The 115,343-nt window shown below is 38.0% G+C and carries 101 protein-coding genes and 2 other annotated features (2 of these 103 only partly in view); of the genes, 79 read left to right on the top strand and 22 right to left on the bottom strand.

Annotated features, from left to right (window positions below; genetic code table 11):
- From IGJ50_RS15485 to IGJ50_RS15465, 5 genes are all read left to right on the top strand, one after another.
- Positions 1–1,753 carry the 3' portion of an ATP-binding cassette domain-containing protein gene (locus IGJ50_RS15485; RefSeq protein WP_429951283.1) on the top strand. It extends 152 nt beyond the left edge of the window, so only the last 1,753 of its 1,905 coding nucleotides appear in the window; its start codon lies off the left edge, out of view; its stop codon occupies positions 1,751–1,753.
- A 20-nt stretch (positions 1,754–1,773) separates the two neighbouring features.
- Positions 1,774–2,103 carry a LytTR family DNA-binding domain-containing protein gene (locus tag IGJ50_RS15480; protein ID WP_069639122.1) on the top strand — a complete coding sequence of 110 codons (330 nt, stop codon included), beginning with the start codon at positions 1,774–1,776 and terminating at the stop codon, positions 2,101–2,103.
- 230 nt (positions 2,104–2,333) lie between these two features.
- The gene (locus IGJ50_RS15475) at positions 2,334–2,924 is read left to right on the top strand and encodes an accessory gene regulator AgrB (RefSeq protein WP_429951281.1); all 591 of its coding nucleotides are present in this window, start codon (positions 2,334–2,336) and stop codon (positions 2,922–2,924) included.
- Between the two features lie 117 nt (positions 2,925–3,041).
- A complete protein-coding gene (locus IGJ50_RS15470; protein WP_429951279.1) occupies positions 3,042–4,343 on the top strand; it encodes a sensor histidine kinase in 1,302 nt (433 codons plus the stop codon).
- Complete coding sequence (locus IGJ50_RS15465; protein WP_207121699.1) at positions 4,340–5,089, top strand: LytR/AlgR family response regulator transcription factor; 750 nt, start codon at positions 4,340–4,342, stop codon at positions 5,087–5,089. Before IGJ50_RS15470 ends, IGJ50_RS15465 begins: the two co-directional genes overlap by 4 nt.
- Positions 5,090–6,915: 1,826 nt before the next feature.
- On the opposite strand, the gene IGJ50_RS15460 is transcribed toward IGJ50_RS15465, so the two are convergent.
- A complete protein-coding gene (locus tag IGJ50_RS15460; RefSeq protein WP_429951277.1) occupies positions 6,916–7,563 on the bottom strand; it encodes a FusB/FusC family EF-G-binding protein in 648 nt (215 codons plus the stop codon).
- A gap of 311 nt (positions 7,564–7,874) precedes the next feature.
- Between IGJ50_RS15460 and glmU the strand changes: the two genes are divergently transcribed.
- Positions 7,875–9,257: a bifunctional UDP-N-acetylglucosamine diphosphorylase/glucosamine-1-phosphate N-acetyltransferase GlmU gene (gene glmU / locus IGJ50_RS15455; protein WP_429951275.1), complete on the top strand. Its 1,383-nt coding sequence runs from the start codon at positions 7,875–7,877 to the stop codon at positions 9,255–9,257.
- Positions 9,258–9,298: 41 nt separating this feature from the next.
- Here the strand turns inward: glmU and IGJ50_RS15450 are convergent, their stop codons facing one another.
- Positions 9,299–13,084, bottom strand: a complete 3,786-nt coding sequence (locus tag IGJ50_RS15450) for a 5'-nucleotidase C-terminal domain-containing protein (protein WP_429951273.1) — start codon at positions 13,082–13,084, stop codon at positions 9,299–9,301.
- A gap of 371 nt (positions 13,085–13,455) precedes the next feature.
- On the opposite strand from IGJ50_RS15450, the gene IGJ50_RS15445 reads away from it, so the two are divergent.
- Positions 13,456–14,427, top strand: a complete 972-nt coding sequence (locus IGJ50_RS15445) for a ribose-phosphate diphosphokinase (RefSeq protein ID WP_069639130.1) — start codon at positions 13,456–13,458, stop codon at positions 14,425–14,427.
- Positions 14,428–14,504: 77 nt separating this feature from the next.
- On the opposite strand, the gene celB is transcribed toward IGJ50_RS15445, so the two are convergent.
- The 5 genes from celB to IGJ50_RS15420 form a co-directional block, all read right to left on the bottom strand.
- Positions 14,505–15,851: a PTS cellobiose transporter subunit IIC gene (celB, locus tag IGJ50_RS15440; RefSeq protein WP_429951271.1), complete on the bottom strand. Its 1,347-nt coding sequence runs from the start codon at positions 15,849–15,851 to the stop codon at positions 14,505–14,507.
- A 15-nt stretch (positions 15,852–15,866) separates the two neighbouring features.
- Positions 15,867–17,258: a glycoside hydrolase family 1 protein gene (locus tag IGJ50_RS15435; RefSeq protein ID WP_429951269.1), complete on the bottom strand. Its 1,392-nt coding sequence runs from the start codon at positions 17,256–17,258 to the stop codon at positions 15,867–15,869.
- A 475-nt stretch (positions 17,259–17,733) separates the two neighbouring features.
- Positions 17,734–18,195: a DeoR family transcriptional regulator gene (locus IGJ50_RS15430; protein ID WP_429951267.1), complete on the bottom strand. Its 462-nt coding sequence runs from the start codon at positions 18,193–18,195 to the stop codon at positions 17,734–17,736.
- Positions 18,196–18,430: 235 nt separating this feature from the next.
- On the bottom strand, positions 18,431–19,081 hold the full coding sequence (pgmB, locus tag IGJ50_RS15425) for a beta-phosphoglucomutase (protein ID WP_429951265.1): 651 nt from the start codon (positions 19,079–19,081) through the stop codon (positions 18,431–18,433).
- A 21-nt stretch (positions 19,082–19,102) separates the two neighbouring features.
- Complete coding sequence (locus IGJ50_RS15420; RefSeq protein WP_429951263.1) at positions 19,103–21,811, bottom strand: glycoside hydrolase family 65 protein; 2,709 nt, start codon at positions 21,809–21,811, stop codon at positions 19,103–19,105.
- Between the two features lie 208 nt (positions 21,812–22,019).
- On the opposite strand from IGJ50_RS15420, the gene treR reads away from it, so the two are divergent.
- The 5 genes from treR to IGJ50_RS15395 all read left to right on the top strand — a co-directional run bounded on the left by treR (position 22,020) and on the right by IGJ50_RS15395 (position 25,112).
- A complete protein-coding gene (treR, locus tag IGJ50_RS15415; protein WP_069639137.1) occupies positions 22,020–22,733 on the top strand; it encodes a trehalose operon repressor in 714 nt (237 codons plus the stop codon).
- A gap of 33 nt (positions 22,734–22,766) precedes the next feature.
- Entirely contained in the window at positions 22,767–23,552 is a 786-nt protein-coding gene (locus IGJ50_RS15410; RefSeq protein WP_069639138.1) for a sulfite exporter TauE/SafE family protein, read from the top strand.
- A gap of 95 nt (positions 23,553–23,647) precedes the next feature.
- Entirely contained in the window at positions 23,648–24,079 is a 432-nt protein-coding gene (locus IGJ50_RS15405) for a hypothetical protein (RefSeq protein ID WP_429951261.1), read from the top strand.
- Positions 24,080–24,124: 45 nt separating this feature from the next.
- Positions 24,125–24,556, top strand: coding sequence for a GNAT family N-acetyltransferase (locus IGJ50_RS15400; protein WP_429951259.1), 432 nt, complete (start codon positions 24,125–24,127; stop codon positions 24,554–24,556).
- A gap of 262 nt (positions 24,557–24,818) precedes the next feature.
- On the top strand, positions 24,819–25,112 hold the full coding sequence (locus IGJ50_RS15395; protein ID WP_429951257.1) for a hypothetical protein: 294 nt from the start codon (positions 24,819–24,821) through the stop codon (positions 25,110–25,112).
- Between the two features lie 53 nt (positions 25,113–25,165).
- Here IGJ50_RS15395 and IGJ50_RS15390 read toward each other — a convergent pair whose 3' ends face one another.
- The gene (locus tag IGJ50_RS15390) at positions 25,166–25,411 is read right to left on the bottom strand and encodes a hypothetical protein (RefSeq protein WP_429951255.1); all 246 of its coding nucleotides are present in this window, start codon (positions 25,409–25,411) and stop codon (positions 25,166–25,168) included.
- Positions 25,412–25,575: 164 nt separating this feature from the next.
- Positions 25,576–26,025, bottom strand: coding sequence for a large conductance mechanosensitive channel protein MscL (mscL, locus tag IGJ50_RS15385; RefSeq protein WP_069639143.1), 450 nt, complete (start codon positions 26,023–26,025; stop codon positions 25,576–25,578).
- A gap of 204 nt (positions 26,026–26,229) precedes the next feature.
- On the opposite strand from mscL, the gene yfmF reads away from it, so the two are divergent.
- The 5 genes from yfmF to IGJ50_RS15360 all read left to right on the top strand — a co-directional run bounded on the left by yfmF (position 26,230) and on the right by IGJ50_RS15360 (position 31,799).
- On the top strand, positions 26,230–27,498 hold the full coding sequence (gene yfmF / locus IGJ50_RS15380; protein WP_069639226.1) for an EF-P 5-aminopentanol modification-associated protein YfmF: 1,269 nt from the start codon (positions 26,230–26,232) through the stop codon (positions 27,496–27,498).
- The gene (yfmH, locus tag IGJ50_RS15375; protein WP_429951252.1) at positions 27,491–28,783 is read left to right on the top strand and encodes an EF-P 5-aminopentanol modification-associated protein YfmH; all 1,293 of its coding nucleotides are present in this window, start codon (positions 27,491–27,493) and stop codon (positions 28,781–28,783) included. Before yfmF ends, yfmH begins: the two co-directional genes overlap by 8 nt.
- 377 nt (positions 28,784–29,160) lie before the next feature.
- On the top strand, positions 29,161–30,102 hold the full coding sequence (locus IGJ50_RS15370) for a helix-turn-helix domain-containing protein (RefSeq protein WP_429951250.1): 942 nt from the start codon (positions 29,161–29,163) through the stop codon (positions 30,100–30,102).
- 175 nt (positions 30,103–30,277) lie between these two features.
- Entirely contained in the window at positions 30,278–30,856 is a 579-nt protein-coding gene (pgsA, locus tag IGJ50_RS15365) for a CDP-diacylglycerol--glycerol-3-phosphate 3-phosphatidyltransferase (protein WP_069639146.1), read from the top strand.
- Between the two features lie 277 nt (positions 30,857–31,133).
- Positions 31,134–31,799: a hypothetical protein gene (locus tag IGJ50_RS15360; protein ID WP_069639147.1), complete on the top strand. Its 666-nt coding sequence runs from the start codon at positions 31,134–31,136 to the stop codon at positions 31,797–31,799.
- A 169-nt stretch (positions 31,800–31,968) separates the two neighbouring features.
- On the opposite strand, the gene IGJ50_RS15355 is transcribed toward IGJ50_RS15360, so the two are convergent.
- The 3 genes from IGJ50_RS15355 to IGJ50_RS15345 all read right to left on the bottom strand — a co-directional run bounded on the left by IGJ50_RS15355 (position 31,969) and on the right by IGJ50_RS15345 (position 35,519).
- On the bottom strand, positions 31,969–33,402 hold the full coding sequence (locus tag IGJ50_RS15355) for a DUF1958 domain-containing protein (RefSeq protein ID WP_429951247.1): 1,434 nt from the start codon (positions 33,400–33,402) through the stop codon (positions 31,969–31,971).
- A gap of 17 nt (positions 33,403–33,419) precedes the next feature.
- Positions 33,420–33,620: a hypothetical protein gene (locus IGJ50_RS15350; RefSeq protein ID WP_069639148.1), complete on the bottom strand. Its 201-nt coding sequence runs from the start codon at positions 33,618–33,620 to the stop codon at positions 33,420–33,422.
- Between the two features lie 210 nt (positions 33,621–33,830).
- Positions 33,831–35,519 (bottom strand): Hsp70 family protein, encoded by a 1,689-nt coding sequence (locus IGJ50_RS15345; protein ID WP_429951245.1) that lies wholly within the window; start codon positions 35,517–35,519, stop codon positions 33,831–33,833.
- A gap of 160 nt (positions 35,520–35,679) precedes the next feature.
- Between IGJ50_RS15345 and IGJ50_RS15340 the strand changes: the two genes are divergently transcribed.
- The 4 genes from IGJ50_RS15340 (at position 35,680) to IGJ50_RS15325 (ending at position 38,851) form a co-directional block, all read left to right on the top strand.
- Entirely contained in the window at positions 35,680–37,377 is a 1,698-nt protein-coding gene (locus IGJ50_RS15340) for a patatin-like phospholipase family protein (protein WP_429951243.1), read from the top strand.
- Positions 37,374–37,592, top strand: a complete 219-nt coding sequence (locus tag IGJ50_RS15335) for a YdbC family protein (protein WP_207121708.1) — start codon at positions 37,374–37,376, stop codon at positions 37,590–37,592. Before IGJ50_RS15340 ends, IGJ50_RS15335 begins: the two co-directional genes overlap by 4 nt.
- A 16-nt stretch (positions 37,593–37,608) precedes the next feature.
- Complete coding sequence (locus IGJ50_RS15330; RefSeq protein WP_429951241.1) at positions 37,609–38,493, top strand: YicC/YloC family endoribonuclease; 885 nt, start codon at positions 37,609–37,611, stop codon at positions 38,491–38,493.
- 70 nt (positions 38,494–38,563) lie between these two features.
- Positions 38,564–38,851, top strand: a complete 288-nt coding sequence (locus IGJ50_RS15325; protein WP_069639153.1) for a hypothetical protein — start codon at positions 38,564–38,566, stop codon at positions 38,849–38,851.
- A 63-nt stretch (positions 38,852–38,914) separates the two neighbouring features.
- Here the strand turns inward: IGJ50_RS15325 and IGJ50_RS15320 are convergent, their stop codons facing one another.
- Positions 38,915–40,354, bottom strand: a complete 1,440-nt coding sequence (locus IGJ50_RS15320; protein ID WP_429951239.1) for a DUF1958 domain-containing protein — start codon at positions 40,352–40,354, stop codon at positions 38,915–38,917.
- 515 nt (positions 40,355–40,869) lie between these two features.
- Here IGJ50_RS15320 and gmk point away from each other — a divergent pair.
- The 11 genes from gmk to IGJ50_RS15265 all read left to right on the top strand — a co-directional run bounded on the left by gmk (position 40,870) and on the right by IGJ50_RS15265 (position 52,573).
- Positions 40,870–41,484, top strand: a complete 615-nt coding sequence (gene gmk, locus IGJ50_RS15315) for a guanylate kinase (protein WP_069639155.1) — start codon at positions 40,870–40,872, stop codon at positions 41,482–41,484.
- A gap of 4 nt (positions 41,485–41,488) precedes the next feature.
- A complete protein-coding gene (gene rpoZ / locus IGJ50_RS15310; RefSeq protein ID WP_069639156.1) occupies positions 41,489–41,794 on the top strand; it encodes a DNA-directed RNA polymerase subunit omega in 306 nt (101 codons plus the stop codon).
- 207 nt (positions 41,795–42,001) lie between these two features.
- Entirely contained in the window at positions 42,002–44,434 is a 2,433-nt protein-coding gene (priA, locus tag IGJ50_RS15305) for a primosomal protein N' (protein WP_429951236.1), read from the top strand.
- Positions 44,435–44,504: 70 nt separating this feature from the next.
- Complete coding sequence (gene def / locus IGJ50_RS15300) at positions 44,505–44,999, top strand: peptide deformylase (protein WP_429951553.1); 495 nt, start codon at positions 44,505–44,507, stop codon at positions 44,997–44,999.
- Positions 44,992–45,933 carry a methionyl-tRNA formyltransferase gene (gene fmt / locus IGJ50_RS15295; RefSeq protein ID WP_429951234.1) on the top strand — a complete coding sequence of 314 codons (942 nt, stop codon included), beginning with the start codon at positions 44,992–44,994 and terminating at the stop codon, positions 45,931–45,933. Before def (IGJ50_RS15300) ends, fmt begins: the two co-directional genes overlap by 8 nt.
- 5 nt (positions 45,934–45,938) lie before the next feature.
- A complete protein-coding gene (gene rsmB / locus IGJ50_RS15290; protein ID WP_429951232.1) occupies positions 45,939–47,303 on the top strand; it encodes a 16S rRNA (cytosine(967)-C(5))-methyltransferase RsmB in 1,365 nt (454 codons plus the stop codon).
- Positions 47,304–47,318: 15 nt separating this feature from the next.
- Entirely contained in the window at positions 47,319–48,068 is a 750-nt protein-coding gene (locus IGJ50_RS15285) for a Stp1/IreP family PP2C-type Ser/Thr phosphatase (RefSeq protein ID WP_429951230.1), read from the top strand.
- Complete coding sequence (gene pknB / locus IGJ50_RS15280) at positions 48,065–50,239, top strand: Stk1 family PASTA domain-containing Ser/Thr kinase (protein ID WP_429951228.1); 2,175 nt, start codon at positions 48,065–48,067, stop codon at positions 50,237–50,239. The genes IGJ50_RS15285 and pknB overlap by 4 nt, the downstream gene beginning before the upstream one ends.
- Positions 50,240–50,368: 129 nt before the next feature.
- Complete coding sequence (gene rsgA / locus IGJ50_RS15275) at positions 50,369–51,268, top strand: ribosome small subunit-dependent GTPase A (RefSeq protein WP_069639162.1); 900 nt, start codon at positions 50,369–50,371, stop codon at positions 51,266–51,268.
- Between the two features lie 13 nt (positions 51,269–51,281).
- The gene (rpe, locus tag IGJ50_RS15270) at positions 51,282–51,932 is read left to right on the top strand and encodes a ribulose-phosphate 3-epimerase (protein WP_069639163.1); all 651 of its coding nucleotides are present in this window, start codon (positions 51,282–51,284) and stop codon (positions 51,930–51,932) included.
- Positions 51,932–52,573, top strand: a complete 642-nt coding sequence (locus IGJ50_RS15265) for a thiamine diphosphokinase (RefSeq protein ID WP_207121714.1) — start codon at positions 51,932–51,934, stop codon at positions 52,571–52,573. The genes rpe and IGJ50_RS15265 overlap by 1 nt, the downstream gene beginning before the upstream one ends.
- Positions 52,574–52,624: 51 nt before the next feature.
- Here the strand turns inward: IGJ50_RS15265 and rpmB are convergent, their stop codons facing one another.
- On the bottom strand, positions 52,625–52,813 hold the full coding sequence (rpmB, locus tag IGJ50_RS15260) for a 50S ribosomal protein L28 (protein ID WP_069639165.1): 189 nt from the start codon (positions 52,811–52,813) through the stop codon (positions 52,625–52,627).
- A 266-nt stretch (positions 52,814–53,079) separates the two neighbouring features.
- Here rpmB and IGJ50_RS15255 point away from each other — a divergent pair, with 266 nt between their 5' ends.
- From IGJ50_RS15255 to ftsY, 15 genes are all read left to right on the top strand, one after another.
- A complete protein-coding gene (locus tag IGJ50_RS15255) occupies positions 53,080–53,442 on the top strand; it encodes an Asp23/Gls24 family envelope stress response protein (RefSeq protein ID WP_010761897.1) in 363 nt (120 codons plus the stop codon).
- Between the two features lie 65 nt (positions 53,443–53,507).
- Entirely contained in the window at positions 53,508–55,181 is a 1,674-nt protein-coding gene (locus tag IGJ50_RS15250; RefSeq protein WP_069639166.1) for a DAK2 domain-containing protein, read from the top strand.
- 392 nt (positions 55,182–55,573) lie between these two features.
- Positions 55,574–57,628, top strand: a complete 2,055-nt coding sequence (recG, locus tag IGJ50_RS15245) for an ATP-dependent DNA helicase RecG (protein ID WP_429951551.1) — start codon at positions 55,574–55,576, stop codon at positions 57,626–57,628.
- Positions 57,629–57,852: 224 nt separating this feature from the next.
- Positions 57,853–58,851, top strand: coding sequence for a phosphate acyltransferase PlsX (plsX, locus tag IGJ50_RS15240; protein ID WP_429951224.1), 999 nt, complete (start codon positions 57,853–57,855; stop codon positions 58,849–58,851).
- Between the two features lie 143 nt (positions 58,852–58,994).
- Positions 58,995–59,234, top strand: a complete 240-nt coding sequence (gene acpP, locus IGJ50_RS15235; protein WP_069639168.1) for an acyl carrier protein — start codon at positions 58,995–58,997, stop codon at positions 59,232–59,234.
- Positions 59,235–59,680: 446 nt separating this feature from the next.
- On the top strand, positions 59,681–60,688 hold the full coding sequence (locus tag IGJ50_RS15230) for an ABC transporter ATP-binding protein (RefSeq protein ID WP_429951222.1): 1,008 nt from the start codon (positions 59,681–59,683) through the stop codon (positions 60,686–60,688).
- A complete protein-coding gene (locus tag IGJ50_RS15225) occupies positions 60,688–61,665 on the top strand; it encodes an ABC transporter ATP-binding protein (protein ID WP_069639170.1) in 978 nt (325 codons plus the stop codon). Before IGJ50_RS15230 ends, IGJ50_RS15225 begins: the two co-directional genes overlap by 1 nt.
- On the top strand, positions 61,632–62,594 hold the full coding sequence (opp4B, locus tag IGJ50_RS15220; RefSeq protein WP_069639171.1) for an oligopeptide ABC transporter permease: 963 nt from the start codon (positions 61,632–61,634) through the stop codon (positions 62,592–62,594). Before IGJ50_RS15225 ends, opp4B begins: the two co-directional genes overlap by 34 nt.
- Before the next feature lie 37 nt (positions 62,595–62,631).
- Positions 62,632–63,534 carry an ABC transporter permease gene (locus tag IGJ50_RS15215; RefSeq protein ID WP_069639230.1) on the top strand — a complete coding sequence of 301 codons (903 nt, stop codon included), beginning with the start codon at positions 62,632–62,634 and terminating at the stop codon, positions 63,532–63,534.
- Positions 63,535–63,558: 24 nt separating this feature from the next.
- Positions 63,559–65,325, top strand: a complete 1,767-nt coding sequence (locus tag IGJ50_RS15210; RefSeq protein WP_069639172.1) for an oligopeptide ABC transporter substrate-binding protein — start codon at positions 63,559–63,561, stop codon at positions 65,323–65,325.
- Positions 65,326–65,522: 197 nt separating this feature from the next.
- Complete coding sequence (ndk, locus tag IGJ50_RS15205; RefSeq protein WP_069639173.1) at positions 65,523–65,930, top strand: nucleoside-diphosphate kinase; 408 nt, start codon at positions 65,523–65,525, stop codon at positions 65,928–65,930.
- A gap of 245 nt (positions 65,931–66,175) precedes the next feature.
- Positions 66,176–66,868, top strand: coding sequence for a ribonuclease III (rnc, locus tag IGJ50_RS15200; protein ID WP_069639174.1), 693 nt, complete (start codon positions 66,176–66,178; stop codon positions 66,866–66,868).
- Positions 66,869–66,891: 23 nt separating this feature from the next.
- Positions 66,892–70,470, top strand: coding sequence for a chromosome segregation protein SMC (gene smc, locus IGJ50_RS15195; protein WP_429951218.1), 3,579 nt, complete (start codon positions 66,892–66,894; stop codon positions 70,468–70,470).
- Between the two features lie 27 nt (positions 70,471–70,497).
- The gene (locus IGJ50_RS15190; protein ID WP_429951216.1) at positions 70,498–71,325 is read left to right on the top strand and encodes a Cof-type HAD-IIB family hydrolase; all 828 of its coding nucleotides are present in this window, start codon (positions 70,498–70,500) and stop codon (positions 71,323–71,325) included.
- Positions 71,326–72,561, top strand: a complete 1,236-nt coding sequence (ftsY, locus tag IGJ50_RS15185; RefSeq protein ID WP_429951214.1) for a signal recognition particle-docking protein FtsY — start codon at positions 71,326–71,328, stop codon at positions 72,559–72,561. It abuts the gene before it with no gap.
- An 805-nt stretch (positions 72,562–73,366) separates the two neighbouring features.
- On the opposite strand, the gene IGJ50_RS15180 is transcribed toward ftsY, so the two are convergent.
- The gene (locus IGJ50_RS15180; protein WP_069639178.1) at positions 73,367–74,245 is read right to left on the bottom strand and encodes a YitT family protein; all 879 of its coding nucleotides are present in this window, start codon (positions 74,243–74,245) and stop codon (positions 73,367–73,369) included.
- 198 nt (positions 74,246–74,443) lie between these two features.
- Complete coding sequence (locus IGJ50_RS15175; protein ID WP_207120202.1) at positions 74,444–74,938, bottom strand: cysteine hydrolase family protein; 495 nt, start codon at positions 74,936–74,938, stop codon at positions 74,444–74,446.
- A 226-nt stretch (positions 74,939–75,164) separates the two neighbouring features.
- Between IGJ50_RS15175 and gshAB the strand changes: the two genes are divergently transcribed.
- On the top strand, positions 75,165–77,432 hold the full coding sequence (gshAB, locus tag IGJ50_RS15170) for a bifunctional glutamate--cysteine ligase/glutathione synthetase (protein ID WP_429951211.1): 2,268 nt from the start codon (positions 75,165–75,167) through the stop codon (positions 77,430–77,432).
- 93 nt (positions 77,433–77,525) lie between these two features.
- On the opposite strand, the gene IGJ50_RS15165 is transcribed toward gshAB, so the two are convergent.
- Positions 77,526–77,975 carry a YueI family protein gene (locus IGJ50_RS15165; protein ID WP_429951209.1) on the bottom strand — a complete coding sequence of 150 codons (450 nt, stop codon included), beginning with the start codon at positions 77,973–77,975 and terminating at the stop codon, positions 77,526–77,528.
- A 262-nt stretch (positions 77,976–78,237) separates the two neighbouring features.
- Between IGJ50_RS15165 and IGJ50_RS15160 the strand changes: the two genes are divergently transcribed.
- The 15 genes from IGJ50_RS15160 (at position 78,238) to IGJ50_RS15090 (ending at position 94,551) form a co-directional block, all read left to right on the top strand.
- Positions 78,238–79,185, top strand: a complete 948-nt coding sequence (locus IGJ50_RS15160) for an ABC transporter permease (RefSeq protein ID WP_207120196.1) — start codon at positions 78,238–78,240, stop codon at positions 79,183–79,185.
- Entirely contained in the window at positions 79,182–80,150 is a 969-nt protein-coding gene (locus tag IGJ50_RS15155) for an iron chelate uptake ABC transporter family permease subunit (RefSeq protein ID WP_207120195.1), read from the top strand. The genes IGJ50_RS15160 and IGJ50_RS15155 overlap by 4 nt, the downstream gene beginning before the upstream one ends.
- Positions 80,147–80,905, top strand: coding sequence for an ABC transporter ATP-binding protein (locus IGJ50_RS15150; RefSeq protein ID WP_069639184.1), 759 nt, complete (start codon positions 80,147–80,149; stop codon positions 80,903–80,905). Before IGJ50_RS15155 ends, IGJ50_RS15150 begins: the two co-directional genes overlap by 4 nt.
- 56 nt (positions 80,906–80,961) lie before the next feature.
- Positions 80,962–81,921: a siderophore ABC transporter substrate-binding protein gene (locus IGJ50_RS15145; RefSeq protein WP_069639185.1), complete on the top strand. Its 960-nt coding sequence runs from the start codon at positions 80,962–80,964 to the stop codon at positions 81,919–81,921.
- Between the two features lie 155 nt (positions 81,922–82,076).
- Positions 82,077–82,311 (top strand) — a binding site (T-box leader).
- 306 nt (positions 82,312–82,617) lie between these two features.
- Entirely contained in the window at positions 82,618–84,264 is a 1,647-nt protein-coding gene (locus tag IGJ50_RS15140) for a peptide ABC transporter substrate-binding protein (RefSeq protein ID WP_069639231.1), read from the top strand.
- Between the two features lie 4 nt (positions 84,265–84,268).
- Positions 84,269–85,504 carry a peptidase T gene (pepT, locus tag IGJ50_RS15135; protein ID WP_429951205.1) on the top strand — a complete coding sequence of 412 codons (1,236 nt, stop codon included), beginning with the start codon at positions 84,269–84,271 and terminating at the stop codon, positions 85,502–85,504.
- Between the two features lie 70 nt (positions 85,505–85,574).
- Positions 85,575–85,802: a binding site (T-box leader), on the top strand.
- Between the two features lie 944 nt (positions 85,803–86,746).
- On the top strand, positions 86,747–88,111 hold the full coding sequence (gene trpE, locus IGJ50_RS15130) for an anthranilate synthase component I (RefSeq protein ID WP_429951203.1): 1,365 nt from the start codon (positions 86,747–86,749) through the stop codon (positions 88,109–88,111).
- Positions 88,108–88,683 (top strand): anthranilate synthase component II, encoded by a 576-nt coding sequence (locus IGJ50_RS15125; protein WP_429951201.1) that lies wholly within the window; start codon positions 88,108–88,110, stop codon positions 88,681–88,683. Before trpE ends, IGJ50_RS15125 begins: the two co-directional genes overlap by 4 nt.
- Position 88,684: 1 nt before the next feature.
- A complete protein-coding gene (gene trpD / locus IGJ50_RS15120) occupies positions 88,685–89,698 on the top strand; it encodes an anthranilate phosphoribosyltransferase (RefSeq protein WP_069639189.1) in 1,014 nt (337 codons plus the stop codon).
- Position 89,699: 1 nt separating this feature from the next.
- Positions 89,700–90,458, top strand: a complete 759-nt coding sequence (trpC, locus tag IGJ50_RS15115; protein ID WP_429951198.1) for an indole-3-glycerol phosphate synthase TrpC — start codon at positions 89,700–89,702, stop codon at positions 90,456–90,458.
- Positions 90,455–91,045 (top strand): phosphoribosylanthranilate isomerase, encoded by a 591-nt coding sequence (locus IGJ50_RS15110; RefSeq protein ID WP_429951196.1) that lies wholly within the window; start codon positions 90,455–90,457, stop codon positions 91,043–91,045. The genes trpC and IGJ50_RS15110 overlap by 4 nt, the downstream gene beginning before the upstream one ends.
- Positions 91,046–91,292: 247 nt before the next feature.
- Complete coding sequence (gene trpB, locus IGJ50_RS15105; protein ID WP_242550951.1) at positions 91,293–92,486, top strand: tryptophan synthase subunit beta; 1,194 nt, start codon at positions 91,293–91,295, stop codon at positions 92,484–92,486.
- On the top strand, positions 92,483–93,256 hold the full coding sequence (gene trpA, locus IGJ50_RS15100) for a tryptophan synthase subunit alpha (protein WP_207120187.1): 774 nt from the start codon (positions 92,483–92,485) through the stop codon (positions 93,254–93,256). The genes trpB and trpA overlap by 4 nt, the downstream gene beginning before the upstream one ends.
- Before the next feature lie 69 nt (positions 93,257–93,325).
- Positions 93,326–93,895, top strand: coding sequence for a GNAT family N-acetyltransferase (locus tag IGJ50_RS15095; protein WP_429951193.1), 570 nt, complete (start codon positions 93,326–93,328; stop codon positions 93,893–93,895).
- Positions 93,896–93,927: 32 nt separating this feature from the next.
- A complete protein-coding gene (locus IGJ50_RS15090; RefSeq protein WP_429951191.1) occupies positions 93,928–94,551 on the top strand; it encodes a DUF1054 domain-containing protein in 624 nt (207 codons plus the stop codon).
- 174 nt (positions 94,552–94,725) lie between these two features.
- Here IGJ50_RS15090 and lepB read toward each other — a convergent pair whose 3' ends face one another.
- The gene (gene lepB / locus IGJ50_RS15085; RefSeq protein ID WP_069639195.1) at positions 94,726–95,271 is read right to left on the bottom strand and encodes a signal peptidase I; all 546 of its coding nucleotides are present in this window, start codon (positions 95,269–95,271) and stop codon (positions 94,726–94,728) included.
- Between the two features lie 182 nt (positions 95,272–95,453).
- Between lepB and IGJ50_RS15080 the strand changes: the two genes are divergently transcribed.
- The gene (locus IGJ50_RS15080) at positions 95,454–96,539 is read left to right on the top strand and encodes an ABC transporter permease (RefSeq protein ID WP_069639196.1); all 1,086 of its coding nucleotides are present in this window, start codon (positions 95,454–95,456) and stop codon (positions 96,537–96,539) included.
- A gap of 16 nt (positions 96,540–96,555) precedes the next feature.
- Positions 96,556–97,227 (top strand): ABC transporter ATP-binding protein, encoded by a 672-nt coding sequence (locus IGJ50_RS15075; RefSeq protein WP_429951188.1) that lies wholly within the window; start codon positions 96,556–96,558, stop codon positions 97,225–97,227.
- 112 nt (positions 97,228–97,339) lie between these two features.
- On the opposite strand, the gene rpsD is transcribed toward IGJ50_RS15075, so the two are convergent.
- Entirely contained in the window at positions 97,340–97,951 is a 612-nt protein-coding gene (gene rpsD / locus IGJ50_RS15070) for a 30S ribosomal protein S4 (RefSeq protein WP_010761823.1), read from the bottom strand.
- 622 nt (positions 97,952–98,573) lie between these two features.
- On the opposite strand from rpsD, the gene IGJ50_RS15065 reads away from it, so the two are divergent.
- From IGJ50_RS15065 to IGJ50_RS15055, 3 genes are all read left to right on the top strand, one after another.
- A complete protein-coding gene (locus IGJ50_RS15065; RefSeq protein WP_429951186.1) occupies positions 98,574–99,371 on the top strand; it encodes a formate/nitrite transporter family protein in 798 nt (265 codons plus the stop codon).
- 100 nt (positions 99,372–99,471) lie between these two features.
- Entirely contained in the window at positions 99,472–100,119 is a 648-nt protein-coding gene (locus tag IGJ50_RS15060; RefSeq protein ID WP_429951184.1) for a DNA alkylation repair protein, read from the top strand.
- 22 nt (positions 100,120–100,141) lie between these two features.
- Entirely contained in the window at positions 100,142–100,918 is a 777-nt protein-coding gene (locus tag IGJ50_RS15055; protein ID WP_429951182.1) for an HAD family hydrolase, read from the top strand.
- A gap of 53 nt (positions 100,919–100,971) precedes the next feature.
- Here IGJ50_RS15055 and def (IGJ50_RS15050) read toward each other — a convergent pair whose 3' ends face one another.
- Positions 100,972–101,535: a peptide deformylase gene (gene def, locus IGJ50_RS15050; RefSeq protein ID WP_429951180.1), complete on the bottom strand. Its 564-nt coding sequence runs from the start codon at positions 101,533–101,535 to the stop codon at positions 100,972–100,974.
- A 271-nt stretch (positions 101,536–101,806) separates the two neighbouring features.
- Here def (IGJ50_RS15050) and rpsO point away from each other — a divergent pair, with 271 nt between their 5' ends.
- The 6 genes from rpsO to IGJ50_RS15020 all read left to right on the top strand — a co-directional run bounded on the left by rpsO (position 101,807) and on the right by IGJ50_RS15020 (position 109,142).
- Positions 101,807–102,076 carry a 30S ribosomal protein S15 gene (gene rpsO / locus IGJ50_RS15045; RefSeq protein WP_010761818.1) on the top strand — a complete coding sequence of 90 codons (270 nt, stop codon included), beginning with the start codon at positions 101,807–101,809 and terminating at the stop codon, positions 102,074–102,076.
- A gap of 212 nt (positions 102,077–102,288) precedes the next feature.
- Positions 102,289–104,403, top strand: coding sequence for a polyribonucleotide nucleotidyltransferase (gene pnp, locus IGJ50_RS15040; RefSeq protein WP_069639202.1), 2,115 nt, complete (start codon positions 102,289–102,291; stop codon positions 104,401–104,403).
- 186 nt (positions 104,404–104,589) lie between these two features.
- Positions 104,590–105,450, top strand: coding sequence for a rod shape-determining protein MreC (gene mreC, locus IGJ50_RS15035; RefSeq protein WP_069639203.1), 861 nt, complete (start codon positions 104,590–104,592; stop codon positions 105,448–105,450).
- Positions 105,451–105,457: 7 nt separating this feature from the next.
- Positions 105,458–105,967 carry a rod shape-determining protein MreD gene (mreD, locus tag IGJ50_RS15030; protein WP_207120184.1) on the top strand — a complete coding sequence of 170 codons (510 nt, stop codon included), beginning with the start codon at positions 105,458–105,460 and terminating at the stop codon, positions 105,965–105,967.
- A gap of 241 nt (positions 105,968–106,208) precedes the next feature.
- Positions 106,209–107,537, top strand: a complete 1,329-nt coding sequence (locus IGJ50_RS15025) for a PcsB-like coiled-coil domain-containing protein (RefSeq protein ID WP_207120183.1) — start codon at positions 106,209–106,211, stop codon at positions 107,535–107,537.
- Between the two features lie 300 nt (positions 107,538–107,837).
- Positions 107,838–109,142, top strand: a complete 1,305-nt coding sequence (locus IGJ50_RS15020; protein WP_207120182.1) for a PcsB-like coiled-coil domain-containing protein — start codon at positions 107,838–107,840, stop codon at positions 109,140–109,142.
- 136 nt (positions 109,143–109,278) lie between these two features.
- Here the strand turns inward: IGJ50_RS15020 and IGJ50_RS15015 are convergent, their stop codons facing one another.
- Positions 109,279–110,556 (bottom strand): ISL3 family transposase, encoded by a 1,278-nt coding sequence (locus IGJ50_RS15015; protein WP_429951176.1) that lies wholly within the window; start codon positions 110,554–110,556, stop codon positions 109,279–109,281.
- 204 nt (positions 110,557–110,760) lie between these two features.
- Complete coding sequence (locus IGJ50_RS15010) at positions 110,761–112,566, bottom strand: M3 family oligoendopeptidase (protein ID WP_429951174.1); 1,806 nt, start codon at positions 112,564–112,566, stop codon at positions 110,761–110,763.
- Between the two features lie 154 nt (positions 112,567–112,720).
- Between IGJ50_RS15010 and IGJ50_RS15005 the strand changes: the two genes are divergently transcribed.
- The 5 genes from IGJ50_RS15005 to IGJ50_RS14985 form a co-directional block, all read left to right on the top strand.
- Entirely contained in the window at positions 112,721–113,185 is a 465-nt protein-coding gene (locus IGJ50_RS15005; RefSeq protein ID WP_069639233.1) for a VanZ family protein, read from the top strand.
- A gap of 191 nt (positions 113,186–113,376) precedes the next feature.
- Positions 113,377–113,769 carry a YxeA family protein gene (locus tag IGJ50_RS15000; RefSeq protein WP_429951172.1) on the top strand — a complete coding sequence of 131 codons (393 nt, stop codon included), beginning with the start codon at positions 113,377–113,379 and terminating at the stop codon, positions 113,767–113,769.
- 79 nt (positions 113,770–113,848) lie between these two features.
- Positions 113,849–114,058, top strand: a complete 210-nt coding sequence (locus IGJ50_RS14995; protein ID WP_069639209.1) for a hypothetical protein — start codon at positions 113,849–113,851, stop codon at positions 114,056–114,058.
- 205 nt (positions 114,059–114,263) lie between these two features.
- Entirely contained in the window at positions 114,264–115,001 is a 738-nt protein-coding gene (locus IGJ50_RS14990; RefSeq protein WP_069639210.1) for a YebC/PmpR family DNA-binding transcriptional regulator, read from the top strand.
- Positions 115,002–115,184: 183 nt separating this feature from the next.
- A protein-coding gene (locus tag IGJ50_RS14985) for a GyrI-like domain-containing protein (RefSeq protein WP_429951170.1) crosses the window boundary here: on the top strand, positions 115,185–115,343 show its 5' end (the start). The gene runs 264 nt beyond the window's last position; 159 of the gene's 423 nt are visible here — the first part of the coding sequence; it begins with the start codon at positions 115,185–115,187; its stop codon lies off the right edge, out of view.

The following is a 115,343-nucleotide window of genomic DNA, read 5'->3' as shown; positions in this document are numbered from 1 at the left end:
TGGGATCGATCAGGCAAGTAGCGGTCAAATTTACTATGATGATCTAGAAGTCACTGATTATTCAGAAAAGGAATGGGCTGAGTTTAGGAAAAAAAATGTTGGGTTTATTTTTCAATCCTTCAATCTTTTAGACCATTTGACTGCTCTGGAAAATGTAGAAATCAGCTTAATGCTTGCAGGTGTAGAGAAGAAAAAAAGGCGGGCAAAAGCGCAAACTCTTTTAGAAAAAGTTCATATGACAGAGTATAGCCGACACCGACCAGGCGAATTAAGTGGCGGGCAAAAGCAACGGATTGCTATTGCCCGAGCTTTAGCCAATGATCCAAACGTCATTCTTGCAGATGAACCAACAGGGGCTTTAGATAGTAAAAATTCAGATGAAGTAATGGCTGTTTTAAAAGAAATTAGTGAAGAGGCTGGCAAAACAGTGGTCGTCATCACGCATTCAAAAAAATATACCTCACTTGCAGATCAAATCATCTATTTGAAAGACGGCAAAATTGAAGAAATCCAACAGCAAACAACGATAGTTGCTCATTCAAAAGCAGTGGTGAACGCTGTTCGTAATTTTTCGTTGTTATCGACCCTTAAATTGGCATTTAGCAATATGAAAAAAAGGAAAGCAAGAACATTTATTACAGCTTTAGGCGCTTCTGTAGGAATCTTTGGTATTTTGATGATCACGTTTTTAGTAGCAGGTTTAACAAAGCAAATGAATACGATTGCCTCAGACCGAGTGAGTGAAAATACACTTGTTGTTTCCAAAGAAGATAAGCAACTATCGCCTGTTTCAGATAAAAAGAAGTTAGCGACAGTGGATGATGTGGCTCTTGTTTATGAAACGAACCGTTTCCGTACACAATTAGAGTATGGAGAAAAGCAGCTACAGGCTGAAGCAATCAATATTGCACCAAAAAAATCAACTATTTCTGAGAATTATATTGATTTGGGGGAAGTTCCTTTAAATCCAGGTGAAATCGCTTTGTCAGAAGAGATAGCGAAGCAATTATTCACACAGTCAACAGAAGCTTTAAATAAAAAAGTGACAGTAAAAACGCAGTTGATTACAGCGGATACAACAGCCGTCTATCCTGTAGTAAGTAGTGAATTTACGATCATAGGTATTTTCAAAGATGAAGAACAGCATCAAGCAAGAGTTGAGCTATCCTATAAAAGTGCACAGCAACTGATGCAAAAGGACGAATCCACCAAAAATCTGACGAATTACTTTACCATCGTTCCAAAAAATTTAAACAGTATCGATGGACTAATGAAACAACTAACGAAAATGAACTATTCTTCTGAAGATAATACATTAACATCAATGAAGAATTACTTGAATATTGCCAGAAGTATTTTGGTCGTCCTATCGTCGATTTCATTAGTTGTCTCTACGTTATTGATTTGTGTTGTATTGTATATCAGTGTGACGGAACGAACTAAAGAAATCGGTATTATGAAAGCTTTAGGTGCGACACCTACGAACATTCAGCGTTTATTTCTTGTTGAAGGTGGATTGATTGGATTGGCAGGTGGTGTCTTGGGCTTAGTTTCTGCACTAGGAATTTCTTATGCTTTAAATGCAGTGATCGAACACGCTGTTAAGTCGATCAAGTTTCAGTTCTTTACGTTTGATGTAGCAATTATCGTCATGTTATTGGCTTTTAGTGTTTTGATTGGTGTATTGGCAGCCTATTTTCCAGCTAGGTCAGCTAGTAAGAAAGTCCCTTTGGAAGCATTGCGTTTTGAATAACACAGAAAGGAGCAGCTTCAATGGTTCAAGGTGTATTAATTGATAATCAGAAAGAAACGATTTTGGTTCCATTCAGTGAACTTCTCTATATTCAGACGACAGAAAATTCGCATAAATTGAAAATCGTTACCTTAAAAAATAGTCACTATATCTATAGCTCATTAGATAAACTAGAAGTAGAATATCCTGCGCTCATTCGTTGTCATCGAACGACCTTAGTCAATCCTAAAGCAATCAAAGGAATCGATAAAAAGAAACGAGCAATCATCTTCTTTGAAAGCCCTCAGGAAACATGTAATATTTCAAGACGTGTCTACCAGAATTTGCGTCTATCTTGGTTAGAATATTAGGAGACTAAATTGCAACAGACGAAGGAACAACAAATAATGACTGTTCCTTCGTCTATTTGGCGTAAATTATTGACCATCTTCAAGCTAAAACAATAAGTGAGAAGCTAATTTTTCATTATTTTCTACAAGGCGAAAACATTTTGAGGTGGAAAACGAACGGTTTGGGGTGTATAATGACTAAAACATTTCCTTTCTTTTGTATAATTAAATTGTCATAAGGAGGGAAAAGTATGTATCATTCGATTTCATTATTTATTCTTAGAAAGAAACTCAATTGTGATCATTTTTTATCAACAGAGGAATTTGCCTATGCAGTATATAATCTAGAAATGTTACTGATTAATCTAGAGAAAGTCATCATTATTTATCTTTTTTCTTATATTTTTCTGACTATTCAAACAACATTGATTGTTCACTTGTCTTATTTTTTGATTCGACTGTTTGCAGGAGGATGGCACGCCCAGTCTTCAAAAGGGTGTACTCTTAGTTCGATTTTTATCTTTATATTGCTTCCTAATCTTGTACAGTCATTGCAGGTTACGGTGAACACATCGTTGTTTATCATTCTTGCGATGGGGATATGTGCGACTATTTGGACCTATGCGCCTGCTGGGACAGAGAAGCGAACGATAACGGATGCTGTATTACGCAGAAAATTAAAGCAAAAAGCATTATTCGTCACATGCCTCCTACTAGTATTTGCTTATGTAACACCCGTAGCCGATTTACGCACGTTAATGCTCTTAGGCATAGGTGTTGAAACAATGACGATCCATCCCTGTTTCTATCAATTAATGAAAAGAGGAAATAAAAATGATTAAAAATGTGAAAATCCAAAAATTAATTCGAAAATATTTGCTCAATACTTCATACGTTTGTCCTTATTTTTTCTATGAACCAACACATCCAAAGCTGAACAAGTCTAAAGAGACGTCGAAATGATTCCGAGTATTACGCTTCTAGTATTACTTTTGATTCAACTTGTAGCACTTATGCTGATTTATCAGCAAATCAGTAAATCAACACTATTCTGGAAGGAAATTGTAGGACTCTTTTTAGTGGCCTTTCTTACGTTGTCCTTTATGAATTATTTTTTCTATTTAATTATTATCCTATACTTCTACGTGATAGGAATACGGCATCATTTAAAGAATAAAAAGCATCTAGCTGCCTTTTACGCCATTTACAGCGTGACAATTTTATCCGTGATTGGAAATATCGTGCAGTTGCTGATCGACAAGTTTTTTTTGACGAATATTCCGATCACGCTATTGTTACAATTGGCACCATTCTTTATGAATACCTTGATGCTTCATCTGTTCAAAACCAATTTTGATTTTCTAGTAGAAAATTATGAACAGATCAATAAAAAAATTCTGGTCAATATTAATGCCTTGCTGTTCCTTTTATGCACCATTCAGTTTATTGGTTATTTTTTCGAACTAAGAAGCCAGAATATAGACCGATTGAATGTGATGAAAACCTTTGCTTTTTTTGTGATTATTCTTATTTTGTTGTTTTATTTGAATATGAAAACGCAACTACTCCAAAAAGAACAGCTGGAGAAACTAAAGGAAATGCAACTGAACGATCTAACGGAATATACCGCCCAAATTGAAGCTTTATATGGAGAAATCCGTAGTATTCGCCACGATTATGTGAACATTATTGCTAGCTTGAAAACTGGGATCGAAGAAAATGATATGGCACAGGTGAAAGAAATTTACACGGATGTTTTAAGTGAAGTGAAACAATCATTACAAAATCAAAAATATGATCTGATACAGCTTAGGAAAATCAAAATCCCAGCTGTAAAGGGAATCCTTTCGGCAAAACTGTTGGCAGCCCTTCAAAAAGAGATTGTTGTAAATATAGAAATTTTGAATGAGGTAGAAGAATCCTACTTTAATACATTAGATTTTATTCGGATTCTTTCAATCTTTTTAGATAATGCGATTGAAGCAGCTAGTATTTCAGATCAAAAACAAGTGACGATTTGCTTGATTCAAGAAACAAATAAGCAAGTTATTATTATTAACAATTCCACACGAGACACCGTGATCGACAAGCGAAAGATGTTTACTAAAGGCTATTCCACCAAAGGAGAGCAACGTGGTTTAGGCTTAGCGATCGTAAAAGATATTTTAGGCAATTATCCTAATGCGTCGTTAGAGACAGAGTTTCAAGCAAATCATCTTACGCACACAGTAGTGATTCAGAAGAAAGGAGCAACAGGATGAATGTTTTTATACTAGAGGATGATTTGTTTCAGCAGCAGTACTTAAAACGAATGATCGAGCGAATCGTAAAGCAAAACCTTTGGATGTGTACCAAGCTTATTGCGACATCGAAACCCAAAGAATTACTGGCTGAAATTGCGAATAGTCAAAACGGTGCGAATATTTATTTTTTAGATATTGAAATCAAACGAGAGCAACAGGCAGGACTGGAGCTAGCCAAAGAAATCAGACTGCTGGACCCTTTTGGACAATTGATTTTTGTTTCTACTCATTCTGAATTTCTACCCATTACCTTCAAATATAAATTGACTGCTTTGGATTTTATTGACAAGGGGTTTGATGAAACTGAATTTTCTAAACGTGTCGAAGAATGTCTGGAGATTGCATTTACCAATAAAAAAGAGTTGGTTGCTTCTGATGCATTTGTGTTTAAAAATCAACATTCCGATTTTCAAGTTCCTTTTGCGGATATTTTATTTTTTGAGACAACGGAAATCACCCACAAGATCCGCTTGATCACAAAAAATCGATACACGGAATTTTATGCTAAGCTTCAAGAAATCGAAGCGATGGATTCTCGTTTTTATCGTTGTCATCGCTCGTATGTTCTCAATGTTGGCAATATTCAGTCTGTGGACAGAGTGAATAAGCTCGCCTTTTTTGATGGAGAGGAACAGTGTATGATTGCGAGAAATAAAGTGAAAGAATTAATCCATAAATTAGAAGAGGTTCGGTTGATTCGGTGAAAATAGACAAATGGATAAAAACAAGCTGCTGCTTACCATGTGATAGCAAAAAAATGGTTGGTTGTGATAATACGATAAGCAGCAGCTTGAAATCCGCAAGTTCTGGTCGTTTGCGCATTTTTTACTCAATACTTGATTTTCCGCTAAATCAAGTATTAAGGGTACGGCTATCTTAAGAGTAGAACGGGACATTTTATCCTTCAATCGGGTTGAAAATTATTTACTGGTTCTGTGTTCTGTCCTATTTTGTACGCATTGACTCAGCTGCCTTTTTTGATTGAATGAAAAATGCCTGGTAGCGATCACTCAGAAGATACCCGATCGTAAGCACCAGTTGGTAGAATGCAAATACGAAAGGAGTCGTATTTGAAAGGAGAGAAAGGTGCTTACGATGTATAAAAAGAGCGAAAAAAGACGGCATTAGCTACCAACTAATACCGTACAAAAGTGCAACAAATACCCACCAACTGCTTCAATCTAAACAAGAATTGTAAAAAACACTAGTATTTCTTACAAAAATTGAGTAAAATGAAAGAGTCGATATGAAAATATTGACTTCGGCAACTTATATTATTAGTTTGTGCTGATAATATGAGGCTCTGTATTTGGGTTACCGCCCTTGTACAGAGTGCCTTTTTATTTTGTTTTTCGCTCTAATTACCTGATGTTAAACACAAAAAAATGATATTAGTCAGCTACTAATACCATGAAGCGTTCGTTAAATAACCATTCACTACCAGGATCGAGTACGTAAAAAAGAATGGCAATCCGTTCTTACTTTTAGTACAATAAGGGTAGTCAATAAGAAATTATTGGCGAGGCAACTTGTATTATTAGTTTGTGCTGATAATACAGGGCCCTGTTTTGAAGATTACCGTCTTCTGACAGGGCGCCTTTTTTTATTTTATGTTGTAAATTTATTCTAACTTAAAGGGGTTGGGATAGTCAATAGAATACTTGTGAAAGAATTTGAATTATCAAAAGAGTCCAAAAAAATGGACAAATATGATAAAAGTATGGGATTTTTTAAGATTTATTTGCGTTGTTTGACGTTCGTTCATGGACGAATGCTTACGTGGCTAAAAATAACTGTCTAAGCTTTTTTTTATACGCTAAACTGAAACAAAAGTAGTTGAGATGAAGAAAAACATGTGGTAAGATTGATTTGTAGATATTATGAAACAAAAAAAGCCTGATTGGCGTCAGACTTCTTTTGCTACTAATTTTGATACGTAACCTAAATAATTAGGCTTGCAAAAACAAGTTGGCATTCCTGATTTAGTATCAAAAAAAGTATTGCATTACATACTTATTTCTTTAACTGACCACAAGATGCCTTCGAAAACTTCTTGTTGGTCTTTTTTTTGCTTTTACATCTGATTTTAGTTCTTTTAGTTTTATGATGTTCTCTGATAATTAATGCAGGAATATCCATAAATAATACCAAAACAAATAAAATCACAGAAATCCATGCTGGAAATCCGCTGATATAGTTAAGCAAAAAAGTACATATAAGTGTACTTTGTTTCATTCTGACCCTCACGTAATTTATTTACCAAAACCAAAGTGAGTTTACAATTATTTTTCATGTATCACACTCCATTTGATAGTATTAGGAGTGCTACTTGTTTTCTAATTATTCAGTTACCTATAACTATATCAAATTTACATAGATATTCGCAATAGATATAGTAATATTTATTGATCTTTGTGTTTTTTTATTCATACTGTTAGCGAGTGAGACAAGATAGATAAAAAGGGTCTTTGCCAACGTTCGTTGATAAAGACTCTTTTTAAGAAGAACAATGATTCAGCTTGTTTATGAACTATTTCATAAACTTCACATTCTGAACGAACGCTTCCAACTCTTCTCTACGCTCGATATTATGGTTACATTTCTCACTATCGTAGCAAATATAATTCCCACGCTTCGTATACATCCCATCACCAGATTCTTTCACCTTAGACAAAAACATCGAAACTTCTGACGTTTCATGACAAATCGGGCATATGCCTTTTTGCGTCGTAGGAGAAATTGTTCCAGAAACACCGACTAGCTGTCCATAGATGGAAGCGATAATGAATTTTTGCTGTTTCCCACTATCATTCCAGTTATAAAAGGTATAATCACGCAAGTCCATTGTTTCCCACTCTGGGATTTTCAATTTCTTCGTCTTTTTAAAGAGCTTTGTCAGTTGTTGTTTTGAAGGCGGAGCAAACGGAATGACTGCTTCTTTTAACCCTTCCAAATAATGTTCCAGTCTAGGTTTAGAAGTCGCAGCTTCTAAAAATCCTTCTAGCAATGGCTGTAACTGATTTTTATCCGCACCAAACTGTTCATTGATGTTCTCAAGAACGATCGCTTGTAGTGTTTTGATTGTATTTTTATCATTTACAGATAAATGGGCTTGCAGTAAAATATTGGCTTGTTTGCGAATAAAATTAAATTGATAGGGTTGTATTTGTTTCATCATAATGGATTTCCTCTCTATCATTCAAGTGATAAAGTACTTTGCGTAAAGGCAATCCTTCAACAACCAAAGTACTTTATTATGTCAAACTTGAATGGGCTTTTGATTGAGATACGTGTGTTTGTTTAAGTATCATATTATCACCCCCTAATTTTCTTTCATTATAACGCAAAGGTCTGAAATTATAAATTGGTATAGCAAAAAAGCAATTGGTTCAGTTGAAAAACCATAAAGAGTAGGCTAAACTAAAACATGGCGCTATTTTAAATTAAACTAAACGATTAAAAATAAAACAAATCTTAGGAGTGAAGCAATTGGAAAACAGATATGTCATCATCCTGGCTGCTGGTAAAGGAACACGCATGAAGTCAAAACTATATAAAGTGCTGCATCCTGTCGCTGGAAAACCAATGGTGGAACACATCATGGATCAAGTAGAAAAGACGAATCCAAGTGAAGTTGTGACGATCGTCGGTCATGGTGCCGAGGCAATCAAAAGCCATTTAGGTGAACGTAGCCAATATGCTTTACAGGCTGAACAATTAGGAACAGGGCATGCGGTGTTGCAAGCAGAAGCACATTTAGCAGGAAAACAAGGCACTACTCTTGTGATTACAGGAGATACACCATTACTAACTGCTGAAACTTTATCGAATCTTTTTAACTATCATCAAGGAAAAAATGCCAGTGCGACGATTTTGACCGCTCATGCAGACGATCCAACTGGATATGGTCGTATCATTCGTGATCATGTAGGGATTGTTGAAAAAATCGTGGAGCAAAAAGATGCTTCTGAGCAAGAGGCGCGTGTGCAAGAAATCAATACTGGAACATTTTGTTTTGATAATGAAGCACTATTCAATGCCTTATCTAAAATTAATACCAACAATGCACAAGGGGAATATTATCTAACGGATATTATTGAGATCCTTAAAAAAGAAGGCAAGACAGTTGCCGCATATCAAATGGCTGACTTTGAAGAAGCGATGGGAATCAATGATCGTGTGGCTTTGGCTGAGGCTAATAAAATTATGCATCGTCGTTTAAACACGATGCATATGAGAAATGGTGTATCATTTGTTGATTCTGATTCAACCTATATTGATGAAGGCGTTGTGATTGGTTCAGATACCGTGATTGAAGCTGGTGTTCATTTAAAAGGGAAGACAGTGATTGGTGAAGATTGTATGATCGGCGCACATTCAGAAATCGTTGATAGTGTCATCGAAGATAATGTAAAAATCACACAATCAGTCGTTGAAGAAAGTATTATTCGCAAAGATGCGGATGTTGGACCCTTTGCTCATATCCGCCCACACGCTGAGATCGGCGAACGTGTTCATGTGGGGAACTTTGTGGAGATCAAAAATGCGACAGTGGCAGAAGATACGAAAGTCGGTCATTTGACTTATGTTGGTGATGCAGACTTGGGTAAAGATATCAATGTTGGCTGTGGTGTGGTTTTCGTTAATTATGATGGGAAAGACAAGCACCGGACAACTATTGGCGATCATGCATTTATTGGTTCAGCAACAAACCTGATTGCTCCTGTGAACGTTGCGGCGAATTCAGTTATTGCAGCAGGATCAACGATTACCGATGATGTAGCAGAATTTGACTTAGCGATTGCTCGTGCTAGGCAAGTGAATAAAGAAGGTTATGGGAAAAACATGCCTTATATGAATAACGAGAAATAAAGAAAAGATGACTGCATTTTTGTTCAGCAGTCATCTTTTTTTTATCCTATTTTCCGTTTCCGGTTATATTCATAGAAACTGTAACTAGAAAGACCAATAATTAGTAACCCTAAACTACCATATGCGACAATCGTTTCACCCATTTTTGGATAATTTGCTGTTTTTCCAACAGGTTTGGCTACTTTTATCTCATCAGGTTTCGTTGGGTCTTTTGGATCTGGATTTGGTACAGGTTCGGGTTTGTTTTGTTTATTGAACTCGGCTTCTGAAATGGAAATGATCCGTTCGCCGGGAAAGGCTTCTTTATATTGTGCAAGATCAATAGTTGTTGCCGCATCATAAAGGCGCAGGGTGGTTCCTTGTTTTAGATGATCGATTAAGACGGTATCTAAAGAAGGGCCTTCTTCTCGTTCGCCGCCTAACATATCGTAGCCATCGCCGCCAGCTGCTAAGAAATCATTCGTTGCCATATGATAGGTTGCCTTTTCATCGATCAGGGCAAATTTTCCAGTTGTGCGGTCCTGCACTTCTATTTGCAGAACTCGTTCGCCGACGAGGGTTTTATCTGTTCCGTTTCCTTCGTCTGCTGGCAGTAAAGAGCCCTTTTTCGTTGAATCGTAGTGTACACGAATTGTACTTGAAACATGGAGGAAACCACCATTTGCACCAAGTTTTGGCTGGTTGGAATCATCTAAAAGGATTGTGCCATTTTCGTCTTTTTGAGCCATTGAGCGAAGAGAAAGTTCAAACATTTCCTTGACTTCAGCACCAGTAACATTGATTTGGGAGATACTATTGCCAAATGGCATAACGGCAATGACATCACCCAAGGTCACTTTACCTGGTTCGATATTTGCTCGAATACCGCCGCCATTTGTGACCGCGAAATCGGTTTGATTATTGAAGCCGTGTTGGCCATATGCGAACATTGCATCGCCAATCAAATTTCCTAGATTGGTTTCTCTCGTGCGTACATTATCGCGTTCGCCATTGAATTGGTAAGGGTTATTTTCAATCACAACTTCTGAGCCCCAGGCTTCAAAATTCGCTCTAGCTTGATCGACTAACGCTTTAACAGCAGGATTTTCTTCTAAATCTGCTAATGATTGTGCGGGAGTTAATGAAGCGGTTTTTTTAGTAAAATCTGCCAAATCAACGGCAACTAAACCGACGTTGTTTAGATAATTTCCGGTTTGAGTGTATATGACATTGCCAAATTTCTTCCCGCCATCAACGGCTGTATGCGAATGACCATCCAAAACTGTAATATTCAAATCGGGAAATTCTTTGCTCAATGCCTCAGCTAAAGTATCACCACGCCATTCATGCGGGGTGGTTTCATCGATGCCTAAATGACTTGTTACGACATAGGCAGTCATTACTTCTCCTGAATTGTTGATTTCATTGATTGCTTTTTTTGTTTCAGTGATTGGATCGGAAAAAGTCACACCTTGTACATTATTTGGATGGGTTTTAGTCGCTGTTTCTGGTGTTGTTACGCCGATGATCGCATATTTTTCGCCACTTTTTTCAACGACTGTAGAGGGTTCAAAAACGAGCTCTCCATCTTTAAATGTATTGTTGGAAAGGATTGGGAAGTTTAATTCATCTTTATAGTCCAATGCAGTTTCCAAGCTAAAATCAAATTCATGATTCCCAACGGCCATTGCATCGTAACCAACTTCATTCATCACTTTGACCATATCTTTACCTTTAGAGAAATTAGAAATCGGCAGTCCTTGAAAGGCATCCCCCGCATCGATCAAGAGGTCTGGGTTCATCCTATTTTTATAGGTTTTCAAACGTGCCATCCCTAAGACATCTTTGCCATTTCCTTCCAAACGTCCATGTATATCATTAGTATGCATGATTGTGAAGGTTTCTGATTCGGGTTGATATCCTGCATTTTTCACGTCTTCTTTTGTGATAGGCTTAACGTTAGGCGTCCGACCATCGGCAGCAGGTTCTGTCTGTAATATACCGTCGTTGACTAATTTTACCGCTAAATCTCGCCAGTTTTTGTTAAAATGATAGCCGATTACTTCCCAGTTATTTTCGATTTCAACTGTGGGGTCAAGGGTTTGCTTTTCACGAATATAATCAGCAATCAAGCCACGTAATGTTTCAGGATCAGTAGATTTGATTGGTTCCCCTGTGACAATACCTTGTGCTAATAACCCTTCGTAGCGATAATTGTTCATAGCTATCGTATAGTTTGCCGTAAGATCAACTGGTTTCCCGTCGATCGTTGGATTGATTATGCGTTGTCCATGTGGTTTAGAAATATCAATCTTATAAGAAATTCCTGAAAAAATATCATAATTGTATACACGAATTTTTTCGTTAAAGCTGATTGTTAGGTCATCAGATCCGGGTGTATTGTAGTAATCCGCCTGGTTTTCCATGTATGTCAGTAGGTTTTCGCCAGTAATAGCGACACTGACAAGTGTATTAGGATATTTGTAAATATCAAAAATATTGGAATAAGAAATATCGCCAGCATTTAATTTACTATCTGCTTTAAAGAGGGCAGAAGCGGCTAGTTGAGCGCCTGTTGCTTGTCGTTGCACATTATTGATCAAAGAGATCATCGCAGTGGGACGTAGTTGTGCTTCTGGGATTCCTTTTACTTCTTCAGCTGGTAAAAAATGGCCAGTGGCTGTTCCGATTTTTTCTGAAATGAATTCTCTTGTTTTGTCATGGTATTCTTTCGTTTCAGCTTTTAATGCTTCATCTGCTGGGACCGTTTTGGTGCTTACAATAGCAGCATCACTGTTTTTAACTTGCCACTGGTCCCCATTTTTTTCAATATCAAGATCGATTTTGATCATTTCTGTTCCGGTATCTTTAGGTCCAGCTACTGGAACGAGCCCATTAGGACCTTGGATTTTTTCTGCAAAAGAGCGGTGATCGTGACCTAAAATATACGCATCAATGCCTGGAACGTTACTGATGACTTGATCGGCACTCGCAGCAGGATCAGCGTTTTGACGGCCAGCATGGATCGACGCTACAATGATATCTGTCTCATCTTTTAATTCAGCAACGGCTTTGGCTGCTTCTTCTTGCAAAGGATTAAAATAAAGGCTGTCTACTTTGGCGCCATCCCATAATGGAATTTGCGGTGTTGTGAGACCGATGATGCCGACAGTCAAATCGGTTTGTCCGTCTCCATTTAGGTCAATATTTTTTTTCATTGTACCACCAACAAAGCGATTGTTTGACTCTTTTACATAAGTGTTTGCTGATAAGATCGGGAATTTTGCTTCATTCTCAAGCTTTTTGATTAGATCTAAGCCAAAATTGAATTCATGGTTCCCTAAAACCATTGCATCATAGTTCATATAGTTCATGGCTTTGATCATGGGGTTTGGCTGAGCAATCAAAGGTGCTTTATTGTATAGATCATCTGTCAGAATCGTTCCTTGATTCATATCCCCATTATCGATCAAGATGGTTCCATTTGGATTTTCTGAGCGAACGCTATTTACAATAGAACTGACTTGAGAAAGACCGACTGGTGTTTGTTTGTCATCTTCGTAAGACCAGTTCCATAGCTGACCGTGAACATCAGAGGTTCCTAAAATCGTCAATTTTTGTGGTAGATCGTCCGTTTCATCTAAAGGTTTTTGAACGACATCTTGTTCATTTTTTACTGTACTTGAAGCAGTGGAACTTTCGGAAGTACGTGTTGAAGTTTCTTGTGTGTCACTACTCAGAGTGTTTTCAATCGCTAAAGCGGTGGTAGTACTAGTACCTACAAGTAATGTTGAAACCATCAATATCTGTAAACCCAGTTGTACTTTTTTCAAAACTGACTTTTTCACAAAATTCCCCCTCAAAATAATTAATGCTCAACAGGATGAAAGTAAGCGTAGTGCTAGTCTGCGAAGCTAGAAAGTTTTAGTCCAATGACGTAACTAGCTGTAACGAAAGTAATACGCTTTCATTTTTTCTGCCATCTAAATAGTAATATATATATTGTCTATTGTCATTATAAAATATGCTGATTTTCAAAAAAAAGAACAAACGACACCTCTTTCAACTGTTTTTGTTTTTTTACAACGAACAGTCACCGACTTTTATTAGAAAATCGTATTAATTTAGAGGAATCCCCCAAAATGACTTGATTTATTTTGAAAAAGTGACTACTATTTATAAGGAAACTATTGTTCAGCAAAAGAAAGTGGAGGTCCTCATGTCAAAACATTATTTTGATCCTAGATTGAAAATCTTTTCTCTTAACTCAAACCGTCCTTTAGCGGAAAAAATCGCTGCAGCTGTCGGTGTAGAATTAGGAAAATCTTCTGTCACGCAATTCAGTGATGGTGAAATTCAAGTAAATATTGAAGAAAGTATTCGTGGCTCTCACGTTTATATCATCCAATCAACAAGCAGTCCAGTCAATGATAATTTGATGGAATTGTTGATCATGATCGATGCGTTAAAACGTGCTAGTGCAAAAACAATCAATGTTGTGATGCCTTATTATGGGTATGCACGCCAAGATCGTAAAGCGCGTGCTCGTGAACCGATCACAGCGAAACTTGTAGCAAATATGCTTGAAAAAGCAGGAGCAACTAGAATGTTGACATTGGATTTACATGCGGTTCAAATTCAAGGATTCTTCGATATTCCAGTGGATCATTTAATGGGTGCGCCATTGATTGCAGATTACTTTATGGAACATGGGATTCAAGGGGATGATGTTGTCGTTGTGTCTCCTGACCATGGTGGTGTGACACGTGCACGTAAACTTGCGGAATACTTGAAAGCACCAATCGCAATTATCGACAAACGCCGTCCGAAAGCAAACGTTGCTGAAGTGATGAATATTATTGGCCACGTAGAAGGTAAAATATGTGTGCTGATCGATGACATGATCGATACAGCTGGAACGATCTCACTTGCAGCTAACGCTCTACAAGAAGCAGGAGCCAAAGAAGTCTATGCTTCATGTACACATCCAGTTTTATCAGGACCAGCTTTACAACGTATTCAAGACTCTGCAATCAAACGTTTAGTTGTGACAGATTCCATCTATCTTTCTGATGATCGTAAAACGGATAAAATCGATGAAATCAGTGTAGGTGAACTAATTGGAGATGCGATTAAACGTATCCATGAAAATAAACCAGTTAGCCCTTTGTTTGAAACAAAACGCCGTTAAAAATAAGTGATAAAAGTTGCCAGACCTTGCTGTGTTTTCACATACAGCATGGTCTGGCAACTTTTTTATAAAAAGGATTAATCTTGTTTCACAGCGGCCATCTGTTCACTATACAATTTTCCATCATACATCTTGAAAAATGGATAATAACAAACGATCGAAACCGCTAAATTAATCAACGCAATCAACACCGCGCGGAAATCACCGCCCGTTCCCAGAAATGCTCCGATTCCTACTGGAGATATCCAAGGAATCCCAGTAATTACTTTATTCACCAATCCAAGAGAAGAAGCAAAATAAGCAATCGTGACATTGATCAAAGGTGTCACAATAAACGGAATGATCAAATAAGGATTATACACGATTGGCGCTCCGAAAATCACTGGTTCATTGATATTAAACAAACCAGGGAGTACAGCGGCTTTACCAAGCACCTTCAATTGATCAGATTTTGCCACAAAAATCATCAATAAAACTAAGCCAAGCGTACTTCCAGCACCGCCGATAAAGATATACATATTGACAAAATCACCAGCAAAAATATTTGATCCCCCGTCAATATTTTCTGTTAATGCTACTAATAAAATTGGATTGATAAAACTATTCTTGATCACTGCAGTCCCATGAACCCCAACAGCCCAAAGCAGGTGGATCAACAGCATGATTACGATGATTCCCAACCAAGAACCGGTCAGATCCTTTACAAATTCAAACGGTTTTGACAGTAATCCATGTAAATCAGTATGGAACACTGCTAAAATCGTATTGATAAATAGCATGACAAAAGCAATAAAAATAGCAGGAATCAACGAAGCAAATGCTTTACTTACACCATCAGGAACTCCTTCTGGCATGCGAATCGTAATATTTTTTTTCACGCATAAACGATAAATCTGTGTAGCAATCACTGCTGTGATGATGCCAATAAAAATACCTACCCCACTAAAGCGAGTGACCCAACCACCTAATGCAACGCCATTATAAACAATGGCTGTTTCACTTTCAGATTGGATCAACTGCGCACCACCATCAACGATATCCGTTTGGATAATGGTCATCAAAAAGGCAAACAAACCTAAAACAGCACCCACGAAGCTGCTAAGCCCTTCACTTTCTTCTTTTCGATAAATATCGGTCAAATAGTAGGCTGTTGCCAAACAGTAAAAGATCGCGATCGAACCAATCGACATAGTCGTTGCTACACTGTAGATCGGTGCAAATTTCAAAATCGTATGTTCAAAAAAAGGCGCAAGTGGGGGAATGATTTGCGGTAGATTATTGATGATCAGAAAAATCGATCCCACAATCGTAAACGGCACCGTAATAATCCCTGCTTGCATGATTGCCCGAATAAAGCGCAAGTTTGCTACTTTATTCAAAGGCGGCATCAATTTTGTTTCTAAGAATGTAAATACTTTATTCATTTTCTTCTCCTTTCTTTAAGAGGGCAGCTGATTTGTTTTAATCAGCTCTTGATACCAATAAAAACTGTCTTTTCGATATCTAGCAAGATCTTTTTCATCCTGTTCTGTGCGGTCTACGTAAATAAAACCATAACGCTTGCTGATCCCTTCATGGACACTGACTAAATCGATTGCTGACCATGGGCTGTAGCCAATCAAATCAACACCGGCTTCAATTGCCTGTAAGCATTGGTCGATGTGCTGTTTTAAATAGTTGATGCGGTATGTGTCGTGGATTTTGCCATCAGCTGTAAGCTCATCTTTTGCGCCTAAACCATTTTCGGTAATAATGATCGGTAAATGATAACGATCATACAGTGTTTGCAACGTTGTTTTTAAACCATCGGGATCGATCGTCCAGTTGAATTCATTTTTCTTCAAATAAGGATTGGTGAAGCCTTTGTAAAAACCCCATTCCATGATATCTTCACTTTGTTGATCGCTGATTCCGTTTGCCATACCGTCTTTTTTAGTTGGTTTTTCTACAGTGACCGTTGTGTAAAAGTTCATCGCAACAAAATCAGGGAAATGATTTTCCATCAGTTCTTTGTCTTCGGGGGCAATTGTGATTGTCACATTATTGCGGTTCAAATAATCTTTAAAGACAGTATTATAACGGCCAAAACAAGAGAAATCTAGATAAGCCCAGTTGCGGATACTATTAAAATAAAGCGCTGCTTGATTATCTAATGGTTTACTAGTTGCAGGATAAACAAGTGAAATGTTGGGAACAGGTCCGATTTTTCCGCCTTCGATCAGTTCGTGGCAGCGTTTAAACGCATATTTCTCGGCAATCATCAAATGATGGAACTGTTGGTACTTTTCTTGCAGTGGAATCTCCTTACCAAGAATTTTTTTATCTACTAGAAGCATGATGTTCGGTTCGTTGATGGTCAGCCAATGTTTGGCTCGGTCCCCGTAGGCTTCAAAAACAGTTTCTGCATAATGCTTGAAGGCCTCTACAGTGGTGCGAGCACTCCAGCCGCCTTCGTCTTCTAAAGCTTGTGGTAGGTCAAAATGATTCAAGGTGATGTAAGGCTGAATCCCATATTTTAATAACTCATCAATTACATCGTTATAGTGTTGTAGCCCCTTTTGATTGATTTCACCTCGTCCATTTGGAAAAATTCTGGTCCAAGCGATCGAAAATCGGAAGACTTTGATCCCCATTTCAGCGAGTAAACGAATATCTTCTTTGTAGTGGTGATAGTGATCCACTGCTACCGTGAAGTCCGTAATGTCATGATTATCTCTTTGGCGTGTGTCTTGAACACTTAAGCCTTTGCCGTCGCTTTGATAAGCGCCTTCAGTTTGATGGGCGGAAATGGATGCGCCCCATAGGAAATGTTTTGGAAATGTATTCGTCATATGATTCTCCAATCTGTTTTTTTATAAAGCGTTTTCTTGGTCTTAGAATAAGCGATTGTTTCGGCCAATTCAATGCAATTTAAAGAACTGTTCATGAAAGTATTTTTATGAACAGTTCTGGATAGGCAATTGCGAAAAAGCCAACACTTTTCAGTATACCTTTTTTATTCAGTTAAGACTTCTGTGGGGATCGACTGATGTTGATAGTGTGCCAAAATTGAAGTAGAAATAGCAGAATCGGTATATAATGTATCAAATAAAAAGGTTCGATCGATCATAAAAGAGCTCACCGATTCTAAATGAGTCGAGGAGGCATAAACGAGTTTAGCTCCTTTTGTATGCTGGATCATGGTTCGATAAACAAAGGATTCACTCAAGGTTTTAGTTGTTACTTCATGGGTATTAAAACCAGCAGCTTCAATGATACAAAGGTCAGCGACGACTTTATTAAAAGAATGGATAGCAAAATCCCCAACTAAAGCCTGTGTGTTTTTTCCAGTTCCCCGCCACTGATCGAAATCAAGGCTTTTTTCTTAGGATGGTCGATCGAAATCGCAGCAGCATCATTCGTCAAAATCATGAGCTTAAAAAAAGACAGAGCATAAATCAATTCTGTCGAGAAGCGACCTGCTCCGACAAAAAGTTGCCGATCCTCTACTAGCAAAGGGGTGATTTGCTTAATGAAGGTCTCTACTGGAAAGGCTCGTTCTTCTTTCTCTGTGACTGATTGCAAGGGATGGCTGGGAAGTAATCGAACGCCGCCGTAAAGCCGCTCGATCATCTTTTTCTTTTCTAAAAACAATAAATCGCGTCTGATTGTGACTGTAGAAACGTTAAAAAAATCTGCCAACTCGTTAATGGTTAAGTACTCTGCTTCTTTTAACTGTTCGAGCAAATTTTCTCTTCTTCTAAACACATCGCCCTGACTTGTTTTCATAATTAGCCTCCCAATTTAAAAGGTTTTATCTTTGAAATTACTCATAGTATAGACAATGTGGCGGTAAAAGTACAACCTGGTTCAAGTAAGAGTTAGCGTTCCATTCTCTTGAAAACTATTGCTTAAAAAGGGGCCCGCATTAATGCAATAGCCCAGTCACCAATTTCTATACAAAAAGATATAAATGAAAAGAAGAAAAACGGTCATGCTCCCTTCCGTCCTTCTTCCTTTTTTATTATTGATTGATCAATTGTTCTATCCTTAACTCAGTCATCGATGCAACGTGTAAGTCAGCATCGTTTAAGGTTTCGGTTGTGGAAATTCCTACAGCATACATTCCAGCTGCTTTGATTCCGTCAATTCCTGCTTGAGCATCTTCAAAACCAATTGCATCCTGTGGTTCAACATGGATACTTTCTGCTGCTTTTACGAAAATTTCAGGATCAGGTTTTCCTTTTTTTAGCGTTTCTGGATCAACGATATGTCCGAAGAAATCGAGTACGCCTAATTTTTCTAGAATCATTGGAGCGTTTTTAGAAGCAGAAGCAATTGCACAAGGAATTGCTTCTGCTTTCGCTTGGACGAGAAAATCATGAACGCCAGGTAATAAGTCTTTTTCTGAAAGATCTGCTAAAAGCTGAACATATGCGTCATTTTTCTTTTGAGCTAGAACTTCTTTTTCTTCTATGCTGAACTCATCGTCCCGCTGTCCGTAAGCTAAAATTTTATCCAACGAATCCATACGGCTAATGCCTTTTAACGTTTCGTTGAATGTTTCATCAATTGTAATACCTAAATCCATTGCTAAGTCTTTCCAAGCAATATAATGAAATTTTGCCGTATCTGTAATGACGCCGTCTAAGTCAAAAATAAACCCTTTTTTCATGGGAATTCTCCTATCTTGTGATTAGTAAGGGATCGTTGTTTTTGTGTCTGCTTGAATATGGTAAGGCTGGTTTTTGATAATGATCATTGTATCTTGTGATGCATAAATTTGAACAGAATGGTTTGAAATAGTCAGTTGATAATGGATACCCTTGTGCTCCACAGTAAAGGTCATATCCGTCCAGTTTTTTGGTAAATTGGGCTGAATCATTAGGTTTTTCTTCTTGATATCGATCCCAGCATACGTGGTCAGTGTGACATAAATCGTCGCAGCCATTACGCCGGTGTGAATACCTTCAGCAGTTGTTCCGCCCTGGATGTCACGATAGTCAGAGTAAAGTGCTTCTTGGTATAGCTCCCAAGACAAGTCATGAAAAGCAACTTCTTCAGCAAGTTGGGCATGGACGATTCTTGAAAGGGTAGAACCATGAGAGGTTCTATTTAAGTAATATAAAAGATTTTTTTCAAGATAATCTGTAGGTAGCGTATAGCCGAGTTCTTCGAAAATTTCATCGATCTTTTCTTTATTTAAATTATAAAAGAGCATCAACGTATCAGCTTGCTTAGACACTTTGTACTCATCAGGTGAGCGGCCTTCCGCTTTTAAGATACGGTCCATTCGATAAATGTTTCCGTATTTGGCTTTTGCTTGCGCCCAATCAATTTCTTTTAAGTTAAAATACCCTTCATATTGAGCAATGATTCCATCTTCGTTGATTTCGATCGACAGGCGCTTACGCATATCGTTCATTTGCTCAAGATTTTCTTTCGTGATTCCTGTTTTATTAAATAATATATCTCGTTCTTGCGTATTTAAAAGTGAGAGGATATTTTCTAGTTCTTCAAATAGCCAAACGACCATTAGATTGGTGTAAGCATTATTTTTCAAACCACTCTCTGAACAGTTAGGATAGCCTTCATGGAATTCATCTGGCCCCATGACTTTATCTATAGAATAGCGATTGCTAATTGGATCAAAGGTTGCTGCACTGCGCCAAAAATTGGCGATTTCTAAAAGCATTTCAGCACCATATTCTTTGATAAATTGGTCATCGTTAGAGTTATTCCAGTACATCCAGATATTATATGCAATCGCTAATGAAACATGCCGTTGCAAAATACTGTGATCTTCTCCCCATTCCCCATTTAAGGGATTTAAGTGAAGCTTTTGTGTATCTTCGCTGCCGTCTAAGCCAGATTGCCAAGGATACATTGCACCTTCGTAGTGATTTTCTTTCGCATTTTCTTTTGCTTTACCCAAACGATTATAACGATACATCAATAGCTGTTTGGCTGTTTCAGGAAAATGAATAATATAAAACGGTAAGATGAAAATTTCATCCCAGAAAATATGACCGCGATAAGCTTCACCATGTAAGCCACGAGCTGTGACTGAAACATCTAATTCATTGTTATTAAAAGGTGAAGCAGAGACAAACAAATGATAGGTATGGATTCTTAGTAATTTTTGTGACATTAAATCACCTGTCACTTGAATATCCGCTTTTTTCCAAAGGGCAGCCCAAGCTTTTTTACTTTCAGAAAATTCTGTTTCAAAGGAAATCGCTGGAACAGATGGACTTGCCCAATTTTTTTCGGCAATAGAGGTTTTGACTTGAACCTGTTTTTCCATAGTATAGGTGTTATTTTGTTTAGCATTAAACGTTATTTTTTGTTCAATAAGTTCTTCACTAATCGAATTTTTGACAACATTTGCTTCAAAAAAATCACCTGTAATCGTCGTGTTTTGTTGAATAGTGATGTTTGATTGGTTGGTTTGGACTTCAATCATTGTTTTATTTTTATCTGCAATCAGCTGAGTTACGTGGAAATGCTTAGCGGTTAAATTGCGATAACGTTCCACGTTAAAGTTGTAAACGGAGCCGTCTGTTGCTGTTTTTACGGTTATTGATTTAGAAAAGTTCAAGGGTGTGATCGAATACTTAATGCAGTAATTATTCATTTGCGCCATGTTGACTATTTTTTGCGCTGTTATTTTTATTTGGTGCTGCTTGCTGTCTTCAATAATCACATGAGAAGTAAATAGCCCTGACTTTAAGTCGAGATTTCTGTGCAAGTAATGCAAAGTGGACTGTTCAAGCGATAGCCACTTATCTGTTCCTGCTACTTGGATGTTGATATATTGGTTGTTTGGTGTGTTAACGAAATCTTCATTTTCCACAATTTGGTCTGCGACTTCTGATTGCTCTTCATTGTAGAGTCCAGCAATGTAAGTAGCTGGGTAATGGTCTTTTGTCAGTGTCATTTCAGGTATCGTACCACGTAAGCCCATAAAGCCATTTCCAATTGTTAACAAGGATTCAGTGGAATACTCTTCCTTACCTGGAGTGTAGCCAAAATAGTCTAGATTCCAGGTTAAATATTCAGCTTTTTTCTTAAAAGCTGCTATTAAATCAGAGGTTGCGTTTGCTTCAAACGAGGTTAGAATCGGTAAGTTTAGAATTTCTGAAAACTGCTTAATTAGATTTTCTACATTGACGTTCAAAGGTGTTACTTTGGTGTTTTCAGTGTAAAAATCAGTAGGAATATCGTTAAAAATAGCACCGTTAGCAGCAGAGAATTGCTCTTTTATTTGGTTGGCTAAAGCGTCAACGGTTTTCGGAAACTCAAAGTCTGAGAAGGTGAATGTCTGCTCTGCGATTAGGTTTTGTTGCTCTTTTTCTTGGATATGTAGGGTATTTTTAGTAATGGTGAGAGATAGGAATTTCATGATAACGGCTCCTGACTAATAGTTATTTTGAAACTTGTATAGACATGTTGTGTTTTCGGTTTCATTATAGTATGGATTGCTTGTAAATACAAGTGTAATCACTGAAAAGAATTCTTTTGGGTTATGGTTTTACTTATTGAGAATGCTATTTTTTTAGGGGAGAATGTGCTATCATTTTCTTTGAGTATCCTAAGGTGGAGGGATGGACATGAATAAATTTCATGATATATTTTTGGAACTTGAAAAAGGTATTTTAGAAGGGGATTATCAACCAGGAACACTGTTGCCAAGTGAAAACCAATTGGTTGAGCAATATTCAGTATCAAGAGAAACGATACGTAAAGCACTGAATTTATTGATCAATGCTGGATACATCCAGAAGAAACAAGGTAAAGGATCAATTGTTCTGAATGTTAGAAAATTTGATTTACCAATTTCTGGTGTCATCAGCTATAAAGAACTGCAAAGCGCCCAACAAATACATAGTATAACGAGAGTTGTGGAGCTTGAAGAAGAACGTGTCAGTGAATCCTTGGCACGATTGACTGGCTGGAAAAAAGATGCAGCAGTTTGGCGCTTAGTTCGCCAAAGAGAAATCGATGGAGAGGTAGTTATTATCGATATCGACTATTTGTTAAAAGAAATCATTCATGAATTGCCAAAAGAACGAGCAGCCGACTCTATTTACGATTATTTTGAAAACGATTTAGGTCTGGCGATTAGCTATGCTCAAAAAGAGATCACCGTTGAGGCGGTAACAGATGCGGACCAGAAATTGATGACTATTCAGGATGATACACATGTAGTAGTGGTCCGTAGTGTGGTAAGTTTGGAAGATACGCGTTGTTTTGAATACACAGAGTCCAGACATAGATTAGATAAATTCAAGTTTGTCGATTTTGCCAGAAGAAGAAAAGTATAGAGCAAAAGCGGTTATTTTGAGGAGATGAAAACTGTGTATATAGGAATCATTTATTTTATTGTGATTATTTTAGCAAATACAGTTGGTGCAATTTCAGGAATGGGCGGCGGAGTGATCATTAAACCGGTACTGGATACACTACATTTTCATCCATTAGCGGCGATCTCATTTTATTCTAGTGTGGCTGTGTTTACCATGTCGATCGTTTCAACGTTGAGGCAGATGAGGAATGGGTTAAAATTACGAGTACCGATCGCAGTCTTTGTGTCTTTAGGTTCGGTGATCGGTGGAGTTTTAGGGAATACTGTATTTGAATTATTATTAAGACTATTTTCAGATGAAAAATATGTACAGTTGCTTCAGATTGTATTAACGATTGTCACATTATTATTTGCGTATTTTTATACAAAAGTTGGGAATGAACGCTCCATTGATTTATCTCATCCTGTTTGGTATGTGGTGGTTGGACTATTTTTGGGCTTCATTTCCACATTGTTGGGAATTGGTGGTGGACCAATCAACGTGGCCTTATTGATGCTGTGTTTTGGGATTCCGATCAAAGAGGCAACAGTTTACTCGATCATTACGATTTTCTTTTCACAAGCAGCAAAATTAGTGACGATTGCACAAACTACTGGCTTTGGGCGTTTTGATCTGTCTATTTTGGTGTATGTGATTCCAGCCGCTATTGTTGGTGGCTTTGTAGGAGCTTTAATCAGCGGGAAAATTTCTTCTGAACGAGTAACTCAGGTATATCAAGTAGTCATTCTTTTAGTCTTGCTACTGAATCTTTGGAATGGTGTCCAATTATTTATTTGATCTGTATAAACTGCTAAGACGTGGCAAAATTGTAGGAGTAGATGCTTTCATTTGTGCTATAATAAAAGCTTTAAATGGAGAAAAAGGAGAATAAAATGAAAAAAATAGTGTCAGTTGGGTTATTGGTTATATTCAGTGTATTGCTTGTCAGTTGTGCGTCTAGTACAGCTGCAGAAATTGAAATCAATGAGGATAAGGTTCCGTCGATTTATTCCGTCATTGGCGAGAAAAAAATTGTTGGTACGAGTAGTGAAATAAAAAATAAAGTTCGATCAACAACCTTGACGTATAAAGCTGGTAGCATCAGTGAAAAAGATATACATAAATATATTGACTACTTACAAGAAGAAGAGTTTATTCATACTCTTGATTCCAAACAAACATCAGACGGAACGCTAGTTCAATTAGGGAAAGACTCTGTGACAACAGGTGATATCGTGCTGGTCGATTTGATCTATCCGACAATGGATAGTGAAAGTGTGAAAATCATGTATCGTTCTGGTCCTGGCACGCTGAAAATGAAGTAAGCGAAAATTTTTATTCGCATTTGTTTTATTGAGGAGGGCGATAAAATGGACTATCATATTAAAAAATTGACAGAGCTGACGACGAAAGAGTTTCTTGAAATCGTAAAACTGCGAATTGCTGTATTCGTAGTGGAACAGAATTGTCCTTATCAAGAAGTCGATGATGCAGATGAAGTTGCTTGGCATACTTGGCTGCAGGAGGGAACAGATATTGTTGGCTATACTCGAATCATCGATCAAGGCGATACGGTAACGTTTGGTAGAGTGTTGATCAATCCTAAGTACCGTAACCAAAAATTAGGGAATAAGCTTTTAAAAGAGACATTAAAAGTAGTCGAGGAGAACTATCCAAATCGCCCAATCGTGATTGGTGCTCAAGCACATCTTACTAAATTTTATGGTGCTTTTGGATTCGAAGCTGTTTCAGAAGTTTATTTAGAAGATGATATTCCTCATGTTCAGATGAGAAGAAACTAAATGGAAAGTTGGTAGGCATTTTGGTGTTTACCAACTTTTTAGGAGTAGAACTGAGCATCAAGAATGATTAAACTAGAAAGCTTAAGGATTCAGAAAATCAAAAGTTAGAGTTAGTTATTCTCACTGTTCGATTCTTCGATTTCTGAAGAAGATGTGAAGGATACCATTGAAATTTCAGCAACTAATGATCAACGATTAGTAAAAGAACGAAAGCTGTGATACTATTTTACTATAGAAATTTTGATAGAATAGAGGTGGTCTGATGGATGAAAAAGAACAGCAAAAAGAACAAATACGTAAGCTAGGACAGGAAGCTGTTGCACACAGTAAACAAAAGCAACTAGAAGTAGAAGAAAAAGTCAGCCAAAGGTTAGCAAATATTCAAGAAATAATGCTAGAAACACAAAAACTAGTAGAACAATGGACAAAAAAAATGCCCGCTGAGCCACCAGTAAAAGAGAATCATTTAAAGCTAGTTCCTCCAATCAAAAAAAGAGAAGAAGAGGAAACTACATCAAAGAGTTCACTTGATAAACCAGACGAGATTAGAGAATAAACATATTCAGCAATGAGTGTGCTGTCTAATCTCGTCTGGTTTTGTTATGAAAATCAAAATTGAGGATTGTTAAACCCGGTTACATAATATAAAAATAAGTATAAAAACCAAAGCACACCTAATGCAAAAATAATTCGAGCGATCCAACTTTGCTTTATTTTAAGTTGCCAACCACCAACGATAAGCGCAAGCCCCAAAGCACAATTGAAAACAAGCGTTCCTAGGCGAGGATCGATTATCCCGGCAAGAAACCCAAAAATTAATATGTAAGCACTAGCTACAGTCCATTTTCTTCTCATCCTATTTCCTCCCTGATATGGTACAGACTGTCTTTAGTATAGCGCAATCACTGGTAAAATGTTGTTTTTTTAAGAATTGTTCATCAATCAAAAAAACTTTTCCAACAAATGGAGAGCCATTTGTTGGAAAAGTTTTCAGGTGACTAAATAGTTATTATTGCTAATTATTCTTTATGATTCTCAGCATGATCTTTCGTAGCATTCAGTGTTGTCGCAGTATTTTGTGCTGCTAACAAATCACGGATTTGTTCTAATAAATCATCTGTTGTAGGACCCGCAACTTCTTCTTCCTCAGGTTGTGGTTTCTTTTTCATCTTATTGACAGCTTTTACGATTAGGAATAAAACAAAGGCTGTAATTAAAAAGGTAATAAGAGCACTGATCACATCCCCAATGTTGAATGCCACGCCTTTAATGTTAAAAACAAGTGCGCCTAACGCGTCATCTGCACTTTTTTCTCCAGTGGTCAGCACGAAAACTAAGCTAACGAGCGGCGTAATCAATCCATTGACGATTTGTGTCACAATCGCAGTAAAAGCAGAACCAATAACAACCCCAACAGCTAAATCAAGGACATTGCCACGCATAATAAATTCTTTAAATTCTTTGATCATAAGTTTAACCTCCCTTTCTCAAATTTAGTATACAGAAAAAATGAAAAAAATTGAAATGAAAGACTCTTCCAGCAAGGAAAGACTGATGAGCTGTGCTATAATTAAATGGATGTAGAAAATCTTAAAAAAACATTTAAAAACGTCCAGATGATTGTATTTCAGACTGGGCTTTATTATGATGAAAAGCAAAGAGGAGCTGACAAGATGCCGATCACATTAGCACAAGGGGTCAATTTACATGTTGTACCAACAGAAAAATATAAAACGGTGCGTATTTTAGTTCGTTTTAATACGCGTTTGAATAAAGAAACAATAACGAAGCGGACGCTGCTATCTAGCTTACTTGAAACAAATAGTTTAAATTACCCAGATCAAGTGAAACTAAGTGAGAAATTAGCAGAATTATATGGTGCTAGCTTTGGCATCAATGTTAACAAAAAAGGCAATTTGCATTGGTTGAATCTCTCAATCAATTTGGTCAATGATAAGTACTTGGAGCATAGTCATGTTTTGGCGGATGCAGTTGATTTTGTCAAAGAAATCTTATTTTATCCCAATATCATTGATGGGAAATTTGAGGAAGAAACATTCCAGCGTGAAAAAGAAAATTTAAAAGCCTACTATGAAAGCATTTCTGAAGATAAGCAAGTCTATTCTTCTTTGGCATTACAAAACCTATATTTTAGTCAGTCAGAAGATCAAAAAATCCCAAGTTTCGGCAATAGTACCGATTTGGAAAAGGAAACGTCAACTAGTATTGCTGCATATCATCAACAAATGTTACGTGAAGACCAAGTGGATATTTTTGTCCTTGGAGATGTCGAAGCAGCAGCAGTTACTGCGCTATTCAGTAAATTGCCCTTTGAAGACCGCGCATCAGGAATCGCTGATATTTTTTATGCACAACCCTCAAGAAATGTCATTGAAGAACGTTCTGAACAAGAGCCATTGGCGCAATCTAAGTTGAATTTAGGCTATCATACTGATGTTTATTATGGTGATGAGAATTATTTTGCCTTGCAAATATTTAATGGAGTTTTCGGTGGATTTCCGCATTCTAAATTATTTATGAACGTCCGGGAGAAAGAAAATCTAGCGTATTATGCGTCTAGTAGTATTGATACATTCCGCGGTTTCCTAAGTGTTCAGACAGGAATTGACGGAAGTAATCGTAATCAAGTGCTGCATTTGATTGCAACGGAATTAGAAAATATCCGTCAAGGAAAAGTCACAGATTTAGAAATCAAACAAACCAAAGCAATGTTAAAAAATCAATATTTACTTTCTTTAGATAATGCGGGAGCAGTTTTAGAAAATGAATACTTGAATGATTTGATTCCCCACCTACGTTTAAAAGATGATGAGTGGCTTCGTCGGATGGAGGCTGTCACAGTGGCAGATGTTCAACGAGTAGCTAAATTGGTCCAATTACAAGCCATTTTCTTTTTGGAAGGAGAAAAAATCGATGAATAAAAAAGAATATCCACAAATCAACGAAGTTCTCTATACAGAAGTCCTAGAAAATGGATTGACTGTTTATTTATTGCCGAAAGAAGACTATAACAAGACCTATGGCTTGTTCACTACAAACTACGGTTCGATCGATAATGAATTTGTACCAATCGGTGAAAAAGATTTTGTTAAGGTGCCTGATGGAATCGCTCATTTCCTAGAACATAAAATGTTTGAAAAAGAAGACGGCGATGTTTTTCAACAATTCGGACGTCAAGGTGCTTCTGCTAATGCATTTACAAGTTTTACAAAAACAAGCTATCTTTTTTCAACAACAGATCAAGTGGAACAAAATTTAGAAACCTTATTAGATTTTGTTCAAGATCCGTATTTTACAAAAGAAACAGTTGAGAAAGAAAAAGGAATCATTGGACAAGAGATTCAAATGTATTTGGATGATTCAAACTGGCGCTTATTTTTTGGCACGTTGGGCAACCTTTATCCAAAGCATCCGCTACACATTGATATTGCTGGGACAGTTGAAAGTATTGGGGAAATTACCGCAGAAGATCTGTATACCTGCTACAACACATTTTATCATCCGAGCAATATGACATTATTTGTTGTTGGAAAAATGAAACCAGAAGAAATGATGACGTTTATCCGAAATAATCAATCGGCCAAAACATTTGCGAAAGCAATGCCAATCAAACGCCATTTTCCAAAAGAAACAGCAGCAGATATCATTAAAGAAAGTTCAATCGAGATGCCAATCAGCCGTTCTAAAGTGATCGTGGGCTTGAAGGGTCTGGATGAAGTGCCAACAGATGGGAAAGAATTACTTAAATATAAAACGACTGCCAATCTTTTATTGCAATTATTATTCGGTAACACCTCTCAAAATTATTTGAATTTGTATAATGAAGGGTTATTGGATGATAGTTTTGGTTATGAATTTAATTTAGATCGCAGTTTCCATTTTGCAGATTTTGGCGGTGACAGTGATCAGCCGGAACTATTGGCACAACGGATTGAAGAAATTCTTCTAACGGTAGATGGAAACCCTGAATTGACAGAAGCCAACTTATCTTTATTGAAGAAAAAAATGATTGGCAAATACTTCCAATCTTTAAATTCACTAGAATATATCGCCAATCAATTTTCACAATCACTTTTTGGGGAAACAACGTTGTTTGATACACCAGAAGTAATCGAGAGTGTTCAATTAGCGGACGTGAAAAACGTAGCAAAAGTATTCATCAATCAAGAAGGATTGAGTCGCTTTTATATGTATCCTAAAAAATAAGGATCGAACTAGTGAGAGAGCAAGCCTTTGAAGTATGTTGTATGTGATGTAGCCAAGATGATAAGGCTTGCTTGAACTCTGAATAGCAGAAACAAAAAAAGTCCGAAATTTAGTTGAAAACTTTCAAAAATGTTACCCTCATCAGTAATTTTTTATGGTATGCTTAGATAAGTAGAGTAAAGTAAATCTATCAGCTCTTTGAATAGCTTAATCTAAGGATTTACCCAAAGATTTTACAGAGCACTGTGAGATAGGAATCGATACAAAGATAGACTATCTAACTCTTACAGAGACAGATGCGAGAACGGATTACTGAATGAAAGCCTGCTTTAAATAGGCAAAATTGATAAATTAGAGAGACTGGAGAAGATGGACGAGTGGCCAGCGTAAATATAGGAAAAAAATTAAGAGATGCACGACTGCAGCAAAACATGTCATTAGACGAATTGCAGCAAATTACTAAGACACAAAAGCGTTATTTGATCGCTATCGAAGAGAATGACTTTGATTCTATGCCGGGAACTTTTTATGTGCGTGCGTTTATTCGTCAATACGCAAGTGCAGTAGGACTAGATGGCAATGAATTAGTGGAAATTTATGATGGGATCGAGGAACCAGAAGATATAGAAACAGCGATCCAATACCAAACATTAGATGAATCACGAACGCAAATGTATGATGAAAACAGTCAGGGCAAACGTTTCATGCAAAGTTTACCTGCGGTTATTTTTTCTTTGATTGGATTAGCCATTGCAATTGTTGTTTTTTATATTACATGGCAAGATCGTCAAGCAAATCCAATCATTCAAACGCCAGCCTCTGAGATAATCAGAGAATCAGATTCGACGCCTAGTTCTGAATCAAGTCAATCGTTGGCTTCAAGTACAAGCACGACAGAATCGTCAACATCAAGTTCTTCATCAGAGCCTAAAGCACCAACTGAAGTGAATTTTGTTAGTGAATCAGGTGTGACAGTGAATATGAATGCAATCAATGTTTCAGAGCCTGCTAAGCTTGAATTTAGTGCTGTAACTGGGCCTTGTTGGGTTGGTGTTTATATTGCGACAGCTGCTAATAATGATAATGGCTATTTTTATCAAGAGACGATTCAGCCAGGGCAACCTAAATCTGTTGAAATTCCAGCAGGTACAACGCAGATTGTTGTTAGTCTAGGTGCATCTGAGTACATGGAATTTAAATTAGATGGTCAAAAAGCGGAATTCAATCCGAATGGTACAGGAATTGGACCGAGAAATATCAATATGTCATTAGCTTATGCACAAACACAACAATCTGAGCACTCACAACCAGCACAATAAAGATCCGCAATTAAGGACACAAGAAATAAGCGAAGGACAACGAAACACTGTTCATCGCTTATTTTTTGAGAACTTACGTGAGTATTCCATTTTTGAATAAAAAAAATATCATTTTTCGTGACACCTTCTATAAGATAACGTAAAATAGGTAAATAGAAGAGAGGGGCAACAGGCATTGAACTTACCAAATAAATTAACAGTTATTAGAATATTCATGATTCCAATTTTTATCGCTGTCGTTAGCATACCGATGGATTGGGGTACACTTACCATAGCGGGTACATCTCTAGCAGTTACGCAATTAGTTGGAGCGATCATTTTTGCAGTAGCAAGTATTACCGACTGGTTGGACGGAAAAATTGCTCGTGCACGTGGTTTAGTAACAAATTTCGGTAAATTCGCTGATCCATTGGCAGATAAAATGTTGGTGATGACTGCTTTTATCGTTTTAGTAGGACAACAAAAAGCACCAACTTGGGTCGTTGCGATTATTGTATGTAGAGAATTAGCTGTAACTGGATTACGCTTGTTATTAGTTGAAGGCGGCGAAGTAATGGCTGCTGCTTGGCCAGGAAAAGTAAAAACGGCAACGCAGATGGTGGCAATCATCTTATTGTTTATCAATAATATTCCGTTTACAGCAATTGGTTTTCCTGTTGATCAAATCATGTTGTATATTTGTCTGCTGTTTACGATCTATTCAGGAGTCGATTATTTTGTGAAAAATGCAGATGTATTTAAAGGCTCAATGTAACGATTATTTCCTCTAATGATGAATAAAAAATATCCTTTTTACTTGATCTCATGTAAAAAGGGTATTTTTTTAACCTTTTTTATTTAAAAAAAAAGAGCATAAATCCTTGATATAACAGTCTTTTTAAACTTTTTCGATCAAAGTGGAAATAATCAACACTACTATTTATAAAATAATAGTTTACTTTTTTTGAAACAGTGGGTATAATCTGTGTATCGGGACTATTATCATATAAACAGTAGTATTCGAACAAAAAAATAAATTGGAGGAATTTAGAATGAACAAATTTGTAAAAGGTGCAGTAGTTGCTGGTTTAGCTTTATCAATCGGAGGAACAGGATTTTTAGCAAGTGCGACTCAAGTACAGGCAAACTCAACTCAATTTGTAGATAATACTGAAAAAATCAATGAGTTGATTCAAGAAAAACAAGAAGCGATCAATAAGAAAAAAGTTAGTCGTGATTGGCAAGAACAAAAAGCTTTAGGCATCCGTATCGGTGAAATCGAACGTGAAATCCAAGCATTAAAAATAGGCGGATCAACAGGCGGTTCAACTGGAAATACAACACCACCACCAACGTCAGGCGAAGATACAACTTCAAAAATCAATGCCTTGATCCAAGAAAAACAGGAAGCAATCAACAAGAAAAAAGTTAGTCGTGATCCGAAAGAGCAAAAAGCCTTGGGTATCCGTATTGGTGAAATCGAACGCGAAATTCAAGCGTTGAAAAATGGTAGCACAACAGGCGGTTCAACAGAAGAGGCAACAACACCATCTACATCAGTAGAAGATAATACAGCTAAAATCAATGCCTTGATCCAAGAAAAACAAGAATTGATCAATAAGAAAAAAGTTTCACGTGATAAAAATGAACAAAAAACTTTAGGTAAACAAATTAGCCAAATCGAAAAAGAAATCAAACAACTAAAGAAAAATAAATAATTCCCTACTATCTAAATACTAATTTTTAATATTCTGACCCAATTTCTTACCCAAATTTGTGTGAATCTTATAAAGTATAGATTTGCCAAGTCATGTTGGCAAAGCAAATAAAAACAGTGAAGAAGCGATTCTTCACTGTTTTTCGTTATCAATATCATTAAAAATATAATCAAATTAAAGGTCCAAAAATCACTGTATAAATACTGAGACCAATTCCGGCAAGAATAAATAAAATCCCTATGGTTAATAACAGATTGAATTTTTTCGCCTTGTTTGCATCTGTTGCTTCTTTTTTAAACAGCTTTGATAAGACCGCAAACAAGAGACCTAGAATAATCAACAAGCCGTTAAGGAAAAAGGTTGAAAAACTATTCTTCTTCTTTGTATTTTTAAGGAGAGGCGAGTTTTGTAATGCTTTTAGCTTTTTAGCGTATTTAAATTCAGCACTTGGCGCTTTGATCGTAGGGGAGACTTGAGCAAGGCCATTATTCATTGTTAATGTATTAGCAGATAGTGTAAAAACTGGTTCGGTATTTTTTTGAATAACACCATAAAAATCTTGATCTAAGATTACTTCTTCTTTATTGATGGTCTGATTTCCTTTAGAAAGCAATTGTTTATACTCATAGGTGGCAAAAGCCTTGTCGAAAAGGGCATTACCAAATGCGTGGCGTTGAAGTTCACCTTCTTGATCTTCCCAATTTCCAACACCTAATACAATTTCGATCAAACGCGTATTTTCACGTTTAGCAGTTGCTGCATAGTTGAAACCACCAGTAGGACTGGATCCTGTTTTTAACCCATCAGCCCCTTCATAGCCATACGCTAAGCCAGGTAAAGAATAGTTATGATTTTCCAAAATCTCAGCGTAGGGTGTATTTTCCATAATGGTGATTTGGGTTGGACTAGTATACATGACTGTATCTGGATAATTTTTTAATAAGTGATAAGATAAGATCGCCAAATCTCGAGCAGTTGTTATGTTATCAGCGTTAGGATCGATTCCTTCTGGTTTGTAGTAACCGTTGAAAGAACCTGTTTCAGCACCGCTGCAATTATAAAATGTTGAATTTGTCATACCGAGTTCTTTGGCTTTATCATTCATCATATGGATAAACTTTGCTTCATCGTTTGCTGTGACTAAATTAGCTAGCATCACAGTTGCCACATTAGATGACTGAACAAGAGTTGCATAAAGCAAATCACGAACAGGATAATCGACACCTGCAACGATCGAATTGTTACTTAACTCGTAAATTTGAGAAATTGCTTGGTCGCTATCTGTCGCTTTAACTGTGGTATCCAACGTAAATTTACCTTGTTTCATCGCTTCAAAAACAAGATAAACGGACATTAACTTGGCGATACTGGCTGGATTCCATTTTAAGTCGGGATTATCTTCCCAAAGGACTTGCCCAGTTTGAGCTTCAATCACGATTGAGGCCTGAGGTTTGTATACTTCGTTTGTTTGATAGCCGGCATTTTGAGTGATCGTTAAAATATCTTCTTGGGCATAAGCGTCAGCAGCCGTAAAAATGCCTGAAAAATAACCTATAACTAATATAAGTGAGCAAATTTTCAATAAAACGTTTCTTTTCTTCATATAAACATCCTTTGTCATTAATCAGGTTCTTCTAGTAAAATTGGGATATTTTTGAAAGCTTCTCGATTAGAATAATGAATCATTTCCTCGTCAACTTCTTCCCAGTTAGGTCTAAAAACGTGCGCTAATCTACCTTGTTCATCAAATGTACGTATCAATTTTTCTTCTTGGTCATTATCTTGATCAGAAACAATAAATTTTATTTGAGTTTGTTTCACGAGATATAGAGACTCTTTTGTCGATTTTAAGAAATAGGGGATTCAATTTATTTTCTATAACAGTATTCATATTTTCTGAAAGGTAGTCAGTGTATTCTAACAGATTTTGCTGTTGATTGTCAGAAAATAGGAATTTTTTAGAAAAATAGTAGTTAGACTTTCTGAATTTAGTTCAATTGATCGTAGCGAGCGTTAAAATTTTCTAGGGACTCATAACCATAATCCTTTTTCTAGCTCATCTAGTTGTTGGGTGATTTCGGCCGCAGTTCGTTTCGTTAAAATTTCTTCTTGTTTTTCTAGGACATCTCTGAAATGAAAGAGTAATAATTGAACTTGTTCTCTCATGGCTCCTGTTGTTTCTGCATAGAGACGTTCTAAACGTGCTAGTAATAAACGATTTTCAGCGCGATCTCGTGGATGAACTTTTAGTGCGTTTAATTTTGCTAAACTTTCCTGCATTTGTTTTTGTGTTAGTTTTCCAGGAGAGCTTTCAATGATCAATTGTTTAGAACGACCACTTTGATCGGTGACGAGTACTTCCAAAAGGCCATTAGAATCATAGGTGAATCGACAATCAATGGGACTATTTTCTGGTGCAGGAGGAATCTTAATATCCAATTCACCGATTTTTAAATTATCTTTTGCCATTGGATTTTCTCCTTGGTAAATTGCGAAATGAACATGCTCTTGGTTATCTCTCAGTGTATAAAAAGTTTTCATTTTACTGACAGGGATCGTGGTATTTCGTTCAATAATCGGGGAAAAGACACCATCGATATAGCCTGTACTAGTTTGATTAACAGAGTCGACACCTAGGGTATGCCCGCAAACGTCTGTTAAGATCATTTCACTGACCATCGAGCGGTCTTGTTTTAGAGCAGCTTGAAGTCCTGCTCCACGACCCACTGCTTCATCCGGATTGATTTGCGTGTAAGGGATCGTTTTTAACAAACGGGCAAAATAGTTGCGAACAATCGGATTTTTTGTAGCTCCACCGATCAAAATGACTTGATCGACCTCCTGAATACTGATTCGGCCATCATTTAAAACACGTCCGATCGGTTGACGCATTTTAGCAAGTAACGGCTCACAAAGTTCTTTGTAATGTTCTTGCGATAGCTGGTAAGAGTAGGTAGTATCTTCCCATTCAAAATCAAATGAGCCTAATAATTGTGTTGTTAATGTATGCTTCAATAGCTCTGCTTTTTGGTATAACACAGATTGTGTTATTGCAGGTAAAACAGTACCGGTTAATTTAAGCTCGCTTATGCAGTCTCTGACGATCACCTGAGTGAAGTCTTCTCCGCCTAAGTGGTTATCTCCAGAAATAGCTTCTACTTGCATGATACCGTCGAACATCTCCAATAAAGACACGTCAAAGGTTCCACCACCTAAATCAACGACTAAGATCGATTGATCGGCTTCTTTGTGGAAACCATAAGCTATAGCAGCTGCTGTAGGTTCGCTAATCAGATTTTGCACAGTCAAGCCTGCTAACTTCGCCGCTTCTATAGTTGCTTCACGTTGCGCATTATTAAAATAAGCTGGTACACTGATCACAACATCATTACATGGTTGCTGTAAAACTGTTTCAGCATCTTCTTTCAAACTGCGCAAAATGAAAGAAGACAATTCGATAGGTGTAAAGGAATGTCCGCCTAAATCATATGTTTTATCCGTTCCCATAAATCGTTTAAAGGTAGCTGCCGTTAATTGTGGATGACTGATCAGCCGCTCTTTAGCAATCGCTCCAATCAAAATATCACCGTTATCATCCACGCCGACGACTGATGGTGTGAGTGTTTGTCCAAATTGATTCTTAATCAGTTGAACGGTCGTGCCATCCCAAAAAGACACTAAACTATTTGATGTCCCTAAATCAATTCCGATTATCCCCATAATATTCTCCTTTTTTTACCAACTTCTATATTCTCCTATAAAAATAGGTCTATTTCATTTTACGTGAAACAAGAGTAAAAAAGTATGCTTTTTGGCTTTTTTTAATAAAAAGTAATTTTTGGATTATTTTGGTATACTTTAACTGATGGAGGTGTTTGTAATGAGAAGTGAGCAAATGGTTGCTTCAGAATGGCCGAATTTTGCTGAACGAGTAACAAGAAGTATTCAGCTACTGCCTTTTTATGAGACACACACTTTGGCGAGACAAGTATTTAGTAAAAAGGTACGAGAGAATTCTGGGACTGGATATGTCATTTACAAAGGGAAAACCCCTTATTTATTTATGACCGTGGAAGCGGGGAGAGTCACAAATTTATTGATGCAAGAAAATCTGAAAAACAGCTGGACAGCAATTTTTTTAGCTATAGAGCGCTTATTCAAACAAACCTTTCAACCAAAAATCACCTTTTTGTTTCCGCAGTCGCTAACCCTTCACTTGCAAGAAGTGTTTTTAAACTATGGTTATGTAGTAGAATCAAATCGAGTAGTTGTCAAAGAGTTGCAGTATCATACGAGCTTGATTTTAGGTGGCGGCGGCGCAAGAGGTGCGTATCAGATTGGCGTTTGGCAAGCATTGAAAGAGCTAGAAATTCCTATTAAAATCATTACTGGGACCTCAGTAGGTGCGCTTAATGGTGCTCTAATCTTGCAAGATGATTTTGAAGCGGCTAAAAATATGTGGGAAAAAATTGAAACGAATCAAATCCTCTCTTTTCCTACACCTGACGTAACAAGTGATACGTTAGGTGGTATGATGAGTCAAATCGGCTTGTTTACTTTGAGCGCGATTCAATCCAAAGGAGTCTCGACAAAACCTTTGCAAAAGTTGATTCATGATACCTTTTCAAAAGAGCGGATACAGCAAGTCACCGCAGATTTTTACTTGGTTACGACAGAGTTGCCAACTATGCAAGAAAAGAATATTCATTTTAATGACTGTCACAGTGATCAATGGCAAAGATGGCTGTTAGCTTCGGCGTCATTTTTTCCAGCTATGGCTGCAACGAAAATCGCTGATAACTATTATATAGACGGTGGTTATCGCAATAATATACCAGTAGATATTGCGTTGCGCAAGGGTGCAACAGAATGCATTATCGTGGATGTGAAAGGTCCAGGAATCACAAAGCCTGTGAAAATACCTGCAACAACCAGTTGTCTGACCTTGCAAACACCGTGGTCGATGGGAGCAGTCCTTTTATTTGATGGGGTTCGTTCAACCCAAAATATCCAATTAGGTTATCTAGAAACGATCAAGGCAATCCGGAGAAATTATTTTGGCTACTGGTACACAGTGGATGAAACAATCGCTCGTTTAGAGAACTTTCAGCAAGATTTTTTCACTTTTATCAAAGAGACCTATCAAATAAAACTATGGACTTCTTTAGAACAACAAAATAAAATCTGCAAGAAATTGCGTAAAGTTTATAAAGACAGGGTGTATACCGAAAATCTTGGACTGGTTTTGGTAGAATTATTAGCCAAGAGTCAAGAAATCTCTGCATCGAAGTTATATACAATCCAAGAGCTAGCAGAGATGCTACAAAAAACTGGTCAAATGAAGACCGATTTTATAGAATCTAGAGGAATGATCTCGGTTCAAGAATGGTTGCTGCGGTACTATGAAGATTACTTTTTACTTTCTGATAAACAACAGTTATCATTAATGAATAATTTACTGAATGCAGATGAAAAAGAAAAAACACAGCGTGTTATCTTTTTGCTTGATAAATTACCAGCTCAAGTGTTACAAATCTTAATGAAAGAATTTATACTAAAAGGAGCGGATGAAGAATGAAACAAGAGTTTTCATATGAAATCGTAGAAGAAATTGCCATCTTATCAGAAAATACACAAGGTTGGCGGAAAGAATTTAATTTAGTAAGTTGGAATGGACGACCACCGAAATTTGACTTAAGAGACTGGTCGGCAGATCATGAAAAAATGGGCAAAGGCATTACTTTGACCAATGAAGAATTTGAAGTGTTAGCTAAAGCGATAAAATCCATGTAGAGAGGACACCCTGTCAATGAAAAGTATGACTGGTTTTGGAAAAGAAACATTTTTAAATGACACGTACCAAATCGATGTAGAAATCAAGAGTGTCAATCAACGGTTTTTAGATATTCAATTGCGGATGCCAAAAGAGATCAACCCTTACGAGATGGCTATTCGTCAATTGATGAAAGAAACGTTACAGCGAGGACGAATTGAGGCGTACATCAATATCAAGCAAACCGGTAGTGGGAATAAAGAGGTATTAGTTCATTGGGATTTGATTCATCAATTGTTGGGTGAAGTCCAACAAGAGCTGACAGCCCATTATCCTGAGACGGTCTTTGATCCAGCCCAAACAACCAATCAGCTATTGAATAACTCTGATTATGTTGAGGTTACAGAAAAACAAGAAGTGGATGAAACATTTGGCTTGTTGGTTTTAGAAACTGTCAAAAAAGCAGTAGAACGAATTGATGCCAGTCGTCTACAAGAAGGCCAAAAAATCCAACAAGTTTTGACCATATATTGTCAAGATTTTATCAATCTAGTTCATGAATTAACAGACTTTGTAACGGTTTATGAGAAAGAGTATCGTGAGAAATTTGAAACAAAACTAAATGATTTGTTGGGCAGTCAAGTAGATGAAACACGATTATTGACAGAACTGGCAATTTTACTGGAAAAAGGCGACATCCACGAAGAATTAGACCGTTTGGCGATTCATGTGACTAAGCTACAGGAATTATTGTGTCAAGCTGAACCTGTTGGTCGTGAGTTAGATTTTCTGATCCAAGAGATGAATCGTGAAGTCAACACGGTGGGTTCTAAATCAAGTTCTATTGAGATTAAAAACATTGTTGTCCAATTGAAAACCATTCTTGAAAAAATTCGTGAGCAAATCCAAAATGTTGAATAATGAAAAATAGTTTGTGATTCTATTTTTTAACGTTATAATTGAACAGAAGAAAGCAAAGAGGTGAATAAGAATGTCAAACTATTATGATGTAACGTTTCATGAATTGAGTGGGAAATCTGTAGTGAAAAGAGAAGTCATTTCTGACAGAGAACCATTTGAGGTCTGGGAAGATGCTTGCGTATCATTTACCAAGGATGAACTAAATATCCGCGTGAACGAAGAGGCTTTTGTGACGTTGAATCGTCGTTTTGTTGTGCGTGTGGATGTAGAAGAAGTAGATGGTCCGGTAGATAAAAAAATCAAACGCCATGATGAAATTATGGGTGTTGTGAATACATTATCGAATATGGGCTTTTAGGCTAGTGAATAAAAACCGCACATTGCGCTTTATGCATTGTGCGGTTTTTAGTCCAATTGTTTTTTATAGAAGAAATAGGCTGCCTGCTAAAAGCAGTAAAAGAATACCTAGCGTAAAGAATAGCCAAGTCATTGGTGTGGCGATTTTCCGGCTACCTCGTTTAACGCCAGCGACTCGTTTTCTAAAGACGCTTGAAAAGATCAGTAACAACAAACCAAATCCAGCAAGAAGGCTGCTGGTTAAGTGTTTTTGTCCCTTTTTTAGGCGAACTGGAGTATTACTCTTTTTGTCTGATTTAGCAGGTTGAGTCTCTGTTTTTGTGGCTTCAGACTCTTGGTAGCTGACACTTTTAACAGGGATTTTTGGTGAAACTTGACCGTATTCGCTAGCCAAAGAAAGTTGTCCGTCTTCTAATGTAAAGCTTGGCTCGGTGCCCTTTTTTACAAATCCATAAAAATCTCGTTCTACATTGATTTCTTTTTGATTGATTTTGTTTGACCCTTTGGAGAGTAATTTTTGATACTCATAGGTAGTAAAGGCGTGATTTAAAATGGCGTTTCCTGCTAAATGTCGTTCATATTCACCTTCTTGATCCGACCAATCCCCTACACCTAAAATAACTTCGATTAGTCGTATATTGTCTTTTTTAGCTGTAGCAATGTAATTGAAGGCTCCTGTTGGGCTAGAACCTGTTTTTAACCCATCAACGCCTTCATAACCATATTTTGCCCCAGGTAATGAGTAGTTGTAGGTTTCAAACGTTTCTTCTTGCGGTGTATTTGCCATGGTAGTAACGACTGGTTGGTTGGTAAATTGCAGTGCTTCTGGATATTTTTTGAGCAAGTTGTAAGTCAGAATAGCTAGGTCTCTCGCTGTGGACTTGTTTTCTCCGTTAGGATCGATGCCAGTAGCTTCATATAGTCCGTCAAAGGCTGCGATTTGTGCTCCGCTACAATTAAAATAAGTGGTGTTGGTCATGCCTAATTCAGCTGCTTTATCATTCATTTTACGAATAAAAGCAGCACCATCATGATCAGAAACCAGATTTGCTAACATCAAAGTAGCGACGTTTGACGACGGAACAGCGACCATAGTGAATAAGTCACTTACGGGATAATCGATTCCTAAGCTAATTTTATTGTTACTCAATGCGTAGATTTGTGAAATACGAACATCATTTTCAGTTGCTTGGACAGTTGTATCTAGCGTGAATTTCCCTTGTTCGATCGCTTCAAAGGCTAAGTACATGGTCATAACTTTAGCGATACTCGCAGGACTCCAAGACAAATCGGGCTGATCTGCCCACAAAATTTGCCCAGAATCAGCATCGATCACGATAGATGCTTTAGGGCGACAGGCTTCTTTGACAGGGAAACCAGATGTTTCTGCAAAGTCCATCAAATTTTCTTCTGCATAACTTTTTTGAATAAAACTCCCGAGAGAAAGACATGCAATTAGTAGAAGGCTACTAATTAATTTAGACAGTATGTGACCTTTTATCATAAGTTTGAGTCCCTTCATTTTTAGTACTTTTTTTAAATAAACAGGTAGTTGACCTTGTTTGAAAATAAGCAATCACTTTATTCTACTTGAAAAATAGGCGTGCTGTATACGTTTTTCGAGAATGTTTTTGTAAATAGAAGTGACAATTTTGATTGTTCAGGAAAAAAGCTAGCTATTTTAGAGGACTAGTATAAGTGAACAAATACTTCATTGACTTTTAGTGAAATAAACAGGTTTCTGAGTATCTGACTAAAAAGTATCTTATTTTCAAAGATATTAATGATAAAGTCTTGAAAATTACAGAAAAAAAGTGCATTATAGAACTAATACTGTAATCACTTATGGTTGTTCAGACGAGTCAGTCTGTTCAGCTTTTAAATTATCTAGCTTCATGAACCAGTTCTTTGGTAAAAAGATGAAAGTTGCCTAGCGCCAAAGAGCAGCACAATCTACTTTCCCTATTTTTCAGTCAGAACTAATCAGGTTCATTCAGCTTTCAACGAAAGGAAGTCATCATGTCAGAGCGTGGATTATTAATTGTACTATCAGGTCCTTCTGGAGTTGGTAAAGGAACAGTACGAAAAGCAATTTTTGATAGTGAAGAGAATGATTTTCAGTACTCAATTTCTATGACTACCCGTAAGATGCGGGAAGGCGAAGTAGAAGGAGTCGATTACTACTTTCGCACAAAAGAAGAATTTGAAGCAATGATCGAAGCTGGTGAAATGTTAGAATATGCACAGTACGTAGGGAATTACTACGGAACGCCGCTTTCTTACGTTAACCAAACGCTTGATAAGGGAAAAGATGTCTTTTTAGAAATAGAAGTTCAAGGTGCGGAACAAGTCAAAGAGCAGGTGCCAGATGGCGTCTTCATTTTTCTAACCCCACCAGATCTAGCTGAGTTAAAATCACGAATCGTAGGGCGCGGTACAGATGATCATGAAGTGATCGAAGAACGGATGCGTGTGGCTCGCGAAGAGATCGAAATGATGGCATTATATGATTATGCGGTTGTGAATGATGAAGTGCCCTTGGCTGTGAAGAGAATCAAGGAAATTATCGCGAGTGAACATTTTCGCGTTGATCGAGTAATTGGCAACTATATTAAAATGTTGAAGGAGATGTAGCCTTATGATGCTAAAACCATCTATTGACTCATTATTAAAAGAAGTACCATCAAAATATTCACTTGTTATACTAGCAAGCAAACGCGCACACGAATTAGATGAAGGCGCACAACCAACTCTTGAAAGCTTTGAATCTGTAAAAAGCGTGGGTCAAGCATTGGAAGAAATCGATGCAGCGACAGTCATCAATGATCCTAGACCAGAAGAAAAGCGTGAAAGAATGCGTATGGCAAAAGAAGAGAAAAAAATGAGACATGAACAAGAACAAAAAGAACTTGAAAATCGTATCCGCGACGAAAAAGGACTATAAAATAAAAAACTGGGATGAAACCATTAAGAGCTTTCATCTCAGTTTTTATGTGCTATGAAAAGAAACACGAGACGTACAGCTTAATTTTTTACAACAGAAATCAGAGGAACAAGACAAATACCTGATTCTTTAGTACAATAAGCAAAGAAAAGCTGGATGAATCCGTTTGGCATCAAAAGAAAATTTTTACAGAATGGAGGAATGTTTATGAGAAAAGCGGCACAAGTAATTGTTGATGTACCTACAATGCAGACAGACCAACCGTTTACTTATTTGATTCCTTTTAACTTAGAACAACAATTAGCAGTTGGCATGCGGGTAGAAGTCCCTTTTGGAAATGGGAATCGGCATCTGCAAGGCTTTGTCTTGGAGATTGATGAAGTAACTGATGATGTGATTGCTGCTCAAAAATTTGAATGGAAAGAGATTCTTTCTGTTTTAGATTTAAAACCAGTTTTAAACACAGAATTGCTGGAACTAGCTGATTATATGAAAGAAAAAACGTTTGCCTTTAAGATCACTTGTTTGCAAACGATGCTGCCAAGTGTGATGCGTGCAGATTATAGCAAGTACATATATTTAACAGATGAACTAGAAGCAACCGTTCAAGATGAGTTATTTTATGGATTAGACGAAATCGCTTGGGACGACGCGTTGGCTCGCAATATTTTGCCTCAGTTGATGCAGTTGAGAAAACAACAAAAAGTCGATATTCGTTATGAAGTCAATACACGAAATAGAGTCAAAACGATTCGCTATATACAAGCGCTAAAAGACTTCCAGCAATTGGAAGAAGCGCGGATGGAGCTTAGAAAAGGGTCTCAGAAAAAAGAACAATTGATTCACTATCTACAACAACTTGGCTTAGAAAAAATGACTACCGTAAAAGAAATGAAAGAGCTAGGCTTTAGTACGGCTGTTTTAAATGATGGGGCGAATAGACAGTGGTTGACGTTTGTTGAAGCAGAAGCGTATCGTGATCCATTTGCAGATCAGACCTTTGAAAAGACGACGGCTTTAGCTTTGAATAATGAACAACAAATCGCTGTGGATAACATTTTAGAATCCGTTGATCAAAAGTTGAGCCAAACCTATTTACTAGAGGGAATCACGGGAAGCGGAAAAACAGAAGTTTATCTTCAAGTAATCGCAGAAGTCTTGAATCAAGGAAAAACCGCTATGATGCTTGTGCCGGAGATTTCACTAACACCGCAGATGGTCCATCGCTTTAAGAGTCGTTTTGGTGAGCAAGTTGCAGTAATGCACAGTGCTTTATCGCAAGGGGAAAAATATGATGAGTGGCGAAAAATTGAACGTGGTGAAGCACAAGTTGTGGTTGGGGTTCGTTCTGCTATTTTTGCACCATTGGAAAATCTAGGTGTTGTGATCATCGATGAAGAGCATGAAGCGAGTTACAAGCAAGAGGAAACACCACGCTATCATGCACGTGACCTCGCTATTTGGCGAGGAGCCTACCATCATTGTCCTGTGGTTTTAGGGAGTGCGACGCCTTCATTGGAAACTAGAGCGCGAGCGCAAAAAAAGGTGTACGAACGATTAGTCCTATCTAAACGAGCTAATCAGACAGCGACGTTACCGACAATTGATGTAGTCGATATGCGTGAAGAAATTCAAAATAAAAATACCTCTTCATTTTCACTGGCGCTGCAAGAAAAAATACGAGATCGTCTAGCGAAGAAAGAACAAAGTGTTTTGATGTTAAATCGTCGCGGTTATTCCTCTTTTGTGATGTGTCGGGATTGTGGCTATGTGTTACCTTGTCCAAACTGTGATATTTCCCTAACGCTGCATATGGATACTAAAACGATGAAATGCCATTATTGTGGCCACGAAGAACGAATTCCTTATCACTGTCCTAATTGTGGTGGAGATAAGATCCGTTATTATGGAACTGGAACCCAAAAAGTCGAAGAAGAACTCAAAGCCTTGTTCCCAGAAAGCCGTGTGTTGCGGATGGACGTAGATACAACTAGACGAAAAGGGGCCCATGAGAAAATTCTGACGGCCTTTGGTCATCATGAAGCAGATATTTTACTTGGTACACAAATGATTGCTAAAGGGTTAGATTTCCCTAATGTGACACTAGTAGGTGTGTTGAATGCAGATACAGCACTTAATCTACCTGATTTTCGTTCGAGTGAACGAACATTTCAATTGTTGACCCAAGTTAGCGGCCGAGCAGGTCGAGCAGAAAAACCTGGTGAGGTCATCATTCAGTCTTTTAATCCAGAACATTATGCAATTCAGTTAGCAAAAGCTCAGGATTATGAAGACTTTTATCAAAAGGAAATGTACGTCCGCCATCGAGGGAACTATCCGCCATTTTACTTTACGGTTCAAATTACGGCCAGCCATCCAGAGGAAAATCAAGCCGCTAAGCAAATGTTTGAAATCGTCAAAGAACTAAAAGAAGGGTTATCCGACCAAAGTATTTTACTAGGACCTACGCCAAATGCGATCATGAGGGTGAACAATCGGTACTTCTATCAAGTGATCATCAAATATAAAAACGAACCTAACTTACAAACTATCTTAAAAAAAATACTGACCGACACTCAAAGGGCCACGGCACAGGGATTGAAATTATCAATCGATGCTGAACCAATGAATTTTATTTGACTTGAAACATACCAAGAAATCACAGTGAGAGAAGAAACTGATGATGATTGGTCCAAAGAAAGGAAACCGAATGCGCTATCCTATAGTGATACACCCTAATGAACGTCTGAAACAAAAAGCAAAGCCTGTAACCATGATCACCGATGAAACCATCTCTCTTTTAGAAGATATGTATGAAACAATGGTTGCCCACGATGGGATCGGCTTAGCTGCCCCGCAAATTGGTAAAAATTTTCAGCTCGCTGTAATTGAAATAGATGACGAAACAGGCCTATTTGAACTGATCAATCCTGAAATCATCGAACGTAAAGGCTCAGATATTGATGTAGAAGGTTGCTTAAGTATTCCAGAAACTTATGGAACGGTCGAAAGAGCAGAAGAAGTGACTGTACGTTATTTTGATCGTGAAGGGGACGAGATCGAAGTTACCGCTTATGGCTATCTTGCTAGAGCGTTCCAACACGAAATCGATCATCTCAATGGTGAGCTATTTATCGATAAAATCATTGAACCAATCAAACCAGAAGATTTAGAGGCATATATGGAGGAACATTTAGATGACTAAACTAATTTTTATGGGAACACCCGCTTTTTCAGTACCTATTTTAGAAGGGCTGATCGAACATGGCTATGAAATTCAAGCAGTCGTGACGCAACCAGATCGTCCAGTTGGGCGAAAAAAAATAATCACACCAACACCTGTCAAAGAAGCTGCGATGAAACATGAGTTGCTTGTTTTACAACCTGAAAAAATTTCAGGCTCACCAGAAATGGACAAAATCATCGAGCTTGCACCAGACTTGATTGTGACAGCGGCTTTTGGCCAATTTTTACCTGAGAAAATCTTAAATGCCCCAAAATTCGGTGCGGTTAACGTCCACGCTTCATTACTGCCAAAATACCGTGGTGGTGCTCCCGTTCATTATTCGATAATCGAGGGAGAAAAAGAAACAGGTGTGACGATCATGGAAATGGTGAAAAAAATGGATGCTGGCGATATTCTTTCTCAAAAAGCAATTCCGATCACTAAAACAGATGATGTCGGTTCAATGTTCGACAAGTTAAGTATTGTCGGCAAAGAATTGTTGCTAGAGACAGTGCCTAAAATTTTAGCCAATGACATCACACCGTTGCCTCAAGATGAAACGCAAGTCACCTTTTCTCCCAATATTACTAGAGAACAGGAACAAATCGATTGGCATAAAACTGCGGAACAGGTGGACAACCAGGTCCGTGGTATGCGTCCGTGGCCAACTGCGTTCACCACCTATAATGAAACGACTTGGAAGTTATGGGATGTTACACCTTTGAGTGAAACAACAACAGCCGAAGCGGGAACGATCATTAAGCGTAGCAAAAAAGAATTATGGATTGCTTGTGGGAACGGAACCGTTCTTTCTGTGAACGTGATTCAGCCGTCCGGCAAAGGGAAATTATTGATTCAAGACTTCTTAAACGGGGTTGGCAAAACAGTTACACAAGCAGATAGGGTGGGTTAATCAATATGGGAAAAAAAATACCAGCAAGAGTGAAGAGTTCTGTTCGTTATGTCGCGTTGAGAACGATCGAGCGTGTAGATAACGGTGGAGCATACTCCAATCTCTTATTAAATGAAATGATCAATAAATCCGCATTAGGAGAAAAAGATAGTCGCTTATTTACAGAACTTGTTTACGGAACAATCAGCCGTAAGTTGCTATTGGAATACTATCTAACACCATTTATCACCAATCCTAAAAAAGTGGACAGCTGGGTAAAAAATTTACTTAGCTTATCGATTTATCAATTAGTCTTTTTAGATAAAATACCTGATCATGCAATCATTAATGAAGCCGTGGAAATAGGGAAGCACCGTGGAAATGTCGGCATCGGTAAATTTGTCAACGGCGTACTGCGGGCTTATCAACGTGAAGGTGCACCTAGTTTAGACAACATCAAAGATCCGGTGGAACGTCTTTCAGTAGAAATCAGTATGCCAAAATGGTTGACTGAAAAGCTGATCAGTCAAATGGGGATGGAAGAGACAAGAAAATTAGGGTTGTCACTTTTTGAAAAAAGTCACGTTAGCGGTCGTGTAGACACACGTGAAATCAGTATTTCTGATGCGTTAGACGTGTTACATGAAGACCATATCGAAGCAAGAGCGAGTAACGTTTCGCCTTTTGGTGTAGTGGCAGATAAGGGGTTTATGGCCGGGAATTATTTATTTGATGCAGGAAAATTAACTATTCAAGATGAAAGTTCTATGCTCGTTGCACCAGCGATGCAAATCGAAAAAAATCATGTTGTATTAGATGCCTGTGCAGCTCCTGGTGGCAAAACTACTCATATCGCAACATTTCTTGATGCAGCACAAGGTGGACGTGTGAAATCTTTAGATATCCACGATCATAAAATAAAATTGATCAAACAAAATGCGGCACGCCTGCATGTAAAAGATGTTGTCGACACTGAAAAATTAGATGCACGTAAAGTAGGAGAAGAATTTCCTGCCGAATACTTCGATCGAATCTTAGTAGATGCACCTTGCTCAGGCCTGGGTTTGATGCGTCGAAAACCCGATATAAAATACAATAAATCAGCGCAAGATTTTGAGCAATTACCAGAAATTCAATTAGAAATTCTAGAAAGTGTTGCACAAACCTTGAAACAATCGGGTATAATGGTCTATAGCACATGTACAATTGCCGAAGAAGAAAACCAAGAAGTTATTGCAACATTTTTAGAAAAGCATCCAGAATTTAAAAAAATCGATGTGTGTGTCAGTGAGGCGGTCCAACCGTCTGTACAGGATCAAATGCTTACGTTATACCCACATCAGTTAGGAACGGATGGATTTTTTATTTGCTGTATGCAAAAAGTTTGTTAAACGAGGTGAAGCATAGTGGAAATCAATTTTCAAACAGATGTCGGTCGAAAACGCAATACAAATCAAGATTATGCTGGTCTATTTGAGAACCAGTCAGGTGTTTCTTTAGCTATTTTAGCCGATGGAATGGGTGGGCACCAAGCAGGAGACGTTGCCAGCCAGATGGCAGTCAATAATTTAGGTGAACGTTGGCGTGAAAGTCAAATCGACACGTCGGAAAAGGCAGCCCAATGGTTGATCAAAGAAATTCAAGATGAAAATGAAATGATTTATGACAAAGGTCAGTCTCAACCTGAATATTTAGGCATGGGAACAACGATCGTTAGTGCGGTATTGTTGGATCAGGCCTTCGTCTTAGCGAATATTGGCGATAGCCGAGCTTATTTAGTACGCAATAATCAACTGCGTCAATTGACGGAAGATCACTCTTTAGTTAATGAATTAGTAAAATCTGGCGAAATTACGCGAGAAATGGCTGCGAATCATCCACGGAAAAATGTATTGACACGTTCGCTAGGTATGCCAAGAATGGTTGAAGTCGATGTAGCAAATCATCTTTGGGTACCTGATGACTATATTTTATTATGTTCAGATGGATTAACAAACATGGTCTCAGAAGAGGATATTTTGGCTACGTTACTTTCAGAAAAAAACTTAAATGAAAAAGTTACAACACTGATCTCAGCTGCCAATGAAGCTGGTGGTGCCGATAACATCACTGTTTTAGTAATACATTTTGACGAACAGAAGGAGGAAAACCAATGATTGAAATCGGCAGAAAATTAAATGGTCGATATCATATTATTGGCAATATCGGCAGCGGCGGCATGGCAAATGTTTTTTTAGCGCATGATTTGATTTTGGATCGTGATGTTGCTGTTAAAGTGCTGCGCTTTGACTTTCAAAATGATCAAGCAGCAATTCGCCGCTTTCAAAGAGAAGCGTTAGCCGCAACTGAATTGGTTCATCCGAATATCGTCAGTGTCTATGATGTAGGGGAAGAAGACGGGTTACAATACTTAGTGATGGAGTATGTGAAAGGGATGGATCTAAAACGATTTATTCAAACACAATACCCAATTCCATATGCAAAAACAGTTGATATCATGGAACAAATTTTATCAGCAGTGTCACTTGCGCATGAACATAGAATCATTCATAGAGACTTAAAGCCGCAAAACATCCTGATGGACGAAAGCGGTGTTGTCAAAATCACTGATTTTGGGATCGCTATTGCGCTAACTGAGACATCAATCACACAAACCAATACAATGTTAGGTTCAGTTCATTATCTCTCGCCAGAACAAGCACGTGGCAGTATGGCAACCAATCAGTCAGATGTTTATGCCGTGGGAATCATTTTATACGAAATGTTGACAGGCAATGTACCATTTGATGGAGAATCAGCAGTAACGATTGCATTGAAGCATTTCCAAGAAGAAATGCCTTCTGTGAAAAACTTTGATCCGAATATTCCTCAATCATTAGAAAATGTGGTGCTACATGCAACTACGAAGGATCCAGCGGACCGTTATAAAACAGCGGAGGAAATGTCACGGGATTTATATACAGTTTTAGCTGCAAATCGTTTAAATGAACCTAAATGGCAGCCGACAGGACTAATGGGTGAAACCAAAATCTTAACACCGATCACAGATGAGATGACCATGCCGTCGTCTTTTAACTCAATGGAAACGCCAACGGAAGAACGGAATGAGCATGAGGAGATCGAACAACAAGAAGCAGAAGCTAAGAAGAAAAAGAAGCCGCTGATTATTTTTTTGAGTTTATTAGCACTCGCTTTAATTATTGGTGGGATTTTCTACTTTGCAGGTCGCGGCAGCAGTGAAGTCAAGATTCCTAATGTGGAGGACCAAACAGAAGCGCAAGCACGTAAAATGCTGGAAGATGCCGGTTTGGAAGTGAAAACGGAGACCAAACAAGTACAAAGCGACACGATCGAAGAAGGAAAAGTAGTGAAGACCAATCCTGAAATAGGTTCTACTGTAAAGAAAAATCGTGAAATCGAGTTATATATTAGTTCTGGAAATAAAAAAATCAAACTACCTAAAGTGACAGGAAAAAGCTATAAAGATGCAATCGAGGAGTTAGGTGACTTAGGCTTTAAAGAAAGCCAAATCAAGATTACCAAAGAGGCCGATCCTAAGGTGGATGAAGATAAAGTCATCAGTCAAACGCCAGAATCTGGTGAAGAAGTAGATCCAAAAACAGATGAAATCAGTTTGGTTGTAAGTGAAGGGCCAGAAGATGTGTATCTTGCTGACTATGCAAGCTTAGGATATAGCTACGATGATGCAGTAAACGAATTACTAAGTTACGGCATTAAAGAAGATCAAATTACGCGCGTGAATAAACCGAGTGATACAGTAGGGAAGGACCTAGTTATTGGTCAAAATCCCGCAGCAGGCAATCCATTTAATCCTAAAAAAGGGAAAATTACATTAACAGTCAGCTCTGGGCCTGAGAAAACAACAGAGACTAGTTCTGACTCAACTAAAATCTCTTTAGGTAATTATGTAGGACGTTCATATGAAAATGTCGTAACTGACTTAGTTGCACTAGGGATTAAATATGAACAAGTGGATGAAGCAAGCGATACAGTCAGTAAGGGAACCGTTATTTCTCAGGAACCTAAAGAAGGGGCGACATTTGATACTAAAACTGGCAAGGTCATCTTACGAGTTAGTTCAGGCCCTAAAGAAGTAGCCGTTCCAGACGTTACAGGGTTAACTCAAGCAGAAGCAAAGGCTAAATTAGAAAGTAGTGGCTTTACTTACGCTGCAGGTTCTGGTGACGTATCTAAAGGTACCGCCTCAAGCACTTCTCCAAGTGCAGGAAGTATGCTTGCTAAAGGGGAACCAGTTACTGTAAACTTCTCAAACGCAACAGCTCCAACAAATGGAGAAAATAATTAATAAATGAAAAAGTGATGAAGCTGTGAAATCGAGTATTCATCACTTTTTTTGTACCAAAAAAGGGTTTGCGCTATCTTCCGTTTAGCTTTCTCCCAACCTATGGTAAAATGAAACCAATAGAACGAGGAGGTGGCATTTCTGAAAGGTCAAATCAGAAAAGCATTAAGTGGGTTTTACTACATCTATGCAGAGGGTGCAACATTTCAAACGAGAGCCCGCGGCAATTTCCGTAATCGAAAAATCACCCCATTGGTTGGGGATGAAGTGATGTTTGAAAGTGATAATCCGACGGACGGTTATTTACTTGAAGTTTTCCCTAGACACAATGAACTAGTTCGTCCACCGGTTGCAAATGTCGATCAAGGCGTGGTCGTCATGAGCATGGTGGAACCGAACTTTTCCTACAATTTACTGGATCGTTTTTTAGTTACATTGGAAGAGAAAGAAATTGCTCCGATCATTTATTTGACGAAGATCGATTTATTGACTGGAACAGAAGCCGTTAGTGTGACTCAGGTAAAAAAAGTCTATGAAGAAATCGGGTATCCTGTAATTGCTGCAACAAAAGCAGATGACGATGCAGCGGTGCGTGCTTTAGAACAGTACTTCCCCGAACAGTTAACTGTTTTTATGGGGCAGTCTGGTGCAGGGAAATCGACCTTACTAAACAAGATTTCTCCGGAATTACAATTAGCGACTGATAAAATTTCTGAATCACTAGGACGAGGAAAACATACTACGCGTCACGTAGAGCTGCTACCTCTGTATGAGGGATTAGTCGCAGATACACCAGGGTTTAGTTCAATCGACTTTTTAGAGATGGAAACAACAGAGCTACCAAAACAATTTCCAGAATTTGTAGAAGCATCCTCAGCGTGTAAGTTTCGTGAGTGTATGCATCGCAAAGAACCTGGTTGCGAAGTGAAACAGCGCGTCGAGGCTGGAACAATTGCTCAAACACGTTATGATAATTATCTGCAGTTTTTACTAGAAATAGAAAATCGCAGACCAATTTATAAGAAAAAATAAAGGAGTGTCTTTAATGAAACTAGCCCCATCGATTTTAAGTGCCGATTTTGCCAATTTAGAAAGAGATATTAAATTAGTCGAAAAACTAGGAGCGGATTATATCCACGTGGATGTGATGGATGGTCAATTTGTCCCTAATATTACATTAGGACCGAATGTGGTTTCAGCAATTAGACCGGTGACTAAGCTGCCACTAGATGTTCATTTAATGATCGTTCAGCCAGAAAACTATATCGAAGCATTTGCTAAAGCTGGTGCGGACATTATCACCGTTCATGAAGAGTCTACACCGCATATCCATCGTGCTGTGCAAATGATCAAAGCATCTGGTGTAAAAGCCGGTGTGGTGATTAATCCCGGTACACCGTTATCAGCGATTGAGTATGTCTTAGATTTAGTCGATCAAGTTTTGATCATGACCGTTAATCCAGGATTTGGCGGACAATCATTTATCGAAAGTTCGTTGGATAAAATTGCCCAGTTAAAAGAGTGGAAAGAGTCCAAAGGCTATACGTACGATATCGAAGTAGACGGTGGCATTGTTCCAGAGACAGCGAAGCGTTGTAAAGAAGCTGGTGCAAATGTATTTGTAGCTGGTTCCTATATCTATAATGCAGAAAGTCCAAAAAATCAGATCGACTCGTTGAGAGCTGTGTTGGACTAATGAATATTCTTCTTGTGGCTGGCGGTTCACCAGATAAGTGGCCGCAATTAAACGCTAAAGATTTTGATTATTTTGTAGGAATTGACCGCGGAAGTTTATATATTGTGGAGCAAGGGTGGTCATTAGATATAGCCGTAGGGGATTTTGATTCATTAACGATTGAAGAGCAACAGTTGATTCAAAAACACGCAAAAGAAGTAAAAAAAGCACAAGTAGAAAAAGATGATACGGATACACAACTTGCTTTGGCACTGACGCTTAAAAAGTTTCCAGAGGCTGAGATAACCATTATTGGTGCAACAGGCGGGCGTTTGGATCATTTTTTAGCCAATCTATGGCTGCCGTTAGAACCACGTTTTCAAGCGTTTGTTCAACAAATTAAGTTAAAAGATCAACAAAATAGCATTTCTTATTATATGCCAGGGAAGTACAGAGTAGAAAAAGAAGCTGAGATGAACTATCTTGCTTATTGTTGTTTAACGCCAGTTGAACAACTGACGTTACTTGATAGCAAGTATACCTTGGATCATGTAGATGTAGTTGTCCCAACTTCTTATGCAAGTAATGAGTTTGTCGGAACAACGGCAACGTTCTCTTTTGCTTCAGGAATGGTCGCTGTGATTCAAAGTACAGACAAATAAGCAAGAAAAAAAGCTGAGCGGCATGCCGTTCAGCTTTTTGATGACGTTCTATTAAACACGCTCGATTTTACCAGATTTCAAAGCACGAGTTGACACCCAAACTTTTTTAGGTTTACCGTCTATTAATACACGAACTTTTTGCAAGTTAGGTTTAACAGTACGTTTAGTAGCGTTCAATGCATGTGAGCGGTTATTGCCGCTGCTTGTCTTACGACCAGTAAAGTAACATACTTTTGCCATTTTTAGTTTCCTCCTTTGCTTTGATCTCGGAGCGATAGTTTTCAGCTCATACTAAATTAATTTATCATAGAAAGTTCTTTTTTGCAAGAAGAATTTCAAATCTGTTTGACATTTTCCGTCAAACGATGTAAATTATACAATTATTGGTAAATTCGATGAGACGCTCTATAATAATCTGGCTAAGTTCCTTTTCATTAAGGTATGGCTATGTTAAAATATTATAGAAGAAAATAGGGCAATTGTGCTCTTTAAGGAGGCTTTCATCAATGGCTGTAAAAATCAAAACACCAGCAGGCACCATTGAGATTACCAATGAGGTTATCGCCACGGTTGTTGGCGGTGCTGCGACAGATATCTATGGAATCGTCGGTATGGCTAGTAAAAACCAAATCAAAGATAATTTAAATGGCATTTTGCGTAAAGAAAATTATTCTAAAGGTGTTGTCGTACGTCAAGAAGAAAATGGCGTTGCGGTCGACGTATATACAATCGTAAGTTATGGAACAAAAATTTCAGAAGTTTCTCGAAATGTACAAGAAAAAGTAAAATATAATCTTGAAACATTGCTTGGCGTAACGGCAAATTCCGTCAATGTATTTGTGCAAGGTGTTCGTGTGTTGCCTGACTAGGTAGCCAGCTGTTAAATAGATGAATGATCATTTATTTGCAGGAATCTCAAAGGAGGATTTTTTAGGTGAATGTAACAGAAATCAGTGCAAGTCAGTTCCAAGAGATGGTTCAGGCTGGTGCGAGTCGTCTGCATGTAAATGCAGAGTATGTCAACTCATTGAACGTTTTCCCTGTGCCAGATGGCGATACAGGAACAAATATGAACTTATCTATGACGAGTGGAGCGAAAGCTGTAGCAGATTCTCGTTCTGAAAAAGTTGGAGAATTAACAACCATTCTTTCAAAGGGATTGTTGATGGGCGCTAGAGGAAATTCTGGTGTTATCTTATCACAATTATTCCGTGGTTTTTCTAAACAAATTCCAGATGTTGTGACGTTGAATGCAAAAGATTTAGCCGCAGCATTTACACATGGTGTAGAAACAGCTTATAAAGCAGTAATGAAACCTGTAGAAGGTACAATTTTGACTGTTTCCCGTGAAGCTGCTCGTTCTGGAGAGCGTAAAGCCAAAGAAACCGATGACTGTATCGAAGTAATGGAAGCCGTTGTGAAAGGTGCAAAACGCGCTTTAGCGAAAACACCAGATCTTTTACCTGTATTAAAAGAGGTCGGTGTAGTCGATAGTGGTGGTCAAGGGTTGTTATTTATTTACGAAGGTTTTTTAGAAGCTTTGTCAGGTGAATTTTTAGCAACCGAAGTTTATGAGCCAAGTCCTGGTGAAATGGATGAGATGGTCAATGCTGAACATCACCGTGGAGTGAGTGGACACGTAGCAACCGAAGATATCAAGTTTGGTTATTGTACAGAAATCATGGTTCAAATCGGAGAAGGTCCAACTGTTGATAGTGACTTCGATTATGAAACATTTAGAAACTACTTAAATGAATTAGGTGATTCTTTACTTGTCGTAAATGACGATGAAATCATCAAAGTTCACGTGCATACAGAACATCCCGGTGAGGTAATGAACTATGGTCAAAAATTTGGCTCATTAGTGAAAATCAAAGTGGATAATATGCGTTTACAGCATGAGACGTTAGTTGAACATGATGCCAAAGCAGCTGTTACTAAAAAAGCGCGTGTTCCGTACGCTGTGATTGCAATTGCAGCAGGCCAAGGAGTTCAAGAATTGTTCCGTAGTCTTGGTGCAAGTTATATCATCAGCGGCGGTCAAACGATGAACCCTAGTACAGAAGATATTTTGAAAGCTGTGAAAGAAGTCAATGCTGATCAAGTAATTATCTTACCTAACAACAAAAATATCTTCATGGCCGCGGATCAAGCAGCCGAAGTGGCAGATATTCCAGTAGCGGTTGTTCCAACCAAAACAATTTCTCAAGGAATGACAGCAATGCTTGCTTACAATGATCAACAAAGCCTTGAAGAAAACAAAACGATGATGACAGAAATGATCGAAAGTGTTGTGAGTGGACAGGTAACAACGGCTGTACGTGACACAACGATTGATAATGTTGAAATCAAAAAAGATGACTATCTAGGAATGATTGACGGCAAAATCGTAGTATCTGAACCAGATATGTTCAAAGCATCATTGGATACACTAAAACGCATGATCGATGAAGATACAGAAATCGTAACGATCATTGTCGGTGAAGGTGGCACAATGAAAGAAGCTGAAAAATTTGTAGAAGCCTTGACTGCTGAATATGAAGATCTAGAAACCGAGATTCATGAAGGTGGACAACCAGTGTATCCATACCTATTTTCAGCGGAATAACAAATGATTTATTGAAGAGGCTGGGACAGAAGCGTTTAATCCCGAGAAATAAGAAGGAATTCACGAAAATGACAAGAAACACAAAATGGTCAATTTCGATGTTGAATGATGCCTAATTAGTGTTTTTCAAATTTTAGTGACCAAGTAGGTACTGTGCAACATCAACTCATTCCTTGTTGTGTTTTACAGCAATTTCAGCTTATTTCCGAAGCTTTCAAAGCTTAGTGCTTTAGCACTTAGAATTTGATGTAATCGAAGCGAAGCGTAGTGATTGCTTCTGCTCCACCGTTTATTCGTATTTAGGGTGTGATACAAAAGTAATTTTTACTTTTGTCCCACACCCTTTTTCTTTAGAAAATAAACAAATGAAGAGTAAAACACGTATCTATTTAATGAGAGGAGGAAGAGTGGTGAACTTAGCGGATGATATCGGTGTCTTGACCGGCGTGGGTCCAAAACGTGCTGAGAATTTAAAAGAGTTAGGCATTGGTACAATCGAAGAGCTGTTGTCCTACTATCCTTTTCGCTATGATGATATCCAAGAAAAGGAATTAAATGAAATCCAAGATCAAGAAAAAGTTACGCTAAAAGGTTTAGTTGTATCTGAACCAGTCGTGAGTCGTTACGGCTATAAAAAAAGTCGCATGATGTTTCGGATGATGCAAGACCACGCGGTGATCAATGTGTCCTTCTTTAATCAACCGTATTTAAAAGACAAAATCGTGATGTCTGAAGAAATCGCAGTTTATGGGAAATGGGACGCTAAACGAAAATCGTTGAATGGTATGAAAATTTTAGCAGCCAAAAATGATGGTGAGGATTTTGCTCCGATTTATCATGTGAATAAAAAAGTTCGACAAAGCAGCTTGATTCAGCTGATTCGAACGGGCTTTGAAAAATATGGAGATCTTATTCCCGAAATTTTGCCGAAAGACTTGTTGGAGAAGTATCGTTTGATGCCGAGAAAAGAAGCGATGTTTGCGATGCATTTTCCTAGCGGTCCAGAAGACGGTCATCAAGCTAAGCGGCGTGTTGTTTTTGAAGAATTTTTCTTGTTTCAATTAAAAATGCAAGGTTTGAAAAGACAAGAAAAAGCAGAAAAAAATGGATTGAGCATCCAATATGATGTGGAGCGCCTAAAATTATTTACACAAAAGCTTCCATTTGAACTGACAGCGGCTCAAAAGAAAGTGACGAATGAAATCTGCCGAGACTTGATGAGCCAAAACCATATGCAGCGTTTGTTACAAGGGGATGTTGGGAGCGGTAAAACAGTTGTGGCAGCAATTGCTCTTTATGCCACGATGACAGCTGGCTTTCAAGGCGCTTTAATGGTACCAACAGAGATTTTAGCACAACAGCATATGGAAAGTCTCCAGCAACTTTATGATCCTCTGGAAGTTAGGACAGCACTCTTAACGGGATCAACTAAAACAAAAGAGCGCCGAGAACTGCTTCAACAATTAGCGACAGGAGAAATCGATATTATTATCGGAACACATGCTTTGATCCAAGAAGATGTTATTTTTCATAAATTGGGCTTGGTTATTACAGATGAGCAGCATCGGTTTGGTGTGAACCAACGGCGAATTTTAAGAGAAAAAGGGTTGAAGCCAGATGTCTTATTTATGACAGCTACACCTATCCCAAGAACGTTAGCCATTACAGCGTTTGGTGAGATGGATGTCTCGATCATTGATGAAATGCCAGCTGGTCGGATTCCGATAGAAACACGCTGGATTCGGCCACCGCAATTAGATACAGTTCTAGAATGGATGGGAAAAGAGCTGGCTCGTGGACATCAAGCCTATGTGATCTGTCCGTTGATCGAAGAATCTGAAGCCTTAGATGTTAAAAATGCTACGGAGATTTTTGAGCATATGTCTGCTTTCTTTAATCCTACTTATCAGGTCGGGTTACTTCATGGCAAAATGAAAAATCAGGAAAAAGAAGAAATCATGCAGGAATTTAAAGAGAATAACTTGCAGCTTTTAGTTTCGACTACAGTAATCGAAGTAGGTGTCAATGTCCCCAATGCCACTGTTATGCTGATCATGGATGCTGATCGTTTTGGTTTAGCTCAGCTACATCAACTACGTGGTCGTGTTGGGCGAGGATCAGAAGCCTCTTATTGTATTTTAGTCGCTAATCCCAAAAATGAAATGGGTGTAGAGCGGATGAAAATCATGACGGAAACGAATAATGGTTTTGTACTAAGTGAAAAAGATCTGGAATTGCGTGGACCTGGTGAGGTATTTGGTGCTAGGCAATCTGGTGTTCCGCAATTTGCTGTGGGTGATATTGTAACGGATTTCAATATACTTGAAGTAGCTCGTCAAGAAGCTAGTATTATTTGGAAAAAAGAGCAGTGGTGGGTTTTACCAGAGTATCGTGGTGTTGTGGATAAAATTAAGCCCAATGATGATGAGCAACAGTTTTTTGACTAATCGTATTGAGACGGTGTGAGGAGTTGAAATGAGAGTTAACCGCTTCGTTCAGCTTTTCGTGATCCAGCTACACGAAGCAACTCTCAAGGAAAATAGATAATCTGTCTATGAAACAAAAGAGCGTTTCCTAGTCAGAGTCCTAATTTTCATGAGAGTTAACCGCTTCGTTCCGCTTTTCGATATGTTATACTATTTATTGTAATTTACCTAGGAGGGACTATTTTATGAAGATTGCAGTTGATGCAATGGGTGGCGATCATGCACCGCAGGCGATTGTTGAAGGTGTGATGCTAGCCAAGCAGGATTTTCCTGAGATTGAGTTTTTACTTTATGGAAAAGAAGATGAAATTAAAAAGTATGTAACCGATGAAACGAATATTACGATTATTCATACAGATGAGAAAATCAATAGTGACGATGAGCCGGTTAAGGCGATTCGTCGTAAGAAAACCGCTTCGATGGTTCTAGCTGCTCAAGCGGTTAAGAATGGTGAGGCGGACGCGATTTTTTCTGCTGGGAATACTGGAGCATTATTAGCAGCAGGTTTGTTTATCGTGGGACGAATCAAGAATGTTGAGCGTCCTGGTTTGATGTCTACTTTGCCAGTTATCGGTCAACCAGATGGCGGCTTTGACATGTTGGATTTAGGTGCGAATGCTGATAATAAACCGGAACATCTTGTTCAGTATGCTGTGTTAGGTTCTTTTTATGCTGAAAAAGTGAGAAATATCGCGACACCTCGTGTTGCTCTTTTGAACAATGGTTCTGAAGAAACGAAGGGGAGCGAATTAACGAAAAAAGCATTTGAGTTGCTATCAGAAGAAGACAGTATCAATTTTATTGGAAACGTAGAAGCGCGTGATTTATTAAGTGGCGCTGCTGATGTTGTTGTGACCGACGGCTTTACAGGCAATGCCGTGCTAAAATCGATCGAAGGAACAGCGCTAAATATGATGGGACTCTTAAAGTCCTCGATTCTTGCAGAAGGATTTAAAGGCAAAATGGGCGCCTTACTTTTAAAAAATGCCTTACGTGGGATGAAAGATGAAATGGATTACTCTAAACATGGCGGAGCCGTTTTATTTGGGTTGAAAGCACCTGTTATCAAAACACACGGATCAACAGGACCAGAAGCTGTTCGCTATACTATTCGTCAAATTCAGACAATGTTAAAAACCGAAGTTGTACCCCAGCTTGTCAGCTATTATGAAACAAAAGAATAACCATTTTCGCAACCTGTTTGCAACCGTATTGTAATGTTTTTGCAAAAAAAGATGGACAAATCGATTATTTGTGAGTACAATGTATCATAGCGTTTAACTCAATCGTGAGGAACGCTTTTCAAAAGCAGTGGAGGTGAATACAGTTGAGTCGTGAAGAAGTACTTGAAAAAGTAGCGAAGATTATCTCAAACCACTTTGATATTGAAGCTGAGAAAGTGACAGATCAATTAAACATTAAAGATGACTTGAATGCAGATTCGATTAGTGTAATGGAATTTGTTTTAGAACTTGAAGACGAGTTTGGTACAGAAATTTCTGATGAAGATGCAGAACAAATTGAAACAGTTGGTGCTGCTGTAGATTATATTATGAATCACTTATAATTTAAAAAATGCAAAATGAGGTTGTGCCAAAGGTTGAGTAGGTTATTTTCAAAAACTCGACTTTTTTCACATTATCACAAAAGAGGCTGGGACAGAAGTGTTTAACTCCGAGAAATAAGAGGGATTTTACGAAAATTGCTCTTCAAATTTTTGTGGATTTCAACTTATTTCCGAAGGAGTTGCTTTTGCTCCCGCCGTTTATTCGGATTCTTTGAGTCTGAGATATAACTCGTAGAGTTATGTCTCAGACTTTTTTTGTGTGTTTCGAAATAAATATACTTTTACCAAAATGTTGCATTTTTTGTAAATCTTATATACAATTGCATAAAAAAGATTACAATAAGGTTGTTGAAGCGTTTTTTATGTAATGGATTAGCAATTTTATTCTATGATAAATAGTTTTTAGTATGACGAACTGTAAAGTCGATAATAAGGGGTGGATTAATGTGAGTGATGGCAGTCAATTATTGGATATTCAACATCTTCACACTGGATTTAGAATCAAAGATGAGTATTATGATGCAGTAGATGATGTGTCATTTGAGCTAGAAAATAATGAAATTTTCGCAATCGTTGGTGAATCGGGTTGTGGCAAAAGCACATTAGCAACAACGATTATGGGATTACATGATGCAAACTATAGTCGTGTAACTGGGGAAATTTTCTATAAAGAGCTAAACTTAACTACGTTTAATGAAGAGCTATACAACAAAATACGTGGGAATGACATTGGTATGATTTTTCAAGATCCATTGTCAGCACTCAATCCTTTAATGCGGATTGATGATCAAATCAAGGAAAGCTTAACCTATCATACTGATATGAATGCAGAACAAATGCAAGCAAGGGTAATGGAGTTGTTGCAGCAAGTTGGCATTCCAAATCCAGAACGAGTGGGCAGACAGTATCCTCATGAGTTGTCTGGAGGAATGCGTCAACGTGTCATTATCGCGATAGCAATTGCCTGTAAACCTGCTATCATCATTGCCGATGAACCCACAACGGCACTAGATGTAACGATTCAAGCACAAATTTTGGATTTACTTAAGGATCTACAAGAAGAAACGGGTTCAGGAATTATTTTGATTACTCATGATTTAGGTGTGGTAGCAGAAATGGCAGATAAGGTAGCGGTGATGTATGCGGGACAATTTGTTGAGGTTGCGACAGCTGAAGAATTATTCAGCAATCCTAAACATCCATACACACGTTCTTTACTACAATCAATTCCTCAAGAAAATTCAGATGATAGTCAATTACATGTGATCGAAGGCGTAGTCCCTTCATTGAGTAAATTACCAAGAGAAGGGTGTCGTTTTGCGCCAAGAATTCCTTGGATTTCAGAGGATGCTCATGAAGCAGAACCAACTTTGCATGAAGTGTCAGAGGGCCATTTTGTCCGCTGTACCTGTTATCAGCATTTCCATTTTAGAGACGATCAGGAGGAAGTATAATGGCAGAAATTATTCAAATCAAAGACTTGAAAGTTCATTATCCGATCCGTAGTGGTTTCTTTAACAGAGTGACTGATCATGTATTAGCCGTTGATGGAGTTGATTTTATCATTGAAAAAGGCAAAACATATGGTTTAGTCGGTGAATCAGGTTCTGGTAAATCCACTACTGGAAAAGCAATCATTGGCTTAGAGAAAGTAACGAGCGGTAGCATTTCCTATCAAGACAAGGACGTGACAAAAGCGCACAATCGAAAAGCGTTGCACTATAACAAAGACGTGCAGATGATTTTTCAAGATTCTATGTCTAGTTTAAATCCTAAAAAAAGAGTATTGGATATTATCGCAGAACCAATTCGCAATTTTGAACGTTTAAGTATTCAAGAGGAGAAGAAGAAGGTTCAGGGGCTTTTAGATATCGTAGGAATGCCGGAAGATGCGTTGTACAAATATCCGCATGAGTTTTCTGGAGGTCAGCGTCAACGTTTAGGTGTTGCTCGAGCAGTCGCAACGAATCCTAAATTGATCATTGCGGATGAACCCGTGTCAGCTTTAGACCTATCTGTCCAAGCACAAGTATTGAATTTTATGAAAAATATTCAGGAAGAGTATGGATTGAGTTATTTGTTTATCTCCCATGACCTCGGAGTTGTCAAACATATGTGTGATAATATCGCGATTATGTACAAAGGTCGTTTTGTAGAAATCGGTTCCCGAAAAGATATTTACACGAACCCTCAGCATATATATACAAAACGATTACTGTCAGCTATTCCTAAAATCGATGTGGCTCATCGAGAAGAACATAAAGCGGAGCGGCGCCGAATTGAACAAGAGTATCATGCGTATCAAGAAGAGTATTATGATCAAAATGGTCGTGTCTATGATTTACATAAAATCAGTGAGACACATCAAGTGGCATTAAAAGACGGAGGTGCAAGCGAATGTGGAAAACGATTTTGCGACGAATCCTGTTGATGATTCCTCAAGTGCTGATTTTGAGCGTATTGATTTTTATTTTAGCCAAAATGATGCCAGGAGACCCTTTTTCAGGGTTGATTCAACCGGGAACAGATCCTGCCCAAATTGAAATGTTGCGGGAGAAAGCTGGATTATATGATCCATGGTATACACAATATTTTCGTTGGTTAGTCAATGCTCTGCAAGGTGATTTTGGTGCCAGCTATCAATATAAAATTCCAGTAGCAAATTTAATTAGTGAACGGGCGATGAATACGATTTGGCTATCGCTGTTGACAGTTATTTTGACCTATGCGATTGCGTTGCCTTTAGGTGTATTATCAGGAAGATATCAAAATTCTAAATTTGATAAAGCGGTCGTGGTGTATAACTTTTTTAGTTTTGCCGTCCCTAGTTTTGTTTTTGCTTTAATTATTCTTTTCTTTTTCGGTTATCGACTAGGTTGGTTTCCAACACTAGGTTCCGTATCACCTGATGTTGAACCGGGAACGATTGCTTACTTATGGAGTCGTGCATACCACTTGATTTTACCGGCGATTACATCTGCATTATTGGCAACGGCGGTTACGATTCAATACTTAAGAAGTGAAGTGATTGACTTAAAATCGAGTGATTTTGTAAGGACAGCGCGAGCAAAAGGAGTGCCAACGAAAAAGATTTTTACACGACATATTTTTAGGAATGCATCTTTGCCGATTGCTTCGATGGCTGGCTATGAAATTACTGGTTTACTGGGTGGGTCAGTTGTGATTGAACGTATTTTTGGTTTTCCAGGAATGGGAAATTTATTTATCACTTCAATCACGCAAAGAGATTATAGTGTAGTGACCGCTCTTATTTTAATTTATGGACTAGCAACCTTATTTGGGACACTTATTTCCGATATTATCATGAGCGCTATAGACCCTAGGATCAGAGTACAGTGAATGGAGAGGTGATTACATTATGATGAACAACGAGTCGATGGAAGAAATTGGCGAATCACAGGAATATACCGAAATCAGTACACCACCAATGGGGTTAAAGATGATTGCTAGGGAGTTTAAAAAAGATAAGCTAGCTCTGCTTTCACTAGTGATTTTATTGCTGATCATAGCTGTTACCTTTATAGGTGCGTTGATTATTGACCAAAACAACGTCATGACAATCGACATATTTGAAAAATATTCTCCGCCAGGAGGCAAGTTCTTTTTAGGTGCGGATGAAGGTGGTAGAGATGTTTTTGGGCAACTAATTATAGGTGCGAGAAACTCCATTGTTATTGGATTTGCGATTACGATCATTACTTCCGTTATTGGTGTTGGTATAGGGATATTAGCGGGTTATTATGGCGGAAAAGTAGATAATTTTATTATGCGCATCGTTGATTTTACGATGATCTTGCCAATGATGATGATTATTATTGTTTTTGTCACGATTATTCCTAAGTATAATGTTTGGTCATTTATTTTGATCATGAGTCTATTTTACTGGGTAGCAAAAGCAAGATTATTCAGAAGCAAAACATTATCAGAAGGACGTCGAGATTATGTAAATGCGTCCAAAACAATGGGGACGAGTAATATTAAAATCATGTTTCGAGAAATTATGCCTAATCTAAGCTCATTGATCATCACCAATTTGACAATGAATTTTGCTGGTAATATCGGTATTGAAACGACCTTAACGTTCTTAGGTTTTGGACTGCCTGCCAATGTGCCAAGCTTAGGGACATTGATCAGCTTTGCCAGTAGCGGCGATGTGTTAGTCAATAAACAATGGGTTTGGTTACCTGCGTCACTACTGATTTTAGTGCTGATGCTAAGTATAAATTATGTCGGACAAGCTTTCAAACGTACGGCAGATGCAAAACAACGATTAGGGTAAACAAAAAAATGAGGAGGATATTTTATGAAAAAGAAAATGGTCAGTGGTGTGATGTTGTTAATGTCTGTAACATTAGGACTAGCAGCCTGTGGAGGCGGCAAAAAGGAAGAGAGTACATCGTCTAATGAGGATGCAACAAAATTTGCACGAGCAGTAAAAAATGAAGAGAAAGCAATTGATGGAGGAACGCTAAAAGTAGCAATTGCAGCAGATACACAATTTCCAGGAGTATTTGATGCTAACTTTTCTTCAAATGCATTGGATACAAAAATCATGTCAGGTGCTTATGAGTCACTAATTAAATATGATGATGAGGGCAAATTGATTGATGGTGGTCCTGCGGATCTTGAAATTGACGTAGATGGTAAAAAAGCTATCATCAAGTTGCGTGAGGATTTAAAATGGAGCGATGGCAAAGCAGTCACAACAGAGGATGTTATTTTCCCATACGAAATCATAGGGCATAAAGACTATCCTGGTGTCCGCTATGGTAGTAAATTTGAATCAATTGTCGGAATGAAAGAATACCATGAAGGAAAAGCAGAAACGATTTCTGGTATCAAAGCAATCGATGATCGTTCAGTAGAAATATCCTATATTGAAATGAATCCTGCAATCAAGTTGGCTGGTGGCGTCATTTGGGGTACGGCGACACCTAAACGTCTTTTTGAAGGAATTGCTGTTAAGGATATGGAAACCAGTGATCCGGTTCGGAAAAATCCTGTAACTTTGGGTGCGTTTAAGTTAGATAAGTTTGTCAATGGAGAGTCAGCAACGTTCGTAGCAAATGAACATTATTATGGCGGCAAGCCAAAACTAGCTAAAATTGTTAAAACAATTGTCCCAACCGCAAGTGTTGTAGAGAGTATGAAGGCAAAGGAATATGATACTTTTGTGGATATGCCTGCGGATAGTTATGATACGTATAAGGATTTAGAAGGATACCAAATATTAGGTGATGTGGATAATTCTTATACGTATCTAGGGTTTAAAATGGGGAAATGGAATGCTGAACAAGAGGGAGTAGCCTATGATGAAAAGTCAAAAATGGCAAACAAAAACTTACGTCAAGCAATGGGCTATGCCATTAATACAGAAGCAATTGCCGATAAATTTTATCATGGTTTGAGAAGCACGAGTAATTCATTGATCATTCCATTTTTCAAGAGTGTCCATAATCCTGACCAAAAAGGTTACTCGTATGATCATAAAAAAGCGAAGAAATTGTTAGAAGATGCAGGCTACAAAGATACGGATGATGATGGTATCCGTGAAGATCCAAATGGGGACAAGTTAGTCATTAACTTTGCTTGCCGTAAGAATGAAGAAATCTCTCAAGCATTAGCAGACTACATGATTCAAGAGTGGGAAAAAATTGGCTTGAAAGTTGAATTATCTGGTGGTCGATTGATGGACAGTCAAGCATTTTACAAAAAATTACAAGAAGATGATCCAGAAATCGATGTTTACAACGCAGCTTGGGTAACAGGTTTAGATCCAGCACCAACAGGCTTGTATGGTCGAAACTCCGAATTCAACTATACTCGTTTTGCTTCAGAAGAAAATGATAAGTTATTAAAAGCGCTTGAATCAGAAAAAACATTCGACGATAAAGAACGTAAAAAAGCTTTTTACGCGTGGCAAGAGTATGCCAAAGAGGAGGCTTTTGCGATTCCAACGACAAATTATTATGTTATCCAACCAGTAAACAATCGTGTGAAAAATTATCTATTAAGTAATAAAGAGATGGATTGGTCTAAAGTGGAACTAACAGCAGATAAACCTAAATAAAGAATAGTATTAGAAAGAGGAGACTGAGACTAAGGTAGCTCGTGGCGAGCTGTCCCAGTCTCTCTTTTTTAAGTAGTCTATCAAAAAGGACAATGCCCAACTTTTTTTTGTCACTTATACACTAGACAGACTATGGTAAGCATGGTAACCTTCTTTTTAAGCGCTTACAAAAAGTGGAGGTTAAGGAGAGAAATCAAATGGAGCAAACATTAATCATCATCAAGCCAGACGGAGTTACTCGTAAATTAGTTGGAGAAATCATTCAGCGATTTGAAAAGAAGCAATTAAACATTCGTCGATTAAAAATAGCAAAAATGTCTCGAGAATTAGCGGAAGAACATTATGCGCATGTGAAGAAATTTGATTTTTTTGAAGACATGATGGCCTATATGACCTCATCAGAAGTCGTTTACCTCGTTTTAGAAGGAACAAGTGTCATTAAAACTGTTCGAAAAATGATTGGCGCAACGAATTGCTTAGAAGCGGAACCTGGGACGATTCGTGGAGATTATGGTGCGAATAGTTATCAAAATATTATCCATGCCTCAGATTCATCAGAAGCAGCTGCAATTGAGATTAAACGATTTTTTACTGAAACAGATTAAACGAAAAGCGTATCGAGATTTTAAACGATCTTGAACGCTTTTTGTCTTTTGAATCGGAACGAATGCTCGAATCTTTAGAGTTTATTATAAAAAGTCTCATTCTACAAGCTGAAATCATTAGTAAAACTTGCAAATATGTTGAAACAGGCAGTCATTTTAAGTCAATTCTGCCCTAACCATTTAAAAATCCCGTAAAAAAAAGTATAATGGAGAAGGTTGTAAATAAACTTAAAGGAATGTAGCAAATGGACAATCAGTTAACTACCGAATTAAAAGAACGTTACGGCATTGTATTCCATGATGTCAACCTATTAGAACAAGCTTTTACCCATTCATCCTATGTGAATGAGCATCGATACTTAAAGCTATCTGACAATGAACGATTAGAATTTTTAGGAGATGCCGTTTTAGAATTATTGGTTTCTCAATATCTGTATAAACAATTCCCAGAAATGCCGGAAGGCAAGCTGACGAAGATGCGGGCGGCGATCGTTCGAGAAGATAGTTTATCCAAATTTGCGAAAGAATGTCATTTTGACCAATATATTCTCCTAGGAAAAGGAGAAGAAAATTCAGGCGGACGTACTAGACCAGCGTTACTGTGTGATTTATTCGAAGCATTTTTAGGTGCTTTATTCTTAGATCAAAAAGTGGATGCAGTCAAAAAATTCATTGCAGAAGTCATTTTTCCAAAAATCGATGCCGGTGCTTTTTCACATGAGATGGATCACAAAACACATTTACAAGAAGTATTACAACGACAAGGAGACGTCCATATTGACTATCGTTTAGTCAATGAAGAAGGCCCCGCTCATGATCGGATCTTTTTTGTAGAAGTCTTTGTTAACGAAAAAATGATTGGAACAGGTCAGGGGAAATCAAAGAAATTAGCAGAACAGGATGCCGCTGAACGAGCGCTGAAAAAGAATCCTGAGTAAGCTTGGAAGGAGCCGTTTTATTCGTGTATTTAAAACGAATTGAGATCGCGGGATTTAAATCCTTTGCGGATCGAACCGTAATAGAGTTTGAAAATGGCGTGACGGCTGTTGTCGGACCAAATGGCAGTGGAAAAAGTAATATCACCGAAGCGATTCGCTGGGTTTTAGGTGAGCAGTCAGCTAAAAGCCTTCGCGGAGGTAAGATGCCGGATATTATTTTTGCGGGCTCTGAAGGTCGTAAAGCGTTGAATATTGCCGAAGTAACGGTTGTCTTAGATAATAGTGATCATTTTTTACCGTTAGATTTTACTGAAATCAGCGTGACACGTCGCTATCGTCGAACAGGTGAAAGTGATTTTTATATCAATAAACAAGCTTGTCGCTTGAAAGATATCCACGATTTATTTATGGATTCTGGTTTGGGTAAAGAATCGTTTTCGATCATTTCTCAAGGGAAAGTCGAAGCGATTTTTAATAGTAAACCAGAAGACCGTCGCGGGATTTTTGAAGAAGCAGCAGGTGTGTTGAAATACAAACAACGAAAGAAAAAAGCAGAACAAAAACTGTTTGAAACAGAAGATAATTTAAGTCGTGTGCAAGATATCATCTATGAATTAGAAGATCAACTGACTCCTCTAGCTGCACAAAGCGAAGCAGCCAAGGAGTTTTTGAAGCTTAAAGAGAGCTTGACTGAAATCGATGTTAGCTTGACCGTCACAGAAATCGAAACAGCCAAAGAAGTCTGGGAGATAAAAGCGACCGAACTTGTAGCAATCGAAGAAAAATTGCAGGTGGCAAGCAAGAAAATACGTGATTCAGAAGATGAGCTATTCCAACTACGCGGTAAACGCAATAAATTAGATGAGCAGATCGAGACACAACAGCAGCAATTATTACAAATCACCGAAGCGTTAAAACAAACTGAAGGACAAAAAAACGTCTTAGTTGAACGTTCAAAACACACGATGCAAACAACTAGTGAATATCAGCAATCATTAACAGAGAATGCTGAGAAAATCACTCGATATCGTGAAGAAGTGCAAGACTTACAAGCAAAGGTCACTGAGAAAAAAGCGCAACGTGAATCATTAGTTGAAGCAATCAAATCCTCAGAACTAGAAGTTGAAAAATATAGTAAATCTTCTAAAGAATTATTAGAAGAACTACGTAGCCAATACGTTGAGGTCATGCAAGAACAAGCCAATACGAGCAATGACTTAAAGTACTTAGAGCGACAATATCAACAAGAAACAGCTAAAAATCAACAGTCTATTCAAAAGCATGAAGCACTAGAAAAACAAATGACGGATGCCTTAATCGAAAAAGAACAACTAGAAGCAAATGTCTTTGAATCAGAACAATCTTTAATAGAGCAAAGAGAACAATATACCCAATTCAAACAGCAACTAGATCAAAAACAAGGACAATTAGCGACCAAACAAAAGCAAATGTACCAAGCGATGAACCAAGTTCAACAAGCAAAAGCACGTCAAAAAAGCTTACAAGAAATCCAAGAAAACTACTCTGGCTTTTATCAAGGTGTTCGTTCAATCTTAAAACACAAAGAACAATTGACTGGAATCGTCGGTGCAGTTGCGGAATTAATCGATGTTCCCAAAGAGTATACAGTAGCGATTGAGACAGCTTTAGGCGGAGCTGCACAACATGTAGTCGTGGAGACCGAAAAAGATGGTCGAGCAGGTATTACGTTCCTAAAACAACAACATAGCGGTCGGGCAACGTTCTTGCCATTGACGACGATCAAGCCCAGAAACGTGAGTAGTGCGGTGCGCGATCGTATCAGTACTATTTCTGGATATTTAGGAGTCGCTAGCGAATTAGTTCATTTTTCAGATGAAGTCAGCAATGTGATCCAAAACCTCTTAGGTGTAACCTTGTTAGCGGAAAGTTTAGAGAGCGCCAATCAACTAGCAAAAGCTGTGAATTATCAATATCGTGTTGTTTCTTTAGAGGGTGATGTCATGAACTCAGGTGGTTCGATGACGGGTGGTGCCAACAAGCGAGGCAACCAAGGCAGCTTATTTTCACAAACCCAAGAACTCCAAACATTGACTGAACAAATGGAGCGGGTCGAAAAACAATTGACGGTTACCGAAAAAGAAGTACAACAGCTGACAGAGGAAGTCAAAGAATTAAATGAAAAACTTGAGCAATTGCGTTCAACAGGTGAAACGAGCCGCTTGAAGCAACAAGAGCTGCAAAATAAATTAGCGAATCAAGAAGAAACGATCACTCGTTTAACGAAGGAACAACGCTTGTTTGAATTTGAAGCGCGAGAATTACATCAATTTTTAACTGAGTATCAAACAAGAAAAGCCGAATTAACAGAGCAACAGCAAGAGCTAAATCAAACGAAAAATCGTTTGGATCAGGAAATGAAACAAGTCGATCAAGAAGCCAGCCAAATGGAAACATTACGGGCAGAAGCGTTTGAACGGTTCAATCAAGTGCAAGCCGATCAAGCCGTTGTAACAGAACAACTAGCTCACCTAACGGAACAAGCAGCAGAAAAGCAAGTCCAACTAGATGAATTTTTAGCTAGAGAGACTGCTTTACGACAGCAGTTACAACAATTGAATGACAATTCAACCGATCATCAAGTGACAGAAGAAAGTTTAGCGGTTCAATTAGAACAATTAGCTGAGAAAAAAGAGCAACTCCAAACGAGTATTCAAGAAGCGAAAACTGCTCGTCAGCAATTACAAGCACAAGTCGACCAAATCGATGTCGGCTTAGCAGAAGAAAATAAACAGCAGCAACATTTATTAACAGAGCAAACAAAAATCGAAGTCGAAAAAAACCGTTCAGAAATCAAATTAGACAATTCGTTACAATATTTGCAAGAAGAGTACAGTTTGACCTTTGAGCGTGCAAGTGAGGACTACGAATTGACAATCGACAAAGAACAGGCAAAAATCGAAGTGAAACGCTTGAAACGTGATATCGAACGTTTAGGCCCCGTCAATCTTAACGCAATCGAACAGTATGAACAAGTCAATGAACGACATGAGTTTTTAGTGACGCAGCGTGATGACTTATTAGATGCCAAAGAGCAATTATTTGAAACGATGGGCGAAATGGATGAAGAAGTTAAAGCGCGGTTTAGTGAGGTTTTTGAAGCAATTAGAGCACAGTTTAACGTCGTATTTCCAAATATGTTTGGCGGCGGTCGGGCAGAATTGATTTTAACGAATCCAGAAGATTTATTGAATACTGGGGTCGAAATCGAAGCACAACCTCCAGGTAAAAAATTACAAAATCTAAGCTTACTTTCTGGAGGTGAGCGAGCATTAACGGCGATTGCCTTATTGTTCTCGATCATCCGTGTTAGACCAGTACCTTTTTGCGTCTTGGATGAAGTCGAAGCCGCTTTAGATGATGCGAACGTTTCTCGTTTTGGTCATTATTTGAGTGAGTTTGAAGATAATACACAATTTATTGTGGTGACACACCGTAAAGGGACTATGGAAGCCGCAGATGTGTTGTATGGAGTAACGATGCAGGAATCAGGTGTTTCGAAAATCGTTTCTGTTCGTTTGGAAGAAGTCAAAGAAGGCGGCGCAATCGTCGCTGAAAGCTAGTTGTATAGGATTGGAGGACAAGACAGGTTGATTAAATTGATCGCTATCGATTTAGATGGCACGTTATTAAATAGTAATAAGGAAATATCTGCAAGAAACAAAGAAGCCTTAGCGCAAGCAAAAGCTGCAGGTGTTAAAATCGTTATTTGTACAGGTCGACCATTAGCGGCAATCGGTATTTATTTGGACGCTTTGAATTTGCGTGACAATGGGGACTACAGTATCACCTTCAATGGTGGTTTGGTTCAAAAAAATGATACAGGTGAAATCATCGAAAAAGCGTCTATGCCTGTAGAAAATATCCATGATTTGTTTGAGTTGGCTAAATCATTGAACGTACCATTGGATATTTTATCTGATGGGCTTGTATTACAGTTGCCAACGACAAAGGATCATGAATCGTTGTATAGCCAGTTAAATAAATTACTGACATATGAGTCTTACGAATTAGCGCAATTGACCGCTGACAGAATCTATAATAAAGCTGTTATTGCAGTAGATCAAACGTATTTAGATGAGCAAATCAAAAAAATACCGCGTCCATTTTACGATCGATATGAAATCATCAAAACGAGAAGTAATTTACTTGAATTTATGCCAAAAGGAATCACAAAAGCTTACGGTATTTCTCTATTAGCAAGAGATTTAGGCATTAAACAAGAAGAAATCATGACGCTCGGTGATGAAGAAAATGATTTACCAATGATCGAATATGCAGGTCTGGGGATCGCGATGGAAAATGCTGTTTCTCGAGTGAAAGATTTGGCAGACGTGATCACAGACACAAACGACAATGACGGTGTCGCACAAGCCGTTGAAAAATTTGTTTTAGAACCATTGAAAGGAGGGAATTAAATGGGATTTTTCGATAAAATAAAAAAAGCTTTCATGAACGAAAAAGAAACGCAGCCAGCTGAAATCGAAATAGATGAAACGCAGACAGAAGCTGAGGTAGAAGATAAAGTTTCAGAAACGCAACCAGTCGAACAAGAAATGACAGAACAAACACAAGAGGATTCTTTTGAAAATGAAGAAGAACCAAAAACCAATTTAGAAACGGAAAGTGATCCTTTGACCACGGTGACCCCTGTGATACATGCAGAAGAACGTGTTGATCCTGAAATTATGGAGGAACAAGCAGAAGAAATCATCGTACAAGAGAAATATGAAAAAGGGCTGGAGAAAACTCGCAAAACCTTTGGTGAACGTTTAAATGAATTATTTGCCAACTTCCGTTCAGTTGATGAAGACTTTTTTGAAGAATTAGAAGAAACGTTGATTGGTGCTGACGTTGGTTTTGATACAGCAATAAAAATTACAGAATCGCTCCGTCAAGAAGTAAAATTGCGTAATGTGAAGAAACCTGCTGCTGTGCAAAATACGATCATTGAAAAAATGGTTGACCTCTACGAAGCTGAAGGCATTGAAGAAAATAATGCGTTGAATATCCAAGAAAACGGATTGACTGTGATGTTATTTGTCGGTGTAAATGGTGTTGGTAAAACGACTAGTATCGGTAAACTTGCCCACGAATACAAACAAGATGGTAAAAAAGTCCTATTGGCAGCAGCTGATACCTTTCGAGCAGGGGCTATCGATCAATTAGTCGTCTGGGGTGAACGTGCTGGGGTAGAAGTTGTTCGAGGCAATGCTGGCGGTGATCCAGCAGCAGTTGTTTTTGATGCAGTAGAACGTGCCAAAGCGGAGAATGCAGATATCTTACTTGTTGATACAGCAGGACGTTTGCAAAATAAAGTCAATTTGATGAATGAACTTGAAAAAATCAAACGTATAATTCAGCGAGAACTGCCAGATGCACCTCATGAAGTCCTGCTTGTAGTAGATGCCACAACTGGGCAAAACGCAATGTCACAAGCAAAACAATTTAAAGAAACAACGGATGTCACAGGCTTAGTACTAACAAAATTAGATGGTACAGCCAAAGGTGGAATCGTCCTGGCGATTCGTAATGAGTTGCATTTACCAGTGAAATTAGTCGGACTTGGGGAAGGTATTGATGATTTGGAAAGGTTTGATGCCAATGATTTTGCGATTGGCTTGTTCAAAGGATTACTAAAAGTCGAAGATTAAAGAAATAGAAAAAACTTTTGAGTGACTACAAAGTAGCCAGCCAAAAGTTTTTTTATTCGTTAAAATAACGTTGGCACTATGTTCGCTGTCCATCCAAATTGCTGAACTGCCACCAACTAAATTTCGCCAAAAGTAGAATATAATTTAAGTGAATGTAGTGAATAATGGGGAGAAATTTTTGATTTACTTTGTTTTTGGGGTGAGGCAAGCGTGGAGTATTTGATCGATAATGGTGAGGTGATAAGCTTGAATTGTGAGAATCAAGAGAGCTAATAAAGTAGTAATCAACGATTAAATAAACACACTAAGATCATTAGAAAAACAGAATGATCTTAGTATGCTTATTTTTTTATAGTATAAAAATCTGATTGACTAGCAATATCTCCACCTAAAATGAGAATAATGCAGTAAGAGCAAAAAAGCGTATTTTAATATGTCGCCTATCCGCCAGTCCTGCGACTGAAAGGAGGTGTACCCATGCTTTTAGCATTTTTTTGCCCGCTTCTTGTAGGAATATTGAGCTCTGTATTTGAGTATTGGCTAAATACTAAAAAGAAGTAAAACAAAATATGGCGGCATTAGCCCACGAAAAACCCTTGAAGACTCACACTCTTCAGGGGGTTAGTGTACCACATGCTTTTTTTCTGCAAGTTAATTATAACATGAAAAATGAATTTCGTACATAATGGAATGGAAAAATTGGTCCTTTGGATTGCTAAGTGGCAAACTGTTTCATTCCGATTCTCTTGATCTAGCTACACAAAGCATTTTTCATGAGAGCTAAGGGCTTTATTTTACCGCTCTATCACAAATTATTCGTTTCAATCCCGTAATCCTCTGCGATTTTCTTCAAGCTAAACCCTCGACCAAAGACCTCACTCGCATTCATCGAAACAATAAAGGCTTCTTCATCGATTGCCATGACATTTTCTTTGATTTTAGCAAAGTCTTTTTCACTGATGACAGTCATCATCAACATACTTGGATTTTTTTGATAACCGCCTTCAATCGGTATCATCGTTAACCCTTTATCCATATCAACTAAGATTTTTTCTTTGATTTCTGCATATTTTGGTGAAATGATCAGAACATTCTTAGAACGAACAAAACCGACTTGGACCATATCCACCACACGTCCAATAAGGTATAAGCAAATCAGAGAGAAGAGAACTGTATCAGTATTGAAAACAAATAGGGCAGATAAAATCACGATACCGTCCACAAACAAAATCGACACGCCTAGGGAAATTTTAAAATATTTATTAACGATTTGAGAGATAATCGCCGTTCCGCCAGTTGACGCGTTTCCTCTAAATTCTAGTCCTAACCCAATCCCGGTTAAAAGACCACCAAAGATTGTTGCAAGAAAAATATTATGAGTAAGCACAGGTAAATGCGTTGTAATTCCCACAAAAAAAGGATAAATCAAACTACCATAAATTGTTTTGATCCCAACTTCCTTTCCAAGGAGCAAAAAGCAAAGCAGTAATAAGGGCAAGTTAATTGCATACAAAACTAACGCTGGATTGATCCCAAACAGATAATTGATTACTACACTAATTCCATTGGCACCACCAGCTACGATTTTATTTGGTAGTAAAATTGAATTGATCGATACTGCTAAAATAAAAGAACCAATTGTTACGTATAATGTATCTTGGATTTGTCTTTTCGTAAATTTCATGTAAAACCTTCCTCCATTTCCATAGAATACGGGATATTTCCTCTTTGAATAGAAAATAAGAACGAAATTAATAAAATGCAACAAATATCCCCTAGTTATACTATCACGAATGACTAGAAGATATCATGAGATAATTTTAATTTTTTGTTTCCAGAATATGGTACTATTAGAGAGAGATAGAAAACAAGGGGTATTGAATCAAATAAACGTTAGAAAACGTTGGTCCCATAACTGTTCATGATGCCTAATAATTGTTTTAGCATCTAATAAATCATTATCCAGGGTAGTGCTTAGACCACGCTTCATGAAACATGTATAGCCTAAACCATGTGCCATACGGATTGTTGTGTCCACACAATATTCTGTTTGAGCACCGCAAAATTCAAGTTGGGTGATACTCAGTTGATCCAACAGTTCTTTTAATGGTGTGTGGAAAAAGGAATTTGCATGGGTTTTACCAATATAGAAGTCTTCGGCTCTAGCGTCTAGTTGGTCGAATAACTGCCAACTTTGACTATTGATCACCAAGTCTTCATCCTCGTGTTGGATAAAGATAATTGGTAACTGCTGTTTTCGGTACTCGCTGATTCGTTGGTTCACGCCAACTAAAACCTTATCACGCTGAAATAAGCCAGTGCCAAAACTTTCTAGTCCGATTTGAAGATCGATGATGATTAAGGCTTGATTCGTCATTAGATACCTCTCTGATTAAAATTATTTTTTCTTTTTAGTATACATGGAAGTCACGGATCTTGAAAGAATAGATAGTAGAGGATACAAAATAAATAAGGCTTATCTTTGTCCAAAGTAGTAAATTTATTTCCTTTTTGACAAAATTTAAGCTAAAATATTTTTTTTGCTTCTCTTTTTCTATATAATGATGAGTAATAGCATAATAACAGGGAAGAAAGGCGACAGTATGAAATTTAAAGAGTTGTTACAGCAAAAAAATGCACGCCCCTATATCATGGCAGCGCGCTTTGGATTAGAAAAAGAAAGTCAACGTACGACATTTGATGGTCAATTAGCAATGACAGACCACCCAACGGTTTTAGGGAATCGAACATATCATCCATATATTCAAACCGATTTTAGTGAAACGCAAATGGAATTGATCACACCTGTGGCAAATTCAATCCATGAAATGATGCGTTATCTCGCAGCAATTCATGATGTAGCGTTTCGTTCGATGAATAAACATGAGATGCTTTGGCCCCTAAGTATGCCGCCAAAATTACCACTAAAAGATGAAGAGATAAAAATCGCCAAACTCGAGCAGTATGATGGGATTTTGTATCGTCGTTATTTAGCAAGAGAATATGGGAAACGCAAGCAAATGGTCAGCGGAATTCATTTTAATTTTGAATACGATATCGAATTAGTTCAGCAGCTTTTTTCAGCGCAAACAGAGTATAAAACGATCGAAGAATTCAAAAATATTTTATATATGAAAGTCTCACGTAACTATTTACGTTACCGTTGGCTGATCACGTATCTATTTGGCGCTTCTCCTGTGAGTGAGCCGGGTTACTTTACTGAACGTGAAGAACGACCGAAAGAGCCGGTTAGAAGTTTACGTAACAGTGCATTTGGTTACAAAAATAATGAAAATGTCAAAGTATCTTATGAATCTTTACAACATTACATCAAAGATATTCATCGGATGGTTGAAAATGGCATATTATCAGAAGAAAAAGAATTTTATTCAGCGGTTCGATTACGCGGCGGCAAGCAAATGGCTGATCTACCTAAAACGGGTGTTCGTTACATTGAATTACGAAACTTAGATTTAAATCCGTTTGCCCCACTAGGTGTTGATGAAGAATCTCTAGAATTTATCCATCTGTTTATGTTGTATTTGTTGTGGACTGATGAAAAGGAAGCGCCCAATGATTGGGTAGCGACAGGAGATTTCTTGAATGAGCAAGTCGCTTTAGGTCATCCGTTTGCCCAAGTGAAATTATTGGCAGAAGGGGATCGGATTTTTGCTGAAATGGATGAAATGATCGAGTCTTTAGGATTATTTAGAGCTAAAAAATCATTAGAAGTTCATCGAGCACAGTTGCGAACACCTGATTTAACGATTGCCGGAAAAATGTGGACGATCATTGAAAGTAACTCCAATCATGAATTGGGGATTATTTTCGGGAAAGAATTTCAAGGGATGGCATTTGAACGCCCGTATCAATTGGCTGGCTTTAGAAACATGGAGCTATCTACGCAACTATTTTTATTTGATATCATTCAAAAGGGTGTCGAGGTTGAAATCCTTGATGAACCAGAACAATTTTTGAAACTCAAACATAATGAGCATATCGAATATGTCAAAAATGCTAATATGACCAGTAAAGATAATTATGTTGTCCCATTGATCATGGAGAATAAGACAGTGACGAAAAAAGTTTTAGCAGAAGCTGGCTTTACAGTTCCTGCTGGCGATGAATTTGATACGCTGGAAATGGCCGAACAGGCCTATGTAAAATATTCGGAAAAAGCATTTGTGATCAAACCAAAAACGACAAATTATGGTATAGGAATCACCATTTTCAAAGAGGGTGCTTCATTAGCTGATTATACTGAAGCCTTGCAGTTAGCGTTTAAAGAAGATTCAGCTGTCTTAATTGAAGAGTTCTTGCCAGGGACGGAATATCGATTCTTTGTTTTAGATGATCAAGTGCGGGCGATCATGTTGCGCGTACCAGCCAATGTGGTGGGAGATGGTATCCGCTCTGTGGAAGCATTGGTAGCCGAAAAAAATCTCGACCCATTGAGAGGAACCCATCACCGTTCACCATTAGAATTGATTCAGTTAGGTGACGTTGAGCGTTTGATGTTAAAAGAACAAAATTTATTAACAACATCTGTTCCAGAAAAAGATCAAATTGTGTATCTAAGAGAAAACTCTAATGTCAGCACGGGTGGCGATTCCATCGATGTGACAGATGATTTTGATGAAAGTTACAAGCAAATTGCCATTGAAGCAGTCCAAGCCTTAGGCGCCAAAATCTGTGGCATCGACTTGATCGTGCCGGATAAATCGATCAAGGGAACGAAGCATAGCCGAACATATGGCATCATAGAAGCAAACTTCAACCCAGCAATGCATATGCATGCTTATCCACATTCGGGTAAAGGTCGCCATTTAACGATGGATGTACTGAAAATGCTGTATCCAGAAGTATTTTAGACTCGAGTAATTGGACTAAAAACCACACAATGCGGAAAGCGCATTGTGTGGTTTTTAGTAAATTACCGAAGAGCCTGACTTTTTCATACCGTTTCAATGAAATAACTTATGCCAAAACCCCTTCTTAGGTTTGTCTGGTTGTTCGGGTGATATAGATTGTTTAGGAAATTTTTGTTCAATGTCGATGGTTTCCACGTTTACTGCTTCTTTTGCGGTCAAAACTAAACCTAAAGCATCTGGCGTATTTTCAACGAAATCATTGACCACTGTGAATTTTAGGTGTCGTTCATTGATCAGTTTAATATAAGCAGACTGCAAAGTAATGTCCATTGCACCATTTAAAAGAACCGTTGCATCAGGATGTTGAGTTAACTCTTTTAAGAAATTTGTTCTATTGGCTGTATCTTTCATCTGTTCGATTGTCATAGTCAAGTAACATCTTTCACGAAAAGTACCCATATACTTGCGTTGTTCCTCTGGTTTTAGTAGCGGGGTGCCATACATCGCATTATCTAAATGTTTCTGTAAGTCATCTTGTGCCATTCATTATCTAACCTGCTTCCATTCAATAGTCTTACCTCAGATTATAGCACAGAATTAAGAGAAACCGCTTATAAGAACGGAATTTAAACAACAATCGAGCATAGAGAAAAGCTAAAAAAGTATTGCTTTTCTTACGATTTTCGCATAGACTAATAAGTAAGAATGAAAATCATTCTCAATTAGAAAAGCTGATCAGACTCGTTCTGTGATAGCTCTAGTCAGGATCATGTCATTCTAGCAAGTAGAAAAACGGAGCAAGTATATGAAAAAAATAGGCCTATTTGTTCTCTTACTCCTTTTGATTGTAGCATCGATTTTTGTCGGAGTGAAAGATATTTCCCTGACACAGTTGTTTCAATGGGATTCACAGCAACAATTAGTATTGTTCACAACGAGGATACCTCGGACAATCAGTTTGGTGATCGCTGGAAGTACAATCAGTATCTCTGGATTGATCATGCAACATTTAACACAGAATAAATTTGTTTCGCCAAGCACAGCAGGTACGATGGATAGTGCAAGATTAGGAATTTTAGTCGTAATGATTTTTTTCCCTACAGCACCATTATTGTTTCGTTCGTTTGTCGCATTTCTGTTTGCTTTTGGTGGAACGTTAGCTTTTATTTATTTAACACGCTTTTTACCTGTAAAAAATCAAGTCATGATTCCATTGATCGGTGTGATGTTTGGTAATATTATCGGTTCAGTGGCGACATTTTTTGCGTATCAATTTCAATTAGTTCAAAATATGTCTTCTTGGCTGCAGGGGAATTTTTCTACAGTGATGAAAGGCAATTACGAACTACTTTATCTAACGATTCCTCTATTGATCATCACCTATCTTTTTGCTTACCGCTTTACCGTAGTTGGGATGGGCGAAGACATGGCGACGAATCTGGGCTTAAATTATCAACAGATTCAATTGTTTGGTTTAGGAATTGTTGCGTTGTCCAGTGCCGTTGTGCTGATCATGGTTGGGAATATTCCGTTTTTAGGCGTAATTGTTCCTAATTTGGTCTCCATGCGCTATGGCGATCATATGAAAAATACACTTGGGATCACAGCTGTTGGTGGGAGTATCTTTTTGCTAGCATGCGATGTTTTAGCCAGAGTGGTGATTGCGCCTTATGAAGTACCTGTCAGCGTAGTTGTCGGTGTATTAGGCAGCTTTATCTTTATTGCATTATTGATGAGGAGGAAAACAGCATGAAAAAATTCTTCCAATCATCAACAGTGAAAATCCTTTTATTACTAGTTGCGGTGATTGCCGTGTGTGCGTTGTACCTATCCTACAAGACATATGGTAATTGGGATTTCGCGTTAGAACTTAGAGGGAAAAAGTTACTGGCTTTTGTCTTTGTTGGAGTTGCTGCAACATTTTCGACAATCAGTTTTCAAACGATGACTCAAAACCATTTTTTGACCCCGAATATCTTAGGACTAGATTCTTTGTATATTTTTATTCAGACCTTATTATTTTTCTTTTTAGGCGGACAACAACTTTTAGGGAATGAAACAATCGCTACGTTCCTATTAAATGTTTTGCTAATGGTAGGTGCAAGTATTTTGTTATCGCGCTTTTTATTAAAAAAGGGCGGGAACGATTTATTCTTATTACTGATGATCGGCATTATTTTAGGTACTTTTTTCAATAGTATCAGTACGTTCTTACAAGTGGTAATGGATCCGAATGAGTATGATTTGCTGCAAGGAAAATTATTTGCCAGTTTTGGGAATGTGAATAGTCAGCATTTGTTGATTGCTGGTATTTTGATCACCTTTTTAGTTGGTTTTTTGTGGGTGAAAAGTCATGCTTTGGACGTTTTACATTTAGGAAATGAGCAAGCAACTAGTTTAGGGATCAATGTTCCTAGATTTCAATTTGTGTTATTGACTGTGATTAGTGGACTGATCGGCTTATCTACAGCTTTAGTAGGACCTGTAACGTTCTTAGGGTTTATCGTTGCAAATATGAGCTATCAGTTGATGGGTACTTTTAGGCATCGTGAGTTATTTTTAGGTGGTAGTTTGCTGTCGATAATTTTGTTGGTTTTTGGACAATTTATGGTCGAACAAGTCTTCCAATTAAACACGACTTTAAGTATTGTGATCGAGTTTGGCGGTGGTGTTTATTTTGTTGGGAAAATTATTAGTGAAAGGAAGCAGCGCAGATGATCGAAATCAAAAATGTATCAAAAAGATATGGTGAAAAGATTGTTGTTTCAGAAGTTCAGTTGCCAATTACAGAGCAAAAATTGACCGCTTTTATTGGGCCAAATGGAGCGGGTAAAAGTACGCTGCTTTCAATGATGAGTCGCTTGATTCCTAAAGATACTGGTGAGATTTATTTAGACCATAACGAAGTAAAGACTTGGAAACAAAGCGAACTATCAAAGAAACTATCGATTTTAAAACAAACAAATGGAATCAATTTAAAAATCACGGTCAGAGAATTAGTTAATTTTGGCCGCTTCCCCTATAGTAAAGGTCGTTTAAAAAAAGAAGATCATGAAAAAGTCGAAGAAGCGATGGAAAATCTTGGATTGCTGGATTTGGCAGATGAATTGATCGATACATTGTCTGGCGGACAATTGCAACGAGTATATATTGCCATGGTTTTGGCGCAGGATACAGATTATATTTTACTAGATGAGCCGTTGAATAATTTGGATATGAACTTTGCGGTCCAAATGATGCAGACCTTGCGCCGTTTGGTGGATGAGTTTGGCAAAACAGTGATCATCGTGTTGCATGATATCAATTTTGCAGCGAGCTATGCAGATGAGATCGTTGCCATGAAAGACGGCCGCTTATTCACACACGGTAGTACCGATGACATTATCCAATCTGAGGTATTGAATAAACTTTACGATATGAATATCCGGATTTGTGAAATTGAAGGAAAAAGATTCTGTATGTATTTTAACTAGAAAAGCTGAATAAGATAGCAAAATTTAAATACACTAATCAAACTGGAGGAAACAAAATGAAAAAGAAATTTTTAGCGTTAGCAACAGTCTCAATGGTTGCACTACTTACTTTGGGTGCATGTGGCAACAATGATAAAAAAACAGATGAATCTGGCTCAAAAGAATCAAGTGCAGAAGCGACAACAATTACAGTCAACGATTCAAATGGTTCTATCGAAGTTCCTAAAAATCCTAAAAAAGTCGTTGTTTTCGATAACGGTTCATTAGATACAATGGATGCTTTGGGTGTAGGGGATACTGTAGTTGGAGCGCCAACGAAAAACTTACCTGATTATCTATCAGATTATAAAAAAGTCGAATCAGCTGGCGGAATCAAAGAGCCAGATTTGGAAAAAATCAATGAACTTAAACCAGATATGATCATCATCTCTGGTCGTCAGCAAGATTTCCAAGATAAATTGAGCAAAATTGCCCCAACGATTTATTTATCAGTAGATGCAAAAGACACATGGAATTCTACAAAGAAAAACATCGAAACGTTAGCTGAAATTTTTGATAAAAAAGACGAAGCGAAGACAAAAATCACTGATTTAGAAAAAGAAATTGCAGATGTTAAAGAAAAAGCAGAAGCAAGCAATGATAAAGCTTTAGTTGTTTTAGTAAATGAAGGTCAGCTTTCAGCTTATGGAACGGGTTCTCGTTTTGGCATTGTTCATGATACTTTTGGCTTTAAACAAGCAGATGATGCCATTGAAGCTTCTACCCATGGACAAAGTGTTTCATATGAATATGTTCTAGAAAAAAATCCGGATATCTTGTTTGTCGTTGACCGTACCAAAGCAATCGGTGGCGATGATACCAATGATAATGTAGAAAATAATGAATTGGTTAAACAAACAAATGCTGGTAAAAATGGCAAAGTGATTACATTACAACCAGATGTTTGGTACCTAAGTGGTGGTGGATTAGAATCTACTCATCTAATGATTGAAGATGTACAAAAAGCACTAAAATAAAATGAATAAAGTATCTGGTTCCCCTGAATCATCTAGCATGTTAGAAATGTTGGTATTGAAGGGATAGCCAGGTATTTTTTTGGAAATTTCTCAACCTATATTGACGCTTCTTCCCTTGGTATGCTACAATCCTTATAATACATTATCTATTAAAATTAAATGTGAAGATGAGGAAAGTATTTTTCAGATAGCTCAAAGAGAGTCTCGTTTGGTGGGAAGAGACAGTGAATATGGGAAAGAAAATGGCCTTTGAACAAATTGATCGAACAAGTTAAGATCAATTCAGGTGCGCCTGTTATAGCGCCTCAGCATGCTTGTGTTGATAGAGTGGACTTTTTATAAAGTCAATCGAAGGTGGTACCGCGAAAGTTTAAAACTCTCGTCCTTTTTATAGGATGAGAGTTTTTTGTTGTGAATCACTACGACTGGCTCAGCCAGAGTAGATGATGAACAATACTTGGCGACCAGAGGGAGAGAAGTAACCTAACTAGTAATCACTACGACTGGCTCAGCCAGAGTAGATGATGAACAATACAAGGCGTGCAAAGGGAGAGAAGCTTCCAAACTAGGAATCACCAAGTGTTATGACTATGATAATTTGTAGAGCATGACTTCAAGAGAGAGGCCATTTGATTTTCAACATTCACAAAAAGGTAGGAGTAGTTGATGTATACAGATTCTGAAGGGGGAAACAAAATGAAGAAAAAATTACTAGTTGTAAGTGCAGTATTAACGGGATTATTACTCACAGCATGCGGGGGCAACGACCAAAAAGAAACAACTAAAAGCGAAGCAGGGACAATTGCTAAAAATCAAAAAATCGAAATCAGTTCACCTACACCACTTTCAACGCTAGATACAACACAAACTATGGATAAAAATACGTTTACGATCGTGCAACATTTGTTTGAAGGACTGTATCGTTTTGATGATGATAGTACTCCAATTCCAGGTTTAGCAGAAAAAGTAGCGGTTAGTGAAGATGGTTTAACGTATAAATTTACGCTGAAAGACGATATCAAATGGAGTAATGGTGAACCAATCACTGCACAAGATTTTCTTTATTCATGGAAAAAATTAGTGACACCAGCAACGATTGGTCCAAATGCTTATTTATTGGATAATGTGAAAAATAGCAAAGCAATCCGAAATGGTGAAAAACCAATAGACGAAATAGGTCTTGCTGCACCAAGTGATCAAGAGTTTGAGGTGACATTAGAACAAGCCCAACCATCCTTTTTAGTAGTTGCTTCAATCGGCTGGTTAGCCCCACAAAATCAAGCATATGTTGAGAAGCAAGGGAAAGAGTATGCTACAGATAGTGATCATTTAATTTATAGCGGGCCGTTTATTTTAACAGATTGGGATGCTTCGTCTGATACCTGGACATTGAAAAAGAACCCAGAGTATTACGATGCAGATACAGTCAAGCTAGAAGAAGTTAAAGTTAATACGATCAAAGAAGAAAATACAGGAATCAATTTATACCAATCAAATGAATTAGACTTGGTTCGTATCAGCGGTCAATATGTGCAGCAATACAGTGATGACGCAGGATATGTCACACATTCAGATGTAGCAAATCACTATTTAGATTTCAATAAAAAAGCAGGCACAGCACCAGCTAATATCCATTTACGAAAAGCAATCGCACAAGCAATCGATAAGGATGCTTTGACAAAAAGTGTTTTAAATGATGGCTCAAAACCATTGAATGGTCTGATCCCAAGTAACTTATACAAAAATCCTGAAACCTCTGAGGATTTCAGAAAATTCAGCGGAGATCATCTAACATATGATGTGAAAAAAGCACAAGCAGAATGGGAAAAAGCGCAAGCGGAGCTAGGCGATAAAGTGAAATTATCACTCTTGGTGTCAGATGATGACAATGGAAAAAAAATCTCTGAATACATTCAAAGTCAACTACAAGAGAACTTAAAAGGGCTAGAAATCACGATCAATGCACAGCCAAAAAATAATGTCTTACAAACGCGTAAAGACAAAGAATATGAACTTTCATTATCTGGCTGGATTGCTGGCAGTAGTGATTTAGATTCTTATTTTAACTTATATGCAGGCAGCTCTGCGTATAATTATGGTTCATACAAAAATGATACCTATGACAAGTTCATTACCGATGCACGAACAATCAATGCGAATACGCCGAATAAACAGTTTGATGATTACAAAGAAGCAGAAGATATTTTACTAGATCAAGATGCGGCTCAAGTACCGCTTTATCAAAGTGCATCTAATTATTTGATCAATCCAGCTATCAAAGGAATCAGTTACCATTTATATGGTGATTATTTCAACCTGAGAACAGCTTACTTGGAGGACTAACGAAATGAGTCAACTACTAGAACGGTTTGTTCGTTATGCGAAAGTAAATACACGGTCTGATGCAACAAGTCAGACCATTCCTACAACACAAGGACAAGTTGATTTTGCGCAAATCATTGAAAAAGATTTAACAGATATCGGACTTTCTGAAATCTCTTATAATGAAAAAAATGGCTTTCTGACGGCGGTTTTACCTGCGACGACAGATAAAGAAATTCCTACGATTGGTTTTATTGCTCATTTAGATACAGCGGACTATAATGCGGAGAACATTTGCCCCACTATTTTTTCTGATTATGATGGGCAAGATGTTGTGCTGAATGAAAAAGCTGGAATCATCATGAAGACAGAAGAGTTTCCTAATCTAAAGGATTATGTCGGTCAAATGTTGATTACAACAGATGGAACGACCTTATTAGGAGCAGATGATAAAGCGGGAATCGTCGAAATTTTAGAGGCAGTTGAGTATCTACTGGCACATCCTGAAATACCACATGGGAAAGTGTTGCTTGCTTTTGGGCCTGATGAAGAAATTGGTCGTGGTGCAGATCGTTTTGATGCAGCGAATTTCCCTGCCCAATTTGCCTATACAGTAGATAGTGGCAGAGTAGGCTGCTTTGAATACGAAACGTTCAATGCAGCGCAAGCTGTAATCACGATCGAAGGGACCAGTGTTCACCCAGGAACAGCCTATGGGACAATGGTCAATGCCATCAAATTGGGTGAAAGCATCGATGCACAATTACCACAAGCGGAAGTTCCTGAGAGAACACGTGGTTATGAAGGTTTTTATTTACTAACAAAATTTATTGGAAGTTTAGATCAAGCTGAATTGACGTATATCATTCGCGATCATAACAAGGAACTTTTCCAAAAAAGAAAGCAACAACTTGCTAAGATCGTCCATGAATTAAATGATTCACTCGACAAAAAACGAATTACAATTGATTTTTTGGATCAATATTATAATATGGGAGAAATCATTGAAAAGGATATGACACCCGTAGAACTTGCTACTAAAGCAATGGCAAATCTTGGCATCAAGCCAGATATTCAACCTTTTCGAGGTGGAACAGATGGCTCAAAAATTTCATTTAAGGGCATCCCAACCCCTAATTTATTTACTGGTGGCGAAAATTTTCATGGACAATATGAGTTTATCACGCTAGAAGCAATGGAATTGGCTGCCAAAACAATTGTCGAAATTATTAAAGAAAACGCTAATAAACCAACTTTTTGAATAGATGGTTAAAATTCTATATAAAAAATAGTTGACAAAATTAGAGTTTTCTAATATGATTATCCTCAATAGCAAAGCTTTGAGAAAGAGGAGTAACAACACTGGAACTTTTCAGAGAGCTGATGGGACTGCGAATCAGTAAGGAATGGGTTGTGAATGGACTTTCGAGCGAAATGTTGAATTACAGTAGGCATTTTCGGGAACTCCCGTTATAGAGTAAGGTCGTTGATTGACGACTGACAAGAGGAAAGAATTTCTTTCAAACTTGAGGTGGCACCGTGAATGTTTCGCCCTCAAACTACAGCTATTTGTGTGGTTTGGGGGCTTTTGTTGTTCATCTACACTACGTTTTGATTGCATCAATTTCTAAGAGCTAAAGCTCTAAGAATTGAAGGACAGTGATTGGCCTTACCAGAACGGATGATGAACAATACAAGGTGTTGTACAAAGAGAGAAGTAACCTTACTAGGAATCACTAAACGCTCTGATCTCAAATGATCAATAGCGAAACATGATCCTAATGATGACAAGACATTCACGTTGAAACGTGTAACGTTAAGTTATTGAAGGTTATAAAAAGAAATAAACTTTTCAATGAGGTGGTACCGTGGATACTATTATTCGCCCTCACAAAAGCAGATTACTATCTGTTTTTGTGAGGGCTTTTTGCTGTGAATCACTACGACTGGCTTCGCCAGAGTAGATGATGAACAGTACTTGGCGAACGAAGTGAGCGAAGTCTCATTATGAAAGAATCACCCAAAGTGAAGTGATCTCAATAAGTTTAACAGCTAAAACACTAAAAATGGAAGGATTAAAAGTGGCTTCGCCAGAGTAGATGATGAACAGTACAAGGCGAACGAAGTGAGCGAAGTCTCATTATGAAAGAATCACCCAAAGTGAAGTGATCTCAATAAGTTTAACAGCTAAAACACTAAAAATGGAAGGATTAAAAGTGGCTTCGCCAGAGTAGATGATGAACAGTACAAGGCGCGCAAAGTGAGCGAAGTCTCATTACGAGAGAAACACCCAAAGTGAAGTGATCTCAATAAGTTTAACAGCTAAAACACTAAAAATGGAAGGATTAAAAGTGGCTTCGCCAGAGTAGATGATGAACAGTACAAGGCGCGCAAAGTGAGCGAAGTCTCATTAAGAGAGAATCATCAAAATAGTTAAACTATCCAAAATAAACTAAAAGACAAGCAACATTCCCAATCATCAAAAAAGAAAAGAGGAAAGCATATGCAATTGATCAAAGAGATCCAAGCAGACTATCTAACTGCAATATCTGCATTTTTAAGAATCCAAGGAAGTAATAAATGCCTATTAGAAAGCATTCCCCGGGATAAAAGCAAAGGACGTTACTCGATCATTGCTTGGGATGCTGTTTCTACCATTACATGCTACGGCCATCAATTAACGATCGATGGGCAAACGAGGACCGTAGAAGATCCATTAAAAGAAATCGAAACATATATTTTGAAAAAAGAAACCTATCTAAATGAGCTTCCCTTTCAAGGTGGCGCGATCGGGTATGTTGGGTATGATGTGATCGCCTGTTATGAAGACTTAGGAAAAATGCCATTTGACGAGCTGAATGTACCAGATATTCATTTCTACTTATTTGACTCTTACTTAATTTTTGATCATGTTGGCGAAAAAATCATGTTAGTTGAGGCAGATACTTATTCAAATCGAAGCGCACGATTACTAGAAGAAGCACTCAACCAAAAAATAAAAGAACTCCAAACACCAAGTAAAGAAGAACAAAAAGAAATCCACTTAAAAAACATGGATTACCAAAGTAACTTTACTAAAGCGAGCTTTGAAGAAGTCGTTGTCAAAGTAAAAGAGTATATCAAGCAAGGCGATCTATTTCAAATGGTCCCCTCACAACGTTTAACAGCTGATTTTGAAGAAGAGCCATTTGATTATTATCGCCGGTTACGTGTCACTAATCCGTCAACCTATCTGTATTTTCTAGATTTTGGTGAAACCTATGTGATCGGTTCTTCACCAGAAAGCTTAGTAAGTGTGAAAAATCAAATCGTCACAACAAATCCCATTGCAGGAACTCGTAAACGAGGCCAAACAATGGAAGCAGATTTACTTTTAGAAAAAGAATTGCTCACAGATGAAAAGGAGCGTGCAGAGCATTTAATGTTGATCGATCTTGGCCGCAATGATGTGGGGAAAGTCAGCGAAATCGGCTCGATTGAAGTGCCGGTTTATATGATTGTTGAGAAGTATCGGTATGTCATGCATTTAGTTTCAGTCGTAACTGGAAAGCTAAAAACAGGATTGACAGCAATGGATGCGTTAAAAGCCACTCTGCCTGCTGGAACAGTGAGCGGCGCACCAAAAATCCAGGCAATGAAACGTATTTATGAAATCGAACCAGTCAAACGAACTATCTACGCGGGTGCGGTGGGGTATTTATCAAAAGATGATCAAGCAGACTTCGCTATTGCGATTCGGACAATGGTGATTCACAAAAATAAAGCGTATGTCCAAGCAGGTGCAGGCGTCGTTTATGATTCTGACCCTACGAAAGAATACGAAGAAACGTTACAAAAAGCAAAAGCACTTTTGGAGGTGGGAAAATGATCTTATTGATCGATAATTATGATTCATTTACATATAATCTTGCTCAATTACTCGGCGTTGAACGTGAAATAAAAATTGTTCGAAATGATTCAGAGACTATTTTTTCCTTAGCTAAACAAGCATCAGCAATCGTTATATCACCCGGTCCTGGAACACCAAAAGAAACCGGTCAGGTAAAAGAAGTAATCAAACAATTTTATCAAAAGAAACCTATACTAGGCATTTGTTTAGGCCACCAAACGATTGGTGAAGTATTCGGGGCAAAGGTCAGCAGGGCTAAAGAGATCCGGCATGGCAAGCAATCACTGATTAAGATTCATCAAAATAATCAGCTATTTAAAGGAGTTGACTCCGGAAATCTTGTTATGCGTTATCACTCGCTGATCATTGAGCAAGAAACATTACCAGAAGATTTCCGGATTACCGCAACTGCTGCTGATGATCAGGAAATCATGGCAATCGAGCATCGGGAATATCCAATTTTTGGCCTTCAGTTTCATCCAGAATCGATTGGAACACCAAGTGGAGCCGTAATCATCAAAAATTTTATCCAACAAACGGAGGTAAAGTGATATGAATGAATTATTTGAGAAAGTCTATAATAATCAACACTTGAATCGTATAGAAGCAGAGCGAATAGCTGAAAAAATGTTTGAAGGTCAATTAACGGATAGTCAACTTGCAGCTTTTTTAACCGCTCTAAAATGCAAAGGAGAAACGGCTGAAGAAATGGCAGGAATTGCTGATACGATTCGGCGAAAAGCCGTGCTGATCGATTGTCAAAAAGACAATGTAATGGATAACTGTGGGACTGGTGGCGACCGATCGGGTAGTTTCAATATTAGTACAACAGCGGCTTTTGTACTCGCTTCAGGCGGAGTAACAGTCGCTAAACACGGCAACCGAAGTATATCCAGTAAATCAGGCAGTGCGGATATTTTTGAATGCTTAGGTGTAAATATCAATCTTTCACCAGAGAGAACAAGTCTCCTATTGGAGGAAGTAGGATTGGCCTTTCTATTTGCTCCTCATCTGCATCCGAAAATGAAATATGTCATGAAAGTCCGTAAAGAATTAGGCACCCCAACCGTTTTAAATTTGATTGGGCCATTAACAAATCCTGTCTCACTAGACTCACAATTAATGGGGACATATCGCCGAGATTTATTAGCAGAAACGGCAAAAACGTTGAGTGAATTGGGGCGAAGCCGTGCAGTAGTCGTCAACGGAGCAGGTGGCTTAGACGAAGCATCCCTAGCTGGAACGACCCATTTTGCCTTATTACAAGATAAACAAATCACGATGCATACAATCGAACCAGAAGAATTTGGCTTCGCTCGACTTCCTCTAGAGTCGATTCGGGGTGGTAATGCCAAACAAAATACAGAAATATTATTATCTATTTTAAAGAATCAAGCCAGTCCTTATTTGGATACAGTGCTATTGAATGCAGGCTTAGGATTTTTCAGTAATGGCAAGGTGACAACGATTCAAGCTGGCATCAGCTTAGCGAAAGAATGTGTAGCAAGTGGCGCGGCTATGGCTAAATTAGAACAGTTGATCCAAGTACAAAAGGAGGTTGCGTAAAATGGCATTTCTAGAAAAAATTATCAAGGCAAAACGAGAAGAAGTAAAACAGATGTCTTTAGAAACAGTTAAACCACTGCGGAAAACAGATTCATTCTATCAACAAGTCAAAGCAAGACCAGAAAAAATGCATCTTATTGGGGAAGTCAAACGTGCGTCACCGTCTAAAGGCGCAATCAATTTATCAGTCGATGTAAGTGAACAGGCAAAAGCCTATGAACAAGCAGGAGTTACAGCCATTTCAGTATTGACTGATGAACAATTTTTCAAAGGATCGATTGAAGACTTGCGCCAAGTTGCTTCGCAAGTGAAGATTCCAGTGCTATGTAAGGATTTCATCATTGATGAAAAACAACTCATTCGGGCAAGAAATGCTGGAGCGACGATCGTGTTACTGATTGTTGCGGCATTATCCAAACAAAAGCTAGAAGAACTATATACAAAAGCGACAGGGTTAGGTTTAGAAATTCTGGTAGAAGTTCATGATGAATCAGAATTGAAAATTGCTGAAAAATTGTCGGCACAATTGATTGGTGTAAATAATCGCAATTTGAAATCATTTGAGGTATCCATAGATGTTAGTCAACTATTAGGAGGAAAACAAGGAACAGATGCGATTTATATCAGTGAATCAGGCTTTTCAACTGGTGAACAAGTCGAACGTATAAAAGAAAATTATCAAGCAGTTCTAGTAGGTGAAGGCTTGATGAAAGAAGATGATCCAAAAGAAAAAGTCAAAGAATTGCAGGTCTTGCGATGAAAGCGAAAATTTGCGGATTAAAAACCAAAGAACACGTGGATCTAGCAGTCACTTCTGGTGCAGATTATCTAGGCTTTGTTTTTGCCGAAAGTAAGCGGCGAATCACTCCTGAAAAAGCAAAAGAAATCACGGTAAACGTACCAAGAAAAGTCAAAAAAATCGGTGTTTTTGTTTCACCTAGCTATGAAGAAGTGGAAACAATTATACAGCAGGCGAATTTAGACATGGTGCAGATTCATGGGGCATTAATGACAGAAAAAGTGTCAGTCCCAGTGATTCGGGCAATACCAGTTAATCATGCTGTACAAGCAGCATTGAGTCAAGAACCAGAGACAGAGTTTCTACTTTTTGATGCACCACCCCAGAAATTCGTCGGGGGAAACGGTGAAGTCTTCGATTGGCAACAATTAGATACGAGCATCATCAAAAATAAAAAAGTGTTTATCGCAGGGGGGCTAACTGCTGAAAATGTCCTACAAGCGAAAAAAAGATTTAATCCATATGCAGTGGACGTGTCTAGCGGAGTAGAAACAAATGGTGTAAAAGACCCCGCAAAAATTGTGGCTTTTTTAAAGAAAGTTATCTAGCTTTACGGGCTAGCCTTTCGGAAAAAAGATAAAATCTGCCTGTGACAAGGAACGTCACAAACATATTTTCCTATTTTTCAGTCAAGGCTAAACGAGCCCATTCAGCTTTTATATTATCTAGCTTCATGATCCAGTATCTCGGAAAAAAGATAAAACCTGAATGTGGTAAAGAACACCACCTTCATGTTTTCCTATTTTTCGTCGATACTAAGCGGCTCATTCAGCTTTTATTACAAGGAGGAAAATTATGTATAATCAACCAAACCAAGGATTTTATGGGGATTTCGGTGGGCAATTTGTTCCGGAAACTTTGATGTATGCTGTGAAAGAATTAGAAGAAGTTTATGAGGCTTCCAAAATAGATGAGGAATTTCAAACAGAACTAAATTACTATTTAAAACAATATGTAGGACGAGAAAATCCGTTATATTTTGCTGAACGTTTAACAGATTATGCGGGTGGTGCAAAGATTTATCTCAAAAGAGAAGATTTGAATCATACTGGTGCACACAAAATCAATAACACGATCGGACAAATATTATTAGCCAAAAAAATGGGCAAGAAAAAAGTCGTCGCCGAAACTGGAGCAGGGCAACATGGTGTAGCAACGGCTACAGTCGCAGCGTTATTTGGAATGGAATGTACGATTTTCATGGGAGCTGTGGATGTCGCTCGTCAGTCATTAAACGTATTTCGGATGGAATTGTTAGGGGCAAAAGTTGAAAGCGTGACTTCTGGAAGCAAAACATTGAAAGATGCCGTCAACGAAGCACTGCGTTTTTGGGTTGCGAATGTTGAAGATACGCATTATGTAATGGGGTCTGTTTTAGGTCCGCATCCATTTCCTGAAATCGTCCGCGATTATCAGAGCATTATTGGAATCGAGGCCAGACGTCAATTTTTAGAAGTGGAAAATAAATTACCGGATGCAGTTATCGCTTGTGTTGGTGGGGGGAGTAATGCGATGGGCATTTTTTATCCATTTATCGATGATGAGGTCGCGTTGATCGGTGTTGAGGCAGCAGGCTTAGGATTGGATACAGAAGCTCATGCCGCTTCAATTAATAAAGGGAAAACAGGTGTGCTTCATGGAGCAATGATGAAGCTGCTTCAGGATGAGGATGGCCAAATTTTAGAAGCCTTTTCGATTTCAGCAGGTTTAGATTACCCTGGGCTTGGACCAGAGCATTGCCATCTAAACGAAACACAAAGAGCAAGCTACGAATCAGTGACGGATCAAGAAGCATTATCCGCTTTTAAGATTTTATGCCAAACAGAAGGCATTATCCCAGCGTTAGAAAGTGCTCATGCTATTAGTCATGCTATCAAGGTTGCACAAGAGTTGGGACCAGATAAGCAAGTCATCGTCTGTCTTTCAGGTCGTGGGGATAAAGATGTGCAACAAATCAAAGCGTTATTTGAACAGGAGGACTCGCAATGAAATCACTAACGAAACAATTGAAAGCAAGACAGCAAGCGGATGAGACCATTTTCGTTCCTTATATTATGGCAGGTGCGCAAGGACTAGATCGATTAGCAGATGAAATCCAGTTGCTCACAGATGCTGGAGCCAGTGCGATTGAGCTAGGTATTCCTTTTTCGGACCCTGTTGCAGACGGTCCGATCATCCAGGAAGCTGGTCTCAGAGCATTGAAAAACAATGTCACGTTAAGCAAGATCATTCATCAGCTAAAACAAATCAAAACCCCAACGCCTTTAGTAATCATGACGTATTTCAATCCGATCTTTAGCTATGGCTTAGAAAGGTTTATTCCAGATTTGGCGGAAACCAATGTTTTAGGATTGATTATTCCAGATTTACCTTATGAACATCGAGAATTAGTCGAACCATTATTAAAAGAGAGTGATGTTGCTTTGATTCCGCTGATTGCTTTGACCACTCCTAAAGAACGAATTCCAGAATTAGTGGCAGCTGGGGAAGGATTTATTTATGCAGTAGCTGTTAACGGCGTAACAGGCATTGATCGAAACTATCAAGAAACGCTAGATGAACATTTAACTTATATCCAAAATAGTAGCGATAAACCTGTTTTAGCTGGATTTGGAGTGTCTTCTAAGGAACATGTTGACCGTTTTAGAAAAAGCTGTGCCGGTGTGATTGTCGGGAGTAAAATCGTCCAGTTGCTTAGTGAAGGGAAGCGGACCGAAGTTAAAGCCTTTATCCAAGCAGCTGTAAGAAAAGAAGTGTAACGTTTTTCATTTTTCCTCTTGCCTCTGAGTGGTTATTTCTGTAAAGTAGTATGAAAAGCAGGTGTAATTATGGAAATCCTCATCAATCGAAATTTAATTTTTGCACAAAATCAATATTTAGAAACAGAGCGCTTAAAGCTGCGCCCTGTCACACTAAATGATGCTGCTGATATGTACGAATATGCATCAGATGAAGCAACTGTTACTTATGTTTTTCCGATCCATCAGTCATTGAAGGATACGCAAGAAAGTATTTCTAATTATTTTATGTCAGCGCCTCTAGGAAAATATGGTGTCGAATTAAAGGAAACGGGTCAATTGATCGGAACGATCGATTTGCGTGTGGAAGAGCAGCACAATATTGCAGAACTTGGCTATGCATTAAATCGAGACTATTGGGGCAAAGGCTATATGCCGGAAGCCGCGAACGAAATCTTGCGTTTAGGTTTTGAAGAGTTACGATTGATGCGGATTTTTGCTGTCCATGATATCGATAATGCCAAATCAGGTCGTGTGATGGAAAAAATTGGCATGAAAGTAGAAGGCAGGATTCCGAATGCCCGTATGTGGAAAGGAAAAATTGTGACAGATGCTATGCTTGGAATTACTTTGGCAGACTGGCAGAACTTACAGCGCTAAACTATAGAACAACTCAGAGGAGAAATGAATACATGTTAATGTTTACTGAAAAAGATTTTGATGTTTTTACAATAGAAGGATTAGATCCACGAATGACGGGTATTCGTTCAACGATCCAACCAAAATTTCAACAATTAGATAATTATTTTGCGGAAAAATTAGGGGAGAAATTAGAAACAGAATTTTTCGTTCATATCGCGCAACATCGCCGTAGAACTGTCTACCCACCAGAAAATACTTGGTCGGCTTTAAGCCAGAAAAAACGCGGCTACAAAATGGAGGCTCATTTTCAATTAGGCATCTGGCCAGAGTATCTGTTTATGTGGCTATCACTGATCGATAATCCTAAAGATGAAAAAGAAATTGCACAAGCTTTTTTAGAGAATCCAGCATTATTTGAACAATTAAATGATGATTTCTATCTGTCGATCGATCATACTCAACCTGAGATTGAGCGCTTGAAGGAAGCGAATTTAGAGAAACAGTTGACTCGTTTTCGCGATGTCAAAAAAGGCGAGTTTCAGATTGGCCGGATCATTAGAAAAACAGATGATCTGCTGAATGATCCAGAAAAAGCACGTGAGTATATGTTGAAGACATATGAAGAATTATTACCGTTATATCAATTGGCGATCAACTTACAGCAAGCTGAATAAAGAGAGCCTTATTACAAAAGACAAGAGAAAAAGTGGAACAGTAATCAGGAAGGTACCTGCTTATTGTTCCATTTTGGTTCACTCAAAAAAGTAAAGCATGACAAAAAGCTGTACAATGTTTTATTTCATTATACAGGCTCTATAAAATGTCACTATGATAGGCTGAGGTGAAGTTTATTGTATACCAAGCTGATTCAACGGATAGTACCGAAAATAAACAACTCCGACAATATCTTCTTCATCTACAAAACCAAAATAACGACTATCATCCGCCACTCTTCGATTATCCCCTAACACAAAATACTTTCCTTCAGGAACAACAGTTTCTGGACCGGCTGCACTAGTTGCTAAAGTAAAATCAGCAGTCAAAGGCATTCCATCTGTCAAAGCTTCTTTAAATTCATCTAAATAAGGTTCAGTAAACTTTTGATCATTGATATACAACTGATCATTCTCCATTCGAAGCGTATCCCCTGGTAAGCCCACGACACGCTTAACGATCCGTTTCCCGTTTCGTGGACTAGGGAAAGTTGCTATGTCAAATCGTTTTGGTTGGATTAACGAGGTTTGCCACAAGCGATCTGATTCATGATAGGTCGGTTCCATGGATGTACCAAGGACTTCTACAGGAGTTAGCACAAATTTTCTCAAAAAAAGGCCAAATAAAAAAATTAGTGCAAACTGCAATAGTGTATAAAGTGTAGGATACTTTTTTTTCATAATAAACTCCTTTTTATGTATTGTTTCTTTTAGTATATCAGAACAATTTCGATAAATAAGAAGAAAACAAGACAAAATCATGGCTTTTTTGAGAAATACTTCAAGCAGATATTTTGTTGTCGTTGTAAAAGTTTGCTATAATTTCATTAGAACTTATCGATTGATAAGGTGGAGGTGGAAGTATGTTTTTAGCATGGAATGAAATTGTACGTTCAAAATTACGATATGGTCTGATCATCAGTGTGATGTTTTTGATTGCCTATTTAGTCTTCTTTTTAACAGGATTAGCCTATGGGTTAGCATCAGATAATCGTACTGCTGTGGATAAATGGCAGGCAGATGGCATTGTGTTGTCGGATGAATCAAATACCAATATCAACATGTCAATGATTCCAATCAAATCATTGAAAGATGTCGATGCCAAAGAAAAAGCGACACTCGGACAAACCGCTGCAGTAATTCAATTAGACAAAAAAGGTGCTGAAAAAATCAACGCCAGCTTTTTTGGGATCAATAAAGATGAATTCTTGATGCCGAATATCATTGAAGGAAAAGCCTTTGCCAATGAGAATGAAACAGTTGTGGATAACAGTTTGAAAGAAGAAGAGGGCGTCAAGCTTGGGGATACATTAAAATTAGCAGGGAATGACAAACAGCTCAAAGTAGTTGGGTTTACAGATAATGCTAAATTTAATGTAGCACCAGTATTATATGTTTCTACAGCCGCATTTCAACAAATTCGGTTTGAAAAAACGGATACATCGGAGAACGCTCGAGTAAATGCAATTGTTTTTCGAGCAAAGGATGGCGCCGTAAAAAATGTTCAGCTAAATGAGGATGGTTTGACTCGTTACAGCATCAAAGAGTTCATTAATAAATTACCGGGATATAATGCTCAAGTGCTGACTTTCGGGTTTATGATCGGCTTTTTGATCGTAATCGCAGCAATTGTTATAGGAATTTTTATCTATGTTTTGACTATGCAAAAAGCAAATATATTTGGAATCATGAAAGCGCAAGGAATTTCTGGTTTTTATATTGCCGTATCGGTAATCGTTCAGACCTTTATATTGGCTGTTTTGGGAATCGCATTAGGATTACTGGGCACTGTAGGAACAGCACTAGTCTTACCAACGGCAGTTCCATTTCAGACAAACTGGTCATTCTTCTTGGCAATCGGTGGAATAATGTTGGTCATTGCCGTTTTAGGTGCGCTATTTTCAGTTCGAACGATTGTTAAAATCGATCCATTAAAGGCAATTGGCTAGAAAGGAGCAAATTGAAATGAAAGCAATCGAATTTTTATCTGTGGATAAACAGTTTTTAGATGGAGATACTACAATTGAAGCATTGAAATCCACAGATTTTTCTGTGGAAAAAGGTCAATTTGTTGCAGTGATCGGACCAAGTGGTTCGGGAAAAAGTACCTTTTTAACGCTGGCGGGTGGGTTGCAAACACCGACGAATGGCGAAGTTAAGATAAACAATGAAGCGTTCAGTGAGGAAAATGAAAAAACACGTTCTAAGATTCGTTTTTCAGAGATTGGTTTTATTTTACAGGCATCAAATTTAGTCCCATTTTTAACTGTGGAAAAGCAATTACGTTTGGTGGATAAGGTAAAAAAAGAAAAAAACGATGTGGATAAAGTCAACAAGTTATTAACAGAGCTTGGTATTGAGAAGTTGAAGAAAAAATACCCAGACGAAATTTCTGGTGGTGAACGTCAACGAGTGGCAATTGCCCGGGCGTTGTATAATGATCCATCGATTATCTTAGCAGACGAGCCCACAGCAAGTTTAGATTCTGACCGAGCATTTGAGGTTGTAAAAATCTTAGCAAGAGAAACGAAAGAAAAAAATAAAGCGACGATCATGGTGACCCACGATCAACGCTTAATCGATTTTTGTGATGAAGTATTTGTGATGAAAGATGGCGTATTAGAGAAACAAACATAATAAAACGATAGAACAAAGCTGAAAGTTGGGCTTTGTTCTATTTTTTATGCAAAAAACCTTGTACAGCTTTTGCTGTACAAGGTTTTTCCAAAAGATCGACGATAATCGAATCTTAAAGTTTTTGGTTGTAGTATTCAACGACAAGAGCTTCGTCGATATCAGGGTATAATTCATCACGCTCTGGTAAACGAGTGAAGCTACCTTCTAATTTTTCGGCGTCAAAGCTTACGAATGCTGGACGTCCAACAGTTGCTTCAACCGCTTCTTTGATTGTTACGACGTTTTGAGATTTTTCACGAACAGAAATCACTTGACCCACTTCAACGTGGTAAGAAGGGATATCTACGCGTTTGCCATCTACAGTAACGTGACCGTGGTTTACTAATTGACGTGCTTGACGACGAGTAGTTGCAAGGCCTAAACGGTAAACGACGTTATCTAAACGTTGTTCTAGTAAGATCATGAAGTTAACACCGTGTTTACCTTCTTTGATCTTGCTTGCTTTAATAAACAAGTTAACGAATTGACGTTCGTTCATACCGTACATATGACGTAATTTTTGTTTTTCAGTTAATTGCATACCGTATTCAGAAACTTTACCACGGCTGTTTGGTCCGTGTTGTCCTGGTTTGTATGGGCGACGTGCTAGTTCTTTACCAGTACCTGATAGAGAGATACCTAGACGACGAGAGATTTTCCATGATGGTCCTGTATAACGTGACATTAAAAATTCCTCCAATAAAATAAGTTTTTTGGAGTAAAATAATCTTCTGAAAAATTCATATTCGTTCAGTTCATTCTTCAACCTTCGCCCTTTGCAGCCGTGGGTTACGCAGTTGAACCTGAAAGCCTAAGCAATCAAGGCAATGGACTGTTGACGAGCCTATTATTTTTCTGCTGCATTATTTTACACAAAGATTAGTATAACGCAAAAAAAGGGATAACTCAAGCTTTTTATTGCGTTATACTAATAAACTACCAGCCGCCAGAAAAGCCGCCACCACCGGAAGAACCGCCGCCAAAAATTCCCCAGAAAAATCTAGATAAAGTTGCCATATCACATGTACCTCCTTTTATAAAGTTGTTATCATTTTATTATATCATAATGCTAATTAAAATATGCTTTTCATTTTGTATAATCTTTAGATAGAGATTGTTGATAGTGAACTAAAATAGTAGAGTTTTAAAAAGATAGGCCAAAAAATTATTGAAAACAAGTTAAAAGTCCTGTTATTTTTAGAAAGGATTGTTGAAAAGTACTAGACAAAGCACGTAGATGTCTTTAAAATGATAAAGAATGTTTTTGAAAATATAAATATGAAAACAAATTGAAAAGGAGAAACAAAATGAAACCTGTATCGCCATTATTTGAGCAGATCGACAAATCAATCAATAAAAAGATGAACTTATTCCAAAGTAGTTTTATGCGTTACGCTTTTCGTGCTATATTAGCTTGTATGTTTTTAACTTTAGGGACAGCAGTTGCGTTCGGGATTGCCATCAAAGGGGAAGGAATGGTACACGGCTTAGGTAAGATCCTTTATGCTTTTATGTTCAGTTGGTCACTTGTGATGATTCTTTATATGAATGCGGAACTTGGTACATCGAATATGCTGTATATGACCGTTGGGGTTTATCGTAAAAAAATCAACTTCTCTTTTGCAACAAAGATTTTATTTACCTGTATTTTCTTTAATTTAGTCGGTGGCGTTCTGTTTGGCTACTTGATTTCGTTGACGGTTCCCTTCCAAGATTTACCAGCGGATAGCTTTTTCTTCACATCGATTGCTGGTAAATTAGATAAAACAACAGTACAGATTTTAGTTGAAGCTATTTTTGCTAATATTGTGGTAAATACAGCAGTGTTAGTAAGCATGCGTATGAAAGATGATGCTGGTAAAGTTGCTGCAATTATTTTTATCATCTTTATCTTTGCATTTTTAGGCTACGAGCACGTTATCGCTAATTTCCCTGCGTTTAGTTTAGCTTACTTTGCGTCTCACGGGACATTGGCAGCAATGACAGTCGGCAGTGTAGCACACAACCTATTCTTTGCATTGATCGGTAACTTTATCGGTGGCGGCTTAGTGATGGGCTTAGGCTATGCCTGGTTGAATAATGCAGATACGAATTATTTAGATTAATGAAATCAGAAGTTGAAGCGGAGTTATTCTTGCTTCAGCTTTTTTGCTGTCTAAAGTGATTTGAAGTAAGATAGGAGAAAGAAGAAAAAAGGAGTAGCGTATGAATGAAGTAGTTTTTCCAAAAAAAGCGGACAAAGCGGTGCAAATGGCAGCGTACATGAAAAATTTATTTCCATTTGCAGGTATTGCTGCGCCTGAGCGAGCGTTGTTAGAAAAAGAGCTTTTAAAAGCGAGTAAAAAAATGACATACACGGAGTTAGTTGACCTAGTTCGATTTTATTATGATAAACCTGAACGGGAATACCAATATGTTGCAATCGATTTAGCAATCGCCAATGTCAAACGTTTTTCTTTTGAAGAAGTTTTAGGGTTCAAACCTTTCGTGATCGAAAAAGCCTGGTGGGATAGTGTGGATGCGTGGCGTAAGTTTTTCGGTCTTTGGGGGTTCCAGCATCTAGAAGAAATGCCGCAGTTATTTGAAGCTTTTTTTGGTGAAGAAGATTTTTGGCACAGACGAATTGCCATTAATCTGCAACTGTTATATAAAGAAAAAACAAACACTGTGTTATTGAAAAAAGCCATTATTTATGATAAAACTACAGATGAGTTCTTTGTTCAAAAAGCAATCGGCTGGTCTTTGCGTCAATATAGTAAAACTGATCCTGAGTGGGTCAAGACATTGATCGAGACGATCGAATTAAGCCCATTAGCTGTCAGAGAAGGCAGTAAATATTTGCCAAAACCATAGAAAGTGAGCGAGTTATTACGCCATGAGAAGAAAACTTTTTGCATTTGATATTGATGGAACATTATTGGGAACAGATAGGCAACCGCTAGAAAGTACCAGAGAAGCATTGAAGATGTTACGACAACAAGGACATCTCGTAACGATTGCTACAGGACGCAGTCGATTTATGGCACAAGATATTATTTTAGACTTAGATTTCTCCAATTATGTTCTTTGTAATGGAGCGGCCGCATTTTTAGATCATGAACAATACTACCAAAATTTATTGGATGAAAAAGAATTGCACCGTTTTGCCTCAGAAGTAGAAAAAAGAGAAATCGGTTTGGCATATGTTGGCTTGGATGATGTGAAAAAAAATAACCATCATCGCCGGAAACAAATGGCTGAAGCGATGGGGTCAATCGATTTTGAAGCACCAGAATATGATTTGAATTTCTATAAAGAAAATGATGTGTATCAAGCATTAGCTTTTTATGATGCGTCATCAGATGGGCTGTTTGACCATGAATTTTCTAAATTCCGTTTTATTCGTTGGCATTCTGAAAGTGTGGATATCGTCCCTAATAATGGATCTAAAGCAGCGACCCTGCTGAATTTGGCAGATCGTGTGGGCATCGCTCGTGAAGATATCGTCACATTTGGAGATGGTGAAAACGATCGTGAAATGCTGCGGGAAGCGGGGATCGGTGTTGCAATGGGCAATGCCTTGCCCCATATCCAAAAAGAAGCCAAAATCGTGACAGATACCAATGACAATGACGGTATTTGGAAAGCGTTGAAAGAATTAAAGGCAATTTAAGTTAGCAAAAACCGCTCAAGACAAACTAGTACAGTTTGTCTTGAGCGGTTTTCTTATTCGATCACCAAGACGCCATCTTTCAACGCATAAGGATTTTCTTGATTGATATGATCATAAAACATCACACCATTTAAATGATCGATTTCATGCTGAACGACGATCGCTTCATAATTTTTCAACCGAATCTTTTGTTTAACGCCAGATGCATCTACATAAGATAACGTGATTTTGTTGTGGCGCACTACATAACCTGGTACTTCACGGTCAACAGATAAACACCCTTCACCTTCCCCAAGACAAGCATCCTGTACGGAATGACTCAAAATCTTCGGATTATACATCACTGCACTTAAGGTCGGTTCTGGATTTTCCGAATCGCCATTTGGCACGTGGACCGCAATGATTCGTTTTGAAATGTCTAATTGTGGTGCCGCTAAACCAACCCCACCGCGTAATCCTAATTCTTCTGCTTTGACAGGATCTTGACTATTATGCAAGAATTCCATCATTTCTTCACCTAATTTGATATCTTCATCAGATAGCGGCAAAGCTACTTCTTTAGCCACTGCTCTAAGTGTTGGGTTTCCTTCACGGATAATATCCTTCATGGTGATCATAGGATAATTCCTCCTTTATATTTAAAAGACTCGGTCAGAAACTAAATCTTTCCATTAATGTATTTATTCGCCTATACAGTTTATCACAAAACCATTCGTAATGGGGATAAATTGTTCAAAAAACAATGGATAAATTGAGCTTGGTCTTGCATTTTAGACAACTTTCCTGTAAAGTATAACCGTATGGAATCATACCGTCTTTTACTTGGTTGTGCGAATCACCAACGCATTACTCAGTAAGAAGATGACTATTAAAGAAGAGGTGAAAAACATGGCAATGTCAAAAGAAAAGAAAAACGAAATCATTAGCGAATACGCTCGTCATGAAGGAGATACTGGTTCACCAGAAGTACAGATCGCTGTATTAACGGCTGATATCAATCACTTGAATGAACACGCTCGCGTTCACAAAAAAGATCACCATTCTTACCGTGGACTAATGAAAAAAATTGGACACCGTCGTAACTTGTTAGCTTACCTACGTAAAACTGACATCCAACGTTACCGCGAATTGATCCAACGTTTAGGATTACGTCGTTAATCAAAAAAGGAAAAGCGAGTTTCTTTAAGAACCTCGCTTTTTAGCTTATTTAAAAGCAAAGGTTCAGTATCCTTAAAATACTAAAAAATAATCATCTTTGGAAAGTTTGAATAAATCTACTAACCAAATAAAAGGACTCAATTCGTTTGAATCTTTTCATTTGTTTAGTAGCAAGTCTAACTTCTCCGAAGAATCAAAGGAGAAACAAGTAAATGACAGAGAAAAAAGTATTTAAAACAACTTGGGGCGGACGCCCTTTACAAGTTGAAGTCGGCCAATTGGCTAAACAGGCAAATGGTGCAGTATTAGTACGCTACGGAGAGACTGTTGTACTAAGCGCGGCGGTTGCGTCAAAAGATGCAAGAGATTTTGATTTCTTCCCATTAACAGTGAATTATGAAGAAAAAATGTACTCTGTAGGGAAGATTCCAGGCGGATTTATCAAACGTGAAGGTCGTCCAAGTGAACGTGCAACGTTAACTGCTCGTTTAATCGACCGTCCAATTCGTCCGATGTTTGCTGAAGGCTTCCGTAATGAAGTGCAAATCACAAATACCGTGATGAGTGTGGAACAAGACTGCACACCAGAAATGGCAGCAATGTTTGGTTCATCTCTAGCTTTAGCCATTTCAGATATTCCATTTGACGGACCGATCGCAGGTGTGGATGTTGGTCGTGTTGATGGTGAATACGTATTAAACCCAACTGTCGAACAATCTGAAAATACAGATATCGAATTAACGGTTGCTGGAACGAAAAAAGCAATCAACATGGTGGAAAGTGGTGCCAAAGAAGTATCCGAAGAAGATATGCTTGGTGCGTTACTTTTCGGTTTTGATGCCATCAAAGAATTAGTTGCTTTCCAAGAAGAAATCGTTGCCGCTGTTGGTAAAGAAAAAATGGAAATCAAGTTATTACAAGTGGATGCTGATTTGAAAAAAGAAATCTTCGCGGCTTACTACGCTTCAATGAAAGAAGCAGTTATGACCGAAGAAAAACTCGCTCGTGAAGTCAACATCGATGCAATCAAAGACCAATTAAAAGAAGCCTATGCAGAAAAATTTGCTGGTCACGAAGAAGAAGCGCAAGTGGCGAAAGAAGTTAAACAAATCGCAGAAGATCTAGAAAAAGACGTGGTTCGTGAATTGATCACGATTGATAAAATCCGTCCTGATGGTCGTAAATTAGACGAAATCCGTCCATTGGCGTCAGAAGTTGGTATTTTACCACGCGTTCATGGTTCTGGATTATTCACGCGTGGACAAACTCAAGCTTTGTCTGTCGTGACGTTAGCACCGCTTGGGGAACACCAAATCATTGATGGTTTAGGTGTAGAAGACAGCAAACGTTTCATTCATCATTATAATTTCCCGCAATTCTCTGTTGGTTCAACAGGTCGTGCTGGCTCTCCTGGTCGTCGTGAAATCGGTCACGGTGCCTTAGGTGAACGTGCAATGGCGCAAATTATTCCAAGTGAAGCGGACTTCCCTTACATGATCCGTGTAGTATCAGAAGTCTTAGAATCAAATGGTTCTTCTTCACAAGCAAGTATCTGTGCTGGAATTTTAGCATTGATGGATGCTGGTGTACCAATTAAAGCACCAGTTGCCGGAATTGCGATGGGACTTGTCAGTGATGGTGAAAACTATACGATTTTAACAGATATCCAAGGACTAGAAGATCACCTAGGCGACATGGACTTTAAAGTTGCTGGGACTAAAGATGGAATTACTGCTTTACAAATGGATATCAAAATCCAAGGAATCACGGAACAAATCTTGACAGAAGCATTGACTCAAGCGAAAAAAGCCCGTATGGAAATTCTTGCAGAATTGACATCAACATTGGCTGAACCTCGTCCAGAGTTAAGCAAATATGCACCTAAGATCGAAATGATCCAAATCGCCCCAGCTAAAATTAAAGATGTGATTGGTAAAGGTGGAGAAACCATCAACGGAATCATTGATGAAACTGGCGTGAAGATCGATATTGACCAAGAAGGTAATGTAAGTATTGCCTCTGCTGATGCAGATATGATCAAAAAAGCGATCAAGATCATTGAAGAGTTGACAAAAGAAGTTGAAGTTGGACAAGTTTACCTTGGTAAAGTCGTTCGTATCGAAAAATTCGGCGCATTTGTTAACTTAATCAAAGGAAAAGATGGACTCGTTCATATTTCTCAATTGGCCAATGAACGTGTAAATAACGTTGAAGATGTTGTGAAACTTGGCGACGAAGTCCTTGTAAAAGTTATGGAAATCGACAAACAAGGCCGTGTCAACGTATCTCGTAAAGCATTATTGACTGAAGAAAATAAAGAAAAATAAGCAACAGAAGTTTGTTTTTGATTTAGAGCCGATTAAAGCAGAGCATGGCGTTTAGCCTGCTCTGTTTTTTTGTGAAAACAATAATATTTAATAAAAAAATATAAAGACGTACCACAGCTCTTTTGTTTGCTTCCAATTAGTGGTAAAATTATTGCTATCAGTCTAAAGATTAGTCGGGGTGTCGATGTGAAAAAATTCAATCCAAATAAAAATATAATTATCACGCTGATCGTAGTGATTATTGTGGTAACCATCATTAGTTTGACTGCGGCTAACAGAGCCAATAGTGGAAAAACCAATCTTGGGCAATCTGCAGTCAATGACAGCGTAGGGTTTATTGACAAAGTGATTTCGTTTCCAGGTAGGGTGATCGGCAATAGCGTATCATCGATTAGTACATTATTTAACACCTATGATGAAAACGAACGCTTAAAAGAAAGAATCGATGGATATGGCGAGCTATCGATTCAAAACGACAACTTGAAAAAAGAAAATGAAACATTGAAAAAAGAACTAGCACTAAATGAGACCTTAGGGAACTATGAGAAAGTAACAGCGACGGTTGTCTCACGTTCGCCAGATATGTGGCAAGACTTATTGATTGTTGATCGTGGTTCGAATGATGGCATTGAACCCGATATGGCCGTTTTAGCGCAAAAAGGGTTGATTGGACGTGTCATCGAAGTGAATGCAACCTCTTCTAAAGTAGAACTATTAACGTCTAAAAACCAAAATTCAAATCATTTCCCAATTCAGATAAATTCTGAAAAAGGCGATTCTTACGGGTTATTAAAGGATTATAATGATAAAGAAAATACCCTGATCGTCAGCCAATTGGTAGGAGATATGGAGATCAAAGAAGGCGATATTGTACAAACATCCGGCTTAGGACAAAATTCTCCAGCAAATCTGCCTGTTGGTGTCGTTCAAAAAGTCAAACCAGATAGCTATGGTTTGGATAGAGAAGTTTACGTCAAACCATATGCGGATATGTATGGTATACCCGTTGTTACAATCATCAAACGATTAGCTGGAGCGGGGGAATGATGGACTAATGATACGTAAAGAAAATGTTAAATACTACGCTCCCGTTGTTTTCTTTTTATTGATGCTGGTGGATGGTCAAATGACCCAAGCGGCAGCAAATATAACGGATAACGTCTATTTTGCAAATGCGCATTTTATGTTATTGGCCTTTTTGATGGCGGTACCTAACTTGTCTAAACGTTATTTGCTGATCACATCGGTGGTTTTGGGATTGATTTGTGATAGCTATTATATCGGCATCATTGGAATCTACACGGTTGCGCTGACAGCAACAGTCATGATGATGTATCGATTTCAGCGAGTAGTGCATACGAATCTACCAACGGCATTCTTTGGGATGATCATTTTTGTGACGACATATGAACTAATTGCGGTAGGATTACAAGTTATTTTCAAATTATCAAATGTCGCACCATTGTTATTTATCACTAAAGTTTTAGGTCCGACATTACTATTCAATATGTTGATATTCGTTATTTTTTCTTATCCATTGAAGAGGCTATTCGCTAATGAATAGTCTCTTTTTCAATGTGCGGAGTCCAAATATACCAATATGCTAATGTTTTACTTTAGTTGTAAAAGTGAGGAGATATAATTATTCGTGTTATTTAATTTGGCGGCATGAAACATTTTTGTAATATCCTTTTTATCTGTATGTCATACTGCTATGGTACAATTAGCACGTTGCAAAATTATAAGACCGAAAAAATACTCAGAAATCATAAAATATATAAAGTAAATGTCGGAGGAATTCAAGAGTGAAAAAAAGTATATTATCAGCTTTGATGGTTTGTTCAATCACGCTTACTTCTGCTGCTGTGCCTATGGCAGCAATTGCAGATGAGTATGATACAAAGATCGACCAACAAGATGTAATCATTAATGGACTAAAAACAAAAGAATCAGAAGCCGCAGCTAAATTAGCAACAATCGAATCAGATATGCTGACTACTGCTACAAAAATCGATGAATTAACGGCGAAAGAAAAAACGCTGAAAGATGAAATCACAACCTTATATGGTGAAATTTCAGATTTGAATGTTCGGATTCAAAAAAGAGAAGTTCAAATGCGTAATCAAGCTCGTGACGTACAAGTCAGTGGCTCAAGTACTAGCTATTTAGATGTTATCCTTAATTCTGAATCGATTTCAGATGCGATCAGCCGTGTACAAGGGATCACAACACTGGTCAATGCTAATAATGACCTATTAGAGCAACAAAATTCTGATAAAAAAGACGTAGAAGATAAGACAAAAACAGTTGAATCACAAATCTCTGTTTTAGAAACTTCTACAAAAGAATTGACGGATCAACAAGCTTCGCTGAATACATTGAAACTAGAACAAGAAATTGCTAAAAATGAACTAGAAGCACAACGCTCGACAGAAGAAAGCAAGAAATCAGAGTATGTGGATCAAAAAGCCGCAGCTCAAAAGAAATTAGCAGAAGAACAAGCGAAGCAAGCTAAACAGCAAGAAGCACAAAGAAAAGCGGAAGCCGAAGCTGCGGTTAAGTTAGCGGAAGCGCAAGCAGCTAATCCAGGTCTTGCTCAAACGAATGTTGTAGAAGAAAATGGCACGACCAACACAGCCCAAGCAGCACCCACACCAGAAAAACCTAGCAATAATGGGAACACTGGCGGCGGCAGCAGTATTGGTACAGGCGGCGTCTCAGAAGCGAAGAAAAGAGCCGCTCAAATTGCCTTAAATTCAGTTGGCCAAACCAATCCTACTGGTTGGGGACAAAGTGGCGAATGTATTGTAGCTGTCCAAAATTGGCTAAATGCAGCAGGTATCAGATTCTCACCAGGCGGCCCTCACAGTGGCTATACGCAATCCGGTGCAGTTCAAGTCTCTTGGTCTGATGTCCAAGTCGGTGATGTTGTGCAGTATGAAAACTCACTTAGTCCGGATGCATGGTTAGATGGCGTTCATACAGTCCTTGTCGTGGGTGTCAATGGCAGTTCAGTTCAGATCGTTGAATCAAATAATCCAGCAGGTTCGGGTTATGTTTCAACTACTACAGGTTGGACACCAAGTCCATATGCAGCAAACTTTAGAGCGGTTGTATGGCGTTTTCCAGGATAATTAAAAGATAAAATAATTCCTTGTCAGAAAAAACGTACATGGTTTTTCTGATAGGGATTATTTGTAATATACCATCGAGTGGGGTATGGTAAGAGGACTGAACTTGATAAGTCCTATTTAGATAGCTAAATACGGCTATGTTCAACTGTCATTCTTACCTTTCAAAAATGAAATACTCCTGTAACATTATTTTTATATGTATGACATGTGATTATGATACAATGAGTTCGTTGTTAATAAAAGAATGAAAATTACTCAAAAGATGAATTTATTATAAGTAAAAAGTCGGAGGAATGAATAGTGAAGAAAAGTGTATTGCCATTACTAATGATTTGTTCATTAGCCCTTACAGCTGTAGCACCAATGGTTTCATTAGCAGATGAAGTGGACTCAAAAATTCAACAAAAAGATCAAGCAATTTCAGGATTGAAATCTCAAGAAGCCGATGCGCAAAGCCAAGTGGCTGCTGTACAAAGTCAAGTTGCTTCTATTAACGAAAAAGCAGAAGAATTATTAGCTGAACAAGGTACATTAAGAGAAACATCTGCAAACTTAGAAAAAGAAATCACTCAATTAACAAAACGTATCGAAAAACGTGAAGTTGCGATCCAAAATCAAGCACGTGACGTACAAGTTAATGGAAATAGCACAAGCTATATGGATGCATTATTGAATGCAAAATCAGTTTCTGATGCGATCACTCGTGTGACTGCAATGTCTACGATCGTTAATGCAAACAATGATTTAGTGAAACAACAACAAGAAGACAAAAAATCAGTAGAAACTAAAAAAGCTGAAAACGAAGAAAAATTACAAGAATTACAAGATAATCAAGTTGAACTTGAAGCGCAAAAAGGTGAACTTGTTAAAGCTGAAGCAGATTTGAATGTATTACAAACAACATTAGCTGCTGAAAGAGCAACTGCTGAAGATCAAAAAGCTGGCTTAGTGAAAGAAAAAGAAGCAGCTGTAGCAGAACAAGCTCGTATTGCTGCACAAGAAAAAGCAGCTACTGAAAATGCTAAAAAAGCAGCTGAAGAAACTGCAGCGGCTAAAACAACAGCGACTACAGAACAATCATCAAGCACAACTGCTTCATCAGAAGAAACTAGCTCTACTGATACTGGAAGCGTAACACCTCCATCAGGAGGCGGTAGCCAACAAGTGACTCCTCCATCAGGTGGCGGCGGCGGTCAAGATGTAACACCTCCAGCTCCAGGAGGCGGCGACGGTGGTCAAGTAACACCACCACCATCAACTGGCGGTTCTGCAATTTCTATTGCAGCAGCACAAGTTGGTAAACCTTATGTTTGGGGTGCGCAAGGACCAGATAGTTTTGACTGCTCTGGATTAGTTTATTACGCATTCGCAGCTACTGGACGTCAATTAGGACGCGTTACTACTGCACAAGAAAGTGCTGGTACACGTATCTCTGTAGCAGAAGCTCAAGCTGGAGATTTATATTTCTGGGGTAGCCCAGGTGCTTCTTATCACGTAGCGATCGCTACTGGTGGTGGCGGTTATATCCATGCCGGTGATCCAAGTACAGGTGTTCAATATAGCAATGTTGGTTCATTTACACCAAGCTTTGCTGTACGTATGTAATCAAATTTAACCCAATATTTTAAGAACCAGACAACTGTCTGGTTCTTTTGGTTCTACGTCAAATTGTGTTGGTAAGCCAAATAACTGAATAGAAATCTAGGTCTGGTAAGGATAGAACATTCTTATCAGACTTTTTTTATTGTTGTGAAAAAATAAGATCTTGAATAATATAAATACGTGAACGAAAATGATAAAAGTTTCGATAGCCATAGGCTACTCGTTTGATTACCTTAAGTTTATTGTTTAGCCCTTCAGTGACACCATTAGAATAAGGGAAGCGAAAAGCATTTTTAATCCCTTCTTTATATTTTTTAAAGAAGAGTAATTTCTTTTTGAACCATTGTGGTAACTGATTATCTAGCTGTTGAAGATACTCAAAAAAGAGTGTATCTTCTCGATGAGAAAAAGCATATTTTAGGTATTGAACTGTATCATAGCCTATCCGTAGGACATCATCATAGTGCAACAGTTCATCGACAATATCTTGTTGACTAAGTGGTCGTTTAAATAAGGGCTGATAAGCTCGATAGTTTATATCTAATTTATCGGAATCTTTCAATAGTAGTTTCCAATAGCGTTTTAAGCGACGGTATTGTTTCGGTTTAGAATTTTTTAAGCGGTTCATCGTTTGAATTCGCAGTTGGTTCAACGTACGATTTATTTGTTGGACGATATGAAAGCGATCCGTCACTAATTGAGCATTCGGAAAGACCGTTCGAAGAAGTTGATGGTAACTAGCGTTCATATCTGTTACGAGATACGCTACATGTAGCCGAGCTTCACGTGTAAAGCGCATGAAATGAGCGGTAAATTTGTGTAGTCGTCTATCTTCCAGCACTTCTAACAACTGATTCCGTTCCCCATCCACACAAATAAAGCTCATACTTTCTTGGCAAGATTTCATGGATTTAAATTCATCGATACATAGAATTTTAGGGAGGAAGTTCCAGTTTGTTTGATAATTTTTTGATAGTCTCTCCATCATTCTAAGGACTGTTATGTCTGAAACAAAGTGTTTTTGAGCAATCATTTTTCTTGAAACATTCTTTTTCAAGTCAAGCATAATTTGATATTGAAGCTGTTTAGATAAGTGATGATGTTCTTCAATCAGCTCTGTATGAGCGTGAAAAGTAGCACCACATTCATGACAAAGAAACCGTGTCCGTTTTAGTTCTAATAGAGTGAGGCGTTCATTAAAAACAGGCAATTGAGCTGTTGTTGTGTGACTGCCATTTTTAATGATTTGTCCATGATTGAGGCTCCCACATTTCTCGCAGTAAGTAGGTGAATAGGTCAGCTTAGCTTTAATCACTTGAGCTTGTACTCCTTTTACAGGTCTTTGTTCCAACCAATTTTCTTCAAACCGGAGGTTTTTGTCTGTAAGTCCGAGCAATAATCTGGTATTCTTATCCATAAGGAACAACCTTTCTGATGATTTGTGGTTTTTGTCGATTTCATTTTATCAGTTAGTTGTTCCTTTTTTGTGTTTAAATGCTTAAAAAAGTGCTGGTAGAAAATCTTTTTTGATTTCCACCAACACAATATATTATAGAGCCGTTCTTTTTTTACATGTAAATTAAAAGAAGTTTCAACGTATCTCCGTTGAAACTTCTCAATACTATTTAATATATTCTTCTGTTAAGTCCATAAACTCATTTACATCTTTAATTACTTGGTCGATCCCTGCTTGCCAAAAATCAGGTTTGGTTAAATCAACTCCTAAATGTTTTTTAGCTAAATCTTCTGAAGTCATTGACGCAGTATCACGAAGCAAGGCAATATATTGATCTTCAAAATCACTACCTTGTTCATTTGCGTATGCATAAATCCCCATACTGAATAAATAACCAAATGTATAAGGGAAGTTATAAAACGGTACATCGTCAATAAAGAAATGCAATTTACTTGCCCAAAAATGTGGGTGGTAAGTTCCTAAGCTGTTTTGGTAGCTTTCTTGTTGCGCTTCAAGCATCAACTCAGTTATTTCATCCTCACTAAGCAATCCTTTTTGACGAGCTTCATAGAAGTTATTTTCGAATATAAAACGAGAATGGATATTCATAAACATTGCGATCGCATTTTGCATTTTAGTATCCAATAAATTGATTTTTTCTTCTGCTGTCTCAGCTTCTTTTAAGGTAGCATCAGCCACAATCAATTCTGCGAAGGTACTAGCTGTCTCAGCAACGTTCATCGCATATTCCCGATCAAGTGATGGCAAATCCCACATCACGCTGCTATGGAACGCATGACCCAATTCATGAGCTAAGGTTGCGACTTCATTGATTGAATTACCAAAAGTCATAAAGATCCTGGATTCTTTTGTTTCAGGAAGTTCGGTACAATATCCTCCTGGACGTTTGTCTGGACGATCTTCAGCTTCGATCCAGCTTTTTTCAAAAGCCTCTTTAGCGAATGTAGCCATCTTAGGACTGAACTTTTCAAAGTTTTCTAAAATAAAAGCGGCAGCTTCATCAAAGCTATAAGATTTTTCCTTTAAATCGCCTAAAATAATCGGTGCATCTTGATCCTGCCAATCCATTTTTTCTTTTCCAAATAGTTGTGCTTTGCGAGTTAAAAAGTCGATAAAAGGTTGTTTATTTTTTTGAATCGTTGCCCACATAACGTCAAGTGTTTCTTTTTGCATCCGATTATAATTTAGTGGCTTTTCTAAGAAATCAGTAACGCCATGTAATTTATAATCGCTTAAACGAAAACCATCTAAGTGATTTAAGGTATCCGCTAATAGAGGAGCTTTTTCACTCCAAGCCTTTTCCCATTCGTGGAATAGTGTTGCACGAACCTCTGGATTTGGGTCACTCATCATTCGATTGAACGCTTGACCAGCTGAAAGCTCAGTGAGTTGTCCAGCTTCTTCAAAAGGGATGGTAATACTAGCAACAATAGTATCATAATGGCTGCTCCAAGCATTTAATCCATCTAAAGACAAGGTATTGATAATGTTCTCTTCTTGCTCTGACAATAATCGCAAACCATCACGACGAATTTCATTTAAACGAAAAGCGATTGATTTGAAGACAGGTAAAGTAGTAAGGGATTGCCAATTATCCTCAGAAATTTCGGTCAACTTTTTAGTGAAAATAGTTTCTGCAAGCTGAATGGATGGTAATAAAGAAAAGAGATCACCAGATAAAATTTTAGCCTTTTTATCTTTTGTATCAGCAGATGATAGCGCGTTGATAAAGCTGCTGCATTGAGAGAAACCATCTGAGATTTCTCCTTGCAAGGCTAAAATTTGTTGTAATTCCTGATAATCAGCATCATTATCTGGTGCCCATTTCTCGATACTTTGATGATAGTGTTTACTTTGTTCTTTTAGCTTAGTTAGTCGTTGTTCCAATTGTACTGAGTGGCTGCCGCCAGGAAAAATGCTATCTAAATCCCAAACAAGCGAATACGTCATAAATGATTCCTTCTTTCTTTAATCTATACCTTCTAGTATATCATAAGAAAAAAGATTGAGTGATTGTTTACTTTAACCAAAAAGGCTACTATAATAAAACAGACGAGGTGACAAATTGAAAAAACAGTTGAAAAATAGTAATTTTTATATATTTATGGCATTTTTGATCATGGCGGTTCTATTTTATAGCTCTTCTCAAACCTATGAACAACAATCCCAAGTTGGATTACTAGATAAGTTATTGGGCAACCAACCATTTAAAGAGCAGTTAAAAGGCATTTCATTCGGCTATGCTGGAAGCGAAGTGAGTATTCAGGCGAGGGGCTATGCAAAATTTGTGGAATTCTTTATCCGTAAAGGGGCTCATTTTGGTACCTATTTTTTATTAGGTGGTAGTTGGTTTATCGGACTGAATATGAAAATCAAACAGCCACTCTTAATAGCTGTGGTAGCATGGCTTACAGCAACAGGATATGCTGGTTTAGATGAATACCACCAAATGTTGACAGGTGGTCGTACCCCTTTATTTCAAGATGTGATGCTAGATTCTATAGGAGCGCTTACAGCAGTTGTTCTTTGTTTGCTAGTGATTGGAATCAAAAAAATGCGGAAAAAATAAAGATTAATGCTTGAATTTTACTATTATTGAGAAAAAAAGTGTTTGCGCTATAGCTTACAATGGTATAGCATAAACACTTTTTTTAATTTAATACAAAAATCAGCCTTAAGCTGGATGAAAATCACCTAAAAAAATTCTATTATGATAAATAGAATGAATAAAAATGACGATGAAAGGAGTGTCGAGAGATAATGAAACGTTTCTGTAAATCAATCATTGCGACAATCATTGTCTTGGCAGTCATAATCATTGGACTTAGAATTTATACATACAATAATACATCATCGGCTGCGGCAATCGTAGATCGTTTTAATCCTCTTGTCAAAACGGAAGTTCTTTATACTAAAACAACGAATAAGTATGACTATAAATTCCCAGATGCCGTTAGTAAAATAGAGAACTTTGCTTATGTACAATCCTGTTACACTAAAAATGGTGACATACGAAAACTAGAATATATTTCATTCGGCAAACAACTTATTCCTGAAAAATTTTTGAAAATAACGGCTAAAGGCCAAAGTGTACTAGATTGGGAAGAAGTAAATGAACAGCAACTACCAGAAAAAGTTTTACCATTATTGTAGTAAAATGAAAAAACTCTTATAAATAAGCTAACCAAATTTAAAAGATATTGCTCTATACTGAAAATGGGGAGTGATAGTCATGGAAAAGATGGAGATCAAGAAATCTATAGCAAGAGATACAGGGACGATAGCTAGCTTGGGAATGTTTGCCTATCGGATTTTTCCTGATACAAAAAGCGTGAATATTCAGCTACTAAACGGTGAGCAAGAAGAGCGGACTGTTCCATTGAAAACAGGCGAAACATTTTTTTTGCGGGGCTTGGAGCTTTGTCTAGAGCTAATTGACTGAACGAGATAATGGAGGGGAAACAAAAGCGAACGGGCTTTGTTTCCCCTCCATTTTGTATAAATGTAACATTGAAAAAAACAGAGCAAGCTGTTGATCGATTCGCCGAAAATCTGAGTAAGGGTTGCAACTATTAAGAAGCATAGTAAAATAGAAGGTAAATAAGCATAGCTCACATGTTAGGCTTTACTATGAGGAGGAACAATGAATGGCAGGTCACAGTAAATGGAAAAATATTCAAGGTAGGAAAAATGCCCAAGATGCTAAACGAGGCAAAATTTTTCAAAAATTATCAAGAGAAATCTATATGGCGGCTAAAGCAGGCGGTGTTGACCCAGCAACGAATGCAGCACTGAGATTGGTAATGGATAAAGCGAAGGCGGCCAATATGCCAAATGATAATATTGATCGTGCACTCAAAAAGGCAAGCAATGTCGGAGAAAATGAGCATTATGATGAAATCACTTATGAAGGTTATGGACCTGCCGGTGTGGCGATTCTTGTTTATGCATTGACAGACAATCGCAATCGAACTGCAACCAATGTCCGGGTTGCCTTTACTAGAAATGGCGGCTCTCTAGGTGAAACGGGTTCTGTTAGTTATATGTTTGATCGGAAAGGGTATATCGCAATTGAACGTGCAAATTTATCTGTAGATGAAGATACGATGTTTGAAAATGTACTGGAAGCAGGAGCAGAGGATCTAGAAACTTCTGAAGAGGTATTTGAGATTTATACAGCGCCGGAGGATTTTACGATGGTCCGGGACACGCTTGAAGAAGAAGGCTATACCTTAGCACAAGCAGAATTAACAATGGTTCCACAGACTTTAGTTGAGTTAGATGCTGATCAACAAGCACAATTGCAAGTCTTGATCGACAAATTAGAAGAAGATGATGATGTATCGGAAGTATATACCTCAGCGGATATGTCATTATTTAATTGAAAAATAATGACAGACAGTTGTCATCTTTTTCGTGGTAATCTATAGCCATCAAGTGAATGGAGATGTGAGGATGGATTATCGAATTGAAGCGAAAGAAGCATGGACTGTCGCAGGTTATGCAAAAGAAATATCCAAAGTGGAAGGGAAAGAGGATTTTTTGGAATTTCTCGTTTTTGGTCAGGTTTGACAGAAGAAGAAATCAATCAGTTGATGTCTGTGACAGATGGAACTATCCAAGGATTACTTGGTGTTTCAGACAGTAATCAAGAAAAACAAGAGCGCTTTAATTACCTGATAGCAACGAGGAAAAGTGATAAAAGAACAGCTGCGAGTAGCCTAGAA

It is taken from the genome of Enterococcus sp. AZ101 (assembly GCF_050499005.1).
Classification (GTDB): domain Bacteria; phylum Bacillota; class Bacilli; order Lactobacillales; family Enterococcaceae; genus Enterococcus_L; species Enterococcus_L ureilyticus.
This window is presented reverse-complemented; position numbering and strand designations above follow the sequence as displayed.

Excerpts from the sequence above, each read along its gene's own strand:
- IGJ50_RS15060 (WP_429951184.1), top strand. The coding sequence starts at position 99,472 with ATGAATGAAGTAGTTTTTCCAAAAAAAGCGGACAAAGCGGTGCAAATG.
- IGJ50_RS15055 (WP_429951182.1), top strand. The coding sequence starts at position 100,142 with ATGAGAAGAAAACTTTTTGCATTTGATATTGATGGAACATTATTGGGA.
- priA (WP_429951236.1), top strand. The coding sequence starts at position 42,002 with ATGAGAAAAGCGGCACAAGTAATTGTTGATGTACCTACAATGCAGACA.
- IGJ50_RS15155 (WP_207120195.1), top strand. The coding sequence starts at position 79,182 with ATGAAAAAATTCTTCCAATCATCAACAGTGAAAATCCTTTTATTACTA.
- gmk (WP_069639155.1), top strand. The coding sequence starts at position 40,870 with ATGTCAGAGCGTGGATTATTAATTGTACTATCAGGTCCTTCTGGAGTT.
- IGJ50_RS15125 (WP_429951201.1), top strand. The coding sequence starts at position 88,108 with ATGATCTTATTGATCGATAATTATGATTCATTTACATATAATCTTGCT.
- IGJ50_RS15390 (WP_429951255.1), bottom strand. The coding sequence starts at position 25,411 with ATGAGAAGAAAATGGACTGTAGCTAGTGCTTACATATTAATTTTTGGG.
- ftsY (WP_429951214.1), top strand. The coding sequence starts at position 71,326 with ATGGGATTTTTCGATAAAATAAAAAAAGCTTTCATGAACGAAAAAGAA.
- IGJ50_RS15255 (WP_010761897.1), top strand. The coding sequence starts at position 53,080 with ATGGCTGTAAAAATCAAAACACCAGCAGGCACCATTGAGATTACCAAT.
- IGJ50_RS15460 (WP_429951277.1), bottom strand. The coding sequence starts at position 7,563 with ATGATGAAACAAATACAACCCTATCAATTTAATTTTATTCGCAAACAA.
- IGJ50_RS14995 (WP_069639209.1), top strand. The coding sequence starts at position 113,849 with ATGGAAAAGATGGAGATCAAGAAATCTATAGCAAGAGATACAGGGACG.
- IGJ50_RS15165 (WP_429951209.1), bottom strand. The coding sequence starts at position 77,975 with ATGGCACAAGATGACTTACAGAAACATTTAGATAATGCGATGTATGGC.
- IGJ50_RS15015 (WP_429951176.1), bottom strand. The coding sequence starts at position 110,556 with ATGGATAAGAATACCAGATTATTGCTCGGACTTACAGACAAAAACCTC.
- trpB (WP_242550951.1), top strand. The coding sequence starts at position 91,293 with ATGTATAATCAACCAAACCAAGGATTTTATGGGGATTTCGGTGGGCAA.
- IGJ50_RS15480 (WP_069639122.1), top strand. The coding sequence starts at position 1,774 with ATGGTTCAAGGTGTATTAATTGATAATCAGAAAGAAACGATTTTGGTT.
- IGJ50_RS15345 (WP_429951245.1), bottom strand. The coding sequence starts at position 35,519 with ATGGGGATAATCGGAATTGATTTAGGGACATCAAATAGTTTAGTGTCT.
- IGJ50_RS15395 (WP_429951257.1), top strand. The coding sequence starts at position 24,819 with ATGGATGAAAAAGAACAGCAAAAAGAACAAATACGTAAGCTAGGACAG.
- IGJ50_RS15360 (WP_069639147.1), top strand. The coding sequence starts at position 31,134 with ATGAACAAATTTGTAAAAGGTGCAGTAGTTGCTGGTTTAGCTTTATCA.
- celB (WP_429951271.1), bottom strand. The coding sequence starts at position 15,851 with ATGAATAAAGTATTTACATTCTTAGAAACAAAATTGATGCCGCCTTTG.
- IGJ50_RS15175 (WP_207120202.1), bottom strand. The coding sequence starts at position 74,938 with ATGACGAATCAAGCCTTAATCATCATCGATCTTCAAATCGGACTAGAA.
- IGJ50_RS15210 (WP_069639172.1), top strand. The coding sequence starts at position 63,559 with ATGAAAAAGAAAATGGTCAGTGGTGTGATGTTGTTAATGTCTGTAACA.
- opp4B (WP_069639171.1), top strand. The coding sequence starts at position 61,632 with ATGTGGAAAACGATTTTGCGACGAATCCTGTTGATGATTCCTCAAGTG.
- IGJ50_RS15470 (WP_429951279.1), top strand. The coding sequence starts at position 3,042 with ATGATTCCGAGTATTACGCTTCTAGTATTACTTTTGATTCAACTTGTA.
- gshAB (WP_429951211.1), top strand. The coding sequence starts at position 75,165 with ATGAAATTTAAAGAGTTGTTACAGCAAAAAAATGCACGCCCCTATATC.
- IGJ50_RS15080 (WP_069639196.1), top strand. The coding sequence starts at position 95,454 with ATGTTTTTAGCATGGAATGAAATTGTACGTTCAAAATTACGATATGGT.
- rpsO (WP_010761818.1), top strand. The coding sequence starts at position 101,807 with ATGGCAATGTCAAAAGAAAAGAAAAACGAAATCATTAGCGAATACGCT.
- IGJ50_RS15265 (WP_207121714.1), top strand. The coding sequence starts at position 51,932 with ATGAATATTCTTCTTGTGGCTGGCGGTTCACCAGATAAGTGGCCGCAA.
- IGJ50_RS15110 (WP_429951196.1), top strand. The coding sequence starts at position 90,455 with ATGAAAGCGAAAATTTGCGGATTAAAAACCAAAGAACACGTGGATCTA.
- IGJ50_RS15090 (WP_429951191.1), top strand. The coding sequence starts at position 93,928 with ATGTTAATGTTTACTGAAAAAGATTTTGATGTTTTTACAATAGAAGGA.
- trpE (WP_429951203.1), top strand. The coding sequence starts at position 86,747 with ATGCAATTGATCAAAGAGATCCAAGCAGACTATCTAACTGCAATATCT.
- pknB (WP_429951228.1), top strand. The coding sequence starts at position 48,065 with ATGATTGAAATCGGCAGAAAATTAAATGGTCGATATCATATTATTGGC.
- rnc (WP_069639174.1), top strand. The coding sequence starts at position 66,176 with ATGGACAATCAGTTAACTACCGAATTAAAAGAACGTTACGGCATTGTA.
- IGJ50_RS15340 (WP_429951243.1), top strand. The coding sequence starts at position 35,680 with ATGAGAAGTGAGCAAATGGTTGCTTCAGAATGGCCGAATTTTGCTGAA.
- lepB (WP_069639195.1), bottom strand. The coding sequence starts at position 95,271 with ATGAAAAAAAAGTATCCTACACTTTATACACTATTGCAGTTTGCACTA.
- IGJ50_RS15355 (WP_429951247.1), bottom strand. The coding sequence starts at position 33,402 with ATGAAGAAAAGAAACGTTTTATTGAAAATTTGCTCACTTATATTAGTT.
- pgmB (WP_429951265.1), bottom strand. The coding sequence starts at position 19,081 with ATGAAAAAAGGGTTTATTTTTGACTTAGACGGCGTCATTACAGATACG.
- IGJ50_RS15325 (WP_069639153.1), top strand. The coding sequence starts at position 38,564 with ATGTCAAACTATTATGATGTAACGTTTCATGAATTGAGTGGGAAATCT.
- IGJ50_RS15420 (WP_429951263.1), bottom strand. The coding sequence starts at position 21,811 with ATGAAATTCCTATCTCTCACCATTACTAAAAATACCCTACATATCCAA.
- IGJ50_RS15405 (WP_429951261.1), top strand. The coding sequence starts at position 23,648 with ATGAAAAAAATAGTGTCAGTTGGGTTATTGGTTATATTCAGTGTATTG.
- recG (WP_429951551.1), top strand. The coding sequence starts at position 55,574 with ATGAGAGGAGGAAGAGTGGTGAACTTAGCGGATGATATCGGTGTCTTG.
- IGJ50_RS15215 (WP_069639230.1), top strand. The coding sequence starts at position 62,632 with ATGGAAGAAATTGGCGAATCACAGGAATATACCGAAATCAGTACACCA.
- IGJ50_RS15005 (WP_069639233.1), top strand. The coding sequence starts at position 112,721 with ATGGCATTTTTGATCATGGCGGTTCTATTTTATAGCTCTTCTCAAACC.
- IGJ50_RS15150 (WP_069639184.1), top strand. The coding sequence starts at position 80,147 with ATGATCGAAATCAAAAATGTATCAAAAAGATATGGTGAAAAGATTGTT.
- IGJ50_RS15065 (WP_429951186.1), top strand. The coding sequence starts at position 98,574 with ATGAAACCTGTATCGCCATTATTTGAGCAGATCGACAAATCAATCAAT.
- mreD (WP_207120184.1), top strand. The coding sequence starts at position 105,458 with ATGATACGTAAAGAAAATGTTAAATACTACGCTCCCGTTGTTTTCTTT.
- IGJ50_RS15320 (WP_429951239.1), bottom strand. The coding sequence starts at position 40,354 with ATGATAAAAGGTCACATACTGTCTAAATTAATTAGTAGCCTTCTACTA.
- IGJ50_RS15430 (WP_429951267.1), bottom strand. The coding sequence starts at position 18,195 with ATGAAAACAAGTCAGGGCGATGTGTTTAGAAGAAGAGAAAATTTGCTC.
- plsX (WP_429951224.1), top strand. The coding sequence starts at position 57,853 with ATGAAGATTGCAGTTGATGCAATGGGTGGCGATCATGCACCGCAGGCG.
- IGJ50_RS15160 (WP_207120196.1), top strand. The coding sequence starts at position 78,238 with ATGAAAAAAATAGGCCTATTTGTTCTCTTACTCCTTTTGATTGTAGCA.
- IGJ50_RS15145 (WP_069639185.1), top strand. The coding sequence starts at position 80,962 with ATGAAAAAGAAATTTTTAGCGTTAGCAACAGTCTCAATGGTTGCACTA.
- IGJ50_RS15475 (WP_429951281.1), top strand. The coding sequence starts at position 2,334 with ATGTATCATTCGATTTCATTATTTATTCTTAGAAAGAAACTCAATTGT.
- def (WP_429951553.1), top strand. The coding sequence starts at position 44,505 with ATGCGCTATCCTATAGTGATACACCCTAATGAACGTCTGAAACAAAAA.
- IGJ50_RS15140 (WP_069639231.1), top strand. The coding sequence starts at position 82,618 with ATGAAGAAAAAATTACTAGTTGTAAGTGCAGTATTAACGGGATTATTA.
- IGJ50_RS15335 (WP_207121708.1), top strand. The coding sequence starts at position 37,374 with ATGAAACAAGAGTTTTCATATGAAATCGTAGAAGAAATTGCCATCTTA.
- IGJ50_RS15000 (WP_429951172.1), top strand. The coding sequence starts at position 113,377 with ATGAAACGTTTCTGTAAATCAATCATTGCGACAATCATTGTCTTGGCA.
- IGJ50_RS15010 (WP_429951174.1), bottom strand. The coding sequence starts at position 112,566 with ATGACGTATTCGCTTGTTTGGGATTTAGATAGCATTTTTCCTGGCGGC.
- IGJ50_RS15445 (WP_069639130.1), top strand. The coding sequence starts at position 13,456 with ATGTCAAAACATTATTTTGATCCTAGATTGAAAATCTTTTCTCTTAAC.
- def (WP_429951180.1), bottom strand. The coding sequence starts at position 101,535 with ATGATCACCATGAAGGATATTATCCGTGAAGGAAACCCAACACTTAGA.
- trpC (WP_429951198.1), top strand. The coding sequence starts at position 89,700 with ATGGCATTTCTAGAAAAAATTATCAAGGCAAAACGAGAAGAAGTAAAA.
- pnp (WP_069639202.1), top strand. The coding sequence starts at position 102,289 with ATGACAGAGAAAAAAGTATTTAAAACAACTTGGGGCGGACGCCCTTTA.
- rpmB (WP_069639165.1), bottom strand. The coding sequence starts at position 52,813 with ATGGCAAAAGTATGTTACTTTACTGGTCGTAAGACAAGCAGCGGCAAT.
- IGJ50_RS15465 (WP_207121699.1), top strand. The coding sequence starts at position 4,340 with ATGAATGTTTTTATACTAGAGGATGATTTGTTTCAGCAGCAGTACTTA.
- yfmH (WP_429951252.1), top strand. The coding sequence starts at position 27,491 with ATGAATAAAAAAGAATATCCACAAATCAACGAAGTTCTCTATACAGAA.
- fmt (WP_429951234.1), top strand. The coding sequence starts at position 44,992 with ATGACTAAACTAATTTTTATGGGAACACCCGCTTTTTCAGTACCTATT.
- IGJ50_RS15095 (WP_429951193.1), top strand. The coding sequence starts at position 93,326 with ATGGAAATCCTCATCAATCGAAATTTAATTTTTGCACAAAATCAATAT.
- yfmF (WP_069639226.1), top strand. The coding sequence starts at position 26,230 with ATGCCGATCACATTAGCACAAGGGGTCAATTTACATGTTGTACCAACA.
- IGJ50_RS15075 (WP_429951188.1), top strand. The coding sequence starts at position 96,556 with ATGAAAGCAATCGAATTTTTATCTGTGGATAAACAGTTTTTAGATGGA.
- IGJ50_RS15435 (WP_429951269.1), bottom strand. The coding sequence starts at position 17,258 with ATGACGAATACATTTCCAAAACATTTCCTATGGGGCGCATCCATTTCC.
- pepT (WP_429951205.1), top strand. The coding sequence starts at position 84,269 with ATGAGTCAACTACTAGAACGGTTTGTTCGTTATGCGAAAGTAAATACA.
- rpe (WP_069639163.1), top strand. The coding sequence starts at position 51,282 with ATGAAACTAGCCCCATCGATTTTAAGTGCCGATTTTGCCAATTTAGAA.
- rpsD (WP_010761823.1), bottom strand. The coding sequence starts at position 97,951 with ATGTCACGTTATACAGGACCATCATGGAAAATCTCTCGTCGTCTAGGT.
- IGJ50_RS14990 (WP_069639210.1), top strand. The coding sequence starts at position 114,264 with ATGGCAGGTCACAGTAAATGGAAAAATATTCAAGGTAGGAAAAATGCC.
- IGJ50_RS15180 (WP_069639178.1), bottom strand. The coding sequence starts at position 74,245 with ATGAAATTTACGAAAAGACAAATCCAAGATACATTATACGTAACAATT.
- ndk (WP_069639173.1), top strand. The coding sequence starts at position 65,523 with ATGGAGCAAACATTAATCATCATCAAGCCAGACGGAGTTACTCGTAAA.
- IGJ50_RS15330 (WP_429951241.1), top strand. The coding sequence starts at position 37,609 with ATGAAAAGTATGACTGGTTTTGGAAAAGAAACATTTTTAAATGACACG.
- rsmB (WP_429951232.1), top strand. The coding sequence starts at position 45,939 with ATGGGAAAAAAAATACCAGCAAGAGTGAAGAGTTCTGTTCGTTATGTC.
- IGJ50_RS15225 (WP_069639170.1), top strand. The coding sequence starts at position 60,688 with ATGGCAGAAATTATTCAAATCAAAGACTTGAAAGTTCATTATCCGATC.
- rpoZ (WP_069639156.1), top strand. The coding sequence starts at position 41,489 with ATGATGCTAAAACCATCTATTGACTCATTATTAAAAGAAGTACCATCA.
- trpA (WP_207120187.1), top strand. The coding sequence starts at position 92,483 with ATGAAATCACTAACGAAACAATTGAAAGCAAGACAGCAAGCGGATGAG.
- treR (WP_069639137.1), top strand. The coding sequence starts at position 22,020 with ATGAATAAATTTCATGATATATTTTTGGAACTTGAAAAAGGTATTTTA.
- IGJ50_RS15400 (WP_429951259.1), top strand. The coding sequence starts at position 24,125 with ATGGACTATCATATTAAAAAATTGACAGAGCTGACGACGAAAGAGTTT.
- mscL (WP_069639143.1), bottom strand. The coding sequence starts at position 26,025 with ATGATCAAAGAATTTAAAGAATTTATTATGCGTGGCAATGTCCTTGAT.
- trpD (WP_069639189.1), top strand. The coding sequence starts at position 88,685 with ATGAATGAATTATTTGAGAAAGTCTATAATAATCAACACTTGAATCGT.